The organism is Actinoallomurus oryzae, from assembly GCF_039541955.1.
Taxonomy (GTDB): Bacteria; Actinomycetota; Actinomycetes; order Streptosporangiales; family Streptosporangiaceae; genus Actinoallomurus; species Actinoallomurus oryzae.
In genome coordinates this window covers 115,344-220,560 of record NZ_BAABHF010000042.1, presented here as the reverse complement: position 1 = coordinate 220,560, position 105,217 = coordinate 115,344, and the positions used below count along the sequence as shown (strand labels likewise).

Annotated in this window: 89 protein-coding genes, 1 tRNA gene, 2 pseudogenes and 2 riboswitches (1 of these 94 running past the window's edge); of the genes and pseudogenes, 49 read left to right on the top strand and 43 right to left on the bottom strand. The window is 72.0% G+C overall.

The genetic code is table 11. The features are described 5' to 3' along the window. Window positions 1-259 precede the first annotated feature (259 nt). Window positions 260-856, bottom strand: coding sequence for a hypothetical protein (locus ABEA10_RS33890; RefSeq protein WP_345470936.1), 597 nt, complete (start codon window positions 854-856; stop codon window positions 260-262). Window positions 857-1,686: 830 nt separating this feature from the next. After that, window positions 1,687-2,454 carry a bestrophin-like domain gene (locus ABEA10_RS33885; RefSeq protein ID WP_345470934.1) on the bottom strand — a complete coding sequence of 256 codons (768 nt, stop codon included), beginning with the start codon at window positions 2,452-2,454 and terminating at the stop codon, window positions 1,687-1,689. Window positions 2,455-3,233: 779 nt separating this feature from the next. Here ABEA10_RS33885 and ABEA10_RS33880 point away from each other — a divergent pair. The 8 genes from ABEA10_RS33880 to ABEA10_RS33845 all read left to right on the top strand — a co-directional run bounded on the left by ABEA10_RS33880 (window position 3,234) and on the right by ABEA10_RS33845 (window position 14,454). Next, window positions 3,234-4,115, top strand: a complete 882-nt coding sequence (locus ABEA10_RS33880) for an SIS domain-containing protein (RefSeq protein ID WP_345470932.1) — start codon at window positions 3,234-3,236, stop codon at window positions 4,113-4,115. Next, window positions 4,112-4,993: an ROK family protein gene (locus ABEA10_RS33875; RefSeq protein ID WP_345470930.1), complete on the top strand. Its 882-nt coding sequence runs from the start codon at window positions 4,112-4,114 to the stop codon at window positions 4,991-4,993. Before ABEA10_RS33880 ends, ABEA10_RS33875 begins: the two co-directional genes overlap by 4 nt. Beyond that, window positions 4,990-6,087 carry an N-acetylglucosamine-6-phosphate deacetylase gene (nagA, locus tag ABEA10_RS33870; RefSeq protein WP_345470928.1) on the top strand — a complete coding sequence of 366 codons (1,098 nt, stop codon included), beginning with the start codon at window positions 4,990-4,992 and terminating at the stop codon, window positions 6,085-6,087. Before ABEA10_RS33875 ends, nagA begins: the two co-directional genes overlap by 4 nt. After that, entirely contained in the window at window positions 6,084-6,998 is a 915-nt protein-coding gene (locus ABEA10_RS33865; RefSeq protein ID WP_345470926.1) for a 1-phosphofructokinase family hexose kinase, read from the top strand. The genes nagA and ABEA10_RS33865 overlap by 4 nt, the downstream gene beginning before the upstream one ends. Before the next feature lie 202 nt (window positions 6,999-7,200). After that, window positions 7,201-9,936, top strand: coding sequence for a transglycosylase domain-containing protein (locus tag ABEA10_RS33860; protein WP_345470925.1), 2,736 nt, complete (start codon window positions 7,201-7,203; stop codon window positions 9,934-9,936). A gap of 86 nt (window positions 9,937-10,022) precedes the next feature. Beyond that, window positions 10,023-10,136, top strand: a riboswitch (SAM riboswitch). Window positions 10,137-10,172: 36 nt separating this feature from the next. Continuing rightward, a complete protein-coding gene (locus tag ABEA10_RS33855; RefSeq protein WP_345470923.1) occupies window positions 10,173-11,426 on the top strand; it encodes an aminotransferase class V-fold PLP-dependent enzyme in 1,254 nt (417 codons plus the stop codon). Between the two features lie 146 nt (window positions 11,427-11,572). Beyond that, window positions 11,573-14,089 carry an SseB family protein gene (locus ABEA10_RS33850; RefSeq protein ID WP_345470921.1) on the top strand — a complete coding sequence of 839 codons (2,517 nt, stop codon included), beginning with the start codon at window positions 11,573-11,575 and terminating at the stop codon, window positions 14,087-14,089. Next, on the top strand, window positions 14,086-14,454 hold the full coding sequence (locus tag ABEA10_RS33845; RefSeq protein WP_329255047.1) for a hypothetical protein: 369 nt from the start codon (window positions 14,086-14,088) through the stop codon (window positions 14,452-14,454). Before ABEA10_RS33850 ends, ABEA10_RS33845 begins: the two co-directional genes overlap by 4 nt. Window positions 14,455-14,552: 98 nt before the next feature. Here ABEA10_RS33845 and ABEA10_RS33840 read toward each other — a convergent pair whose 3' ends face one another. Beyond that, window positions 14,553-15,329 (bottom strand): hypothetical protein, encoded by a 777-nt coding sequence (locus ABEA10_RS33840; RefSeq protein ID WP_345470919.1) that lies wholly within the window; start codon window positions 15,327-15,329, stop codon window positions 14,553-14,555. Between the two features lie 16 nt (window positions 15,330-15,345). Between ABEA10_RS33840 and ABEA10_RS33835 the strand changes: the two genes are divergently transcribed. Next, window positions 15,346-15,543, top strand: coding sequence for a hypothetical protein (locus tag ABEA10_RS33835; RefSeq protein ID WP_345470917.1), 198 nt, complete (start codon window positions 15,346-15,348; stop codon window positions 15,541-15,543). 17 nt (window positions 15,544-15,560) lie between these two features. Here ABEA10_RS33835 and ABEA10_RS33830 read toward each other — a convergent pair whose 3' ends face one another. Both ABEA10_RS33830 and ABEA10_RS33825 read right to left on the bottom strand, forming a co-directional pair. Next, on the bottom strand, window positions 15,561-16,379 hold the full coding sequence (locus tag ABEA10_RS33830; protein ID WP_345470915.1) for a TrmH family RNA methyltransferase: 819 nt from the start codon (window positions 16,377-16,379) through the stop codon (window positions 15,561-15,563). Window positions 16,380-16,417: 38 nt separating this feature from the next. Continuing rightward, on the bottom strand, window positions 16,418-17,410 hold the full coding sequence (locus ABEA10_RS33825; protein WP_345470913.1) for an endonuclease/exonuclease/phosphatase family protein: 993 nt from the start codon (window positions 17,408-17,410) through the stop codon (window positions 16,418-16,420). A gap of 386 nt (window positions 17,411-17,796) precedes the next feature. Here ABEA10_RS33825 and ABEA10_RS33820 point away from each other — a divergent pair, with 386 nt between their 5' ends. From ABEA10_RS33820 to ABEA10_RS33795, 6 genes are all read left to right on the top strand, one after another. Continuing rightward, window positions 17,797-20,184 (top strand): substrate-binding domain-containing protein, encoded by a 2,388-nt coding sequence (locus ABEA10_RS33820; protein WP_345470912.1) that lies wholly within the window; start codon window positions 17,797-17,799, stop codon window positions 20,182-20,184. A gap of 192 nt (window positions 20,185-20,376) precedes the next feature. Beyond that, on the top strand, window positions 20,377-21,879 hold the full coding sequence (locus ABEA10_RS33815) for an RNA polymerase sigma factor (RefSeq protein ID WP_345470911.1): 1,503 nt from the start codon (window positions 20,377-20,379) through the stop codon (window positions 21,877-21,879). A 48-nt stretch (window positions 21,880-21,927) separates the two neighbouring features. Then, window positions 21,928-23,613 carry an AMP-binding protein gene (locus ABEA10_RS33810; RefSeq protein ID WP_425550994.1) on the top strand — a complete coding sequence of 562 codons (1,686 nt, stop codon included), beginning with the start codon at window positions 21,928-21,930 and terminating at the stop codon, window positions 23,611-23,613. A 292-nt stretch (window positions 23,614-23,905) separates the two neighbouring features. Then, window positions 23,906-25,315 carry a hypothetical protein gene (locus ABEA10_RS33805; protein ID WP_345470907.1) on the top strand — a complete coding sequence of 470 codons (1,410 nt, stop codon included), beginning with the start codon at window positions 23,906-23,908 and terminating at the stop codon, window positions 25,313-25,315. 84 nt (window positions 25,316-25,399) lie between these two features. Then, entirely contained in the window at window positions 25,400-26,218 is an 819-nt protein-coding gene (locus ABEA10_RS33800; RefSeq protein ID WP_345470905.1) for an isocitrate lyase/PEP mutase family protein, read from the top strand. 397 nt (window positions 26,219-26,615) lie between these two features. Further along, window positions 26,616-27,419 (top strand): hypothetical protein, encoded by an 804-nt coding sequence (locus tag ABEA10_RS33795; RefSeq protein ID WP_345470903.1) that lies wholly within the window; start codon window positions 26,616-26,618, stop codon window positions 27,417-27,419. A 51-nt stretch (window positions 27,420-27,470) separates the two neighbouring features. Here the strand turns inward: ABEA10_RS33795 and ABEA10_RS33790 are convergent, their stop codons facing one another. Further along, window positions 27,471-28,532, bottom strand: coding sequence for a phosphotransferase family protein (locus ABEA10_RS33790; RefSeq protein WP_345470901.1), 1,062 nt, complete (start codon window positions 28,530-28,532; stop codon window positions 27,471-27,473). A 483-nt stretch (window positions 28,533-29,015) separates the two neighbouring features. On the opposite strand from ABEA10_RS33790, the gene ABEA10_RS33785 reads away from it, so the two are divergent. After that, window positions 29,016-29,741 (top strand): hypothetical protein, encoded by a 726-nt coding sequence (locus ABEA10_RS33785; protein ID WP_345470899.1) that lies wholly within the window; start codon window positions 29,016-29,018, stop codon window positions 29,739-29,741. Here ABEA10_RS33785 and pdxR read toward each other — a convergent pair. Then, a complete protein-coding gene (gene pdxR, locus ABEA10_RS33780) occupies window positions 29,686-31,065 on the bottom strand; it encodes a MocR-like pyridoxine biosynthesis transcription factor PdxR (protein WP_345470898.1) in 1,380 nt (459 codons plus the stop codon). The genes ABEA10_RS33785 and pdxR overlap by 56 nt on opposite strands. A 67-nt stretch (window positions 31,066-31,132) precedes the next feature. Between pdxR and ABEA10_RS33775 the strand changes: the two genes are divergently transcribed. The 3 genes from ABEA10_RS33775 to ABEA10_RS33765 all read left to right on the top strand — a co-directional run bounded on the left by ABEA10_RS33775 (window position 31,133) and on the right by ABEA10_RS33765 (window position 32,564). After that, window positions 31,133-31,759 (top strand): pyridoxamine 5'-phosphate oxidase family protein, encoded by a 627-nt coding sequence (locus ABEA10_RS33775; protein ID WP_345470896.1) that lies wholly within the window; start codon window positions 31,133-31,135, stop codon window positions 31,757-31,759. An 85-nt stretch (window positions 31,760-31,844) separates the two neighbouring features. After that, a complete protein-coding gene (gene orn, locus ABEA10_RS33770) occupies window positions 31,845-32,438 on the top strand; it encodes an oligoribonuclease (RefSeq protein WP_329255002.1) in 594 nt (197 codons plus the stop codon). A gap of 50 nt (window positions 32,439-32,488) precedes the next feature. After that, window positions 32,489-32,564 (top strand) — tRNA-His (locus tag ABEA10_RS33765). 56 nt (window positions 32,565-32,620) lie between these two features. Here ABEA10_RS33765 and ABEA10_RS33760 read toward each other — a convergent pair. Then, window positions 32,621-32,794: a hypothetical protein gene (locus ABEA10_RS33760; RefSeq protein ID WP_329254996.1), complete on the bottom strand. Its 174-nt coding sequence runs from the start codon at window positions 32,792-32,794 to the stop codon at window positions 32,621-32,623. A gap of 89 nt (window positions 32,795-32,883) precedes the next feature. Then, window positions 32,884-33,639 carry a F0F1 ATP synthase subunit A gene (gene atpB / locus ABEA10_RS33755; RefSeq protein WP_345470894.1) on the bottom strand — a complete coding sequence of 252 codons (756 nt, stop codon included), beginning with the start codon at window positions 33,637-33,639 and terminating at the stop codon, window positions 32,884-32,886. Between the two features lie 89 nt (window positions 33,640-33,728). Here atpB and ABEA10_RS33750 point away from each other — a divergent pair, with 89 nt between their 5' ends. Together ABEA10_RS33750 and ABEA10_RS33745 are read left to right on the top strand one after the other, a co-directional pair. Further along, window positions 33,729-34,478: a TetR/AcrR family transcriptional regulator gene (locus tag ABEA10_RS33750; RefSeq protein ID WP_345470892.1), complete on the top strand. Its 750-nt coding sequence runs from the start codon at window positions 33,729-33,731 to the stop codon at window positions 34,476-34,478. A gap of 66 nt (window positions 34,479-34,544) precedes the next feature. Then, window positions 34,545-34,967: a PPOX class F420-dependent oxidoreductase gene (locus ABEA10_RS33745; protein ID WP_345470890.1), complete on the top strand. Its 423-nt coding sequence runs from the start codon at window positions 34,545-34,547 to the stop codon at window positions 34,965-34,967. Window positions 34,968-35,209: 242 nt separating this feature from the next. Here ABEA10_RS33745 and ABEA10_RS33740 read toward each other — a convergent pair whose 3' ends face one another. Continuing rightward, on the bottom strand, window positions 35,210-36,397 hold the full coding sequence (locus tag ABEA10_RS33740; RefSeq protein ID WP_345470889.1) for an MFS transporter: 1,188 nt from the start codon (window positions 36,395-36,397) through the stop codon (window positions 35,210-35,212). Window positions 36,398-36,537: 140 nt separating this feature from the next. After that, window positions 36,538-38,010 (bottom strand): GntT/GntP/DsdX family permease, encoded by a 1,473-nt coding sequence (locus tag ABEA10_RS33735; protein WP_329254983.1) that lies wholly within the window; start codon window positions 38,008-38,010, stop codon window positions 36,538-36,540. Between the two features lie 166 nt (window positions 38,011-38,176). On the opposite strand from ABEA10_RS33735, the gene ABEA10_RS33730 reads away from it, so the two are divergent. Further along, window positions 38,177-39,058: a LysR family transcriptional regulator gene (locus ABEA10_RS33730; RefSeq protein WP_345470888.1), complete on the top strand. Its 882-nt coding sequence runs from the start codon at window positions 38,177-38,179 to the stop codon at window positions 39,056-39,058. A 119-nt stretch (window positions 39,059-39,177) separates the two neighbouring features. After that, window positions 39,178-40,506 (top strand): enolase C-terminal domain-like protein, encoded by a 1,329-nt coding sequence (locus ABEA10_RS33725; protein WP_345470887.1) that lies wholly within the window; start codon window positions 39,178-39,180, stop codon window positions 40,504-40,506. Between the two features lie 64 nt (window positions 40,507-40,570). Here ABEA10_RS33725 and ABEA10_RS33720 read toward each other — a convergent pair whose 3' ends face one another. The 6 genes from ABEA10_RS33720 to ABEA10_RS33695 form a co-directional block, all read right to left on the bottom strand. Continuing rightward, complete coding sequence (locus ABEA10_RS33720) at window positions 40,571-41,698, bottom strand: L-talarate/galactarate dehydratase (RefSeq protein WP_345470886.1); 1,128 nt, start codon at window positions 41,696-41,698, stop codon at window positions 40,571-40,573. Further along, window positions 41,695-43,326 carry an aldehyde dehydrogenase (NADP(+)) gene (locus ABEA10_RS33715; RefSeq protein WP_345470884.1) on the bottom strand — a complete coding sequence of 544 codons (1,632 nt, stop codon included), beginning with the start codon at window positions 43,324-43,326 and terminating at the stop codon, window positions 41,695-41,697. The genes ABEA10_RS33720 and ABEA10_RS33715 overlap by 4 nt, the downstream gene beginning before the upstream one ends. Window position 43,327: 1 nt before the next feature. After that, a complete protein-coding gene (gene kdgD / locus ABEA10_RS33710) occupies window positions 43,328-44,242 on the bottom strand; it encodes a 5-dehydro-4-deoxyglucarate dehydratase (protein ID WP_345470882.1) in 915 nt (304 codons plus the stop codon). 160 nt (window positions 44,243-44,402) lie between these two features. Then, complete coding sequence (locus tag ABEA10_RS33705; protein WP_345470880.1) at window positions 44,403-44,543, bottom strand: hypothetical protein; 141 nt, start codon at window positions 44,541-44,543, stop codon at window positions 44,403-44,405. 73 nt (window positions 44,544-44,616) lie between these two features. Then, window positions 44,617-45,669: an RNA-guided endonuclease InsQ/TnpB family protein gene (locus ABEA10_RS33700; RefSeq protein ID WP_345470878.1), complete on the bottom strand. Its 1,053-nt coding sequence runs from the start codon at window positions 45,667-45,669 to the stop codon at window positions 44,617-44,619. Between the two features lie 47 nt (window positions 45,670-45,716). After that, window positions 45,717-45,890, bottom strand: a complete 174-nt coding sequence (locus ABEA10_RS33695; protein WP_345470949.1) for a hypothetical protein — start codon at window positions 45,888-45,890, stop codon at window positions 45,717-45,719. Between the two features lie 71 nt (window positions 45,891-45,961). Here ABEA10_RS33695 and tnpA point away from each other — a divergent pair. Next, window positions 45,962-46,310: pseudogene (gene tnpA / locus ABEA10_RS33690) on the top strand (IS200/IS605 family transposase); the annotation flags it as partial. Between the two features lie 281 nt (window positions 46,311-46,591). Here tnpA and ABEA10_RS33685 read toward each other — a convergent pair. The 8 genes from ABEA10_RS33685 to ABEA10_RS33650 form a co-directional block, all read right to left on the bottom strand. Then, on the bottom strand, window positions 46,592-46,987 hold the full coding sequence (locus ABEA10_RS33685; protein ID WP_329254953.1) for a RidA family protein: 396 nt from the start codon (window positions 46,985-46,987) through the stop codon (window positions 46,592-46,594). A gap of 10 nt (window positions 46,988-46,997) precedes the next feature. Continuing rightward, the gene (locus tag ABEA10_RS33680; protein WP_345470871.1) at window positions 46,998-48,023 is read right to left on the bottom strand and encodes an ABC transporter ATP-binding protein; all 1,026 of its coding nucleotides are present in this window, start codon (window positions 48,021-48,023) and stop codon (window positions 46,998-47,000) included. A 133-nt stretch (window positions 48,024-48,156) separates the two neighbouring features. Then, window positions 48,157-49,179: an ABC transporter ATP-binding protein gene (locus tag ABEA10_RS33675; protein ID WP_345470869.1), complete on the bottom strand. Its 1,023-nt coding sequence runs from the start codon at window positions 49,177-49,179 to the stop codon at window positions 48,157-48,159. Window positions 49,180-49,184: 5 nt separating this feature from the next. After that, window positions 49,185-50,345, bottom strand: a complete 1,161-nt coding sequence (locus ABEA10_RS33670) for a M20 family metallopeptidase (protein ID WP_345470867.1) — start codon at window positions 50,343-50,345, stop codon at window positions 49,185-49,187. After that, the gene (locus ABEA10_RS33665) at window positions 50,342-51,595 is read right to left on the bottom strand and encodes a threonine synthase (RefSeq protein WP_345470866.1); all 1,254 of its coding nucleotides are present in this window, start codon (window positions 51,593-51,595) and stop codon (window positions 50,342-50,344) included. The genes ABEA10_RS33670 and ABEA10_RS33665 overlap by 4 nt, the downstream gene beginning before the upstream one ends. Further along, window positions 51,592-52,503, bottom strand: coding sequence for an ABC transporter permease (locus ABEA10_RS33660; RefSeq protein WP_345470865.1), 912 nt, complete (start codon window positions 52,501-52,503; stop codon window positions 51,592-51,594). Before ABEA10_RS33660 ends, ABEA10_RS33665 begins: the two co-directional genes overlap by 4 nt. Continuing rightward, window positions 52,503-53,483 (bottom strand): ABC transporter permease, encoded by a 981-nt coding sequence (locus tag ABEA10_RS33655; protein WP_345470864.1) that lies wholly within the window; start codon window positions 53,481-53,483, stop codon window positions 52,503-52,505. The genes ABEA10_RS33660 and ABEA10_RS33655 overlap by 1 nt, the downstream gene beginning before the upstream one ends. Further along, complete coding sequence (locus ABEA10_RS33650) at window positions 53,480-55,033, bottom strand: ABC transporter substrate-binding protein (RefSeq protein ID WP_345470862.1); 1,554 nt, start codon at window positions 55,031-55,033, stop codon at window positions 53,480-53,482. The genes ABEA10_RS33655 and ABEA10_RS33650 overlap by 4 nt, the downstream gene beginning before the upstream one ends. Before the next feature lie 161 nt (window positions 55,034-55,194). Here ABEA10_RS33650 and ABEA10_RS33645 point away from each other — a divergent pair, with 161 nt between their 5' ends. The 8 genes from ABEA10_RS33645 (at window position 55,195) to ABEA10_RS33610 (ending at window position 62,400) form a co-directional block, all read left to right on the top strand. Further along, window positions 55,195-55,959 carry an IclR family transcriptional regulator gene (locus tag ABEA10_RS33645; protein WP_345470860.1) on the top strand — a complete coding sequence of 255 codons (765 nt, stop codon included), beginning with the start codon at window positions 55,195-55,197 and terminating at the stop codon, window positions 55,957-55,959. Beyond that, complete coding sequence (locus ABEA10_RS33640; RefSeq protein ID WP_345470859.1) at window positions 55,956-57,011, top strand: serine hydrolase domain-containing protein; 1,056 nt, start codon at window positions 55,956-55,958, stop codon at window positions 57,009-57,011. Before ABEA10_RS33645 ends, ABEA10_RS33640 begins: the two co-directional genes overlap by 4 nt. Beyond that, window positions 57,008-58,096, top strand: a complete 1,089-nt coding sequence (locus tag ABEA10_RS33635; RefSeq protein ID WP_345470858.1) for an amidohydrolase/deacetylase family metallohydrolase — start codon at window positions 57,008-57,010, stop codon at window positions 58,094-58,096. Before ABEA10_RS33640 ends, ABEA10_RS33635 begins: the two co-directional genes overlap by 4 nt. Before the next feature lie 130 nt (window positions 58,097-58,226). Continuing rightward, a complete protein-coding gene (locus tag ABEA10_RS33630; RefSeq protein WP_345470857.1) occupies window positions 58,227-58,553 on the top strand; it encodes a hypothetical protein in 327 nt (108 codons plus the stop codon). A 4-nt stretch (window positions 58,554-58,557) separates the two neighbouring features. After that, the gene (locus ABEA10_RS33625; protein WP_345470855.1) at window positions 58,558-59,538 is read left to right on the top strand and encodes a C40 family peptidase; all 981 of its coding nucleotides are present in this window, start codon (window positions 58,558-58,560) and stop codon (window positions 59,536-59,538) included. A 40-nt stretch (window positions 59,539-59,578) separates the two neighbouring features. Continuing rightward, entirely contained in the window at window positions 59,579-60,388 is an 810-nt protein-coding gene (locus tag ABEA10_RS33620; protein ID WP_345470947.1) for an FAD-dependent monooxygenase, read from the top strand. A 122-nt stretch (window positions 60,389-60,510) separates the two neighbouring features. After that, window positions 60,511-62,007: a hypothetical protein gene (locus tag ABEA10_RS33615; RefSeq protein WP_345470854.1), complete on the top strand. Its 1,497-nt coding sequence runs from the start codon at window positions 60,511-60,513 to the stop codon at window positions 62,005-62,007. A gap of 114 nt (window positions 62,008-62,121) precedes the next feature. Next, window positions 62,122-62,400 (top strand): hypothetical protein, encoded by a 279-nt coding sequence (locus ABEA10_RS33610; protein ID WP_345470852.1) that lies wholly within the window; start codon window positions 62,122-62,124, stop codon window positions 62,398-62,400. Window positions 62,401-62,423: 23 nt separating this feature from the next. On the opposite strand, the gene larA is transcribed toward ABEA10_RS33610, so the two are convergent. The 3 genes from larA to ABEA10_RS33595 form a co-directional block, all read right to left on the bottom strand. After that, the gene (larA, locus tag ABEA10_RS33605; protein ID WP_345470851.1) at window positions 62,424-63,698 is read right to left on the bottom strand and encodes a nickel-dependent lactate racemase; all 1,275 of its coding nucleotides are present in this window, start codon (window positions 63,696-63,698) and stop codon (window positions 62,424-62,426) included. Between the two features lie 2 nt (window positions 63,699-63,700). Beyond that, window positions 63,701-63,934, bottom strand: a complete 234-nt coding sequence (locus tag ABEA10_RS33600) for an EF-hand domain-containing protein (RefSeq protein ID WP_345470850.1) — start codon at window positions 63,932-63,934, stop codon at window positions 63,701-63,703. A 103-nt stretch (window positions 63,935-64,037) separates the two neighbouring features. After that, window positions 64,038-65,069 (bottom strand): helix-turn-helix transcriptional regulator, encoded by a 1,032-nt coding sequence (locus ABEA10_RS33595; protein ID WP_345470848.1) that lies wholly within the window; start codon window positions 65,067-65,069, stop codon window positions 64,038-64,040. A 157-nt stretch (window positions 65,070-65,226) separates the two neighbouring features. On the opposite strand from ABEA10_RS33595, the gene ABEA10_RS33590 reads away from it, so the two are divergent. Beyond that, on the top strand, window positions 65,227-69,531 hold the full coding sequence (locus tag ABEA10_RS33590; RefSeq protein WP_345470847.1) for a carboxypeptidase regulatory-like domain-containing protein: 4,305 nt from the start codon (window positions 65,227-65,229) through the stop codon (window positions 69,529-69,531). A 7-nt stretch (window positions 69,532-69,538) separates the two neighbouring features. Then, window positions 69,539-73,774, top strand: coding sequence for a carboxypeptidase regulatory-like domain-containing protein (locus tag ABEA10_RS33585; protein WP_345470846.1), 4,236 nt, complete (start codon window positions 69,539-69,541; stop codon window positions 73,772-73,774). A gap of 16 nt (window positions 73,775-73,790) precedes the next feature. Here ABEA10_RS33585 and ABEA10_RS33580 read toward each other — a convergent pair whose 3' ends face one another. Both ABEA10_RS33580 and ABEA10_RS33575 read right to left on the bottom strand, forming a co-directional pair. After that, the gene (locus tag ABEA10_RS33580) at window positions 73,791-75,680 is read right to left on the bottom strand and encodes an AfsR/SARP family transcriptional regulator (protein WP_345470845.1); all 1,890 of its coding nucleotides are present in this window, start codon (window positions 75,678-75,680) and stop codon (window positions 73,791-73,793) included. A 217-nt stretch (window positions 75,681-75,897) separates the two neighbouring features. Then, window positions 75,898-76,536, bottom strand: coding sequence for a GntR family transcriptional regulator (locus tag ABEA10_RS33575; RefSeq protein ID WP_345470843.1), 639 nt, complete (start codon window positions 76,534-76,536; stop codon window positions 75,898-75,900). 62 nt (window positions 76,537-76,598) lie between these two features. Here ABEA10_RS33575 and ABEA10_RS33570 point away from each other — a divergent pair, with 62 nt between their 5' ends. Genes ABEA10_RS33570 through ABEA10_RS33560 form a run of 3 tightly spaced genes read left to right on the top strand, consistent with a single transcriptional unit; the run spans window position 76,599 to window position 80,470 of the window. After that, entirely contained in the window at window positions 76,599-77,963 is a 1,365-nt protein-coding gene (locus tag ABEA10_RS33570; protein ID WP_345470842.1) for an FAD-dependent oxidoreductase, read from the top strand. 14 nt (window positions 77,964-77,977) lie between these two features. Then, entirely contained in the window at window positions 77,978-79,642 is a 1,665-nt protein-coding gene (ilvD, locus tag ABEA10_RS33565; protein ID WP_345470840.1) for a dihydroxy-acid dehydratase, read from the top strand. A 60-nt stretch (window positions 79,643-79,702) separates the two neighbouring features. Next, window positions 79,703-80,470 (top strand): MFS transporter, encoded by a 768-nt coding sequence (locus ABEA10_RS33560; protein WP_345470838.1) that lies wholly within the window; start codon window positions 79,703-79,705, stop codon window positions 80,468-80,470. A gap of 84 nt (window positions 80,471-80,554) precedes the next feature. Here the strand turns inward: ABEA10_RS33560 and ABEA10_RS33555 are convergent, their stop codons facing one another. Beyond that, window positions 80,555-81,010, bottom strand: a complete 456-nt coding sequence (locus tag ABEA10_RS33555; protein WP_345470837.1) for a carboxymuconolactone decarboxylase family protein — start codon at window positions 81,008-81,010, stop codon at window positions 80,555-80,557. Window positions 81,011-81,148: 138 nt separating this feature from the next. Between ABEA10_RS33555 and ABEA10_RS33550 the strand changes: the two genes are divergently transcribed. Next, window positions 81,149-82,021 (top strand): sigma-70 family RNA polymerase sigma factor, encoded by an 873-nt coding sequence (locus ABEA10_RS33550; RefSeq protein WP_345470835.1) that lies wholly within the window; start codon window positions 81,149-81,151, stop codon window positions 82,019-82,021. A 246-nt stretch (window positions 82,022-82,267) separates the two neighbouring features. Here the strand turns inward: ABEA10_RS33550 and ABEA10_RS33545 are convergent, their stop codons facing one another. The 3 genes and pseudogenes from ABEA10_RS33545 to ABEA10_RS33540 all read right to left on the bottom strand — a co-directional run. After that, window positions 82,268-83,491 (bottom strand): metal-dependent hydrolase family protein, encoded by a 1,224-nt coding sequence (locus tag ABEA10_RS33545; protein ID WP_345470945.1) that lies wholly within the window; start codon window positions 83,489-83,491, stop codon window positions 82,268-82,270. 29 nt (window positions 83,492-83,520) lie between these two features. Beyond that, window positions 83,521-83,769, bottom strand: coding sequence for a hypothetical protein (locus tag ABEA10_RS51355; protein ID WP_425550995.1), 249 nt, complete (start codon window positions 83,767-83,769; stop codon window positions 83,521-83,523). A 91-nt stretch (window positions 83,770-83,860) separates the two neighbouring features. Further along, a pseudogene (locus tag ABEA10_RS33540) lies at window positions 83,861-84,787 on the bottom strand (MFS transporter); the annotation flags it as partial. 170 nt (window positions 84,788-84,957) lie between these two features. On the opposite strand from ABEA10_RS33540, the gene ABEA10_RS33535 reads away from it, so the two are divergent. Then, window positions 84,958-85,884, top strand: a complete 927-nt coding sequence (locus tag ABEA10_RS33535; protein ID WP_345470831.1) for a MurR/RpiR family transcriptional regulator — start codon at window positions 84,958-84,960, stop codon at window positions 85,882-85,884. A 65-nt stretch (window positions 85,885-85,949) separates the two neighbouring features. Here ABEA10_RS33535 and pruA read toward each other — a convergent pair whose 3' ends face one another. Together pruA and ABEA10_RS33525 are read right to left on the bottom strand one after the other, a co-directional pair. Next, complete coding sequence (gene pruA / locus ABEA10_RS33530; RefSeq protein WP_345470829.1) at window positions 85,950-87,575, bottom strand: L-glutamate gamma-semialdehyde dehydrogenase; 1,626 nt, start codon at window positions 87,573-87,575, stop codon at window positions 85,950-85,952. 17 nt (window positions 87,576-87,592) lie between these two features. Then, window positions 87,593-88,519: a proline dehydrogenase family protein gene (locus ABEA10_RS33525; protein WP_345470827.1), complete on the bottom strand. Its 927-nt coding sequence runs from the start codon at window positions 88,517-88,519 to the stop codon at window positions 87,593-87,595. 120 nt (window positions 88,520-88,639) lie between these two features. On the opposite strand from ABEA10_RS33525, the gene ABEA10_RS33520 reads away from it, so the two are divergent. Then, complete coding sequence (locus tag ABEA10_RS33520) at window positions 88,640-89,788, top strand: PucR family transcriptional regulator (protein ID WP_345470825.1); 1,149 nt, start codon at window positions 88,640-88,642, stop codon at window positions 89,786-89,788. A gap of 13 nt (window positions 89,789-89,801) precedes the next feature. Here ABEA10_RS33520 and ABEA10_RS33515 read toward each other — a convergent pair whose 3' ends face one another. Further along, window positions 89,802-91,028, bottom strand: a complete 1,227-nt coding sequence (locus ABEA10_RS33515) for a cytochrome P450 (RefSeq protein ID WP_345470823.1) — start codon at window positions 91,026-91,028, stop codon at window positions 89,802-89,804. Further along, window positions 90,970-91,419: a hypothetical protein gene (locus tag ABEA10_RS33510; protein ID WP_345470821.1), complete on the bottom strand. Its 450-nt coding sequence runs from the start codon at window positions 91,417-91,419 to the stop codon at window positions 90,970-90,972. The genes ABEA10_RS33515 and ABEA10_RS33510 overlap by 59 nt, the downstream gene beginning before the upstream one ends. 97 nt (window positions 91,420-91,516) lie before the next feature. Between ABEA10_RS33510 and ABEA10_RS33505 the strand changes: the two genes are divergently transcribed. After that, the gene (locus ABEA10_RS33505; protein WP_345470819.1) at window positions 91,517-92,116 is read left to right on the top strand and encodes a TetR/AcrR family transcriptional regulator; all 600 of its coding nucleotides are present in this window, start codon (window positions 91,517-91,519) and stop codon (window positions 92,114-92,116) included. Window positions 92,117-92,143: 27 nt separating this feature from the next. Here ABEA10_RS33505 and ABEA10_RS33500 read toward each other — a convergent pair whose 3' ends face one another. Continuing rightward, on the bottom strand, window positions 92,144-93,034 hold the full coding sequence (locus ABEA10_RS33500; protein ID WP_345470817.1) for an SGNH/GDSL hydrolase family protein: 891 nt from the start codon (window positions 93,032-93,034) through the stop codon (window positions 92,144-92,146). On the opposite strand from ABEA10_RS33500, the gene ABEA10_RS33495 reads away from it, so the two are divergent. The 3 genes from ABEA10_RS33495 to ABEA10_RS33485 are packed head-to-tail and all read left to right on the top strand — an operon-like array spanning window position 93,015 to window position 95,574. After that, window positions 93,015-93,689 carry a response regulator gene (locus ABEA10_RS33495; protein ID WP_345470814.1) on the top strand — a complete coding sequence of 225 codons (675 nt, stop codon included), beginning with the start codon at window positions 93,015-93,017 and terminating at the stop codon, window positions 93,687-93,689. The genes ABEA10_RS33500 and ABEA10_RS33495 overlap by 20 nt on opposite strands. Beyond that, entirely contained in the window at window positions 93,686-95,098 is a 1,413-nt protein-coding gene (locus ABEA10_RS33490; protein WP_345470811.1) for an ATP-binding protein, read from the top strand. The genes ABEA10_RS33495 and ABEA10_RS33490 overlap by 4 nt, the downstream gene beginning before the upstream one ends. Then, complete coding sequence (locus tag ABEA10_RS33485; RefSeq protein WP_345470809.1) at window positions 95,095-95,574, top strand: hypothetical protein; 480 nt, start codon at window positions 95,095-95,097, stop codon at window positions 95,572-95,574. Before ABEA10_RS33490 ends, ABEA10_RS33485 begins: the two co-directional genes overlap by 4 nt. A 31-nt stretch (window positions 95,575-95,605) precedes the next feature. On the opposite strand, the gene ABEA10_RS33480 is transcribed toward ABEA10_RS33485, so the two are convergent. Together ABEA10_RS33480 and ABEA10_RS33475 are read right to left on the bottom strand one after the other, a co-directional pair. Next, window positions 95,606-96,844: an acyltransferase family protein gene (locus ABEA10_RS33480; protein WP_345470807.1), complete on the bottom strand. Its 1,239-nt coding sequence runs from the start codon at window positions 96,842-96,844 to the stop codon at window positions 95,606-95,608. Between the two features lie 41 nt (window positions 96,845-96,885). Beyond that, window positions 96,886-98,103 (bottom strand): FAD-dependent oxidoreductase, encoded by a 1,218-nt coding sequence (locus tag ABEA10_RS33475; protein WP_345470944.1) that lies wholly within the window; start codon window positions 98,101-98,103, stop codon window positions 96,886-96,888. Window positions 98,104-98,204: 101 nt separating this feature from the next. Here ABEA10_RS33475 and ABEA10_RS33470 point away from each other — a divergent pair, with 101 nt between their 5' ends. The 3 genes from ABEA10_RS33470 (at window position 98,205) to ABEA10_RS33460 (ending at window position 101,040) form a co-directional block, all read left to right on the top strand. Next, window positions 98,205-98,744, top strand: coding sequence for a TetR/AcrR family transcriptional regulator C-terminal domain-containing protein (locus ABEA10_RS33470; protein WP_345470805.1), 540 nt, complete (start codon window positions 98,205-98,207; stop codon window positions 98,742-98,744). Between the two features lie 151 nt (window positions 98,745-98,895). Further along, window positions 98,896-99,852, top strand: coding sequence for an NADP-dependent oxidoreductase (locus ABEA10_RS33465; RefSeq protein ID WP_345470803.1), 957 nt, complete (start codon window positions 98,896-98,898; stop codon window positions 99,850-99,852). Window positions 99,853-100,017: 165 nt separating this feature from the next. Continuing rightward, window positions 100,018-101,040 carry an LLM class flavin-dependent oxidoreductase gene (locus ABEA10_RS33460; protein ID WP_345470802.1) on the top strand — a complete coding sequence of 341 codons (1,023 nt, stop codon included), beginning with the start codon at window positions 100,018-100,020 and terminating at the stop codon, window positions 101,038-101,040. Here ABEA10_RS33460 and ABEA10_RS33455 read toward each other — a convergent pair. Next, window positions 101,006-102,346: an APC family permease gene (locus tag ABEA10_RS33455; protein ID WP_345470800.1), complete on the bottom strand. Its 1,341-nt coding sequence runs from the start codon at window positions 102,344-102,346 to the stop codon at window positions 101,006-101,008. The two genes, ABEA10_RS33460 and ABEA10_RS33455, sit on opposite strands and share 35 nt — an antisense overlap. 111 nt (window positions 102,347-102,457) lie before the next feature. Here ABEA10_RS33455 and ABEA10_RS33450 point away from each other — a divergent pair, with 111 nt between their 5' ends. Beyond that, on the top strand, window positions 102,458-102,931 hold the full coding sequence (locus ABEA10_RS33450) for an Lrp/AsnC family transcriptional regulator (RefSeq protein WP_345470798.1): 474 nt from the start codon (window positions 102,458-102,460) through the stop codon (window positions 102,929-102,931). 77 nt (window positions 102,932-103,008) lie between these two features. Continuing rightward, window positions 103,009-103,107, top strand: a riboswitch (SAM riboswitch). Window positions 103,108-103,182: 75 nt separating this feature from the next. After that, a complete protein-coding gene (locus ABEA10_RS33445) occupies window positions 103,183-103,836 on the top strand; it encodes a GNAT family N-acetyltransferase (protein ID WP_345470796.1) in 654 nt (217 codons plus the stop codon). Between the two features lie 45 nt (window positions 103,837-103,881). On the opposite strand, the gene pknB is transcribed toward ABEA10_RS33445, so the two are convergent. Then, window positions 103,882-105,217: the 3' portion of a Stk1 family PASTA domain-containing Ser/Thr kinase gene (gene pknB / locus ABEA10_RS33440; protein ID WP_345470794.1), read on the bottom strand. It continues 476 nt past the right edge of the window; 1,336 of the gene's 1,812 nt are visible here — the last part of the coding sequence; the start codon falls outside the window, past its right edge; its stop codon occupies window positions 103,882-103,884.

Sequence of the window (105,217 nt, the reverse complement as noted above, 5' to 3'; positions counted from 1 at the left end):
CGAACCCTCAACACCCAGACCCGACTGCGCCGACTCCGTCACGACACACACCACCATTCCGTGTTCGTACCGACTGGGGAACCCGACGGGTGAATTCAGCTACCGAAGCCGCCGCCAGGAAGGGCGGCAGATTGGCCCGGCATTGAATTAACACCTTTGCTCGCGGATGACATTACGTTGTGTATCCCTTTGATCACAATAGGCAATCGCAGGTCGTTGCCCGGGGCGCCGGCGACCGTCGCCACGGGCCCGCCCGCGCTCACGGAGCGGCCGCGAACGCCACGCCGGCACCCGCCGCGATGACGGCCGTGATGACGACGAGCACCATCAGCGTGGTCAGCGGGTTCTTGCGCCGGGGCGGCACGGGTGCGGCCTTGGGCACGGACGCCCTGCGAGGCGGCGCCGTGACCGGCGCGGACGGCCGGTGCGGTGCGGGTGCCGCGGCGGCCGGCACGGCGCGATCCACGACGGGCGCCACCGGGGCCGGAGAGGACGCGGACGGCGGAGCCGCCGGAGGGGGTGGGTTCGGCGGCGACGGCGTTGGCGGCGGCACGGGCGGGGGTGGAGCCGGCGGCGCGGGCGAGGGGGGCCCAGGGGGTGGCGACGGCGCCGGACGGCAGTCGCCGAGCTCCGCGCGCACTGTCACGAGGTTCAGCACGCCGAGGTCGACGCACAGGGGGTAGAGGACGCGCACGCTCACGTACGCGATGTCCGGCCGCCCGGCGGCCACCGAGGACGCGGAGCCCGCCCCCGCGTCGGCGGCGAGCACGGACAGGGGGCCGGGACCGCCGCCCGGCCGCAGCGCGGCCACCAGGGCCAGCGGACCGCCGCCGGGGTCGAGAGCCGAGACCGGCACTCCTGGAGAGGCTCCGGCGATCGCCGGATCGTTAGCGCTCCCCTCCGGTACGGACGTCTTGGGCGCGCCCGGCTCCCGCCGCGAGGACTCGGCGACGACCGTGTCACCCCCTCCGGCCGCGAGCGGGAGGGACGACGACGCTCCGACGTCCGTCCGCGAAACAGCCGGAGAACGCCCGGCGGGCCCTCGACCGGACCGAGCGGACGGCACGGCGTCCCGGACCCCAGAACGCTCCACAGCCGGTTGATCGGCACGAGCGGGCACGCCCGCCGCGCCCGCGTCCGCCGGCGGGAAGGCTCCCGCGGAAAGCAGATCGCCGAGAGGGCTCCCCTCTCGTACGGGCGGTCCGCCCGGAGAACGCCCGGCGGGCCCCCGACCGGGCCGGAGAGGCTCAGCCGCAGCGCCCGGGTCCGTCCGCCGGGAGGCTCCGGCCGAAGACGGGTCACCGATGGGACTCTCCGCGACGGGTGAGGCGGCGTCTCGGCCCCGAGAGCGCCGCGCAGGCGCTTGAGCGGGCCGGATCGGCGCGACCGCCGGGCGCGCCTCCTCCTCCGGGGACTCCGGCTCCGTGCCTTCGGCTCGGGAGGTGCCGGTGCGCGGTCGTGGGGCGGCCGCCCTGGAGCGGACGGGTCTCGCGCGAGAGCCCGGCGATGTCGCCGCGCCGGCCTCGGGCGGCCGGGCCCGTCGCTGGTCGGTGCGCGTCGCGGACGTCTGGTCGGGGTGCGTGCCGGTCGCGAGCGCGGGGGTGGCGGTCAGGCCGACGACCGTTCCGGCCGCGAGGACGGCCGCGCAGGCGGTGCCGGCGGAACGAGGGGTGGGGGCGACGCGCATCAGCGGCTCTCCGGGATCTGCTGGAACTCGTGCTGGGCGGTGATGTACGCGTCGGGCTTGACGCGCAGTGCACCGGTGAAGACGTGAGAGATGTCGAACGCGAGGAAGACGCCGACGCCCAGCAGGGCCGCCATCACGCCGAGCGGCACGATCGTCATCGCGCGGGGCCGGGCGCCCGCCATGAACGGGAAGACCAGCACGACGAGACCGGTGAGGACGGTCATGTAGAGCAGGCCCACGGGCGGGCGGGCCTTCGCGTCCATCGCGCGCTGGCCGCGCGCCGTGGCCAGGGCCTGGAGCTGCTCCACGACCGCGTCGCGGTCGTCCTTCTGGTCGTCGTCGGCCACCGGCAGGGCGTTGACCTTCGCGCGGAGCGCGGTGAGCCGGTCGTCGCCCTCGGCGGTGACGTGGCCGCGCTCCATCGATCGCCACTCGCGGCCCACGACGAGGTCGGTGTACGCGCGCAGGTCGGCCTGCACGTCGTGGCCCTGCGGGGCGGGGAGCGCGGCCGCCGCCCAGTACGCCTCGACGAGCGCGCGACTCTCGGTGTAGGTGTTCTCGCGCGCGGAGTCGGTGGTGGTCCACGGGACGACGATCGCGATGGCGAAGACCAGCAGGAACAGTGCCGACAGCATCGAGCCGGCATGACCCGCGGTCGCGCCGCCGGGATCGCCGTCGTCGGAGCCGCGGCCGAACTTGCGGAACAGCAGGGCCGCCGCGACGACGACGCCGACCGCCGCGACGACGGCGAGAATGCAGACGAGCATGACCGGCTCCAGGTCTTTGTGTGGCTGGCGGGGAGGGGCGGACGCCCGGCATGTGCTGAGCGTTATTTGACTATCACATTGGGTGACCATGGTGAAGTCGTGAAACGGGCCGATTCCCGCCGTTCGACGGCGCACCCAGATGGGATACCTCGCGGCATGTCCACTATCGGGACTAATGACCTGCTATGCGGCACACGGTGAACGCCGAACGGCCCGCCCGAACGGCTTTACACATCCCCGGAGCGACCGCTTCCGGACACCGCGGAGACCCCGCCGCCACCTGCGGGTCCGCCCGTAATACAGGCACAAGTCAAGCCGTTTATAGAAATGATCTTATATGCGCGGCGAGGTTACCCCATTCGGCCAATGGCTTCGCCGGGACGAAGGCCCGATCGATCAGCGTGACGCGTGAAATCGACGGGAGAGATCGGCGCATTCTCCGCGTCCGCCGCGGCCCGCCACTACGACGGGCTCTTCGTGTCGGGGTTCGGCTTCGCCGCCTCCCACTACGGGCCGCCCCTGGATCGCCGTGCCTGTTCGCCGCGCAGTCCGCGATGGAGGAGGCGCTCACCCGGCTCGCGAAGGGACGACGGCCGGCCGCCCGATGGCTCATCGGCGTCGCCGGCCGCCTCGACCTGCTCGAACGCAACGTCAGCCGCCATCAGGGGCACTGACCCGGGACCCGCCTTCGCGCGGTTTCGCTCCCTTGGCGAGTATGTGTTCATTAGTGCATGATGCGAGCACGATTCGCGCATGAACGAGCACGCGTGGAGGCGGGTTTGGCGGATTATCACGTCGAGGCGGAGATCGACAGTCAGCCGTCGTGCTGGCGTCAGGCCGCCGAGCGGCTACCCGGCGTACGGGAGGCGCTGCCACGCGACGGCGAGCGGGTCGCGGTCTTCGGCTGCGGCACGTCGCTGTACATGGCGAAGGCGTACGCCGCCCTCCGGGAGGCCAAGGGCCTCGGGGTGACCGACGCGTTCGCCGCCTCGGAGCTGCCCCCCGGCCGGGAACGAGAATACGACCGCCACGTCGCGATCACCCGCTCCGGCACGACCACGGAGGTGCTGCGGGCCATCGAGCGCCTGCCCGAGACGGCCGCGACCACCGCGATCACCGCCGTGCCCGACGCGCCGATACCGGCCGGCACCCGCACCGTCGTCCTGGAGTTCGCCGACGAGCGGTCGGTGGTGCAGACGAGGTTCGCGACGTCGGCGCTCGCGCTGCTGCGCGCCTCCCTCGGCGACCCGGTGCCGGACGCCGACGCGACGCGCGCGCTCGGCGAACGGCTCACCCCCGAGTGGCTGGAGGCCGAACAGATCACCTTCCTCGGCCGCGGGTGGACGGTCGGCCTGGCCGACGAGGCGGCGCTGAAGGCGCGCGAGGCGGCGCAGCTGTGGACCGAGTCCTACCCGGCGATGGAGTACCGCCACGGGCCGATCAGCATCGCCCAGCCCGGCCGGCTGACCTGGATGTTCGGCCCCGCGCCCGACGGGCTCGCCGAAGACGTGGCCGCCGCCGGGGCGGCGTACGCCGCGAGCGACCTGGACCCGATGGCGCACCTCATCGTCGCCCAGCGGCTGGCCGTCGCCCGCGCGCGGGCCCGGGGGCTGGACCCGGACCGACCGCGGTCCCTCACGCGCTCGGTCGTCCTCCCATGATCGTCGCTCTCGACGTCGGCGGCACGTCGATGAAGGGCGCGGTCATGGATCACTCCCTGGAGCGGACGGCGACCGTACGGCGGCCCACCCCGCGCGGTGAGGACGCCGTCGCCGCGGTCCTGGACACCGTCGGCGAGCTGGTCGCGCAGGCCCCCGGGGCCGAGGCGGTCGGCCTCGCCGTACCCGGCATCGTCGACGACGAGACCGGCGTCGCCGTCTGGTCGGAGAACATCGGCTGGCGCGACGTGCCCTTCCGCGCCCTGATCCAGGAGCGCACGGGCCTGCCGGTCGCGGTCGGCCACGACGTACGCGCGGGCGGCACGGCCGAGCAGCGCCTCGGCGCGGCGCGAGGGGCGCGCAACTCCCTCGTCGTGCCGATCGGCACCGGCATCGCCGCCGCGATGGTCATCGACGGCCACCTGTGCGTCGGCAACGGTTACGCCGGGGAGATCGGCCACATGTCGGTGGGCGCCGACGAGCCCTGCGTGTGCGGCGGCACGGGCTGCCTGGAGGCGGTGGCGTCCGGGCCGGCGGTCGCGCGCCGGTACGCCCGGCGCACCGGGCGCGAGACGACCGCGGACGCGGTCGCGGCGCTCGTCGCCGAGGGCGAGCCGGACGCCGTGGCGGTGTGGGCCGAGACGGTCGGCTGGCTGGGCACCGCGCTCGCCGCCGCGACCGTCCTGACCGCGCCCGAGGTCATCGTCATCGGCGGCGGTCTGTCCCGCGCCGGCGACCTGCTGCTGAAACCTCTCGCCGACGACATCGAGTCACGCCTGACGTTCCACCGCAGGCCGCGCCTGACCACGGCGCGATTCGCCGACGAGGCGGGGTGTGTGGGCGCCGGACTGTGGGCACTCGACCTGTTGGAGACGCAATGACGGTGCTGAGCGCGGACAAGGTCGTCGCCTTGGACGGCGTCCTCGAACCCGGCTGGGTGGAGGTCGCGGGCGGCCGGATCACGGCCGTCGGCCAGGGCGTGCCGGAGCGCGCCGACCTGCACGGCGCGGTGATCGTTCCGGGCTTCGTCGATCTCCACTGCCACGGCGGAGGCGGCGCGTCGTTCGACTCCGCCGACCCCGGCGAGTGCGCCCGCGCGGCGGCGTTCCACCGCGAGCGCGGCACCACGACGCTGGTGGCGAGCCTGGTCACCGCGGCGCCGGACGACCTCGAACGCCGCGCGTCCGTGCTGTCCGAGCTCGCCGCCGACGGGGTCGTCGCCGGAATCCACTACGAGGGGCCGTTCCTGTCCCCGGCGCGCAAGGGCGCGCACGACCCGACACTGCTGCGCGCCCCCGATCCCGCGACGGTCGAGCGGCTGCTCAAGGTCCCGCACGTGCGAATGATGACTATCGCGCCCGAGCTGGACGGCGGCCTGGACGCGCTGCGGCGGGTCCGGGAGGCCGGCGCCCTGCCCGCCGTCGGCCACACCGACGCGACGTACGAGGTGACGCGGGAGGCGATCCGCGCCGGCGCGCGGGTGGCCACGCACCTGTTCAACGGGATGCGTCCCCTGCACCACCGCGAACCGGGCCCGATCCTGGCCCTCCTGGACGCGCCGGGCGTCGTGGTCGAGGTGATCGGCGACGGCACGCACCTGGACCCCGCGGTCGTGCGCCACGTCGCCCGTACGGCCGGGGCCGGGCGCGCCGCGCTGGTCACCGACTCCATCGCCGCCGCGGGCATGTCCGACGGCGAGTACGAGCTCGGCGGGCTCGACGTGGAGGTGCGCGAGGGCGTGGCGCGTCTGACCGAGGGCGGTTCGATCGCGGGCAGCACGGCGACCGCGGCCGAGATCTTCCGCCGCGCGGTGCGCGACTCCGGCCTGTCCCTGGAGGAGGCCGTGCGCATGTCCTCCACCACCCCGGCCGCCCTGCTGGGGCTGTCCGACCGCGGCGCCGTCTCCCCCGGGCTCCGCGCCGACCTGCTGGTGCTGGACGACGACCTGGGGGTACGGAAAGTCGTCACGGCATGATCGTCACGATCACGCCGAACCTCGCGCTCGACGTCACGTACGAGGTGACGGAGCTGCGCCCCGGCGAGACGAACCGGGTCGACGCGGTGCACGCGCGGGCGGGCGGCAAGGGCGTGAACGTCGCGCGGGTCCTGCGGTCGCTGGGCCACGACGTGCTCGTCCTCGGTCTGGCGGGCGGCCCGACCGGCGACGCCGTACGCATGGAGCTGGAGGCGTCCGGGCTGGCGCACGACCTGGTGCCGTCCGCCGGAGAGACGCGGCGGACGGTGACCGTGGTGGCCGGCGGCGAGGCGACGATGCTGGGCGAGCCCGGCCCGGCCGTCGCCCCGGACGAGTGGGCGGCGCTGGAGGAGCGCGTGCCGGACGCCGACGTGCTGGTGATCTCGGGCAGCCTGCCGCCCGGCGTGGACGGCGAGGCCGTGGCCCGCCTGACCGCCCGGCTGTCCGCGCGTGGCCTCCCGGTGATCGTGGACGCGTCCGGCGAGGCCCTGCTGCGCGCCGCGCCGTACGCCTGGGCGGTCAAGCCCAACGCCGAGGAGCTCGCCGAGACGACCGGCACCGGCGACCCGGTCGCGGGCGCGCGGATGCTGGGGGCGCCCTCGGTGGTCGTGTCGCTGGGCGCCGACGGGCTGCTCGCCGTCACCCCCGACGGGGTGCACCGTGCCCCGCCGCCGCGCCGGGTGTCCGGCAACCCGACCGGCGCGGGCGACGCGGTGGTGGCGGCGCTCGCGGCGGGCCTGGTCGCCGGTGGCGCGGTGTCGTGGCCGCGGCTCCTCACCGACGCCGCCGCGCTGTCGGCCGCGGCCGTGCTCGCGCCTCTCGCGGGTTCGTTCGACCGGTCCGCGTACGAGGAATTTCGCGTTCGGCGTCCGTCGTCGCCGGACAAGGGACGCGATGCAGCCGGTGCGTGAGAATGCCCGGCCGCGCGGTGTGAAAGTGGCCACCGCCTAACAGGATCCTTAGCCTCTTTGGCTTAGGATCGTCAAGACCCCGGACGCCCAATACGGTTGAACCGATCAGCCGAGCCCCTTTGGGCGGCTTCGCGAACTCCGGCAGGTCACGGGGGATGGATGAGCGACATCAACGACGTCATCAGGGGCTGGGGAGCCCGAAATGTCTGACAAGCCAGTAAATAACGGTGACGCGAACCTGTCCGCGGGCGGTGACGGCTCGCGACGGGAGCCGGACGAGGACGACGTGGTCGCACGCGATGACGAGGTCACGGACGACGCCGACAACGATGCCGGCCCCCAGGACGCGGCGGACGAGACGCCGGTGAGCGACTCCGCGCCCGGCGATCCCGCACCCGAGGATTCCGCGCCCGGGGATCCCGGCCCGGCCGCCGAGGAGACCCCGGCCGGTGAGCGCGGCCCCGCGACCGCCGCCGGTGCGAGCGACGCGGACGACGAGCGACCGGACGGCGAACGGGGCGAAGACGACCTGCACGACGACACGCACGAACGCGAACTCGCCGACGACGGCGAAAAGGACGACGGAACGACCGCCGCGAAGACCCCTCCGTCCGGCGGCGCGGACGACGACCCCCTCTCCCCCGGCTCCACCGACGAACCCGGCACGCACTCCGCGGACGAGCCCGCTCCGGCCGACGTGACCAAGCCGGTCATCATCCCGCCCGAGGACGACAAGGCGGACGAGGCTAAGGAGCCCTCGCAGGGCGTACGCCTCGCCGCGGCCTCCTCCAAGGGCACACCAGGAAAGCCCGGAAAGTCGGGAAAGAAGACCAAGAAACCGCAGGACCGCCGCATCAAGTACGCGCGGCGCGCGGCGTACGTGCTCGGCGTCCTGGTGCTGCTGCCCATCATCGGCTTCGTCGTCGTCTACCTGATGACGCCGGTCCCCAGCTCGGCCCAGCCCACCGCCAAGGCGCAGCAGTCGGTCTTCTACTACAGCGACGGCAAGACGGTCATCGCGCGCACCGGCGACTTCGACCGCCGCCCGGTCGACCTGAAGGTCGTCCCCCCGCAGGTGCGCGACGCGGTCATCTCGGCGGAGAACCGCAGCTTCTACAGCGACTCGGGCGTGTCGGTGAAGGGCTCGGCGCGCGCGGTCTGGGCGACGCTGACCGGCGGTTCGATGCAGGGCGGCTCGACCATCACCCAGCAGATGGTGCGCAACTACTACAGCGGCCTGTCCCAGCAGCGCACCGCAAGCCGGAAGCTCAAAGAGATCATGATCGCGCTGAAGGTCTCGCGCGAGAAGGACAAGGACTGGATCCTCCAGCAGTACCTCAACACCATCTACTTCGGCCGCGACGCGTACGGCATCGAGTCGGCCGCCCAGGCGTACTACGGCAAGGACGTGCAGCAGCTCACCCCCGCCGAGGGCGCCTACCTCGCGGCGGCGATCCAGGTGCCGACCTACGCCGGCGATCTCACCATCCCGGGCGCCCAGTCGTACATGCGGTCGCGGTGGCAGTACGTCGTGAGCGGCATGGTCCAGATGGGCGCCATCAGCCAGCAGCAGGTCGCGACGATGAAGTTCCCCACCCCGGCCAAGCAGAAGCAGAAATCGATCTACGCCGGTGACAAGGGCTACATGGTCAGCCTGGCCAAGGCCGAGCTGCGCCGCATGGGCTACACCGACAACCAGATCAACATGGGCGGGCTGAAGGTCCGGACGACCTTCGACAAGGACCTCATGGCCGCCGCGCGGCAGGCGGTCAAGCAGAACATGCCGACCGGCACGTCGAAGAAGATCCTCACCGGGCTCGTGTCGATCGATCCGGACAACGGCGAGGTCAACGCCTTCTACGGCGGCAAGGACTACATCGACCAGCAGTTCAACAACGCCTTCGACGCGAAGGTCCAGGCGGGTTCGGGCTTCAAGCCGTACGTGCTGGCCGCCGCGCTGGACGACGGCGAGAGCCTCAACACCTACGTCGACGGCAGCTCGCCGCAGACCTTCGCCGGAGTCGCGCTGCACAACGACGAGAACGAGAACTTCGGCATGGTCAACCTCGTCACCGCCACGCAGGACTCCATCAACACCGCGTACGTCAACCTCGGCCAGAAGGTCGGCCTGGGCAAGGTGGTGTCGATGGCGGAGAAGGCCGGGATCCCGGCGGCGCAACTCGAGCCGCACAAGGACGCCGCCACGCTTCCGCTCGGCGTCGCCGACGTCAGCGTCGAGCAGCAGGCGGCGGGCTACGCGACGTTCGCCTCGGAGGGCGTCTACCACGCGCCGCACGTCATCAGGTCGGTCACCGCGCCCGGCAGCAAGACGCGCAAGGTGACCGAGCCGGGCAAGCGCGCGTTCAGCACGACCGTGGCGCGCGACGCGACGTACGCGATGCAGAAGGTCGTCGACGCCGGCACCGGCACCAACGCCGGGCTGCCCGACCGGAACGCCGCCGGCAAGACCGGGACGACGAGCGATGGCAAGCAGCTGTGGTTCAACGGGTTCATCCCGCAGCTCACGGCCTCGGTCGGCATCTTCCGCAGCGACAACAAGCCGCTGTCCATCCCCGGCTACTCCTCGTACGGCGGTGACCTGCCGGCCCGGATCTGGCGTTCGTACATGGTGCAGGCCGACCAGGTGCTCGACCTGGAGCCGAAGTCGTTCGGCGCGCCGTCGGTCTACACCGGCGGGGGCGGGCGGTCGACGACCGTCCCGGTCAACCCGCGCCCGCACCCGACCGGGTCGCGGCCGGTGTCCCCGCCGCCGACGGGCCCGACGAACCCGGTGCCGCCGACCGACGGCCCGCCCGGGGACGGCGGCGGTGACGGTGGCGGCGGTGGTGGCGACCAGCCGACGGACCCGCCGCCGACCGGCGGGACGCAGCGCAACCTGCAGCGGCACGGCCATCGGATCCCGCACCTGTACGGCTGACCCCGCACGCTCGCACCCGCCCGGAGCACCCACCCGTAGGCCCTGTCCACGGGACGCTTCGGGCGGGTGTTGTATTCTCTCCGTCAGGTCATGAGCGCCAGCGTCAAGCCCCGGCTAGCTGGCCGGCAACCCTCCGTCCGTGGCGGGGTGCCCCGGGTGATGACCAGGTCCGGCACGACCGTGCCGGACAAGCGCGGACCCCTCTGCGGGTCCCTGGTCCCCGCTGGAGGTTACCCATGTCCCCTGCGTCCGCCGTCGTCGACCTCGCCCCCGCTCCTCTCCGGGTCATCGGTCAGGACGTGCCCGTTCCCCTCGCGGACGGCCGCAGCGTTCCGTACGCCAACCTCGACTACGCCGCGAGCGCGCCCTGTCTGGAGACCGTGCGCGCGGCGATCGACGCCGCCCTGCCCTACTACAGCAGCGTCCACCGCGGGGCGGGCCACGCCTCGCAGGTGACCACCGACCGGTACGAGCGCGCGCGGGACACCGTGCGCGCGTTCGTCGGCGCCTGGCGCCGCGACGCGGTCGTGTTCACCCGCAACACCACCGACGCGATGAACCTGCTCGCCCACGCGCTGCCGCAGGGCACCACCGTCGTGGTCTTCGAGTCCGAGCACCACGCGACGCTCCTGCCGTGGCAGCGCGGCGGCCGGGTCGTCCGGCTCCCGGCCCCGGTCTCGCCCTCGGCGGCGGTCGCCGCCGCGGACGAGGCACTGGCCTCGGCCCCGGCCGGTCCGCGCCTGCTCGTCGTCACCGCCGCCTCGAACGTGACCGGCGAGCTGTGGCCGGTCGCCGAGCTCGCCCGGGTGGCGCGCGAGCACGGTGCGCGCGTCGCCGTGGACGCGGCGCAGCTCGTCCCGCACCGGCCCCTGGACATGACCGCGCTCGACGTGGACTACGTGGCGTTCTCCGGGCACAAGCTGTACGCCCCGTTCGGCGCGGGCTGCCTCGTCGGCCGGGCCGACTGGCTGCGCGCCGCCGAGCCGTACCTGTTCGGTGGCGGCGCGACCGCGAGCGTCGGCGACCAGGTCGTCTGGGCCACCGACCCGGAGGCGCGGCACGAGGCGGGCACGCCGAACGTCCTCGGCGTCGTGGCTCTCGCGGCGGCGTGCGAGGCGCTCACCGACTGGGACACGCTCATCGCGGAGGAGGAGCGGCTGCTGGCCCGGCTGCGCACCGGCCTGGCCGCGATCCCCGGCGTACGGGAGCTGTCCCTGTGGGGCGACCTGAGCCCGCGGGTCGGCATCGTGTCGTTCGTCGTGGACGGCCGCAGCGCACGCGACGTCGCGACCGAGTTGTCCGAGAAGTACGGCATTGGGCTTCGTGACGGAAAGTTCTGCGCACATCCGTTCCTGCGGCGGCTGCTCGGCGAGGGCGCCGGCGGCTGCGACGACGGCGACGGCACCGCGCTGCGCGCGAGCTTCGGCATCGGCACGACCGACCGGCACATCGACCGGCTGCTCACCGCTCTGCGGCGGATCGGTCACTGAAAGTCGCATGTCAGCGACGAAGTGTGCCGCCGGGGCGACCCAGATGTCCGGAGCGCGCCGTGCCGTCCCACCAGACTCGGCATACTCCGAAGCACCGCCGGTTTCATCCGGGTACGGTGGACACTCCGCTATCGAGCTTCCGGGGGGTGGCGACATTGACCGACGCGTGGGAGCCCGCGAATCAGCTCGAACACCAGCTCCGTGACGCGCTACGCGATGGCGACCAGGACACCTACTTCAAACTCGTGAGCGGCGCGGAACTCTTCGTTCCGCTGCCGCCGGGCGAGGCCGAGTCGGTGCTGGCCAACCCGGGGTCGTTCACGTGGCCGACGAGCACCCGCGAGGGCCGTACGCAGGTGCTCGCCTACACCTCCGGTGAGGCCGGGCGCGCGTGCCTCGGCCCGGCCTACCAGCACTTCGTCCAAATGACACTGGCCGACATGGCCCGCACGTGGCCCGACCAGGAGTGGTGGCTCGCGCTGAACTCCGGCCTGCCCATCGAGGGCTACCTGCCGGCCTGGTTCATCGGGCAGCTCACCGCGGGCGTCGCGCCGGTTCCCGGCGAGTCGCCGCCGCAGGACGCCGCGGCGGCTCCCGGCGCGGAGACCGCGCCGCCGGCCCAGCAGGCCTCCCCGGTGCCGCAGGGCACGCACGAGGCGCAGCACGCGCAGGAGGCGCCGATCCAGGCCGCTCCGCCCGCGCCGGTGGGCGACGCACCGGCTCCGGACGCGTCTCCCGCGCCGCCGGCGCCGCTCCAGGACGCCGCGCCGCTCCAGGAGCGGGTGCCGCCGACCGCGCCCCTTCAGCAGGTCGCGCCGGCGTCCGCGGAGAACGGCGCGCACCCGGGCCCCGTCCCCTCTGAGGACGCCTTCGAGACGACCGTGCACGACGGCATCCCGGCCGTGCCTGCGCAGGACGCGCCTCAGCCGCCCGTGCCTCAGCCGTCCGAGCCCGCACCGGCCCCCGAGTCCGGCCTGCCCGCTCCCCCACCGGCCGAGCCCGCCCCCGCCGAGCCCGCGCCCGTACCCGCCGCCGAGCCCGCGCCCGTACCCGCCGAGCCGGTGCCGGCCGGCGCCGCCGACCCGGCGGCCGAGGCCGCGCCGGGCACGCCGCCACCCGCCCCGGCGTACGACGTGCCGCCGCCGCTCGACGGGCCGCTCGACGTGGACGCGTCACCGCTCGTGCTGCACTTCACCCCCGACGCCGAGTTCACGCCGCTCGACGAAGAGGAGCGGAGCCTGTTCGAGGCGGCCACGCGCGGCGACCGCGAGGAGTTCCTGCGGACCCTGCTCAGCGTCCGCCAGATCTGGGTGCCGGTCGTCGACGGCGGCGACTCGATGCTGGCGCCGGGACGCCCCGGCTTCCAGTGGTACGTCGACGACTCCTCCGGGCGTCCCGTCGTGCCGATCTACACCGGGCCGGGGCGGATGCGCGACGCGATGGGCGGTCACCCGTTCGTGCTGTCCGACCTCGCCAAGGTGCTGCGCTTCTGGCCGGATCCGGCGCTGGAGCTCGTCATCAACGGCGGCACCGCGATCGGCGCGTCGGTCCCCGGCGACCGCGTCACCCCGATGGCCGAGCAGGTCGACGCCGCCGCGGCGGCACGACTGGCCCGCGACTTCCCGGCGCAGAGCGACGCCGAACGCCAGATGTTCGACGTGCGCGGCGACGCCGACATGGTCGTGAAGGTCCTCATGGACGCCACGGTGTTCCTGCCGGTCTGGAGCCGTACGCCGCCCGCCGTGCAGACCCGGCCGGGCGACCCGTCGTTCCCGTGGTCGGCCGTTCCCGTACGCGGGCGGCCGTCCGTACTCGCGTTCACCTCCTTCGACTGGATGAAGGCGGCGGTCGGCACGACCGGCTTCGTCATGCCGACGTTCGCCGAGCTCGTGGCGGGCTGGCCGGATCACGGCTGGAGCGTGTCGGTCAACCCGGGGACGCCGATCGAGCTGGTCCTGTCCGGTGAGCAGCTTCGTGCGCTGTCCGTCGCCGGCCTGGAGCGGGTGGCCGAGGACATGCCGCCACCCGTGCTGGAGGGTGGGGTGCCGCTCGGCGACGCTCCGGCGCTCTCTGGCGCGCCGCGCCGCGAGGACGACGCCGAGGCGGCGCGTACCGACGTGCCGCAGGAGGCCGGGGCACGGCCCGAAGCCACCGCCGACCGTCCGGCCGAGGCGCCGCGCGGGCCGTTCGCCATCATGCAGAAGGTCGTGCCGCACGACCAGGTCGCGTGGCACCTGGAGCAGGCGTACGACCGGGTGGCCGGCTTCGTGCACCGGGTCCAGGACGTGGTCGACCTGAACACCCCGAAGCTGCTGTACGAGTCCCTCGGCCTGCTGCGCGAGGGCTCGCCGTTCCACCCGGACGACACCGAGGTCCACGTCATCCGCTGGCCCGCGTACCGGTCCGGGCTCTACCGCATCCCGTTCGGCGGGCAGACCGAAGAGGCGATGCGGGCGTGGGGTGACGGCGGCTGGGTGCTCGAGCACCCGCCTTTCGGCGGTGACGGCTTCGCGCCGGGCAGCGCCGGCAGCATCCGCGAGTACAAGGTCGACAGCATGCGCCTGCCGCACGGCTCGGAGATGTACGCCATCGGCAGCGACGCCTCCGAACGCTTCGTCGCGCGCTGGGACGCCGACCGGCTGGTCTGGGGGGACACGGAGTGATTCGCGACGGCTACACCGCACGCTGGCGCGGCGCGGAGTACGACGCCACACCCGGCGTCGACGGCGAGGTGCGGCTCTACGCCACCGAGCCCGCGGAGGGGTTCGACGAGGTGGGCCCGGCCCGCTTCGTGCGTGTGGTCCGCGACGCCGAGGTGGACGACCTGCGGTACGTCCGGACGCACTGCACGTGGCGCGGAGAGCCCTTCGTCGTCATCGGGGAGCACAGCGGCTGGGTGCGGCTGGAGTACGCCGGTGGCCGCGCCCCGGTCGCGGCGGCGCTGGGCCTGGAGACGGTCGACGCCGGCGTGTACCAGATCTGGGTCTCACGCGAAGAGATCGACCAACTACGCGAGGAGAACATTTAGGGCATTCAGGGCGACAAGTTCGCTTGCCCTGTTGATTGATCGGCCTTGACGTGATCGCATGATTCTTACCTCACGCATGACGAAGCGTAGGGTTGAAATCAACGACAAGCGTTGAGGAGGTCGTGGGCGGTGCTCGCACGATCGGTACGAACCCCACTGATCATCAGCGTTGGCACAGGCATCGTCCTGGTCAGCGGCACCGCGGCCGCCCTCGCGGAGGCGACGGACAGCCCGTCCCCCACTACGTCGACCTCGGCCTCCGACACCCCCGACCCGACCCCGACCCCCACGCCCACTCCGAAGCTCAGCCTGAGCTTCAAACGCATCGGCACCGGTGCGATCCACGCGGGGACGGCGGTCAAGTTCACAGCGCACGTCGCCAGCACCGACGCGACCAGCAAAAACGTCCGGTTGAGCCTCGGCGCGGATTCCAAGGCCGCGCTGAGCCCAGATTGCACTCTCTCCACCCCGACTCTTTGCAAAGTCGGAGACCTCAGCGCCGGCGAGGACCAAGACATAACCTTCACGGTCACCGTCGACTCCGGCATGAAGCCCGGCACGGTCAAGATAACGGGCGATGCTTTCGGTTCAGACAACGTCGACAGCGGGGTCAAGTCCACCTCCTTCAAGGTGACCAAGAAACCGTCGTCCTCGCCCTCCTCGTCGCCCTCGAAGTCCGGTGGGTCGAGTAAGAGCAGCGGGTCGAGTAGCAGCAGCGGCTCCAGTGGCAGCAGTTCGAGCACCTCGGATCTGCCGAGTGGGCTGGGGTCGTCCGGGAGCACGCCGGCGCCGTCCGTCGCTCCGTCGAACGATCCGGCCGTGTTGCCTTCGATCGCGCCGTCGCAGACGCCGTCGACCGCTCCGGTCCTGAACACCAGCAACTCCCAGCAGATGCGCGGGACCGCCGACGCGGCCGACGAGCTCACCTTCGACAAGCTGGCCAGCACCCAGGCGGCCTGGCTCGCCGCGCTTCTCGTCGCCTTCTCCCTGCTCCTGACGCAGGTGCGGCTCGGCCGGGCCCACGCTCGCACGCCGAAGCAGAAGGGCGCGCACCGCAGGACGCGCCGTCCCGGCGGCGGCGCGCACTGACGTCCGCGCCGCGGGCGCTACAGGACGCCGGGGCGCATCAGTTCGTGGCAGGCGATCGCCGCGGCCGCGACCACGTTGAGCGAGTCGACGCCGCGGTCCATCGCGTCGCCGCTCATCGGGATGCACACGGGTTCGTCGGCCTCACGGAGCCAGCGGGAGGACAGGCCGTCGCCCTCCGCGCCGAGCATCAGGGCGACGCGCTCTCCCCGCGGCGCCTTGCCGATCGGCGTGGCCGCCTGGTCCGGGGTGAGCGCCAGCAGCGTGAACCCGGCCGCGCGCAGCTCGTCCAGGCCGCCGTGCCAGTCGGTCATCCGGGCGTACGGCACGGCGAAGACCGCGCCCATCGACACCTTGACCGAACGCCGGTACAGCGGGTCCGCGCAGCGGGGTGACAGGACGACCGCCTCGACGCCGAGGGCCGCCGCGCACCGGAAGATCGCCCCGACGTTGCCGTGGTCGACGAGGTCCTCCAGGACGAGGATGCGGCGTACGCCCGGCAGGAGCGTGCCGGTGGACGGCAGCGGCAGGCGCTCCATCGACGCGAGCGCGCCGCGGTGCACCGGGAACCCGGTCACCGCCTCGGCCACCGCGTCCTCCACGACGTACACCGGCGCGTCGCCGAGCACGTCGGACAGGGGCTCGACCCAGCGGCGCGCGGCCAGCACGGAGCGTACGGGATGGCCCGTGGCGATCGCCCGGCGGATGACCTTCTCCCCTTCGGCCATGAACAGGCCGTGCTCGGCCTCCAGGCTCTTGCGGAGGTTGACGTCGCGCAGGCGGGTGTAGTCGGCGAGACGCGGGTCGGCCGGGTCGGCGACGGGGATCAGGCGGGCCATGCCTCCAGTATCGCGACCCGAGTCCCTGCCGGGCGCGGTCAGGGCAGCCGGAGCTCGGTGAAGAGCGCTCGGTGGTCGCTGGCGGGCTGGAGATAGATCTTGACCCGTTCGATCGCGCAGCGCCGGTCGGCGAGCACGTGGTCGATCGTGATCGGCGGCCACGGCCGGAACGTCGGCACGAGGCCCTGCCCGGTCGCGTCCGCGGCGTCCGTGAAGCCCTCCCCGATCAGGTGGCGCAGCGGTGCGTGGTCGAGTGTGGCGTTGAAGTCGCCCGTGACGATGCCGACCTCACCGTGCGGGGTGGGCGTCGGGATCTGCTTCAGGTCGTGCCGCCACCTCGCGGCGTCCGGGCCGAGCGGCGCCGGCGGGTGCGCGGCCGTCAAGCGCACGGGCGCGGCGCCCGGCACTTGCAGGGTCGCGTTCACCATCGCGAAGGTGGTGGATCCTCGGTCGGGCCGTTCGGTCAGCGGATAGCGGGAGTACAGGCCGGTGCCCTCCGGGCCGCCGCGCGGATCGATCACCCGGTACGGCATCAGGCCCTCGATGCCCGCCGCGTCGAGCCGCTCGGCCGCCGCCGGGGTGAACTCCTGCACGCTGAGCACGTCGGCGCCCGTACGCCGGACCAGGTCGACCAGGCCCGCGTCACCTGCCTGGCCGAACTTGAGGTTGGCGGTGAGGATCCGCAGGCGCGGGCCGGTCGCGTCCGGCTGCCCGCCGCCGAACGCCCGCGGCAGCACGATGCCGGCGTACACCGCGGCGACGGCGACCGTGACCCCGAGCGCGATCCAGTTGCGGGTCAGCGCGGCGACGGCGAGCGGGATGACCACGCCCGCCGCGACGTACGGCACCACGGCCATCGCCGGGATCAGGATCGAGGAGAAGGAGGACATCCGGTCGACACCGACGAGGCGCGCGACCGCCCAGAGCAGCCAGATCGCCACGAGAATCCAGGTGATCACCGTTGTCCACCACCGCCGAGTGGCCGGTCGTGCCGTCGCGTCGTCGTCCCGTACGGTCGCGAGTCTCGTCATGCTGCGCTCCCCCCGTAGCCGTGGGCCCCTGCCCTACTGTGCACGACGAAGCTGAGCGGCGGGTTCAGGTTCGGCCGTATACCAGACCGAATCCGTTGACGCCACGTGGGCGGGCCGTCACCGGCGCTCGCCCGGGGCGGTCACGTCAACCGGGCGTAACAGGATTTCTTACCGGCGCCCGTCCGCGACGGCGCAGCGTATCGGCCCAGGAGTCAACTCAAGTCGGTGCGCGGAAGTTCGTTTCTTTACCGGCCGGCAAGCTTTCCAGTCATGACCGGCCCGCGTTGACCTGCGGAAAGTTCTCCTTGGTCTCTTTGGTCACATTGGGAAGGGGAGGCTACAGTGCCGCTCTAGATCCACCCATCTCCCGCGAAAGAGGGACAACCGTGAGCGGACGTCGCCGCAAGGAGGAGCCCTCGGGCGGCACGCCGGACGACGGGCAGCCAGGCCGTCCGATGCCACCGGGCGGCGCGAACCCCGGCGACGCGGATCCCCATCGCCGGCCGGCCCAGCGCGATCCGTACGGCGCGGGCGGCGGACGCGATCCGTACGGCATGGGCGGCGGACGCGATCCGTACGGCGCGGGCGGGGGACGCGATCCGTACGGCGCGGGCGGGGGGCGCGATCCGTACGGCGCGGGCGGGGGACGCGACCCGTACGGCGGTCGTACGAACGGCCCCCCGAGTGGCGGAGGGTACGCGGGCGGCCCGGCCGACGACCGGCGTCCCGGGCAGGGGCGCGACGGCTACATCGGGCCCGGCCTCGGCCGGTCCGGCGTCGGCATACCGGCCGGCGGGTACGGCGGCTCGGACTTCCGCAGCCAGGGGTACGGCAACTACGGAACACCCTCGAACGGACCGGGTCAGAACCTTCCCCCGCAGGGCGGCCCAGGCCAGAACGGCCCAGGCCAAAGCGCCTCCGGCCCGGGAGGCTCGGGTGACGACGGCTACGGCCGCGACGACCGGAGCCCGGGTGAGAACGGCCGTGAGGAGGGCGGACGCCGCCGGACGGGACCGGGCCCGGGGGGCGGAGGGCGACGCCGGGCCGTGCGCCGCCGCTCGCTCGGCACGCTGATCGGCCCGCTCGCCGGCGCGATCGGCCTGGCCATCCTCCTCGGCGCGGGCGTGTACGCGCTCGCGGGCCCTCGGGGCTGCGGCAGCGACGCGATCAAACTCAACGTGGCGGCGGCGCCGGAGATCGCCCCGGCCATCAGCCAGGTCACCAAGTCCTTCGACGACGCGCGGCACTCGGTGAACGGCAAGTGCGTGCAGGCGACGGTCAAGGCGTCCGACCCGGCCGGCATGTCCACGGTGCTGTCCGGCGGAGGGTCCGTGCCAGGCGAGGCCGACCCGGACGTGTGGATCCCCGACTCTTCGCTGTGGGTCACGATGGTGCGCAGCACCGCCAAGGGCGCGTCGAGCGTCCATCTGACGCCGACCTCACTGGCCAAGACGCCGATCGTCGTCGCCACGTCGCGGACGTTCGCCAACAAGATCCACAGTGAGGGCATCCGCCCGACGTGGGACATGCTGCTCAAGGCCACCGACGCCCTCGCCGCGGGCGCGGTGAGCAAGAACGACATGCTCCCGGCCAACTCGGTCCACCTGCAGATCCTCGACCCGAACCGCAACGCGGGCGGCATCGGCGCGGTCGTGATGACCCGCGAGCTGCTGCAGGGCGACCCGAACGCCGACCCGATCTTCACCCAGATCGTCCGCAACGTGCAGAACAGCCTGTCGCCGACGCCGCAGGCCCTGTTCGCCAGCTTCCACCGCGACCTGCACGGACGTGCGCCGGTCGTGATCGTGCCCGAGCAGGCGGTGTGGAAGTTCAACCACGGGAACCCCTCCACACCGGCCACCGCGCTGTACCCCAGCGAGGGCCTGCTGAGCCTGGACTACCCGTTCACGCTGGCCACCGACAACGATGACAAGGTGAGCGCGGCCGGCCTGCTCGAGCAGGCGCTCGGCGGCGCCGACGCGAAGAACGCCGTGCGCGCGCTCGGCTTCCGTACCCCCGACGGCCATCCGGGCGACGGCTTCACCGCCCAGAACGGGCTGAGCCCCCGGGTGCCCCGCGCGCTGCCGACGCCGGCCGCCGGCGACGTCACCGACGTCATGCAGGCGTGGACCAAGCTCTCCCTGCGCACCCGGATGCTGACTCTTCTCGACGTGTCGGGGTCGATGGCCCAGCCGGTCGGCAACGGTCTGACCCGCATGCAGGCGACCGCCCAGATCGCGCAGAACGGCCTCGCGATGCTGCCCGACGACACCGACCTGGGGCTGTGGACGTTCTCCACCAATCTGAACGGCGCCCTGGACTACCGGAGCGAGGTGCCGATCGGGCCGCTGTCCACCCGCCTGGGGTCGGGCACGCGGAGACAGGAGATCCTGTCCGCCCTGGGACGCATCCGCCCGAAGCCGACCGGCAACACCGGCCTGTACGACTCGGTGCTGGCGAGCGTGCGGTCGATGCAGAAGAGCTACAAGCCGGGCTACTACCACTCCGTCCTCGTGCTGACCGACGGGAAGAACGACGACGACAACGGCATCTCCCTCACCGCCCTGCTCGGTACGCTGAAGAAGGAGGCCGACCCGGACCGGCCGGTCGAGGTCGTCTTCATCGGCTTCGGGCCGGATGTGGACATGTCCGCGATGCAGAAGATCGCGTCGGAGACCAACGGCGAGGCGTTCCACGCCCTGAAGCCCCAGGACGTGCAACGCTTCCTGCTGGAGACGATCGCGCGGCGCATCTGTTCGCCGCAATGCCACTGAAATCGCCAACACGAGTTCATATCGGTCCAATCATTCAGCGGAGGATTTTCTTGGACTAGTGGCAGGATCCTGTAAACCAGGCTCCCGGCTGCGGCGTCTTGTACGTGAAGGAGGCCCGACGGGAGCGGGGCGTCGGGCCTCCTTCTTCACTTCCGGGGGCCTGTCCGGGCATGACACTCTCGGGAGGAACCTGTGGCCGGTTGGCCCAGTCTCGGCCGTGTAGAGGATCGTCGGCTGGCGCAGTCGCTGCGCGACGGTGACGCCACCGCACTGGCGGAGATCTACGACTTCTACGCGCCGCGCCTGTTCGACTACTGTCACGCGCTGCTCCGCGACCAGGACATGGCCGCGGACGCCCTGCACGACTCGCTCATCGCGACGCAGGAGCACATCGGCAAGCTGCGCGAGCCCGAGCGCTTCCGCAGCTGGGTCTATGCCATCGTCCGCAACGAGTGCCTGCGGCAGCTCGCCGACCCCGAGCGTCCCGAGCAGCGCCACGGGGCGCCCGAGCAGAACGAGGACGCGTTCCTCGACGCCGAGGAGCGCCAGCGGCTCGAGGAGACCCGGCAGCTCGTGCACAGCGCACTCGCCGGGATGGCCGCCCGCCACCGCGAGGCGATCGACCTGTCCGCGCGGCACGACCTGTCCGCCGAGGAGCTCGGCGGCGTGCTCGGCATCTCCTCCCAGCAGGCGACCGAGCTGGTCGCCCAGGCGCGCGACGACCTGGACAGCTCTCTCGCCGCCGCCATCATCGCGCGTACGGGACGCGGCGACTGCCCGAGTGTGGCCGCCCTCGTGGACGAGAACGAGTGGCCGCTGCCGTCGGAGGTCGCGCGCAAGCTGATCCGCCACATCGAGTCCTGCCCGGTCTGCCGCGACCGCCGCAAGCGCAAGGTCTCCACGAACCGGCTGATGCAGGTGCTGCCGGTCGCGGCGATCCCCTCCGACCTGCGGATGGCCGTGCTGTCGCTCGCCGACGCGCCCGACCAGCACGAGAACCGCACACGCATCGCGCAGCGCGCCGAGCCGTTCGACGTCTGGGGCTGGCCGACCAGCCTCGAACGCCGCGCGCAGCCGGCCCGCAAGGACCGGCGCGGCGACGGCACGTCCTCGCACCTGCTGCCCGCCGTCGCGGTGGCCGCGTGCGTCGTGCTGGTCATCGGCGCCATCTTCCTGCTGACGGGCGGCGGGTCGGAGGACCCCAAGAACCTGAACAACAAGGTCCCCGGCAACGTCGCGGCCGGTCCGAGCGACAGCCCGTCGGACGCCTTCCCGTCGCCGAGCGACAGCGTCGAGCCGTCCCCGTCGAAGACCAAGCACACGCCGACGCCCACGCCCACCAAGCACACGCCGACCCCCACCCCGACCACCCACCGCCCGGCCCCGCCGAAGACCCACAAGCCGACGACCAAGCCGAAGCCGGGCACCCTTTCCGTCAGCGGCAACTGTGCGCTGGATGACGGAGATGACGACTGCCAGGTCACGGTGACGGCCGTCGGCGGCGCGGTCCCGTGGACCGCCAAGGCCTCCGGGCCTATATCGCTCGACAGGTCGAGCGGCCACCTCGCGAAGGGCGATCAGGCCACTGTGACGGTGACGAAGGACGCGGGCGCCTGTCCGACGGACAGCGCCGAGGTGTTCTTCTCCCCGAACGGTTCCATCAGCGTCTCCTGGTCCTGCGGCATCTTCGGCTGATCGCCACGGTATTTACGTGATCGGCGGGGCAGTGCCAGGATGCGACACATGACCCCCGATGCCGCCACCTTCAAAGCGGCCCGCGATTTCCTCCTGGCGCAGGCCGAAGACTACGACGCCGCACGCAGCGGGTTCCGATGGCCCGACGCGCCCGGCCTCAACTGGGCCGTGGACTGGTTCGACGGCGTGCTCGCCGCCGAGTCGCCGGACGCCCCGGCGCTGTGGATCGTGGAAGAGGACGGCTCGGAGACCAGGCTCACGTTCGCCGAGCTCGCCGACCGGTCCAGCAAGGTGGCGGGCTGGCTGCGGAGCCACGGGGTCGCGCGGGGCGACCGGATCCTGCTCATGCTCGGCAACCAGGTCGAGCTGTGGGAGACGATGCTCGCCGCGATGAAGCTGGGCGCGGTCGTCATCCCGGCGACCACGCTGCTCACCCCGGTCGACCTCACCGACCGCATCGAACGCGGCGGCGTGCGGCACGTCGTCACCGGCGCCGGCCACACGGCCAAGTTCGACGGTCTCGCCGGCGAGTGGACGCGCGTCTCGGTCGGCCCGGCCGAGGGCTGGCTGTCGTACGAGGACGCGTACGGCGCCGAGCCGTACGCCGGGGGTACGGAGACGACGCACGGCGGCGACACGCTGCTGCTCTACTTCACCTCGGGCACGACGAACAAGCCGAAGCTGGTCGAACACACCTACACGTCGTACCCGGTGGGTCACCTGTCCACGATGTACTGGATCGGGCTGCGCCCCGGCGACATCCATCTCAACGTCTCCTCGCCGGGCTGGGCCAAGCACGCGTGGAGCAACTTCTTCGCGCCGTGGAATGCCGGCGCCTGCGTGCTGGTGTTCAACTACACGCGCTTCTCCGCGCCCGCGATGCTCGACGTGCTCAAGCGCTGCGAGGTCACGAGCTTCTGCGCCCCGCCGACCGTGTGGCGCATGCTCATCCAGGAGGACCTGTCCGCGTGGCGGCTCCCGCTGCGCACGGTGGTGGCGGCCGGCGAGCCGCTGAACCCGGAGATCATCGACCAGGTGCAGAAACACTGGGGCCTCACCATCCGCGACGGGTACGGCCAGACGGAGACGACGGCGCAGATCGGCAACTCTCCCGGCCAGCCGCTCAAGCCCGGATCCATGGGGCGTCCGCTGCCCGGTTACACGATCGCCCTGATCGACCCGGCCACCGGTGAGAAGGGCGACGAGGGCGAGGTGTGCATCGACCTGTCCGACCGCCCGGCGGCGCTGATGGTCGGCTACCACGGTGACGCCGAGCTCAACGACGCGGCCATGGCCGACGGTTACTACCACACGGGTGACGTCGCGACGAAGGACGCGGACGGCTACATCACGTTCGTGGGCCGTACCGATGACGTGTTCAAGGCGTCGGACTACCGCATCTCGCCGTTCGAGCTGGAGAGCGTGCTGCTGGAGCACGAGGCGGTGGCCGAGGCCGCCGTGGTGCCCGCCCCCGATCCCGTACGCCTCGCGGTGCCGAAGGCGTACGTCAGCCTGGCGGCCGGGCACGAGCCGACGGCCGAGACGGCGCGCGCGATCCTCGCGCACTGCCGGGAGCACCTCGCGGCGTACAAGCGGGTGCGGCGCGTCGAGTTCGCGGACCTGCCCAAGACGATCTCCGGCAAGATCCGCCGGGTCGAGCTGCGCGGCCTGGAGGGCGACGAGCGCCGCCCGGAGGAGTTCCGCGAGGAGGACTTCCCCGACCTGAAGGGCTGACGGGCCGAAAAGGCGAATCGGCGCCGGTCCGCTCGTATCGGGCGGGCCGTACGCCGTGCCGGTGAGGCTCCGGGGCGCACCGCCGCCCGGCGGTGCGTGGCGTCACGCCCCTCACGGTCCGTCACGGCCTCCTGGGACATCGCAGGATCACATCAACAGCCAGTAGCCGGATATGACATATTTGCCATTAAATCCTCCAAAGTAGCTGTAAATGGTGGCAGGATCCTGTGAACCCACGCCCCGGGTGGGGCGTCTGTGACCTCGTGCCCCACCAGTTCAGCAGGAGGACTCCGTGGCCGCATGGCCGAGCATCGACAGGGACGCCGACCAGCGACTCGCTCAGGCGCTGTACGCGGGTGACCCCCACGCCCTGCCGGAGATCTACGACTCGTACGCCCCACGGCTGTTCGACTACTGCCACGTCCTCCTCCGCGACCAGGAGGCCGCGGCGCTGGCCCTGCACGACTCCCTGATCACCGTCCAGGAGCGCATCGGGCACATCCCCGACGCCCGTCTCTTCCGCGGCTGGCTGTACGCCGTGACCCGGGACGAGTGCCTGCGCCGCCGCGCGTACGCCGAGCTGCCCGCCGAGCGCCAGCGTGCGCCCGAGGCGGCCGGGATCGAGGCGGACGAGGCGACGCGCCGGCTCGTGCACGAGGCGCTGCTCGTGCTCAGCGGCGCCCAGCGGGAGGCGCTGGACCTCTCCCTGCGGCACGAGCTGGACCCGCACGAGCTCGCCGAGGTCCTCGGCGTGACGCCGCACGAGGCGTCCGTGCACGTGGCCCAGGCCCGGCACGACCTGGACGACGCGTTCGCCGCCGTGGTGGTGGCGGCGACGGGGCGCGAGGACTGCCCGAGCGTGGCCGCGCTGGCCGGTCCGCCGGACGCGCCGCTCGACACCGAGACCTGCGGGAAGCTCGCGCGCCACATCGCGAGCTGCCCGATCTGTGGTTCGCGGGGCAGCCGCAAGGTCGCCACCGCACGCCTCCTGAACGCCATGCCCACGGCGGCCCTCCCCACCGCGCTGCGCTCCCGGGTGCTCACCACCGCATCGGCCCCCGAGCTCGCGGACCTGCGGGAGACGATCGCGATGCGCTCCGACCCCCCGCCCGAGCCCGAACCCGAGCCGGAGCCCGAGCGCACCGGCCCGCGCCTGTTGCCGATCTTCGCCGCCGTCGCGTGCGTCCTGGTCATCGTGTGCGGGGTGTTCCTCCTGTTGCCCGGTTCGGGCGAGGAGAAGACGAGCGGCCGGCAGCCGATCACCGTACCGAGCGATTCGTCGTCGGCCGACGACGTCCTTCCGTCGGACTCGGCCGCGCCCGAGCCGAGCACCAGCGACACACCGAGCCCGACCCCGTCCAAGTCGAGCAAGACGCCGACGCCGACCCCGCACGCGACGAAACGGCACACCCACCGCCCGAGGCCGACCACGCCCCAGCATCCGGGCACGCTGTCGGTCTCCGGCTGCCACATGTCCGGCACCCGGCGCTGCTCGGTGACGGTCACGGCCAAGGGCGGCCCGGTCGACTGGCGCGTGACCGGGACCAGCGGCAGCGTCAGCGCGAGCGGCGGCGGAAGCCTCGGCGCGGGCCAGAGCGACTCGGTCACCGTCACCCGGACCGACAGCTTCTGCTTCGGCAGCGGCAGCGGCTCGGTGAGGTTCGACTCCGGCGCGTCGGCATCGGTCACCTGGAGCTGCTGACCGGGCCCTGGCGCCGGGTGGTCCGGCCCGGTGGACCCCAAGTGGCCCTTCTGCCCGGCCGCGCCGGGACGTACGGTCGGGCTCATGAGTCTCATCGACAAGGCCGCGCGGCTGCGCGAGCTGCACCTTAGCGGGTCGCTTCTCATCCTGCCCAACGTGTGGGACGCCGCGAGCGCCCAGGCGCTCGCGTCCGCCGGGTTCCCGGCGCTCGCCACGGCCAGCGCCGCCGTGTCCCACGTTCTCGGCTACGAGGACGGTGAGGGCGCGCCGCCCGAGGAGATGTTCGCGGCGGCGGCCCGCATCGCGCGCAGCGTCGACGTGCCGGTCACGGTCGACGCCGAGTCCGGCTACGGCCTGACGCCCGCCGAGCTCGCCGAGTGCCTGCGCGAGGCCGGTGCCGTGGGCTGCAACCTGGAGGACACCCTCCACGGCGAGGCGGCCGGCGAAGTCGCGAGTGTGGCGGGTGAGGAGCGCCGGCGTCCGAAGGCACGGCACGTGCTCGCGGACCTGAAGGTCCAGGCCGACCGCGTCCGTGAGCTGCGGGAGGCCGATCGCCACCTGGTGATCAACGCGCGTACCGACGTGTTCTTGGACGGCGCGCTCCCGGGCGCCTCGCCCGCGGACGTCTTGGAGGAGGCGGTGGCGCGTGGCCGCGCGTACCTCGACGCCGGGGCCGACTGCGTGTTCCCGATCATGGTCACGGACGAGGCGGTGATCGGCGCGCTGGTCGAGCGGATCCCCGGGCCGGTGAGCATCCTCTACCGGCCCGGCGTGCCGTCACCGGCCCGGCTCGCCGAGCTGGGCGTGGCGCGGGTGACGTTCGGGCCGGGCCTGCACCGCGCGACCATGGCCGTGCTCGGCGACCTCGCCGGGCGGCTGCGGGAGGGCGCGGCGCCGTACTGACCCTGTTCCGGCCTGATCACCCTTCAGGAACGCACCGAACGGCTCGCCCACGCGCCGTTGCGCGCCCGGCTGTACGCCGTGACGCGGAAGGAGTGCCTCCGCCGCCGCGCGGACGGCGAGCCGCCGGGCGAGCGCCGGCTCGTCCCGGAGGCGGACGGGGCCGAGGACGACGAGGCGACGCGTCCGTTCGTGCACGCCGCCCTGCTCGTGCTCAGCGCCTCCCAACGCGAGGCGCTCGACCTGTTCCTGCGGCACGAGCTGGACCCCGACGACCTCGCCGAGGTCCTCGGCGTGACACCGCACGAGGCGTCCATACGCGTGGCTCAGGCACGGAACGACGTGAACGACGCCTTCTCGCCGTCGTCGTGGCGGCGACCGGGCGCGAGGACTGCCGGACGTGGCGGAGCTGGCCCCGCCGGTTACGCCGCTGGACGACGGGACCTGCCGGAAGCTCGTCCGGCACATTGTGAACTGCCCGATCTGCGGCTCGCGGAGCGACCTCACGGTCACCAACGCGCATCTCCTGCGCGCCATGCCCGCGGTGGCCCTCCCCTGCGCACTGCGGGCCCGCGCGCTCGACACGGCCTCGGCCCCCGCGCTCGCGGACCTGCGGGCGACGATCGCCAAGCGCGCCGACCCTCCGCCCGAGCCCGAGCCCGAAGCCGAGCCCGAGCGCACCGAACGGCGCCTGTGGCCCATGCTCGGCGCCGTCGCGTGCCTCGTGCTCGCCGTGGGCGGGGTGTTCCTCCTGGCGCCCGGACCGGGTGGGGACGCGGCGAGCGGCGGGCCCTCACCGAGCCGGTCGTCCACGTCCGCCCGCCTGCTGCTCGGCTCGCCCGAGCCCAGCGGCAGCGCGACGCCGAGCCCGAAGCCGGCCGAGAAGACCCCGAAGCCGGCGCGTCCGACGCGGTACCCGGAGCGCCCGCGCTCGCCGCAGCGGCCGGGCACGCTGTCGGTGACCGGCTGCCACATGCCCAGCACCCGTCACTGCTCGGTGAAGGTCACCGCCAAGGGCGGGCCGGTCAGCCGGCGGGTGACGGGAACGGTCGGCACCATCAGGGCGAGCGGCAGCGGACGGCTCCGCGCGGGCCAGAGCGCCTCGGTCACCGTCACCCGGACCGACCAGTGGTGCATCGGCGTCCCCAGCGCCTCGGTGACCTTCAACGCGAATGTGACCGCCACCGTCACCTTCAGCTGCTGACCGGACGCGCCGCCCGCCGGACGCGTCCTCGGCGGCGGGTCCGGCAGGAGGTCAGAGCGCGCCCTCGTCCAGGACCTGATGGGCGCGGTCGAGGTAGACCGGGACCGACGCGCCGATCAGCTCGAAGCCCTCGCCGACGGTCGCCTTCTGCAGGTACCGCGCGTGGATGCCCTCGAGGATGACGGCGAGCTTGAAGCAGCCGAACGCCACGTAGAAGTCCAGGTGGGACAGGTCGTGGCCGGTCAGGTCGGCGTACCGGCCGGCGAACTCCGCCCGGGTCATGAACCCGGGCGCCGAGGTCACGGTCGAGCCGACGGCGGTCGGCGTACGCACGGCGTCACCGGAGTCGGCCCAGTAGGTGAGCGTGAGCCCGAGGTCGGACAGAGGGTCGCCGAGCGTGGACATCTCCCAGTCGACGACCGCGGCGATCCGCGGCTCCGGCCGCAGGCGTACGAGCGCGTTGTCGAGCCGGAAGTCGCCGTGCACGAGCCCGGTGAGCCCGTCGGACGGCAGCCGCTCCCCGAGCCGCTGGACGAGCCGGTCGTACGCCTCGTCGGTCCGCCCGCCCTCTTCGGCCGGGTGGGAGGACTCCCACTGCCGGCACCAGCGCTTGAGCTGCCGGGCCATGTACCCGTGCGGACGGCCGAAGTCGCTCAGCCCGGCGCGTTCGACGTCGAGGAGGTGGATCGCGGCGAGCACCTCGGCGAGCCGCTCGGACAGGGCGCGGGCCTCCTCGGCGGTGACGTCGACGGCGTCCTCGGGGGTGCGGATGACCCGGCCCTCGACGTGGTCCATGACGTAGAACGGCGCGCCGATGACCTCCTCGTCGGCGCACAGGGCCAGGGGCGCCGGGACCGGCACGTCGCTGCCGGCCAGGGCCGAGAGCACGGTGTACTCGCGGCGCATGTCGTGCGCGGTGGGCAGGACGTGGCCGAGCGGAGGGCGGCGGAGCACGACGCGGCGGTTCTCCAGCCGGACGAGATAGGTCAGGTTGGACCGGCCTCCGGCGAGAAGGTCGATCCCCGTGATCCGCCCCTCCCCCGGCAGCGTCTCCGCCAGCCAGGACGACAGGTGGGGAACGTCGATGCCGGGGACGGACACCGGCTCAGTCATGCGCCCTCCTTCGCCGGAGGACGTGACCGCCGGAGCGTGCCTCTCGACTCCCGCACTCCACTCGGCCATGAGTCCTCCTTCGTCGGGAAGGGTGGCCACAGGGGCGCGTCTTCGATTCCCTCGCTCCGCTCGGTCATGTGCCCTCCTCGTTCGGCTCCCGCGCCTATTAGAACGCGACTCGGTCGACACGCGCGACCCGGGTGACGGTCCGGCCGGGGCTCGCGAGGGCCCGCCGTGCAAACGCCGTCGCCGCGTCCCCGAGGACGGCGCCGCGCATCGGCCGGATGCGGCCCCGGACGGGTGGCGGGGAGTCACGAAGGGTAGGCAGTCAACCCGTCGACGTATCAAAACTGGATGAACAGGGGAGGTTGGCACATAAGTTCGCAAAGTTCACATGGCCGGAGCGAACTCCCGCCCCACCTTGGTAAAGACTTGCACAGTGACCGTTCGGGACACGACCCGACCCGACTGGGGAGACTCATCGTGGCCGACGCATGGCTGCCCGGCGCCGTACGACTGCAATCCCGACACGACGGTGGCTCACCGCGGGGCGGAGCGCCCCGTGCCGTCTGGCATACGAGCGAGCACGACCCACTGGCGGTCTCCGCGCACTCGGTGGCACAGAATCTCGAGCAGCAAGGGACCAACGCCCACGTCGTCTGGAATCCCTTCACCGGCCAGATCGTGCAGATGGTGCCGGCCACCCAGGCGTCGCTGCTGCTCCCGGACGGCATCGGCCGGGAAGGCCGGCGGTGCCTGCAGATCCTCGTGGTCGGGCTCGCCCGCGAGCCGTTCACCGGCGGAGCCATGCAGGGTCTCGGCCTGATCCTCGACTGGCTCGACGCGTGGCAGGTCCCACGACGGTGGCCGGCGGGCGCGCCGCTCGCGCCTCCCGAGGCCTACAGCGCGCCGCGGGACCGCAGAGCATGGGCGCGCGGCGGGCACTTCGGCGTGTCCCAGGTGCCGCACGCCCAGAGCCCGGCTCCCGGCGCCATCGACACCGGCAGGATCACGGGCCCCGCCGTGGCCCCGGAGCTGCCCCGGATCACGGCGGGCGAGGTGTCGCTGCCCGGCGGCGCGGAGGACCTGCCCATCGCACGCCTGGTCTCCGGCGCCGCCTCGGCGGAGACCTCCGCCGGGCCCGCCGCGGCGGCTACCGCAGGACCGCCTCCCGGACCAGCTCCCGTACGAGCGAGCACCCCGACCTGACCTGGGAGACGGTCGCGCCGCCGTACCCGAGGATCAGCCCGTGCACGTCCTGGACGGACGCGTAGCGCTCCTCCAGGGAGGCCAGCAGCACGCCGCGCCCGGCGGCGCGCTCGATGACCGGGCCGGGCACCCCGGCGGGCAGCTCGACGACGATGTGCAGGCCGGCGGTGTCTCCCAGCAGCGGCAGGTGCCCGAGCGTCTCGACGATCGCGGCGCGCCGCCGGCCGTACTCGGCACGCATGCGGCGCACGTGACGGTCGAGGTCACCGCGTTCGAGCAGGATGCGTACGGCCTCCTGGGACACGACGGCCGTGCTGTCGCCCAGGCGCAGCCGGGTCTCGGCGATCGCCTCCACCAGGTCGGGCCGGGCCACCAGCCAGCCGGTACCGACGCCCGACGTCAGCGTCTTGGACGTGGTGCCGAGGTAGACCGTGTGGTCGGGGCCCAGACCGTACAGGGCGGGCAGCGGGGCGACGTCGTAGCGGAACTCGCTGTCGTAGTCGTCCTCGACGATCAGCGCGCCCTCGCGCCGCGCCCAGGCCAGCAGCGCCTGACGGCGCGGCACCGGCAGCCGGCCGCCGAGCGGGTACTGGTGGGACGGAGTCGTGTAGACCAGGCGCAGGCCGGCGGGCAGGGCGTCCACGACCAGCCCGTCCGCGTCCACCGGGCACGGCACCACCTCCACGTCCCGCGCGGCCAGCACCTCCCGCGCGTTGGGGTAGCCCGGCTCCTCCACGCCCGCGCGGTCGCCGGGCCGCAGGACGGTCGCGGCCAGCAGGTCGAAGCCGTTCGTGGCGCCGCGGGTCACGAGCACGCGCTCGGGCGGGCAGGACACTCCACGGCTGCGCCGCAGGTAGTCGACCAGGCCCGCGCGCAGCCCCGGCAGGCCGCGGCGGTCGGGCCGCGCGACCGGCGGTATCGCCGCCGCGAGCCGCCAGGCGCGCCGCCACGCGGGCGTGTCGAGCGCGGCGACCCACGGGATGCCGGGGCGCAGGTCGATGACGCCGGCCTCCGCCGGCTGGTCCGGCGCGGCGTACGCGACCTCGGCCGGGACGCTCTGGGCGGCGATGTCGGCGACGTACGTGCCCGAACCGTGGCGGCCCTCCAGCCAGCCCTCCGCGTAGAGCTGCTCGTACGCGGTGGTGACGACGGTGCGGCTGACACCGAGCGCGGAGGCGAGCGCCCGGCTGGAGGGCAGCCGCTCCCCCGCGCGCACCCGCCCGTCGTTCATGGCCTCGCGGAGCTGGCGGCCGAGCTGCACGCTCAGCGGCTGCTCCGCGTCGCGCTCGACGACGACCGGCAGGTCGAACTGGTTCCGCGGCAAAGTGGCTTCTCTTTTCGATGTCTCAGTGGCCATTCGCACTGGGCCACTTAGATCCTAACGTGGGCGTATGAGCACTTCAGCGCCCCTTTCCAGCACCGAGCGCACCCGGGTCCGGCGCCTGCCCGAACGCGCCGCGTCGGACCGTTCGGCCCTCTATGAGGTCCTCGACGCCGGCCGGATCTGCCACCTCGGCGTGATCGTGGACGGGGCGCCCCGCGTCATCCCCACCGGGTACGGGCGGGACGGCGACACCCTCTACCTCCACGGCTCGACGGGCGCGACCAGCCTGCGCACCACCGAGGAGGTCTGTGTCACCGTCACCCACCTCGACGCCCTCGTCCTCGCCCGGTCGCTGTTCCACCACTCGATCAACTACCGCAGCGCCGTGATCTTCGGCCGCCCCCGTACGGTGACGGACCTGGAGGAGAAGCTCACCGGCCTGCGCGCGCTGGTCGAGCAGGTGACGCCGGGACGCTGGAACGTCGCCCGCCGGCCCACCCGCAAGGAGCTCGCCGCGACATCCGTCCTGGCCCTCTCCCTGGAGGAGGCGTCGGTCAAGTCCCGCCAGGGATGGCCCGGCGACGAGGAGGAGGACTACGCGCTGGACGTGTGGGCGGGGGTGCTGCCGGCGGTCCAGTCGTTCGGGCCTCCCGTACCCGACCCGAAGCTGCGGCAGGGCATCGCCTACGTGTGACGTGTCCCACAGTCTTCCGGCCTCGGCCACCGGATCCGCGGTTCTCCTCACGCAAAGTGTCCTGGCAGGACTTATGGTGAAGGTCATGAACGACCGGCTGGTCTGGATCGACTGTGAAATGACCGGGCTCGATCTGCGGCACGACGCGCTGATCGAGATCGCGGCTCTGGTGACCGATGGTGAGCTGAACATCCTCGACGAGGGCATCGACCTGGTGATCAAGCCTCCGGAGGAGGCCATACGCCAGATGTCCGACGTCGTGCATGACATGCACACGACCTCGGGCCTGCTCGAAGAACTGCCTGCGGGGATCACGCTCGCGGAGGCCGAGACCAAGGTCCTCGACTACGTGCGCTCACATGTGCCGGGGGTGAAGAAGGCCCCGCTGTGCGGCAACTCGATCGCCACCGACCGGTCCTTCCTCGCCCGCGACATGCCGGCCCTGGACGCCCACCTGCACTACCGCATGGTCGACGTCTCCTCGATCAAGGAGCTGGCCCGCCGCTGGTACCCCCGGGCGTACTTCGCCAGCCCGGTGAAGAAGGGCGGCCACCGGGCCCTGGCGGACATCACCGAGAGCATCACGGAGCTGCGCTACTACCGCGCCGCGGTGTTCGTGCCCCACCCGGGCCCGGACTCGGAGACCGCGCGCGCCATCGCGGCGAAGATCGGTGACTGAAGACCCGCCGGGAACCGCTACACTGCTTCATGCCGCCTCGTGCGGTCATGGTGGGTGTAGCTCAGTCGGCAGAGCACCAGGTTGTGGTCCTGGGTGTCGGGGGTTCAAGTCCCCTCACTCACCCCAAGCAGTACCAAGGGTCCGGTCATCACTGATGGCCGGGCCCTTGGCGTTGCGGTCGATCAGCGTGCGGCGCGGGCGCCGCCGCGACGGCGGCCGATCCGGATTCCGCTGAACACCAAGTCGGCGAGGAAGACCAGGATCCCGATAATCAGCAGGAAGAACAGGCCTTTCACCACCCACCCCGCGATGCCGAGTGCCACTGCCACGAGGATGAGGGCCAGGAACAGCGCCATGTCACGCCTCCTTATGGAGAGTCCCTGTTCGGGGCATACCCGCCGGATGGCGCCCGTACGACCCGGGCGCATGCGACATGAATCGGGAGCTACACGCCCAACGCGTCGCCGATGGAGTAGGCGGCGATCAGCGTGAACACGTACGCCTGAACGGCCTGGACGAACAACTCCAGGGCGGTGACGACCACCGTGAAGGCCACGCCGACGACGCCGACGGGCGCGCCGAGCGGCGTCGGTGCCTGGATGAGGAAGTGGTAGCCGACCGTGGCGAAGAGCGCCACGAGCAGATGGCCGGCGAACATGGTGGCGAACAGCCGCACGGCGTGGGTGAACGGCCGCAAGACGAACGCGGACAGGAACTCCAGCGGCGCGACGAGAACGGTTTCGCCCCTGGACAGGCCTGGCGGGCAGGTGGCGTGCCTGATGAAGCCGACCAGGCCGTGGGCCCGGACACCGACCACCCACATGATCACGTACACCAGCCCCGCGAGCACGGCGGGAAAGGCGATGTGCCCGGTCACCGGAAACTGGGCCGGCGGCACCACCGCCATCAGGTTCGCCGTCCAGACGAAGAAGAACAGCGAGAACAGGAGCCCCATCCAGCGGTCGCCCCGGACGCCCATCATCGGCCGGGCGATCTGATCGCGGACGAACAGATAGGCCAGCTCGCCGAGATTCTGCATCCGGCCGGGCACGATCGCCGGCCGGGCGAACGCCCCCCAGAAGAACGCCGGCACGACGGCCGTGACGAGCAGGCACAGCACGATCGGCTTGTGGACCGCGACCGGCCCGAGGTGAAACAGCGGCTTCCATTCGAACAGGCCCAGGCCTGGCGGCTCGAACATCTACGCCCCCGAACTCGAAAACCCAAGACGCCGTATGGAGTTAACTTGATACAGCGTATCGAGTTTTCCTTCGATGGGAAGCTGGGTGGGTGAAGGAGCGTGAGAATCTCTGGCTCCGGCCCGAGCAGCCGGCGCGCGGTCCCCGGCCACGCTTCGGCCGGGCGGAGATGACCCGGGCCGCGATCGCCATCGCGGACGCCGAGGGACTGGCCGCCCTGTCCATGCGACGGCTGGCGGCCGACCTGGACGCCGGGCCGATGTCGCCGTACTCCTACATCACCGGCAAGGACGAGCTCATCGAGTTGATGGTCGACGCCGTCACCGCGGAGTTCCTCCGCCCGGACGGTGCGGCGTGCGGCGACTGGCGGACCGAGTTGCGCGATCTCGCGAGACGCATGCGGTCGGCCATGCACCGCCACCCCTGGATGGCGGAGATCGGCCTACGGCGCCAGGCCGCGAGTCCCAACCGGATCCGGCTCTTCGAGCAGGTCCTCGGCGTCCTGGACGCCCTGGAGCTGAGCATGGACGCGATGCTCACCACGATGATCATGATCTTCGTCCACGTCTACGGGTTCGTGCAGATCGAACTCGCCGATCAGGAGGCCCAGAGACACACCGGCCTGGAGCTCTCCGCCTGGATGCGGCGGCAGCTCCCGTACATCGAATCAGTCGTCAGCGCCGGCGACCACCCGATGTTCGCCCGGATGACCGCGGAGGCCGGCCGCACCCTGACCGGATTCGACGAGCGCTGGGAGTACGGCCTCGAACGCCTCCTGGACAGCATCCAGGGATCGGCCGGGGGCCGTCGGGCCGCCGGTGAGACGAGGCCTCCCGTGTGACAGCGTGGGAGACCCGTCGCATCGATCGACCGGCGGGGCCCGTCACCATGCGAAAGAGGAGGCAACATGTCGAAGCCGCCGCTCCCGGAGTCCGCGGTCGCCATGCTCAAGAAGGCCAACCCGGCGGTCATCGCCACCCTGCGGTCCGACGGCCAGCCGATCTCCACGGCCACCTGGTACCTGTGGGACGACGGCCGGGTGCTGATCAACATGGACGAGGGCCGCAAGCGGCTCGACCACATCCGGGGCGATGACCGGGTCTCGCTGACGGTCCTCGACGGCGACGACTGGTACAGCCACGTCACCCTGATCGGCCACGTCGCCGAGACGCGCGCCGACGAGACTCTGGCCGACATCGACCGGCTGTCCCGGCAGTACACCGGGCAGCCGTACCCGCAGCGCGACCGCGGCCGGGTCAGCGCCTGGATCGAGATCGACCGCTGGCACGGCTGGGGCAGCTTCAAGGACAGCGGCCAGGCGGGCGGCTGACGCTTTCCCGGAGACCGCCCGGAAACGCTCGCCCGTCGGTCCGGGCCGCCGCTGAGAGACGGCCCGGCGACGGCGTGCGGCGCGTTCCGGTGCGGTCGGGCCGTGACGGGTTCGGTACCGGAGGGCGTCGCGCGTACGATGTCGCGGCCGAGGGACAGGTCGCGGGTCTCGCGGTCGCAGCGTTCGCCGACGCGGCACTCGACGGCCTGCGAGCGGCCGGCCACACGTGACCCCGGGCGAGGTCACACGCGGGTGTCCGCGCTTGGCTCGGAGGTGCCGGCCGTCACTGCGGTGACGGCGAATCCGCTGAGGCGCAGGAGCACCGGCGTGAGGACGAGCAGGGCGGCCGCCAGCGCGGCGACGGCGATCATCGCCCCGCGCAGTCCCGCGGCGTCGGCCCACGCGCCGACGTAGACGGGGCCGAGCAGGAAGCCGAGGTAGGAGACGGTGCTCACGATGGACGTCGCGCGACCCCGGTAGGCCTCCTCGACGTTGCGCGAGACGATGCCGAGGAGCGTGGGGAAGAGCACCGCGGTTCCGGCGCCGGCCAGCACGAGCCCCAGCGTGGCGACGAGCAGCGTCGGGGCGCCCGCGATGACGAGCGCGCCGCCGGCGGCGGCCAGCGCGCCCGCCAGAATGACGGACCGGGCGTGGGTGGTCTTCAGGCCTCCGGCCGAGAAACGCGTGATCGCGACGGTTCCCGCGAAGACGGCGGGCGCCACTGTGGTGAGCCATGCCCCGGCGTGCAGCTCGTCCTGCGCGAAGACCGCGCTCCAGCTCTGGTGGGCGTTCTCGCTGGCGAACGCGAGGGCGCCCAGCGCGCCGACGAGCAGAAGCGGGGCGAGGCGGACACGGCCGGGCGCCGGTGCCTCGCCCACCGCCGCCCCGTCGTCGGCGATGGCGCTGCGCGAGATCGCGGCGAGCATGACGACCCCGGCGACCAGGCAGAGAACGGTCACCGCGACGAACGGCACGGCGAGCGGCCACGAGGCGGCGGAAGTGACCCCCGCGCCGAGACTGGTCAGGACGACGAAGGTGGAGAAGACGCCGTGCACACGGGTGATGACCGGCCGTCCGGCGATCTTCTCGGCGCGGCCCGCCACCGCGTTCATCGTCACATCGGCCGCGCCGCTGGAAGCGCCCGCGACCCCGAGACCGGCGCACAGACTCGGCAGGTTCACCGCGGTCAGGGCCAGGCCGGCGCCGACCACACCGAGCAGGCCGATCGCGCCGGCCGCGACCTTGAGACCCCAGCGGTCGAGCGCCCGGCCCGCCAGCAACATCGCCGGAAGGGCACCGGCTCCCACGAAGAGGAGGGCGAACCCGAGCCGGCCGTCGCTGACACCGGCCTGGTGTTGCACCCGGGGCACCGAAGCGCCCCACACGCCCCAGAACGAACCGAAGGCTGCGAAGGCGACGAACGCGGACACGACCAGGCTGCGGGACGAGTTGATGAGGGCTCCTTCTGACCCGGCTCGGCACTGCGTCGCGATCTTCGCAGGGGCGGTCCGGCCTTCGCAAGACGCTTCCGCCGGACGGACGGGCGGGGACCACGGACGGGGACCGCGGGTTACGAGCCGACGAAGGTGTTCATGAGGAGGACGCCGCCCAGGCCGAGCACCGACAGAGCCGTCGTGTACGTCGTACGGATCTTGATCGCGTCCATCACCGAGAGGTTCAGGTACTGCTTGAAGAGCCAGAACCCGGGGTCGTTGACGTGGCTGGCGGCGATGCTGCCGCAGGTGACGGCGAGCACCATCAGCTCCGGTGAGGTTCCCGAGCTCTGCACGAGCGGGAGCACGATGCCCGCGGCGGTCACGACCGCGACCGAGGCCGAGCCGACGGCGATGCGCAGCAGCACCGCGATGGCCCAGGCCAGGAAGATCGCGGAGATGTGCCAGCCCCGGGTGAAGTCGGCGATGTAGTCGGCGATCCCGGACTTGACGAGGACCTCCTTGAAGGCACCGCCCGCGCCGATGACCAGGATGATCATGGCCATCGGCTTGACCGCCTCGGCGCACGAGTCCATCGCGGCCTGGAAACGGCCCCGCGGCGCGACGGCGGTGGCCGAGACCGCCGGAGGGGCGGTCGCCGTGGCCACGCCCTCACCGCCGGCGGGGCCCTCGGCGCCGCCGGGCGCGGGGGCGCCGTCACCGGTCTCGGCCGCGGACCCGGCGGTGTCCTCCGCACGCCCGATCTTGGGGCCGAGGAGGACGACGGCCAGGAGCAGGGCGATGAGCAGGGCGACCGGCGCCTCGCCGAAGAACTCCAGGTAGGGCAGGACCGCGTTGCCGTCGCTCATGCTGAGCTCCGCGACGGCCGATGCGCCCATCAACACGATCGGGATGACGACGATCGTGACGCACGTGCCGAACCTCGGCAGCTCGTCCTCGGCGAACACCCGGTTGGTGATGAGCGAGACCGGGACACGCGGGTTGACCCGCCTGACGAAGGCGAGCCGCGGCCACACGTAGCAGATGATCGAGGCGGAGACGATGGCGATCGGGAGGCCGTAGAGCAGGGTGAGGCCCTGGCTGGCGTGGAACGTGCCGGTCACGGCGGCCGGGCCGGGGTGGGGCGGCAGGAAGCTGTGCATGGTCGACAGGGTCATCGACATCGGCAGCCCGACCCACAGGAGCGGCAGCCGGTACTCACGGACGATGGTGAACACCAGCGGGATGAGGAGCACGAAGCCGACCTCGTAGAACATCGTGATGCCGATGCAGATCGAGGTCAGGACCATCGCGAGCTGGACCCGGCCGATGCCGAACACGTTGACCAGCGAGGTGGTGATCCGCTGCGCGGCGCCGCTGTCGGCGAGGACCTTGCCGAGCATGGCGCCGAACCCCAGGATCAGGATCAGCTCGTCGAGTTGATCGCCGACGCCGGTGACCATCGCGTCGTAGACCTTGGTGAGCGACAGGCCCCGCGCGAGTCCCACGAACAGGGCGGCGATGAACAGGGCGATGAAGCCGTTGATCCTGAACTTGGTCATCAGGACGAGCAGCAGCACTACGGCGAGTGCCACGATTATCAGGGGCATTTCGCTCTCCTTCCGGCGGCGCGGCCCGAACGCGTCCCGAGCGCGGCGCGCGGGCGTGGCCGTGCCATGTGATGGAGATCACTGGCGGTGGTATCGAGGAGCGTAGAATCGTCGACTAATGCGTGTCCAAACCCGATGAGACATCAAGTGATACCTTTACGGCATCATGTTCTCGTTCGACCAGCTTCGCGGTTTCGTCGCCGTGGCCGAAGAACTCCATTTCGGGCGTGCCGCCGAGCGGCTCAACATGACGCAGCCGCCGCTGAGCCGGCAGATCCAGAAGCTGGAGCGGGCGATCGGGGTCCAGCTCTTCGAGCGCGACAACCGCCGCGTCGAGCTGACCGCGGCGGGAAGGGCCTTCCTATCCGAGGCCAGGCGCCTTCTCGCGCTCGCCGACAACGCGCCCGACCTGGCCCGGAGGATCTCCGCCGGGTCGGCGGGCACGGTCCGCGTCGGGTTCACGGCGGTCTCGATGCTCGCCGTTCTGCCCACGGTGTTGCGCCGCATCGACGAGAGGCTGCCCGACGTCGACGTCGACCTGCACGAGATGGTCACCGGGGAGCAGATCGAGGCGCTGCTCGCGCACGAGCTCGACCTCGGCGTGGCCCGGCCGCCGTTCGACCCGGAGGTCTTCGACTCCCGGGTGATCAGCCGCGAGGCGATCGTGCTCGCCGTCCCGGCCGGTCACCGGCTCACCGGCCTCGGCCGTCCCGTCGAGGCGGCGGACCTGGCCAGCGAGCCCCTGATCATGCACGCTCCCACCAAGGCCCGCTACTTCTACGACCTCGTCGTCAGCCTCGTCCCGATCAGCCACCGGAACGTCGTGCACAGCGTCAGCCAGGTGCTGACGATGGTCTGGCTGGTCTCCGCGGGCCGGGGGATCGCCTTCGTCCCCGAGGCCGCCACACGCCTGGGCATCGAAGGGGTGGAGTTCCTCCCGCTCGCCGGCGTCGACAAGCCGGTGGAGCTGCACCTGCTCTGGCTGAAGGAGTCCAAGAACCCCGCCCTGTGGCAGGTCCTCACCCATTTCGAAGGGTTCTCGGTGTGACCGGCGCGATGCCCCGCGAGCATCGGCCGATGCAAAGTTGATCCTGGCCGGGTATCGCGGGCCGTTCTACCGTGGTCCTGCCGTACGGCACTCCCACCGGTCCTACGAAGGGTGAGCACGTGGCTCGCACGCCCACCATCGCGTCGGTCGAGGTCGTCCCCGTCGCCGGCCACGACTCGATGCTGTTGAACCTGTCCGGCGCGCACGGGCCGTTCTTCACGCGGAACATCACCGTGGTCTCCGACAGCGAGGGCCGTACGGGACTGGGCGAGGTCCCCGGGGGCGCACCGATCGCCGACACGATCAACGAGGCCGCGGAGCTCCTCGTAGGGCGGCCCGTCGCGCTGCTCGGCCCCCTGCTCCGCGAGGTGGCCCTCCGGTTCGCGGACCGCGACCGCGGCGGTCGCGGCCGGCAGACCTTCGACCAGCGCACGACCGTCCACGCCGTCACGGCGCTCGAATCCGCGCTGCTGGACCTGCTCGGCCAGCACCTGGAAGTCCCCGTCGCCGCGTTGCTCGGCGACGGCCCGCAGCGTGACGCCGTACCCGTGCTCGGCTACCTGTTCTACGTCGGCGACCACACCGCGACCGGCCTTCCGTACGTCGTGGAGGAGCGGGCCGCCGACGACTGGGAACGGCTGCGCCGCCGCGAGGCGCTCGACGCCGAGTCGATCGTCGCGCTGGCCGAGGCCGCCCAGGCACGCTACGGATTCGCCGACTTCAAGCTCAAGGGCGGTGTGTTCGCCGGCGAGCAGGAGATGGAGGCCGTGCGCGCGCTCGCCGCCCGCTTCCCGGACGCCCGGGTGACGCTGGACCCCAACGGCGCCTGGTCGCTCTCCGACGCCATCGCGCTGTGCCGCGACGCCGGCGACGTCCTCGCGTACGCGGAGGACCCGTGCGGCGCCGAGGACGGCTTCTCCGGGCGGGAGGCGATGGCGGAGTTCCGCCGTGCGACCGGCCTGCCGACGGCGACCAACATGATCGCGACCGACTGGCGCCAGCTGGCGCACGCGGTCCGCGCGAACGCGGTCGACATCCCCCTGGCCGATCCGCACTTCTGGACGATGCGCGGGGCCGTCCGCGTCGCCCAGCTCTGCCACGACTTCGGGCTGACCTGGGGCTCGCACTCCAACAACCACTTCGACATCTCGCTGGCCATGTTCACCCACGTCGGCGCCGCCGCACCGGGCGAGATCACGGCTCTGGACACCCACTGGATCTGGCAGGACGGCCAGCGGCTGACCACGGCACCGCTGGAGATCCACGACGGCCGGATCGCCGTCCCGCGGCGTCCCGGCCTGGGGGTCGAGCTCGACCGCGACGCGCTGGCGGCGGCGCACGAGCTGTACGTACGGCACGCGCTGGGAGCGCGGGACGACACCGTCGCGATGCGGTCCCTGGTGCCGGACTGGTCCTTCGACCCGAAGCGGCCCGCGCTGGTCCGCTGACCCGGCCCCCGGCCCGGCCGGGCGGGCCGGGCGGGCCGGTCGCGCCGACCGCCCGGCCGGACGGTCAGGGCCGCTCGCCGAACTCCGCGGTTCCCACCGTCCAGGCGCGGGCCTGGTCGGTCAGGGTGATGCCGAGGCCGGGCCGCTCGGAGACGTACATGCGACCGTCGCGCGTCTCCAGCCGCTCGTTGAACAACGGCGCCAGCCAGTCGAAGTGCTCGACCCACGGCTCGATCGGGTACGCGGCGGCGAGGTGCAGGTGGATCTCCATCGCGAAGTGCGGCGCGATCTCCAGCTGCCGGTGCTCCGCGTAGGCGGCGAGCTTGAGGAACTGCGTGATGCCCCCGATGCGGGGCGCGTCGGGCTGGACGATGTCGGCCGCGCCGGCGTCGATGAGCCGGACGTGCTCGGCGACGCTGGAGAGCATCTCGCCGGTGGCGATCGGGGTGTCGAGCGCGCGGGCCAGGTTCGCGTGGCCCTCCGCGTCGTACGCGTCCAGCGGCTCCTCGATCCAGACCAGGCCGAACGGCTCGAACAGCCGGCCCATCCGCATCGCCGTCGCGCGGTCCCACTGCTGGTTCGCGTCGACCATGAGCGGAACGTCCGGGTCCAGCGCCTCGCGCACCGCGGTCACGCGCGCCAGGTCCTGGCGCCAGTCGGGCTGGCCGACCTTGAGCTTGATGCCGCCGATCCCCGCGGCCAGCGACCTCCCGGCGTTCTCGATGAGCTCGTCGACCGGGGTGTGCAGGAAGCCGCCGGAGGTGTTGTACGTGCGGACGGAGTCGCGATGCGCGCCCAGCAGCTTGGCGAGCGGGAGCCCCGCGCGTTTGGCCTTGAGGTCCCACAGCGCGACGTCGATCGCCGCGATGGCCTGGACGGCGAGGCCGGAGCGGCCGACGGAGGCGCCGGCCCAGGTGAGCTTGGTCCAGATCCTGCCGATGTCGGAGGGGTCCTCCCCGATCAGGACGGGCGCGATCTCCCGGGCATGGGCGAACTGGCCCGGGCCGCCGGCCCGCTTGGAGTAGGAGAACCCGATGCCCTCGTGGCCGGCCTCGCTGACGACCTCGGCGAAGAGGAAGACCACCTCGGTCATCGGCCGCTGCCGGCCGGTGAGCACCTTCGCGTCGCTGATCGGGCCGGCCAGCGGCAGCACGATGGAGGAGAGCTTCACGTGGGCGATCCGGTCGGTCATCGGTCGCCGCTCCGTTCCGTCCCGCCGGTGTCCGGTCTGCCGTCGCGCCACCGGACGATGCCGTCGGGGTCGTCGTCGCGCAGCTCGCGCGGAAGCAGGTCCGCGGGCACGTCCTGGTAGGCGACCGGCCGGAGGAACCGCTCGATGGCGCAGCCGCCGACGGACGTCGTCGCCGGCGCCGACGTGGCGGGGAACGGGCCGCCGTGCACCATCGCGTGACCGACCTCGACGCCGGTGGGCCAGCCGTCCACGATGAGGCGTCCGGCGACCAGTTCGAGCCGGCCCAGGAGCCGGGCGGCGAGGTCGTGGTCGCCGGGCGAGGCGTGGACCGTCGCCGTGAGCTGCCCTTCGAGGCGTTCCACGATCTCCGCCAGCTCCCGCTCGTCGCGGACCCGGACGACGACGGCGGCCGGGCCGAAGACCTCCTCGTGCAGCCGCCCGTCGGCCAGAAACGCCTCGCCGGTCGTGACGAACAGGTTCGGCTCACCCGGGCAGGCGAACGGCGCGGTGCCGGCGCCGCGTACGGTCTCCTCGACCGCGTCGTTGGATCGCAGCGCCGCCACGCCGTTCTCGTACGCGGCGGCGATCCCGGCGCTGAGCATCGGGGCGGGCGCGACGGCCCGGACCGCCTCGCTCGCCGCCGCGACGAAGCGGTCGGCGTCCGGTCCGTCGAGGACGAAGACCAGCCCCGGCTTCGTGCACAGCTGGCCGGCGCTGCCGGTCATCGAGGCGGCGAACCCGGCGGCGAGCGCGGTCGCCCGCTCGGCGAGCGCTCCGGGCAGCAGGAAGACCGGGTTGACCGCCGACATCTCGGCGTAGACCGGGATCGGCACCGGCCGGCGCGCGGCCGCCTCGACCAGCGCCAGGCCGCCGCGCCGGGACCCGGTGAAGCCGACCGCCCGGATGCGCGGGTGGGTGACGAGCGCGTGACCGAGCTCGTTGCTCGTGCCCTGGAGCAGGCTGAACGTGCCCGCGGGCAGATCGTGCTTGCGCACGGCGGCGCGTACGGCGCGGCCGACGATCTCGGCGGTCCCGGGATGGGCGGGATGGCCCTTGACCACGACGGGCGCGCCGGCCGCGAGGGCCGACGCGGTGTCGCCGCCGGCGACGGAGAAGGCGAGCGGGAAGTTCGACGCGCCGAACACCGCGACCGGGCCGACCGGAACGGACCGCTGCCGGATGTCGGGGCGGGGCACGGGTTCGCGGCCCGGGTCGCCCGGGTCGATCCGTGCCTGCCTCCAGCCGCCGTCCCGTACGACGCCGGCGAACAGCCGGAGCTGGCCGGTGGTGCGGGCGGTCTCCCCGGCGACCCGGCCCGCGGGCAGTCCGGTCTCGGCCTGGACCCGTGCGGCCAGGGCCGGCGCGACGTTCTCGATCTCGGCCGCGATCGACTCCAGGAACGCCGCGCGTACCTCCGGAGCGGTGGAGCGGTAGGTGTCGAAGGCCTGCCAGGCCTGCTCGGCGGCCTCCTCCACCTCCGAGGTGCCGCACTCGCCGAACCCGGGCGCGAGGCGCGCGCCCGTCGTGGGGTCGACGGCGTGGAACGTGCCACCGGTCCCCATGACGTCCGCCGCGCCGACCAGAGACCGGCCGGTGATCGCCGTGTTCTCGGATACGGTCTCCGGCACGTCAGCTCACCTTCTTCACCAGGGTCGCGAGCTCGGCGAGCTCGGCGTCGTCGAGATCCGTCAGCGGCGGGCGGACCGGGCCGGCCGGGCGCCCGATCACCTTCATCCCGGCCTTGATGATGCTGACCGCGTACCCGGGCCGGCGGTTGCGCAGGTCGGTGTACGGGATCACGAACTCCGACAGCGCCGACATCACGGCCGCGTCGTCACGGCGGCGGACGGCGTCATAGAAGCCGGCGGCGTACCGCGGCAGGAAGTTGAAGATGGCCGACGAGTACGTCGTCAGGCCCAGCGAAAGATAGGGAAGCGCGTACATCTCGGCGGTCGGCAGCCCGCCGATGTAGGTGAGGCGGTCGCCCAGCCGGGCGTAGATCCGCGCCATCTGCTCGATGTCGCCGACGCCGTCCTTGAAGCCGACCAGGTTCGGGCACTCCTCCGCGAGGCGGCCGACCGTCTCGTCGGTGAACCGCGCGTTGGCGCGGTTGTAGACGATCACGCCCAGACTCGTCGCGTCGCACACCGCCCGCACGTGAGCGCTCAGCCCCTCCTGCCCGGCCTCGGTGAGGTACGGCGGGAAGAGCAGGACGCCATGCGCGCCCGCGCCCTCGGCGGCCCGTGCCAGCTCGACGGCGGTGGCCGTGCCGTACCCCGCGGGTGCGATGACGGGCAGTCCCCCGGGGGCGGCGTCGACGGCCGCGGTGACGACCCTCTCGACCTCGGAAAGCGTGAGGGAGAAGAACTCGCCGGTGCCGCCCGGGGCGAACAGGCCGGCGGCCGGGAACTCCGAGAGCCAGGCGACATGGTCCCGGTAGGCCGGCTCGTCGAAGGCACCGTCCCTGGTCAGGTGGGTGATCGGGAAGGACAGGAGGCCCGACCCGAGATGCCGGGCGACCTCCCCGGGAGTGAGGTTGGCCATGCCACGGTCTCCTTCTGGCGCGGGAGTGCGGTTGTACCGCGACTGTAGGAAGACCCCGTGATTCACGTCCAACACCGCATTGGGATGGCTCGATACCTTGGCGACATGACCCCCGGCGCGGACCGGGCCCGGCACCGGCGCGGGTGCCGGGCCCCGGGGGTCAGCCGGTGATCTCCTCCAGGGAGCGCCGGCGGGTGGAGACGCCCATCGTGACCACGGCGCCGGCGATGATCGCGCACAGCGTCAGGAACACGCCGGAGAACTTCAGCGACGTGTACGTGGCGCCCATGATGATCGGCACGAGCGCGGCCCCGACCGGCTGAACACCGCCGAGGCGCCCACCCCCATGGCCGGCGTGCCGTAGTAGGCGAAGGTCAACTACTTGGCCCTGAAGACCGAGTTTGTTGGCTCGGTCCTGAGGGGCTTCGTTTATGCTCCCGACTGCCCCTCACGACAGGGCGGTTACGGGTCACATCCACCGGTCCGGGCTGTGCCGAATCCGGGTCGGGCATGTTGACGAATACCCACGCCGAGCGTGCGCGGTCGCGCACGTTGACCCCGGCGACGTGGTCGGCCGGCCCAGCGAGGCCGCACCGACGACAGCAGAAGTGATCCCGAGTGGGGCGGTTGCCGCGCTCGGTGTGGCCGCAGCGCGGGCAGCGCTGGGAGGTGTAGGCCGGGTCCACCTCGATGAACGGTACGCCGGCACGGCGTGCCTTGTAGGCGATGAACTCTCCGAGCTGGTGGAATGGCCAACACGACAGTCGTGCTCGCTGGTCGCGGGGAACCGTGACCCGCTCGCGGATGCCCTGGAGCTGCTCCAGGGCCACACCGCGCTCGGTGCGTTGGGCGACAGCAACGACGGTCTTGGAGATCTTGTGGTTGAGGTATGCGGCGTGGCGCTGTTCGCGCCTGCTCCGCTTCTTGAGGAGCTGCTTGGCCGAGCGGGTGCGCTTGGCTTGGATCTCGGCCCGCTTGCGGGCCTGCCATCGCCGGTACCGGCCCAGGTGTCGACCCTGGTGGTTGTCCCCGTCGCTGGTGGTGGCGAGGTTGACAATGCCCCGGTCCACCCCGATGAAGTCCTTCGGCTCGAACACCTCCGGCTCAGGGATGTCGATCGTGGCGATCAGGAACCACTTGCCGTCCCGGAACACCAGGTCCGATTCACCCTGCCGGTGTTCGGCCAGATCTTTCAGCATTTCCGGTGAGCAGGCGAACCGCAGGTTCTTGACCCTGCCGTCCAGCGTCCAGATCGACACCGTTTGAGCATCGTAGTTCCATGACAGGCACCGGTCATCGTAGGTGTGCGCGGCGTGCGGGCGAAAGACGACCGGCTTAGACTCGGCTTTACGGCGACGTTCAGTCTCCTGCGGGCCGAGGTTTCCAGCCCGCAGGTTCGCCCGCAGCGTGGTACACGCGTCGGCCACACGCTTAATGATGTGCTGCGCGGCCTGAGCACCGAAGCCGCGGGCCTTCAGTTCGCCGTAACACAGCTTCCGCAGCTCACGGACCGACGTTTGAGCCCGAAATGCTCAAAACCGACGGCGGCCACCCAATTGGCCGCCTCGTTGATCGCAGGCAGCGTGCGCTCAAGCGCCGACGCCTGCCTGGCGTCCGGCACGAGCTTGACCTGCCTCGCAATCTTCACAGGCAGGATAATAGCGTTGATCTGTCTCACCTCTACGGAGACCGACCACGAACACTCACAGGAGCCGTAGCATCGTCCGCACTCTTCATTCACATTTTGGACTTAGCCTCCAAATACCGCCGCCGGACCGTTCACCGACGACGTCCTTCAATGCCGCCAAGAGATCATGCGCGAAGTGTGCGCCAGCTTCGGCGCGCAGCTGCGGGAGTTCAACGGCGACACCGACCACGTGCACCTATTGGTGCGCTACCCACTCAAAGTCGCACTGTCACGGCTGGCCGGCTCACTCAAGGGCGTCTCGGCCTGCCTCCTCCGCCAAGAATTCAACAACCACATCCGCAAATACCTGTGGGGCGAAACTTTTGGTCCCCGTCCTACTTCGCCGGATCATGCGGCGGCGCGCCCCTGGCGATCATCAAGAGCGTCCCGCTTGAGTGGAGCAGCATTTCCAAGCGATGCGGTGACGCTCCGCGCCGCCCACCTCAAGATGCGATTCCTCCCGGCGTAAACGCCCGGGGTTCCACACAAAAAGAGGCTGGGACAGAAGCACAGAACCCAGATCAGGATCGTCTGCCGATGCAATGTCCTATATTTCATGACAACATCCTAGAATGTGTGACAGCCTGAAACTAAAAGAAAGCCAGGCCGGCCGTCAATAGGCCGACCTGGCGAATCGATGTGCCAGTGGTCGATGCGTCCCCTTATTCGCCGGGGCGACCGTCCGGCAGTGCCGCGACGACGTCGATCTCGACGAGGATGTTCGCGAGGTCGGAACCCACCGTCGTGCGCACCGGGTAGGGCTTCGGCATGAGCGACTCGTACGTGGCGTTGAAGCCGGCGAAGTCGCGGTGGAGATGCTGGAGGTGCACCGTGGCCTTGACGACGTCGGCCAAGGTCAGGCCCTGCGCGGCGAGGACCGCCTCGACGTTGCGGATGACCTGCGCGGTCTGTTCCTCGATCGTGTCGGCGACCGCCCCGGTACGCGGGTCCTGCGGGCCGAACCCCGCGGTGTGGAGGAAACCGTTCGCGACGATGCCCTGGGAGTAGGCACCGGCCGGGCGCGGGGCGTCTTCGGTCCGTACTTCCTGTCGTGTCATCGGTGCTCCTTCAGCTCGTCGTCGTGTTCAGCAGGTCCGCCGCCGCGCGGACCGGGTAGAGACATGCCACCGAATGTCCGGGCACGTCGTGGTCGACCAGCGGCGGGCGGGTCCGGGCGCATTCGTCGCGGGCGATCGGGCAGCGTGTGCGGAAGACGCACCCGGACGGAGGATCGGCGGGCGAGGGCGCCTCACCGTGCAGCACGATGCGGCGCCGCGTCCGCTCGGCCTTCGGGTCGGCGATCGGCGCCGCCGACAGCAGGGAGTGCGAGTACGGGTGCCGCGGGCTGGTGAACAGCTCCTCGGTGCCGGCCAGCTCGACGATGCGGCCGAGGTTCATCACCGCCACCCGGTCGGCCATCTGCCGCATCATCGACAGATCGTGGGAGACGTACACGTACGTCAGGCCACGCTCGCGCTGGAGTCGCCTCAGCAGGTTGGTGATCTGTGCCTGGATGGACACGTCCAGGGCACTCGTCGGCTCGTCGCAGATCACCAGTTTCGGTTCGAGCGCCAGCGCGCGGGCGATGCCGATCCGCTGCCGCTGCCCCCCGGAGAACTCGTGCGGGTACCGGTCCTGGACCGAGGCGTCCAGGCCGACGTCGTCCAGGAGTTCCTCGACGCGTTCGCGGGCGGCGGCGCGGCCACGCCGGCCCCGGGGCACCTTGTGATGGGTTATCAGGGGTTCGGCGATGATCTCTCCGACGCGCATCCGCGGGTTCAGGCTGGCGTAGGGGTCCTGGAGGACCACCTGGAGGTCCTGGCGCACCGACAGCATCTCGCGCTGCGACAGCTTCAGCAGGTCCCGCCCGTCGAACCGGATCTCGCCGGCGGTCGCGTCGATGAGACGCAGGATGAGCCGGGCGAGCGTCGTCTTGCCGCACCCGGACTCCCCGACCAGGCCGAGCGTCTCACCCGCGTGAACGTCCAGCGAGACGTCGTCGACGGCGAGGACCGTCGCCCCCGGGTGCCCCATCCCGCGCCCGGCGAACTCCTTGCGGACCCCACGCAACGACAGCAGCGGCTTTTCGGTCATGAGCCCTCCTTCGCCGGGGGTGTGACCACAGGGGCGCGCCTTTTGATTCCCTCGCTTCGCTCGGTCATGAGCCCTCCTTCGTCGGGGGGTGTGACCACAGGGGCGCGCCTTTTGATTCCCTCGCTTCGCTCGGTCATGGTGCCTGCTCTGGTCGGGTCTCCATGGCGTTCTCTCCTCCGCTCGCTCCCGGAAGGTCGGTCAGGACGCAGGCCGCCGCGTGCCCCGGCGCCTTCTCCTCCAGGACGGGTACGGTGCTCGCGCACTCCGGCCGGGCGAACCCGCAGCGCGGGTGGAACGCGCATCCGGGCGGCAGGTCGAGCAGGTTCGGCGGCGCGCCGCGGATCGGGTCGAGGACCGCGCCGCCGGGGACGTCCGGCCGGGGCATCGACTCGAGCAGCGCCCGCGTGTAGGGCATCCTCGGGCGCTCGAACAGGTCGTCGGCGCCGGCCGCCTCCACGGGCCGCCCGGCGTACATGACCAGGACCTGGTCGGCGACCTGCGCGACGACACCCAGGTCGTGGGTGATCAGCACGATCGCCATCCCGAACCGCTCCTGCAGATCGGCCATCAGCTCCATGATCTGCGCCTGCACGGTGACGTCGAGCGCGGTCGTGGGCTCGTCGGCGATGAGGAGCTTCGGCCGGCAGGCGAGCGCCATCGCGATCATGACGCGCTGCCGCATGCCGCCGGAGAGCTGGTGCGGGTACTGGCCCGCGCGCGCCTCCGGGTGGGCGATGCCGACCTCGCGGAGCGCCTCGACCGCGCGGGCGCGCGCCTCGCCGCGCGGCAGCGACCGGTGCCGGCGCAGCGACTCGACGATCTGCGCGCCGACGGTCTTGACCGGGTTGAGGCTGGTCATCGGGTCCTGGAAGATCATCGCTATCTCGTTGCCGCGGACCTGGCGCATCTCGCGCTCCGGCAGGGTCAGCAGGTCGCGGTCACCGGCGATGATCTGACCGCCCGTGTACACGCACGGCGGCGTGGGATGCAGCCGCAGGATCGAGAGCGCGGTGGCGGTCTTGCCGCTACCGGACTCCCCCACGACCGCGAGCGTCTGCCCGGGCTCGACCGAGAACGACACGCCGTTGACGGCGCGGACCGTCCCGGTGTCCAGGCGGAACTCCGCATGCAGGTCATTGACCTCGAGTACCGGCACGGCGTTCACCCTTCCCGTGTACGGGCCAGCAGGCGGCGGGCGATTCCCTCGTAGACGTCGACGGCGTCCACGAGCTCGTCGAGCGGCACGGACTCATCCGGCCGGTGTGCCTGCGCCAGGCTTCCCGGGCCGCAGATCACCGTCGGGATGCCGGCGCCGACGAGCTTGCTCATGTCACATCCGGCGTTGAAGCCGGTCGCCCGGTCGGCGGTCCGTCCCGCGTCGCCGAGCGCGGCGAGCGCGGCGGCCACCACGGGCTCGCCGGACGCCGTCTCGGACGGGACGGTCGCCACGACGACCTCCGGCTCGGCCACGTCCATCCCCGGCCTGGCGGCCCGCAGGTCGTCCAGCATCGCCGCGAGCCGCCGGTCGCAGTCGTCGTGCGTCTCACCGGGGACGAGCCGCCGGTCGACGATGAGCGTCGCCTCATCCGGGACGGTGTTCTGGAGGGCACCTCCGGACAGGATCGTCACGGTCATGGTGGCCGGGCCGAGCGCCTCGTGCGCAAAGGCGGTGAGCCGCGCGGTCTCCTCCTCGCAGGCGGTCACGAACGCCGCCGCGTCGGCGACGGCGTTCCGGCCGAGCCACGGCGAGGCGCTGTGCGCCGCCCGGCCGCGGAACCGCAGGCGCTTCATGTACGTGCCCTTGTGCGCCCGCGCGATCGTCAGCCCGGTCGGCTCGCCGACCACGGCCGCGTCCGCCCGTAGCCCCTGGGCCACCAGGTGCGCGCTGCCGAGCCCGCCGGCCTCCTCGCCCATGACGGCGGTGAGCAGGATCTCGCCGGTCAGCCCGGACGGCCGGGCGGCGAGCCGTTCCATGGCGCAGAGCATGGCGACGAGGCTGCCCTTCGCGTCGCAGGTGCCCCGTCCGATCATGTGCCCGTCCCGGACGATCGGCTCGTACGGCGGCGTCGCCCAGTCCTGCGACGACGGGTCGACCACGTCCAAATGGCTGTTGAACACCAGGCGCGGCCCGTCGCCGAAGCGGAGGCGGGCGAGGACGTTGTCCGCGACCGGGGTGACGTGCTGGCGGGTCACCGAGGCGCCGAAGCCGGCCGCCCAGGCGGCCACCCAGTCGGCGACCCGGGTCACGTCGCCCGGCGGGGTGGGGCTGGGCAGCGCGACGCACGCCGCCAGGCGCTCGATCACCGTCGCGCCGGCGCTCATCCGCCGCTCCTCACCGGGGCGCCGAACAGGGCGAGCAGCTCGTCCGGGTCGGCGCGGACGTCGCCGGCGGGCGGCGGCGCCGCGCGCTCCAGCGCGTCGGGCTGCTTCTGTCCCGAGCCGGTGACCACCGCGACGACCACGTCGTCCTCCGCCACCCAGCCCCGGGCGCGGGCCCGGAGCAGCGCGGCGACCGACGCCGCCGCCGACGGCTCGGCCGTCACGCCCTCGGCGCCGAGCAGCCGCATCGCCTCGAACAGCTCGCCGTCGTCGACCGCGATCGCCCGGCCGCCGGACTCGTAGATGGCGCGCAGGACGCGCGCCCCGCCCTGGATCGGCGCGTCGCCGGCGATGCTCTGTGCGACGGTCCGCGTCGCGTCGCCGTGCGCACCGGCGATGGGCCGCCCCTCGGCGAAGGCCCGCACGATCGGGGCCGAGGCGGAGGGCTGGACACCGATCATGCGCGGCAGCCGGTCGATGACGCCCATGCGCCGCAGCTCGCGGAAGCCCTTCCACGCGCCCCACAGGCCACCGCCCGTGCCGACCGGGTGCACCATCACGTCCGGGGCCCGCCAGCCGAGCGCCTCGCAGATCTCGTAGGCGTACGTCTTCATCCCCTCGTGCCGGACCGGGTTGATGAAGTTGACGAACGAGTAGAAGCCCGCGTCGGCGAGCGCACTGACACCGGCGAAGATCTCCAGGCTGGAGCGGTAGTGGAGCCGCAGCACCCGGGCGCCGTACAGGCTGATCGCCGCGACCTTCGTCGGGTTGGCGACGTCCTCGACGAGGACCGTGGCGTCGATCCCGGCGCGGGCCGCGTAGGTCGCGAAGGACGCGCCGGCATTGCCCGAACTGTAGGTGAACGCCTCTCTGACCCCGATGGAACGGGCGAAGCCGACCGCGACGGCGAACCCGCGGTCCTTGAAGCTGCCGGTCGGCATCAACGTGTCGTTCTTGACGCGCAGCTTCGGGATCCCGAGGCGGTCGCCGAGCACCCGGGTGGTCAGCAGGGGGGTGTCCCCCTCGCCCAGGTACAGCGGCTCCGTGCCGTCGGCCACCGGGAGCAGGTCCGCCCAGCGCCACAGGCCGATGTCGCGGCGGCCGGCCGCGCGGGTGAGCATCTCGCGCGAGGCGCGCGTCAGGTCGTATTCGATCTCCAACAGTCCACCGCACGCGGTGCACAGCAGAGCCGGAGTGTCCAGCGGCGTACGCGCATGGCAGTCGTCGCAGACATAGTGGGACGCGAGGTTCATTTCGTGTACGCCTTCGGGTCGGCGACGTCCCGGAGCATGTCGCCGGTTACGTTGATCGAGAGTGTCGTGAGCATGATCGCCGCTCCGCTGAAGACCGCGATCCACCAGGCGCTGCGCAGGTAGAGCTGACCCTCGGACAGCATGCCGCCCCAGGTCGGGATGCTGGGTGGCACGCCGAGCCCGAGGTAACCCAGCGACGCCTCCGCGATGATCATCGCGGCGACCTGCAGGGTACCGATGGTGACCAGCGGAGCGACGATGTTCGGCAGAAGATGACGGGTCATGATCTGCCGGTCGCTGTCGCCGATCGCCCGGGCCGCCACCACGAACTCCCGCGATCGCAGCGACAGCACCTCGGCGCGGACGACGCGAGCGTAGGAGACCCAGCCGGTCAGGCCGAGGACGAGGATGACGAACCAGAGGCTCGGGCCGAGCACGGCGATGATCGCCAGCGCGAGCAGGATCGTGGGGAAGGCGAGCTGGATGTCGGCGAGCCGCATGAACACCTGGTCGCGCCATCCGCGGTAGTAGCCGCTGATGAGGCCGATCGCGGTGCCGACGACACCGGACAGCAGCGTCGAGGCGACGCCGACCAGCAGCGAGATCCGGGTGCCGTACAGGACCCGGCTCAGCACGTCGCGGCCGAGCATGTCGGTGCCGAGCGGATATCCGGGCTCGTGCCCGGCCGACCAGAACGGCGGACGGAGCTTGAGCGTGAGGTTCTGGGCGTTCGGGTCGTGCGGCGCGATCAGCGGTGCGAACACCCCGACGACCACGACCAGGGTCAGCACGCCGATCGCCACCTTGGCGGCGTGGTTGCGGCGCAGCGCACGCCGGATGGCGTGCCGCATCGTGTTCGGGGCGGGCCGCGCCGGGGCGGAGGCCCGCCCGGCCGTCGCAGTGGTCATCAGCTCAGCCTCACTCGAGGGTCGAGGGCGGCATAGGACAGATCGACCAGCAGGTTCACGACCACGAACACCGTGGCCAAAAAGAGCACGGTCGCCTGCATCAGGGGGTAGTCGCGGTAGGTGACGGCCTCGACGGTCAGCCGTCCGACACCAGGCCAGGCGAAGACCTGCTCGGTGAGAATCGCTCCGCCGAGGAGGTTGCCGATCTCGAGGCCGGCGACCGTGACCACGGGGAGGGAGGCGTTCCGCAGCCCGTGCGCGGTCACGATCTGCCATCCGGTCAGGCCCTTGGCGCGTGCCGTACGGATGTAGTCCTCACCCAGCACGTCCACCAGCGACGACCGCAACAGCCGGGCGATCATCGCGATCGAGTACAGCCCGAGGGTGATGGCCGGGAGCACGAGGTTCTCGATTCCCCCCATCCCCGACGCGGGCAGCACCTGGAGGTTCACCGCGAAGACCAGGATGAGCAGGATCCCGACGAAGAACGCCGGTGTCGACTGGCCGACGAGGACGGCCGCCATCACCGTGGTGTCCGTCGCGGTGCCGCGCCGCAGGGCGGACACGATGCCGGCCGGGATCGCCACCAGGAGCACCACCACCAGCGCGCCCGCCGCCAGGGTGATGGTGGCGGGCAGCCGCTCGGCGATCACGTCGAACGCCGGACGGTGGAAGAACAGCGACTGGCCCAGATCCAGGTGCAGCAGGCCGGTCATGTAGGAGACGTACTGGCCGAGCAACGGCCGGTCGAGGCCCAGCTGGGCGCGCAGCGCCGCCTCCTGCGCCGCCGTGGCGTCGGGCGGGAGCATCTGGCGTACGGGGTCGCCGGAGATCCGGACGAGGAAGAACGACACGGTCGCGACGCAGAACAGCACGAGCACCGCATGGCCGATCCGCCGGCCGACGAAGGACCAGAGCGCGCGGTCCCCGATCCGGGGCAGCGTCAGCGCACCGGATCGGGCCGTCAGGTCACCGCTCATGTCAGCTTCGCGCTCGCCATGGCGAGTGTCCCGTTCGAGTTCGTCTTCCACTGGACCCGGTCGTTGACCGCGAACAGGCCGCTGGCCTGGTAGAGGAACAGGAAGGGCGCCTCGTCCACCAGCAGCTGCTGGAGCTTGGTGAAGGCCTTCTTACGGGTCGCGGAGTCGACCGAACCCTCTTCGGTGTCGATGAGCTTGTCCGCCTGTGAATTGTTCCAGCGGCTCTGCCGGCGGTCGTGCCGGATGAACGACTGCAGGTTGCTCTCGGCGTCCATCGTCCATCCGGTGTTGCCGGTGAAGTACATCGGGCCGAGGGCCTGCTTGTTCGAGGAGACCAGCCGCTGCTTGAAGCTCGCGGCGTCCATGATCGACACGGTCGCCTTCACGCCGATCTTGGCGAGCTGGCCCGAGATGGCCTGCGCCATGTCCTTGTCGACCGCGGAGGCCGTCAGCTTGGTCGTGAAACCGTTCGGGTAGCCGGCCTGCGCGAGGAGGGTCTTGGCCTTGGCCAGGTCGTACGGGAACGCCTGGATCGAGGGGTCGTAGCCGAACGACTGGTGCGGGATCAGCGTGGGGGTCTGCTGCCCGGCGCCGTTCAGCACGGACTTGATGAGCGTGGGCACGTCGAGCGCCATGTTGAGCGCCTGGCGGACCTCCTTCTTGCCCAGCGGACCGCCGCTCAGGGTGTCGATGGACACGAAGAACGTGCGGATTCCGGGCGAGGTCACGACCTTCAGATCGGGGCCGTTCCCGAGCTGCTGCGCCGCGTCGGGGCTGAGCTGGGAGACGATGTCCACGTCACCGGACTGCAACGAGGCCAGCGACGCGGCGGCGTCCGGCATCACCTTGAAGGTGACCTGTTCGACCGCCGGCTTACCGCCCCAGTACTTCGGGTTGGCCTTCAGCACGATCTGGTTGTCGCGCTGCCAGGACTGGAAGACGTACGGTCCGGTGCCCACGGGGCTCGCGGCGAAGGCGGCGTCGCCCTTCTCCTTGATGTACTTGGGCGGCACGATGACGCCGCCGAACAGCGACACCTTCTGCGGCAGGATCGGGTCCGGCCGGCTGGTGATCACGTCGACCGTCCGCTCGTCGACGACCTTGGCCTTGGTGACGAACCGCAGCTCGACGATCGGGGACTTCGTCGCCGGGTCGACCAGGCGCTGGATGCTGTAGGCCACCGCGGCGGCGTCGCACGGCTCGCCGTTGTGGAAGGTCACCCCGCTGCGCAGGTGGAAGCGCCAGGTCGTCGGCGACACCGACTCCCAGCGCTCGGCGATGCCCCCGACCAGGCGGTCGTTCACGTCGCGCACGGTCAGCGTGTCGAAGATGTTGATCAGGACGTTCATCGAGGGCAGATCGCCCTGCTTCTGCGGGTCCAGCGTGGTCGCGTCGGCCGGCTGGGACACGCGCAGGACGTTGCCCGCCTTGCCCGCGGGGTTGCCGCCGGCCTTGCACGCCGTCAGCAGGCCCGGCATGGATATCCCGGCGACCGCCAGCCCGCCGAATCTCAGCAGATCACGGCGGCCCATCGTGATGCGTTCGGTCACGTCTCGCTGCCTTCCTCGTAACTCCCGCAGCGCCGCGCCCAGGGGACAGGGGTGACGAATAGGGGGCGAACAGTCTTTTGCGTTTCGTATTGTGAAACGCCGTGTCGTATGGTTGAATATGCCGCATATCGGTCCGGCCGGTCAACCCTTTAGGTGCGTGAATGAACTCGGTGGAGAAGACACTCGCGGTCCTGCGCGCCCTCTCCAGCCCCGACCAACCGCGGCGGCTCGCCGACATCGCGGAGCGAACGGGCATCAACAAGACGACGGCCCACCGCATCCTGCAGATCCTCGCCGCGGAGGGGTACGCGGTCACCAGCGGCGACGGCGCGTACGCGTCCGGACCGGCGCTTCTCGCCCTGGCCGGCTCCGCCCTGGCCGACCGCGACCTCGGCGCCGTGGCCCGGCCCATCCTGGAGAACCTGCAGCGCCAGACCGGGCACACCGTTCACTTCGCGGTACGGAGCGGCACGGTCGCGGTGTACCTGGCCAAGGTCGAGTCCCAGGAGCCGTACTGCATGGCGTCGAAGGTCGGCATGCAGGTCGCGCTGCACTGCACGGCCATCGGCAAGGCACTGCTCGCCGGCCTCCCCGACGAGGAGGTCCGCGCCATCATCGCGTCGGCCTCCCCGCTGATCAGCCACACGCCGGCGACCATCGTCGAGCCGGACCTGCTGCTGGCCGCGCTGGCGGAGGTGCGCGAACGCGGGTACGCCGTCGACGAGGAGGAGAACGAGCGCAACGTCCGCTGTGTCGGTGCCGCGGTCCGCGACCGGCACGGCACCGCCATCGCCGGGATCAGCGTCTCCGGCCTCACGTTCACCCTGAAAGAGGACGACGTCGGGCTGCTCGGGCCCATGGTGGTGGCGGCGGCCCGCCGCATCTCCACGGCACTGGGCATGCCCGCGGAAAGGAACGGTTCATGACGGTGGATCCCGCCGGCATCGTCGCCCGGGCTCGTACGGAGCGGACGTTCTCCGGAGCGGCCTGGGCGTTCGGCGGCAGCGCCGGCATCGTGGAGCGCGGCACGCTCGGCACCCTGTCGTGGGACGGCGAGCCGGTCCGGGATGACACGCTCTGGGACCTGGCGTCGGTGACCAAGCCGGTCGCCGGGCTCGCGGTGATGAGCCTGGTCGAGTCCGGAGCGCTGACCCTCGACGACCCGATCGCCGCCCACCTGCCGGAGTACGCCGGCACGGACAAGGCCGAGCTCACCGTCTTCGAGCTGCTGACCCATACCTCCGGCCTGCCGGGTCAGGAGCCGTTGTGGCGGCGGTGCGCGACCCGCGCGGAGCTGTTGGCCGCGCTGCCGCGCCTGCCGCTGCGTTCCCCGCCCGGCACGGCCGTGGACTACAGCTCCGCCGGGTTCATCGTGCTCGGGCTGATCGCCGAGCGCGCCGCGGGCACTCCCCTCGACACGCTCGTCGCCGAGCGTGTCACCATGCCCGCGGGCATGAAGGAGACCCGCTTCCTGCTGCCCGAGAGCGACCGCGCGCGGGCGGCCGCCACGGAGGACTGCCCGTGGCGCGGCCGGGTCGTGCAGGGCACGGTGCACGACGAGAACGCCGAGGTGCTCGGGGGCGTCGCGGCGCACGCCGGGCTGTTCGGAACGCTGGACGACCTCGCCGCCCTCGGCCAGGCCCTCTGCCGGGGCGGCCGGGGAACGGCGGGCCGGATCATCGCCGAGCGCACCCTCGCGGTGATGACCGAGCCGCGGACCGACCGGCTCCCGCTGCGCCGGACGCTCGCCTGGCAGGGCCGCGACCCTCACCGCTGCAGCGGCGGCGACCTGCTGACCCCGGCGGCCTACGGGCACACCGGCTTCACCGGCACGAGCATCTGGGTCGACCCCGTCCTCGACGTCTTCGTGGTGCTGCTCACCAACCGCGTGCACCCCACCCGCGAGTCCGACGCGATCACCCGGCTCCGGCCGCGCTTCCACAACGCGGCGGTGACCGCGTGCCTGGCGGCGTCATGATCATCCGTGAGCCGCTGCGGGTCATCGGCGGTCGTGCGGCCCGGCTGGAGCCGGGTCCGGACGGCGCCGTGAAGCTCAGGCCGAGCGACGAGCCGCCCGGCGATCTGTACGTCGGCCCGGGATGGGCCGACGCGCACGCGCACGTCTACGACGGCATGACCGAGATCGGCGTGGCGGCGGACGACGTCGGCCTGACCACCGGCGTCCACCTGCTCGGCGACGCCGGCAGCGCGGGCGCTGCGACCCTGGACGGGCTGGTCAAGTACGTGATCCCCGCCGCCGGCGTGCGCATCCGCGCCTGGGTGAACATCGGGTCGTACGGCCTGGTGCACATGCGGGAGACCGCCGACATCCGCGACATCGACGTCGACGCCACGCTGGCGGCGATCGACCGGCACCGCGACGTCGTCTGCGGCGTGAAGGTCCGTTCCAGCGGGGTGATCGTCGGCGCGATGGGACTTCAGCCCCTGCAACTCGGCCGGCTCGTCGCACGCGAGGCGGGACTGTCGCTCATGGTGCACATCGGGGAGGCGCCGCCGCTCATCGAGGACGTGCTGGACCTGCTGGGCGACGGCGACGTCGTGACCCACTGCTACCACGGCAAGACCGGTCACCCCTGGCGGGCCGACGGCCGCCCGTCCCCGGCCCTGGACCGGGCGCTCGACCGCGGTGTGCGGCTCGACGTCGGTCACGGCGCGGCGAGTTTCGCGGCCGACGTCGCGCGCCGCGCCATCGCCGCCGGGTTCCCGCCGCACTCGATCAGCACCGACGTCCACGTGCGGAACATCCGGGGACCGGTCCACGACCTGCCGACGACGATGACGAAGCTGCTCGCCTGCGGCATGCCGCTCGACGACGTGATCACCGCGGTGACCGACGCGCCGCGCGAGACCCTACGAGCGCCGGAACCCTGGCTGACCGAGGACGGCGGGGTACGCCACGCGACCGTGTTCCGGTTGACCGGCGCGCCCCCGCCACACCGCGGCTACGAAGACGCCCGCGGAGTCGCGCTCGATCCCGCCACGCACATCGTGCCGGTGGCGACGATCAGCGACGGTACGGTCACCGCGACGGGACAGGTATAGCCCCGATATGCCGGTTTCGGCGATGTCCTATACCGGTGGCTGAATGGAGATCATCGAACGCTGCCCATTTCCGGTCTGAGGCGTTAACCTGGTGCCGCCATTTTCGACGCTATGCGGTTGGGGGTGCGATATGACCGAGCAGCCGCTCGATGTGCATTATGCGGGCCTGACGCGCGCCACCCGGTACAGCCGGGAGGCCGCCGACATTCTGACCGGCAAGGTCAACGAACACCTCTCCGGCTGTGCGGCGGCCGGTGACAACCACAAGGCCTGGCAGACCACCGCGGCGCTGAACGAATGCGTCGAGGCATGGGCCACGCACCTACGTGGAATCGTCGATGACGCCCATGACATCGGTCAACGGCTTCATCGCACCCACGCCGGCTACGCCGACGCGGAATGGGACTCGCAGCGACGCGCCAACGCGGTGGTGCCGCCCACCATCCAGGAAGTGTGATCACGTGGGCGACCACATCACCTATGACGACCTGCTGTACGCCACTCCGCACGATTACCAGAACTCCGCCGGCGCATGGGGCAAGTGGCACAAGGCGCTGGACACGCACGCCGGTGAGCTCCTCAACGTCAATCAGCACGTGTCTGGAAACTGGGACAGCGCCGCGGCCGCCGAGGCGCACGCGTTCATCGACGCGAAGCACCTGAAGGTGCAGGAGTCCTCCAAGGTCCTGAAGCAGGTGGAGAGCATGCTGACCACCGCGTATACGAATTTCGCGGACGCGCACAACAAACTCGTGCAGACGGTACAGAAGGCGCAGAACGACGGTTTCGACTGCGGCGGCGGTAAGGTCACGGCGGGCGCCCTCGCCTTGCAGAAGTCGGATTGGAAGACCCGCCGGGACACCTATCAGGGCGACATCGACGCCGCGCTCAAGGAGGCGAACAGCGCCGACAGTTCGATCGCGACCGCGTTGCGTGACCTGATGCCCGGCACCGACCTGGCGAGCGGCGGCGACACCGACCCTGCGAACGGACACGGGACCCCGCTGTCCCACCCGGTCGACTACGCGCACTCCGGCAGCATCCCGGTGCCGCCCAACGCCAGCACCCTCGCACCCAACCCCCGCGCACAGCAGATCATCGACTGGGCGCTCAAGCAGCTCGGCGACCCCTATGTCTGGGGAGCCACGGGTCCGGACAGCTTCGACTGCTCGGGTCTCAGCTCGCAGGCTTACAAAGCGGCGGGAATCGATATCCCGCGCACTTCCGAAGTGCAGTGGCAGCAGGAGCCTTCGGTCCCGGCGGGCCATGAGCAGCCCGGCGACCTGGTCTTCTTCCACATGGGCAACAACGGACCGGGACACGTCGGCATCGTCTTGGACCCCGATAAGGGCACGATGATCGTCGCGCCGCACACGGGCAGCTACGTCCAGATCCAGAACTACAAAACCCAGGATCCCATCGGTTTCGCCCGTCCCACCTGAGCCCACCCGGAGAGCAGCGTTTCCCCGGTGACGCAAGGGCATTACCGCGCAACGTAATGTTGCGTTCCGGCCGTCTTCCCACCTCACTGAGCGCTCACTAGGTTCGCGCCCATACAGGCGAGCGAAGGTGGTCGAAGTGAGCCAGGGTGAGGTTCTCGTCGTCGGTGCCGGGATCGGTGGCCTGTCCACCGCCATCGCGCTGCGAAACGTGGGTTACGACGTCAATGTCGTGGAGATCCGGCCGACTTACCTCGGCCAGTCGGCGTTTCGGCTCAACATCCCCCGCGATCCGGAGATCGATCGGATCATCCTGCAGAACGACCCGAAGGGCATGGCGGGTTTCGTACCGATCGGCCCCGATCTCGCCTACATCTTCTACAACACCACGTGGGACAAGGACGTCCGGCTCGACCGGAACGACCTGGCCGAAGTGCTGCGGGAGCACCTCGCGCCGTTCGGCGGGCCGGCCGGACGGGTCCGCGACAAGTACGTCGACGACCCGTCCCGGATCATGTTCCACCCCGAGGAGTGGCTGATCGCGCCGCCCCCGTGGCACAGCGGCCGGATCGTGCTGATCGGCGACGCCGTCCACGCGGTGACCCCGCACCTGGGCCAGGGAGCGGCCCAGGCGATCGAGGACGGTGTCGTCCTCGCCGAATGCCTGGCCTATCACGACGGCCACGAGGAGGCGTTCCGTGCCTACGCCGAGCGCCGGTACGAGCGCTGCCGGCTCATCGTGGAGTCGTCGGTCCGGATCGGCGAATGGGAGATGGACCCGGCCGGAAACGGCGACTTCGACCACGCGGGCCTGACCCAGCACGTCCTGGAGGCCATGGTCCAGCCGATCTGATCCCTCCCACGAGAGAGCCTTTTGAGCCGTCTCGCACCCTATGCTTCAGGTAGACGATTCTGTCTATTTGGTTCGCGCCTCGCAGCAGGGCCGGTGGAGTCGGGAGGCAGACGGTGTTCTCGTTGAGCGGTGAGTCGGGCGCGGTCTACCAGGTGGAGGGCGTTCCCTTCGGTCCGCCGGGTGGCCGGTCGAGGCTGCACCTGTGCCATGACCAGACCGGGCGCGAGCGCGTCGCCAAGCTCTACCCCGCCCCCGTCGCCGACCCGCAGGCCGCCGAGTGGATCCGCGCGGCGGCGGCGCGGGGCGCGGCGGTCCTCGCCGATACGGAGCCCGCCGGTACGCCGGACACGTCGATCAACTTCCCCATCGACGTCCTGGTCGGCGGGCAGGCGGTCGTCGGTGTGATCCTGCCGTTCATCCCCCGGCCGTTCCTGTACGACAACGGCCGGCCCCGTACCTTCGACCACCTGTGCGCGGCCCCGGCCGATCCGCCTCCGGCCGCCTTCCGCGTCGAGGCGCTGATCCGGGTCTGCGAGATCCTCGCCGTCCTGGAGGGCGCGGGGCTGGTCCACGGCGACATCTCCCCCGAGAACCTGCTGTGGCGGCCCGACCGGCCGCACGCCTACCTCATCGGCTGTGACGGCCTGCGGCCGGTCGGCTCGGCGGCCACTCGCGGTGCCGGTACCCAGGGCTTCGCCGATCCGCGCTGGATCACCGGCCGGATCGGCGCGCACGACGAGTACGGCGACCGCTACGGCCTGGCCGTCCTGATGTACCGCGGTCTGCTCCTCGCCCCTGACGCACCCGCCCTGGTCGGGGACGCCTGGCATCGGCCCACGGGCCTGCCGGGCGATCTCGATCCCCGGCTGCGCGCCCTGTTCGACCGTGCGTTCGGCGACCCGTACGCCACCGACGCCCGGCCCACCGCCGCACAGTGGCGCGACACACTGCGCGGCGTCTTCCCCGGCGAGGACGGTACGGGCCACCGCGAGGAGGCCGTCCAGGCGCTGGACCGCCACGCCCAGCGGTTCCGGGACGCCGCCGCGGCGGCACCGCCCGGCGCGCCGGGCGGCCCCTGGCCGGGCATGGCGCCCGTACCGCCGGGACCACCCCTGCCACCCGGACCACCTGTGGCGCCCATGCCGCCCGGACCCCTGGGACCCCCCGGACCGCCGTACGGGCCCCCGATGAGGCCGGCCGCACCGTCCGGAGCGCGGACGGTCGCCATCGTCCTCACTCCGATCGTGGCGGTCGCCGTGCTGGTCCTCGGCGTCGTGGCCCTACAGAGCCACCACGGCGGCGCGAAGAGCGCGCTGAGCACGCCCTATCCGTTCCCGGACCCGGCCACGACCGCGCCATACCCGGACCCGACCGTTCCCGTCCCGGATCCCACCACGAGCGACCCCTATCCGGACCCGATCACCACGCCCCCGGAGCCCGATCCGACCACCCCGTACGAACCGCCCGCGCCGCCGCCGGAGCACTGGGGAGCCATCGCCGTGGCGCACGACGGCAGCCTCGGCAAGTCCTGGGACTACGGCTCGGAGTCCGGCGCCAAGAAGCGCGCGATGAGAGAGTGCCCGCGTACCGGCTGGGCGCGGCAGGCGAGGAGGCTGTAACCGACATTGGAGTAGCCGAACTTCTTCCCCGGGGCCGATTCGAGTCCAGTGCCCGGGCCACCATCGCGTCGCGGGATACCGGGTCGTAGTCGTCGCCGAGGTCTGGCCACCTTCATGGCCGAACTGCGGCGCCTCAAGGCCTGGTCGGGGCTGAGCTTCCGGCGGCTCGACCGCCGTGCGGCCACCGCCGGCGACGTCCTGCCCTACTCGACCGCCGCCACGATGCTCGGCAAGGACCGGCTGCCCCGCGAAGAACTCCTCATCGCCTTCGTCAGGGCGTGCGGCCTCGACGGCGACGACCTGCGGCGGTGGGTGACGGCGCGCGAGAAGATCGCCGTCGGCGGGTCCGTCGAACGGCCGGCGACGCCGCCGGTCCGCGTCGCCGACGTCTGAACGGCGATCGCCCGTCGTCCCCGTCAGCTCAGGTAGGGAATGGTCTGGGGTCCCTCGGGGAGAACGCAGAGCCGGGCGTCCGGGCCGGCGGCGGCCAGGGCCTGGGCGACCGCCTCGGAGACGTCACCGGTCTGCCGCAGGTGCGCCGAGGCCAGGTCGTCGTCGCTGAGATAGGACGTGTGCATCACGACCTGGCTGTCGCACTGGATGCGGGCCTGGATCTGCACCTGCCACTGGTCGGGCACCGTCTCGCCGGCGGACCGTGCCGCGATGGTCTCGAGCAGGTGCCGCGGGGACCGCGCCGACGCGAGCACCTGCCGGTAGGAGCCGTGGTCGGGGAACCCGTCGCGGCACTCGGCGGCGCACACGATGGTCCCTCCCGGGCGTACGACCTGGTAGGCGGCGGACATGCCCTTGACGGCCTGGTAGAGGTTCTGGTCCAGGGGGAAACCGGAGTTCGTCGTCACCACGACGTCGAACGGCGCCGGCACCGGCCGCATCGCGATCCGCTTGGCGGCCGCGGTCGCGGCGGCGTGCATGGCCGGCAGGTCTCCGCCGAAGGCCGCCACGATCTCCTTGTCACGGTTGAGCACCACGTCGAGCGCGAAGGTGACGCCGGTCGCCTCGGCGATCGCGCGTACGTCGTCGTGGACCGGGTTGCCGTGGGTGATGCCCCAGGTCGCCCGGGAACTTCCGATGCGGGCGGCGTCGTGCAGGACGAGCACCGTCTCCAGCGCCGCCAGGCCGGGGGCCACGAGCTTGGGCCCGCCGGAGAAACCGGCGAAGAAGTGCGGCTCGACGAACCCCGTGGTGATCCGTACGTCGGCCCGCGCCCACTCCTGGTTCAGCCATACGGGGACGTCCTTGCCGAAGGTGCCCATCCAGGCGAGCTGTCCCCGGTCGCGGGCGTCGTGGTTGACGATGCGCACGTGGTCCACGACCTCGTCGCCGAGCATCTGCCGCAGCTCGCTCTCGGTGTTGCCGCGGTGGGTGCCGGTGGCGACGAGGATGACCACGTCGTCCAGATTCACGACCCCGTCGAGCTCGGCCAGCACGGCGGGGACCATCAGGTGCCTGGGCTGCGGTCGGGTGCCGTCGCACACGGAGATCGCCACCGACTGCCCCGGCCGCACCCGCTCCCGCAGCGGTGGCCCGGCCACCGGGTCGCGCAGCGCGGCGGTCAGGACCCCGGCCTGATCGGGGGCCGCCTCGTGATGGACCGGCTCGACGACGGTGGTCTTCTCCGGGTCGACGTCGACGTCCAAGCCGGTCTCACCGTAGGCAAGGCGTACTTTCACCGTCAGGAACCGAGCTCGGGGAGGTTCTGCGCCAGCGGCACGAACTCGGTCACCGACAGCAGCCCGTCGTGGTCGACGTCGTACTGGTCGAACAGCGCCTTGACGATCCCGGACAGGTCGTTCACCTCGGCCGCCGGGAACATCCCCGCGATCGCCGAGGTCACCTCGTGCGCGGTGAGCCGCCCGTCGCCATCGGTGTCGTACCGCGCGAACACCGCCTCGTAGTCAGCCGACATGACTTTCCTTCCTCCATAGCCACCGGAACACTGATCGTAACCAGGTGATGGGGATCACGTGACCGGCGGGGGAAGGGCCGGGGGCTCCCCCGGCGACGGACGCTCAGATCCAGCCGTGGCGGGCGGCGAGGGCGCCGGCCTGGAAGCGGGTCTTGGCGCCGAGCGCGGCGGCCAGGCGCTGGATGCGGCGTTCGACCGTCCGGACGCTGACGCCGAGGTGCCGGGCGACGGCCTGGTCGGACAGGCCCGCGACGAGCAGCCCCGCGATGACCACCAGCGACTCGTCGAGCCGCGCGGGGTCCTCGCCGCCCTCGCCGGGAATGCAGTCGATGATCAGTGGTGGGGCCTGCTGCCATACCGCTTCGAAGAGCGCCGAGAGCGCGGTCAGGAGCGGGGACGGCCGTACGAGGAGCATCCCCTCCGACACCGGGTGCTCGTGCCGCAGGGGCAACAGCGCGAGCTGGTCGTCGATCAGCGTCATCCGTAGCGGCAGCTCCCCGACGACGCGCGCCTCTTCCCCGCCCTCGATCCCTTCCCGCAGCTCGTCCAGGTTCGGGCGGGCGTCGATGGCGGCCCGGTCGTAGATGAGCCGACACCGGACGCCCTTGGCCAGCAGGTCCATCTGGATCGGGTTGGCGGTGCCGGCCGCGACCCAGGGGCGGAGCTCGCTGTACGGGGGCCGCTCGAACACGCGGATCTCCCGGTTCGCGCCGGCGAGGCACTGGTTCCACCGGTCGAGGGCGGACACGCCCAGGACGACCTCCAGCAGGGCGGCCGGCTCCTCGTGGCGGGAGACCGCCTGGTACCGCTTGGTGAGCGTGCCGATCGTCGACTGGGCCTCCAGCAGCGCACTGGTACGGCGCTGCAGCCAGTCGAGCAGCGCGATGTCCGGCGGCACGGCGACATACCGGTCGTGCGGCGTGGTCCGGTGGGCGACCAGCCCGTTCTTCTCCAGGTGGTCCAGCGCCGCGTCGATCCGCTCCGGCGGCAGGTCCGGCCGGCGCCGGCGCAGGTCGGAGCAGGTCACCGACGGCAGGTCGAGGACGGTGAGATAGACCGCCTCCTGGGCCTCGTCCAGGCCGAACATCTCCAGCACGTCGCGCTCCTCCGACACCAGGCGTCGGGTTTCCGTCATTGGCGATCATCCGCCCCCCGATCACCTTCCACAAGGCATTTCGGCGTGTTGTACTCCCCACGACCATTTGTCCGATATCGGGGATTTTCCAGCGGCGAATGGCCGACCAGGCCATTCGTCGGATTCCGGCTGCGTTGCACCACAGGAGGGAATCGGCGTGAATACCCCATCTCGGCATGGCCTGCGCGGAGCCCGTGCCCGATTCCGCGGTCGCCGGAGACCGTGGGAACGCGCCTGCCGCACGCTGGCGGCCCTGGTGGCCACCTCGATGGCGGCGGTCCTGCTCGCGGCGGGTCCCGCGTACGCCTCGGCGTCCGCACCCGCGACCCGGCGGACCACCCCGGCCGCGAGCGAGCCGGCAGCGGCGACCGCGCCCAAGGCCACGCCGGACGCCCGGGCCTCCTTCGTCCCGGCGCCGTGCAAGGTGCCGAAGAAGGCGGGCAAGGTGGCCGTCCAGTGCAACGCCCGGGTGCACACCGGCACGGACCGCAAGATCAAGGCCGACGCCGCGGAGCCGCCGGAGACCGCGCTGGGGCCCGCGGACATCCAGTCCGCCTACCGCCTGCCGGGCACCGGGGACGGGGTGACGGTGGCGATCGTGGACGCCTACGGCGACGCGAAGGCCGAGTCCGACCTGGCCGCGTTCCGCGCCCACTACGGGCTACCGCCGTGCACGACGGCAGGCGGCTGCTTCCGCAAGGTGGACCAGGCCGGCGGCACCGACTACCCGGCCGACGACCCCGGCTGGGCGCTGGAGACCTCGCTCGACCTGGACGCGGTCTCCGCGGCGTGCCCGAAGTGCCACATCCTGCTCGTGCAGTCCAAGGACGCGTTCCCCGAGTCGATGGGCGCCGCGGTGGACACCGCCGTACGGCTCGGCGCCAGGTACGTCTCGAACTCCTACGGCATCCCCGGCGAGTTCGCCGGGGAGACCGAACTCGACCACTTCTACGACCACCCGGGAGTGGCGGTCACCGCGTCCAGCGGCGACGCCGGTGACGTCACCAACTGGCCCGCCACCAACCCGAACGTGATCTCCGTCGGCGGCACCACCCTCACCCGCGACACCGGCACCGGCCGGGGCTGGACCGAGAGCGCCTGGGCCGAGGCGGGCTCCGGCTGCTCGCCGTACGAGCCGAAGCCCGCGTACCAGGAGACGGTGACGACGGAGTGCGACCGCCGGGCCATCGCCGACATCTCCGCCGTCGCCGACCCGGCCACCGGCCTCGCGGTCTACGACACGCTCGGCCAGGACGGCTGGCTGAAGGTCGGGGGCACCAGCCTGTCCGCGCCACTGGCCGCCGCCATGTACGCGCTCGCCGGGACGCCGAGTTCGGGCACCTACCCGGTGGCCTACCCGTACCAGAAGGCCTCCCAGCTGTTCGACGTGACGCAGGGCTCCAACGGCGGCTGCGGCAACGTGCAGTGCGAGGCGGGCAAGGGATGGGACGGCCCGACCGGCCTCGGCACGCCCAACGGCGTGAGCGCCCTGTCCGCCGGACCGCACGGGACCCTCACCGGTTCGGTCACCGACGCCGGAACCGGCAAGCCGATCAGCGGCGCGACCGTCACCACCAGCCCCGGCGGGTACGCGACCACCACCGGCACCGACGGCCGCTACACCCTGACCGCGCCGCCCGGGACGTACGACCTGAGCGCGACCCGGTTCGGCTACGACACGGGCGGCAGGACGGGCGTGCGGATCGACGCGGACCAGAGTGCGACGGCCGACTTCGCGCTGAGCGCCGTGCCCGGCCACACGGTGTCCGGGACGGTCACCGACGGCTCGGGCCACGGCTGGCCGATGTACGCGAAGATCACTGTGGACGGTGACCCCGACGGCACCGTGTACACCGACCCGTTCACGGGCCGCTACTCGGTGCGCCTGCCGGAGAACGCCACCTACAAGCTGCACGCCGTCGCGGCGACGCTGCCCGGGTACCAGGCCGCCGACCGCCAGGTCGCGGTCGGCGCCGACGACGTGTCCCAGGACCTCGCCCTCCCCGTCGACAAGAAGGCGTGCACGGCGCCGGGCTACGCCTGGGCCTACAACGGGACGGGCGAGGACTTCACCGACTGGCCCGCGACCACGCCGGAGGACGGCTGGACGGTCACCGACGACGCCGGCACCGGCAACGTCTGGCGGTTCGACAACCTGGGCAACCTCCTGCCCCCTCCTGGCGGCGACACGCACTTCGCGCTGGCCTACTTCTCCCCCGCGGACACGCCCCAGGACACCTCGCTGGTCTCCCCGGAGGTCACCCTGGCCGCCCAGCCCGCGCCGGCCGTCTCCTTCGACACCGACTTCTTCGTGCACACCCAGTACGTCGGGACGGTGGACGTCGACCTGAGCCTGGACGGCGGGAAGACCTGGGACAACGTCTGGCGGCAGACCACCGAGAGCGTCCAGTCCCACGTCGACGTGCCGATCCCGCAGGCCGCCGGCAGGTCCGGCGTGCGGGTCAGGTTCCGCTACCACGGCCAGACCACCCACTGGTGGCTGGTGGACAACGTGGTGATCGGCAGCCGCGCCTGCGGCCCCGTGGCCGGCGGCATCCTCAGCGGCCTCGTGACCGACGGGAACACCGGCGCGCCGGTGAACGCGGCCACCGTGACCAGCGACGACAAGCCCGCCGAGCAGGCGGTCTCGGCGAGCGTCCCGAACGGCGCGAACGGGCTGTACTGGATGTTCAGCTCGCTCACCGGAGGCCACGGCTTCACCGCCACCGACCCGAACTACACGACGGCGCATGCCTCCGTCGACGTCGCGGCGGACGCGGTCACCCGGCAGGACTGGCGGCTCAAGGCCGGGCACCTGACGACGAGCGTGCGCGGCGTCTCGGTCGAGCAGGCACTCGGCGACACCGGGACCACCACCTTCACCGTGACCAACGACGGCACCAGCCCGGTCCACGCCACGCTCGGCACGCAGGGCGGCGCGTTCACGCCGATGGCCGGCGGCGCCTCGGCGCCGCTGCGGAGGGTGCGGACGGCGAAACCGGCCGACCTGGTCACCCTGCCCAAGAAGCCCACGGGCAAGGCGGGCAAGGCGTCCGCGACGGCACCGGCGGCGACCGGTGGCCAGGCGTGGGCGGGCATCGCCGACTACCCGATCCCCATCGCCTTCAACGCCATGGCCTCGCACGACGGGAAGGTCTACTCGGTGGGCGGAACGACCACGGGCGCCCTCACCGGGGTCACCGCCGACGGTTACGTCTACGACCCCCAGGCGGGCCGGTGGACCCCGATCGCCCCGGCGCCGCGCCGGCTCTACGACGCCTCGGCGGCGTTCGTCGGCGGGAAGCTGTACCTGGCGGGCGGCATCACCGAGACCTTCGGGTACAGCACCGCGCTGTTCGCCTACGACCCGGTGGGCGGCTCCTGGTCACGGGCCGCCGACCTGCCCGGCGCCGCCGCCGCGGCGACGCCGGCCGTGCTGGACGGCGAGTTGTACCTGGTCGGCGGCACGGGCGCCGGAGTCACCCCGACCGCCACGGTCTACCGCTACGACCCGGACACCGACAGCTGGGCCAAGCCCGCCCAGTACCCGACGACGATCGCGCTCGCGGCCTGCGCCGGACTCGCGCACCGGCTCGTCTGCGCCGACGGCCTGAACGGGACCGTCACGACCGCGGCCACCTACGTCTACCAGCCCGAACACAACACCTGGACGCGCGGTGCCGACGCACCGTACGACGCCGTGGGCCTGGCCTACGCGGGCTCGGGCGGCAAGCTGCAGATCGCCGACGGCGTCCAGTACCGGGGCGGCGGCAGCATCTTCGGCGGCGGGAGCTACTACGTCACCAACGACGCCGCCCAGTACGACCCCGTACGCGACGCCTGGACCGGCCTGCCCAGGTCGAGCACGGCGACGTACTACCAGGGCTCGGCCTGCGGGTTCTACAAGGTCGGCGGGCTGACACAGCTCAACCAGCCCCAGAGGTCGGGCGAGGTGCTCCCCGGGTTCGACCAGTGCGAGGACACCCCGTCGTGGCTGTCGATCTCCACCCGCGACCTGGACCTGGCGCCGGGCGAGTCGGCGACGGTCACCGTCACCGTGAGCTCGAAGACCCTGGCCCAGCCCGGCACCTACGGCGCCGGGATCTGGTTCGCGACCGACTCCCCGTACCGGCTGCCGGCGGTCACCGTCACCGACCACGTGGCCCCGCCGAAGACCTGGGGCAAGATCGCCGGGAGGATCACCGACGCGGCGACCGGTGAGCCGATCGCCGGAGCCACGGTCCAGATCTGCGGCGGCTACGACCTGAGAAGGGGAACCTGCGGGCCGACCACGTACACCCTCAGGACCGACGCCGCCGGTGACTACCGGCTCTGGCTCGACAAGAGTCTCAGCCCGCTCCTCGCCACCGTCGCCAAGGACGGCTACCAGCCCCGCGCCCGTACCGCGGCCGTCAGCGGCGGCGCGACCAGCACCGTCGACTTCGCACTCGCCAGGAGTTGAGACCCCCATGCGAAACCTGCACGTACGCCTCGGCGTGATCCTCGCCGCCGCGGCCTCCGTGGTGCTCACGGGGGTGGGGACGGCGAACGCCAAGCCCCCGGCCGACCCGGCACCGCCGAAGACGGCCACGGCCGCCCCGGCGCGGCACGCGGCCCGGCACTTCAAGCCCGCGCCGTGCAACACGCCGGCGAAGAAGAAAAGGTCCAAGCGACCCACCGCGAGCTGCGACGCGATGGTGGGCGCCACCAGCGACGACAAGATCGCCGCCGCCACGGACGGCCCCGCCGAAGGCGCGCTGGGTCCCGCCGACATCAAGGCCGCCTACAACCTGCCGGACGGCGGCGCGGGGGCGACGGTGGCGATCGTGGACGCCTACGGCGACACCCACGCCGAGTCCGATCTCGCGGTGTTCCGCGCGCACTACGGGCTGCCGCCGTGCACGACCGCCAACGGCTGCTTCCGCAAGGTGGACCAGAACGGGGGGACGAGCTACCCGGCCGACGAGGAGGGGTGGATCACCGAGACCTCCCTGGACCTGGACGCGGTCTCCGCGGCCTGCCCCAGGTGCCACATCCTGCTGGTCCAGGGCGACAACTCCGACGTCGACTCGCTGGGCGCGGCGGTGGACACCGCGGTGCGGCTCGGCGCCAAGTACGTGTCGAACTCCTTCGGCGTCTCCGGGGAGTTCCCCGGGGAGGCCGCGTACGGCGAGCACTGGGACCACCCCGGCGTCGTGGTCACCGCGTCGAGCGGTGACCTCGGCAACGTGAGCAACTGGCCGGCGACCTCCCCGAACGTGGTCTCGGTCGGCGGCACCACCCTGAACCGTGACGCCTCCACTCCGCGCGGCTACACCGAGACCGCGTGGGGGCAGGGCGGTTCGGGCTGCTCGCCGTACGAGCCCAAACCGGCGTACCAGCAGACGGTGGCCACGGCGTGCGACCGGCGCGCCTCGGCGGACGTTTCCGCGGTCGCCGACTCGAACGCCGGCTTCGCCATCTACGACTCGCTCAGCGCCTACCCGGGCTGGCGGCAGGTGGGCGGCACCAGCCTGGCCGCCCCGCTGATCGCCGGCATGTACGCGCTCGCCGGCACCCCGCTGCCCGGCACCTACCCGGTGACCTACCTGTACGACCAGACGAAGGCGTCCGCGTTCCACGACATCACCACGGGCTCGAACGGGAGTTGCGGCGACGTGCTGTGCACGGCCGGCAAGGGCTGGGACGGCCCGACCGGCCTGGGCACCCCCGACGGGGTCGCCGCGCTGACGGGCGTGCCGCGCGGCGACATCGCCGGCGCGGTGACCAGCGGCGGCAGACCGGTCGCCGGAGCCACCGTCGCGACCTCGGACGGCTACTCCACCCGTACCGACGCGAACGGCCGCTACGACCTGAACGTCGCCGCGGGCCGCCACGAGGTGACCGCCTCCATGTTCGGCCACACCACGGCCCGCTCCACTGTACGAGTGCGGAGCGGGAGGCGGGTCACGGCGAACTTCCGGCTCAGGAAGCCGGCGAGCAACGTCGTGTCCGGCACCGCCGTCGACGGCTCGGGCCACGGCTGGCCGATGTACGCGAAGATCACTGTGGACGGCGCGCCCGGCGCGACCTACACCGACCCCTACACCGGCCGCTACACGCTCGACCTGCCACGCGACGCCGACTACACGCTACGGATGCACCCGGTGTCCCTGAGCGGATACCAGGACGCCGTCCTGCCGGTGCACGTCGGGACGACGGGCGTGCGCCAGGACGTCAGGTTCACGGTGAACCCGCTGGACTGCACGGCACGGGGTTACGCCCCCGGAGTGAGCGGCCTTGAGGAGAAGTTCACCGGCTGGGACGCCGCGAAGGACGGCTGGAGCGTGACGGACGGCAACGGCTCCGGCTCGACCTGGGGTTTCGACCGCGACGGCGACTTCCTGCCGCCGACCTCGCGCTCCGACGGAGACATGGTCGCCGTCGACAGCCTGTCCGCCTCCCCGGACACGACCTTGGTCTCGCCCTCGGTCGACCTGTCCGGGCAGAGCGCGCCGGAGATCGGGTTCGACACGCAGTACTACCTGTTCCCGGGCTCTTCCGACGCGCAGACCGGTGACGTCGACCTGAGCCTGGACGGCGGGCGGACCTGGGAGAACGTCTGGCACCGGGACGGGTCGCAGCGGCTCGGCGGTCAGTTCGACGTGCCGATCCCGCAGGCGGCCGGCAGGCCCGACGTGCGGGTCCGGTTCCACTACACCGGCGTGCAGGGCAAGGGGCTCTGGTGGACGCTGGACGACATCGTGATCGGCACGCGTACCTGCACCGCGACGCCCGGCGGTCTGGTGGCCGGGGTGGTCCAGGACGGCACCATGAGACGGCCGCTCAACGGCGCGACTGTCGTGTCCGCGGACGCGCCCGCCGACACGCTCGTGAGCGCGGCGACCTCAGATGACCCGAACCTGCCCGACGGCTTCTACACGGGGTTCGCCCCGCTCACCGGCCGCCACCCGTTCACGGCCACGAGCGGCCACTACACCTCGGCCGACGCGTCCGTGGACGTCACGGCGAACGGCCTCACCCGCAGGGACTGGACGCTCACGGCGGGGCACCTGACCGTGACCACACCGAGCATCAGGGTCACCCAGCGGCTCGGCGAATCCAGCACCGCCCGTGTCACCGTGCGCAACGACGGCACCGAACCCGTGCATGCCACCCTCGGCACGCAGGGCGGCGGGTTCACGCCGATGGCCGGCACGACGTCCGGATCCGGTGCGCCGCTCCAGGAGGTCAAGGGACACTACGTACTCGGCCCCATGAGCAGGATGAGCCCGCATTCCACGTCGCCGCGGCTCCGCCAGGCCACGCCGCAGAGCGGGCCGTGGACCGACCTGCCCGACTATCCGGTCACCACCTTCAACAACGCGGTCGCCTACGACGACACCACCGGACGGGTCTACTCGCTCGGCGGCTGGAGCGGGAACGGCGCGGCCGGATCCACCGCGGTGGTGTCCAAGGCCGGCTACGTCTACGACCCGGCCGCACGCTCATGGCACCGCATCGCGGACATGCCGCAGGCGGTCGAGGCGCCCGCGGCGGCGTTCGTGAACGGCACGCTGTACGTCGTCGGCGGCTGGGACCACAACGTCATGGACGTCGGCAGCGTCTTCGCCTACCACCCGTCGTCCGACACCTGGACCCAGGTGGCGGACTACCCGCAGGCCCTCGGCGCCGCCCGCGCCGTGAGCCTCGGCGGCCGGCTGTACGTGATCGGCGGCCTGGTCGCCGGGACCGGTTCAACGGTCCCGGCGGTGTACCGCTACGACCCGGCGCACGACCGCTGGACCGAACTCGCCGACTATCCCGTGTCGATGGCCGGCGCGGCGTGCGCCGCGCTGGGCGGCCGGATCGTGTGCGCCGGCGGCCGGACCGACGGGACCGGCATCAGGTCCACCTATCTCTATGACCCGGACGCCGACGCCTGGACCAGGGGCGCGGACATGCCGTACGACAACTGGGGCATGACCTACAGCGGCGCGAACGGGAGGCTCCAGGTGGCCGCGGGCATCGCCGGCGCCGGCGACGTGGCGACCAACCGGGCCGCCGAGTACGACCCGGCCACCGACGCCTGGACCGCGCTGCCCAACGCCAACAACGCGAGTTACAACCCGGCGGGCGGCAGCGGCTGCGGCCTGTTCCGGATCGGCGGTGGCGTCTACGACGGCAGCATCACGCCCACCCGGTGGACGGAGACGCTCCCCGGATACGACCAGTGCGGCGACGGGTTCCACCTGTCCTGGGCGAAGGTGTCCAAGGACGCGCTCGACCTGGCACCCGGCCGGTCCGCGACCGTGACGGTCACCGTCTCCTCGGCCGGGTTCGCCCAGCCGGGCAGTGTCACCGGCGCCTTCGCGGTCCGCACCGACACGCCGTACGCGGTGCCGCCGGTCCCGATCGCCGTCCAGGTCGACCCGCCGAAGAGCTGGGGGAAGCTGGCCGGCACGGTGACCGACGCGTCGACCGGGAAACCCATCGCCGGGGCGACCGTCCAGCTCTGCGCCGGCTATGACACGCAGACCGGAGACTGCGGCGGCGCCACCTTCACGCTGAAGACCGGCACCGACGGCCGCTACCAGACCTGGCTCGACCAGGCGAACAACCCGCTGGAGGTCATCGCGGCCAAGGACTCCTACCAGCAGCAACTCAGGATCACCGAGATCAGGGCGGGCACGACGACGACGCTCGACTTCCAGCTCCAGCCCTGACGGGACCGGTGTCCCCCTATCCGGCCGCGCGGATGGGGGGACACGTCCTCGCCCGCGCGAGAGCCGCCCGGCGTGACTCCGCGGGCTCCTCCACCTCCGCGCGCTCTCGCGCGTAGAGCCGGACCAGCGCGTGGAAGCCGTACCGGACGCCGCCGACGGCCGAGGAGGTGGTGACGCGCAGCAGTCGCACGTCGACCAGGTCGTCCAGCAGGTCCTGGGCCGTCGGCGGCGTGGTGTTCACCAGGGCGGCGGCCGTCCACACCGGGAAGTCCGGTGTGTCGAGCAGGCCGAGCAGCCGGAAGAGGCGGCGCGCCGGCGCCGCGAGCGCCCCATAGCCCAGCCCGAAGCTCGCACGCACCTCCAGGCCGCGGTGGCGGAGACCGTCGAGCCGGTGACGTGGGTCGGCCAGCCGGGCGACCAGGTCGCCGACCTTCCAGTGGGGTCGCGTCGCGAGCTGTGAACCGACGATCCGCAGTGCCAGCGGGAGTCCCGCGCAGAGCTCCAGCAGCCGTTCCGTCTCGGCCGGTTCGGCCTCGATCCGCTCGCGTCCGGCGATCGTGCGCAACAGCGCTTCGCCGTCCGCGTCCGGCAGTCCCCCCAGGTCGATCCGGTGCGCTCCGGCCAGCCCGCCGAGCCTGGGCCGGCTGGTGACGATGACCGCGCAGATCCCGCTGCCGGGCAGCAGCCGCTCGATCTGCCTCTCGTCCCGTGCGTCGTCGAGGACCACGAGCACCCGGCGATCGGCGAGCAGGCTCCGGTAGGCCGCGGCACGCTCATCCTCGTTCCCGGGTACGGCGGCGTCCGGCATGCCCAGCGCCCGAAGGAACCGCCCGAGCACCTCGTGCGGGTCCGCGGCCGCCGACCGCGCGCCGCCCAGGGCGGCGAAGAGCTGACCGCCGGGGTAGGCCGTCCGCAGCCGGTGCGCGGCGCGCACCGCGACCGTCGTCTTGCCGATTCCGCCTTCGCCCGTCACGGCCACGACCGACGTCGGCCGGTCCGGCTCGCGGTCACCGCGCAGGACCGCGTCGATACCGGTCAGCTCGGCGTCGTAGCCGGCGAAGTCGCCGATGTCGCCCGGCAGCATCCGTGGCGCGGCGGCCACCGGCGAGTCCGGTTCCCGCGGGGCGGCGATCCGCGCGCCCGTCGCCCCGGGCGCGGCGGGAAGATCGAGGAAAGGGGCGCCGGCCAGAATCGCCTCATGCAGATCCCGCAGCTCACGTCCGGGTTCCAGCCCGATCTGCTCGACCAGGGCGTCCCGCGCGCGCAGATAGGCCTGCAACGCGTCCGCACGGCGCCCGCAGCGGTAGAGCGCCAGCATCAGCTGCGCCCAGATCCACTCCCGCAGGGGATGCTCCCCCGCCAGCGCGGTCAGCTCACCGACCAGCTCGGCGTGGCGGCCCAGCCGGATGTCGACGTCGACCCGCTGCGCCAGCGCGGACAGCCTGGCCTCGGCCAGGCGCGCGGCCTCCGCCGCCACGATCGGGATGTCGGCCATGCCGGAATAGGCCTCGCCGCGCCACAGCGCCAAGGCGTCGCGCAGCAGCTCGCTCGCCCGCTCCGGCTCGCCGCCCGCCTCCACCGCACGCGCGGCCTCGACCAGGTCGTCGAACCGGGCGACGTCCAGCTCGTCGCGCCCGGCCCGCAGGAGATAGCCCGAGTGCTGATGGACGATGCGCCCGGGGTCCCCCAGACGGCGGCGTAGCTGATGAACGTAGGCCTGAACGTTCTTGGCGGCGCTCTTGGGCGGGTCGTCCCCCCACAGCGCCTCGACCAGGACGTCACCGGCCACGACCCGGCCGGGGCGGCGCAGCAACACCGCCAGCAGCGCGCGGGCCTTCGGCGGCCCGAGGTCCACCGCGCCACCGGAGCCCAGCACCGCCAGCGGCCCCAGGACCTCGAACCGCACAGCACCGCCATCGCCACCCGGCCCCGTCGTGGCCGGAGGCCGATGATGGTGACCAGCGCGGACGGCTGTCGCGCCCCCGGCGATCGCCCCCGCGGACCTTCCCATGCCGTCAAACTAGAACCGCCGCGCCGAGGCGAACCGCCAAAACGTGCACCGGTCCTCGCCACATCCCGCACCCATGAGGGCTACGTCCCGTAAGCGGCGTGCCCAGGCCGGCCTAGCGGTTCCGCAGCGTCCGGTAGGTGAAGTCGGTGAGGTAGTCGTTCAGGTGCAGCGACGCCTCGGTGGCCTTGGCCTCGTCGCCGTGACAGATGGCGCGCAGGATGTCGCCGTGGAGGTCCGCCGCCTTGCGCAGGTCGGTCTTCTCGTCCTGCAGGTGCGCGAACCAGAACCGCCGGGACAGCCCCTGGAGCGGCGCCATCGTCAGCGAGAGGTACTCGTTGTGCGCGGCCTCGACGATCAGGTCGTGCGTCTGTTTGAGCAGCCCGCCGAACTCCTCGACGCTGCCGCCGTCGAACTCGGCGAGCACATCGGCGAGGGCGAGGATCCGCTCGCGCTGAGCGGTGGTGGCGCGGTGCGCGGCCAGGCGTACGGCGAGTTCCTCCACCGAACGGCGTAGCTCCAGCACCTTCAGCTGCGCCTCGATCGACGTCGGGGGGACGAACACCCCCTGGTTCGGGTGAATCTCGACCATCCGCTCCCGCGCGAGGCGCTGGAGTGCCTCGCGTACCGGGGTGCGGCCGAGCCCCGTGCGCTCCATCAGCCGCGCCTCGGAGACCAGCGTCCCCGGCGGCAGCTCCTGGAACGTGATCATCCGCTCGAGCACCTCGTAGGCGTGGTCGGCCTTGTTGGGCACGGCGTCCCTCCTGCTCCGGTCTGGGGTAGACACTACCTTCATCGGCCGTATACAACCGGTACGTGACTGATATATCGGCTTGGTCGCTGACGGACCCACACCCTGAACAGGGGCTTAACGTACTGGCGAAGGTCGATGTCCTGGTCGTCGGCGCCGGTGCGGCCGGGGTCGCGGCGGCGACGGTGGCGGCCGAGGCCGGTAGGTCCGTCCTGATCGTGGAGAGGTACGGCTTCGCGGGCGGCGCGGCGGTCGCGGGCATGTCGGGCACGATCTGCGGGCTGTACCTGGCCTCGGACAGCGACCGGGAACCCCGCCAGGTCGTCGGCGGGTTCACCGAACGGTTCCGTCGGGAGCTGACGCGCCGCGGCGGGCTGACCGCTCCCCAGATCTATGGCAAGACGTGGACGGTCGCGCACGATCCGCTGGTGTGGCGGGAGACCGCCGACGCCCTGCTGGAACGCGCCGGGGTGAGGGTGCTGTTCCACACCGTGGTCACCGGGCTCGTCCTGGACGGCGTGACGCATCGCGGTGTGGTGGTGGAGTCCAACGCGGGCCGTGCCGTGGTCCTGGCCGATCGCACGATCGACGCGTCGGGCGACGCGGCGGTCGTCGCCCGCGCCGGCCATCGCTACACGTTCGGCGACGACGGCGTGATCCAGAACCCGACCATGTTCTTCCGGCTCGGGAACGTCGACGTCAGGCGGTTCACCGAGTTCTACGGTGCGGACGCGATCTGCCCGCCGCACGTCACCGAAGCGATCATCGACGGGCGCAACGCCGGTCTGAACCTGCCGCGGCAGAAGATCTGGATCTTCACGACGCCCCGGCCCGGTGAGCTGATGGTCAACGCGACCCGGCTCAGCGGACGCGACGGCAGGATGCTCAACGTCATCGATCCGGCCGACTTCACCGAAGCCGAGATCCTGGGCCGGCGGCAGGTCCGCGACTACGCACGGTTCATGATCGAGCGGTTCCCCGGCTGCGAGAACGCGTTCGTCGTCGACACCGGAGTCGAGGCCGGGATTCGCCAGACCCGCACCATCACCGGGATCGAGCGGCTCACGAACGACGACGTACTCGCCGCGCGCAAGCGGGACGACGGGATCTGCCGGGTGCCGTGGCCCATCGAGCTGCACGCCGGGGACCGCCCGAAGCTGACGTGGTTGCTCGACGACTACTACGAAGTCCCCTACGGCACGCTCGTTCCCGACCGCGGCGAGCACATCATCGTCGCCGGACGTTGCCTGTCCGCCGAGCACGAGGCACTCACCTCGGCCCGTGTCACCGCGCAGTGCTTCGAATACGGTCACGCCGCCGCCATGGCCACCGTGCTCTCCCTCGACGGCGACATCCCCTACCGAGAGCTGCCCGGCGGTGAGGTCCGGGCCGCCATGGCCGCCAACGGCAGCGCTCTTTCCCTCAGCTGACAGGAGGAACACCCATGGAACGGCTACGGAGCAACTTCGAGCCCGGAACGACGCGCTGGGCCGTACGTCGCGCGCAGTGGAGCGCGATGGGCATCAGCATCGAAGACCAGCAGAAACCGAAGATCGCTGTGGTCAACACGTCATCGAAGCTGTCGGTGTGCTTCGCGCATCTGGACGACGTGGCGACAGTGGTCGCCGACGCGATCCGCGCCGCCGGCGGTCTGCCGCTGGAGATCCGCACCACCGCGCCCAGCGACTTCGTCACCAGCGCCGGCCGCAAGGCGCGTTACCTGATGCCGACCCGGGACCTCGTGGTCAACGACGTCGAGGCGGCGGTGGAGGGCGCGCAACTCGACGGCATGGTGCTGCTCTCCAGCTGCGACAAGACGACCCCGGCCCACCTGATGGCCTCGGCCCGCCTCGACCTGCCCGCCATCGTCGTCATCGGCGGCTATCAGCGCGGCGGCACCTATGCGGGTTGCTCGGTCGACATCGACTCGGTGTACGAGTCCGTCGGTGCCGTCGCGTCGGGGAAGCTGAAGGTCGATGAGCTGGCCGAGCTCTCCGACAGCGCGATCAAGGGGCCCGGGGTGTGCGCCGGCCTCGCGACCGCGAACACCATGCACGTGCTCGCCGAGGCACTCGGCATGACCATGCCGGGTTCCGCGCCCGTACGCGCGAACTCCGAAGCGATGCTGGAACGCGCCTCGGCCGCGGGGCGACGCATCGTCGACCTGGTACGCGAGGGGTTCACGGCCCGGCAGGTGCTGACCCGGGAGGCCGTCGAGAACGCGGTCGAGGTCGCACTCGCGCTCGGCGGTTCGGTGAACTGCATCCGTCACCTCGCCGCCGTCGCCGCCGAGGCCGACCTGGATCTGGACGTGGTGGCGCTGTTCGAGGAGAAGGGGCGCACCGCCAAGCAACTCGCCGCCATCCGCCCGAACGGGACGCACCAGGTGTGGGACCTCGACGAGGCCGGCGGCGTACGGACCGTGCTCCGCGCCCTCGAACCACGCCTGCACACGGGCGCCCTTACGGTGGCCGGCCGTACCGTCGCCGACCTCATCGCCGATGCCCCGGAACCGGACGGTGACGTGGTGCACGTGCTGAGCCGGCCCGTCGCCGACGAGCCGGGGCTGGTGATCCTGCGCGGTTCGCTGGCACCCGACGGAGCGATCGTGAAGGTCGCGGGTGTGGGCGGTGCGCGGCGGTGGTTCTCCGGCCCCGCCAAGGTCTTCGCGGGCGAGGACGACGCCATCGCCGCTCTGGGCGAAAGCGCCATCGAGCCGGGCGACGTCATCGTGCTGCGGGGAATGGGCCCGCGGGGCGGCCCGGGCACGGTGTTCGCCGCGAGTTTCGTCGCGGCTCTCAACGGCGCCGGGCTGGGCGGCCGGGTCGCGGTCGTCACCGACGGCGAGCTGTCGGGGCTCAACCACGGGCTCGTGGTCGGCCAGGTCATGCCCGAGGCGGCCGATGGCGGACCTCTCGCGGGAGTACGCGACGGCGACGCCATCGGCATCGATCTCGACGCGCGGACCGTCGACGCCGACCCCCAGCGTCAGGGCGAGCCCGTCACCGCGGGCGATCCGGGAGCAGAGCGCGGCTGGCTCGGGCAGTACGCGGCCCTGGTCGGCCCCATCCAGCAGGGCGCGGTCCTCCGCCGGCCCCGGCGCCGCTGAGCTCATCCACCTTGAACGGGAGACGTTTCATGGCCCACGTTCCGCGCCTGGGGCTGGCGGGTGCCCTTCCTGCTCGGCGCCCTCGTCCTCGCCATCGGTTACGTCCTGCGCCGAGGGATCCATGAGACCCCCGCGTTCGAGGCCGCCCGGCGTTCCGAACAGCCCGAGGTCTCGCTGCTGGCGGCGCTGCGCCGTCACCCGCGCAACTTCCTGGTCGTCGTGGGCGCACGGTTCGCCGAGAACGGGTTCGCCTACCTGTTCCCGGTGTTCGCGGTGTCGTTCCTCGCCCACCAGCTGCACGCGCCGGAGTCCGTGGGCCTGGTCGCGGTCATCGTCGCGTCGGTCGTGCAGATCGCGGCCATCCCGCTGTTCGCCTGGCTCTCCGACCGCTGGGGCCGCCGCCCCGTCTACGCTGTAGGGGCCATCGCCTCCCTGGCCTGGAGCGCGCCGTTCTTCCTCATCCTGGACACCCTCTCCCCCGTCGCGATCACGCTGGCCTTCGTGGTCGGACTCGGCATCTGCTACCCGGCCATGCTGGCGCCGCAGGCGGCCTGGTTCGCCGAGCTGTTCGACACCAGGACCCGCCTCGCCGGTTTCGCCTTCGCCCGTGAGATCGGATCGGTCCTGGCCGGCGGGTTCCTGCCGCTCATAGCGACCGCGCTGCTCACCTGGTCCGGGCACTGGTGGCTGGTGGTCGTCTATCTGGGCCTGCTCACCGCGCTCACCCTGGTGGCACTGCTCGTGGGACCGGAGACACGGCGATCCGACCTCGAGCCGGCGCCGCGACCGGAATCGGCGCCCGCCCCGGCCGCTCATCGGCCCGGATGACGCCCTCACCCACCCGCGGCGTTCGTGGCCGCCGAAGGCTTACATCCGGCACTCTTGAGGGCTACGTCCCGGTGACGAAGCCCGTCAGTCCCATCTGGTCCCGGCGGGCACCCGGAAGGTGGTGTTGATCCGGTTGAAGAAGTTGGTGATCGCCACCATCAGCACCAGGGACCCGAGTTGCCGTTCGTTGTAGTGCACGCGTGCCTCGGCCCAGATCTCGTCGGTGACCGCGCCGGGCCGGTCGGAGAGCCGGGTCGCCGCCTCGGCGAGCGTCAGAGCGGCCCGCTCGGCGTCGTCGAAGAGCGGGTTCTCGTACCAGGCGGCGACGGCGACCAGCTTCTCGGAGCCGACACCGGCCTTGGCCGCGCTCGCGGCGCCGGCGTCGACACAGGCGCTGCAGCCGTTGATCTGGCTCACGCGCAGATGCACCAGCTCAAGCGTCTGACGCGGTACTCCGCCGGTGTACACCTCCTTGAAGAGGTGCTGGACGGCCGGTGTGAGGTCGGGTTGGCTGGTCGCGTTCTGGATGCGTGCCGTCATGTCTCCCCCAGGGAACGGGTCGATCGGTGGACGGCACTACGACGTCCGGTCACGGCGGAAGGTAACGCCGGCCCGGGCGTTACCTCACCGGCGCGTGACGCGTCCTGGTAGTGACACCGCCGTACGCCGAGGAGGACCGTGACCGAAGAGGACGAGCTCGCCGCGGAGTTCCAGACCCAGCGCTCCTATCTCCACGCGATCGCGTACCGGATGCTCGGCTCGCACGCCGACGCGGATGACGCCGTCCAGGAGGCGTGGCTGCGGCTCGCGCGCACCGGCGGCGGTGACATCGAGGACCTGCGCGGCTGGCTCACCACGGTGACCAGCCGGATCTGCCTGGACACACTTCGCAGGCGCGGGGTGCGAGGCGAGCAGCCGCTCGAACTCGAGGTCGGCGCGCTCGCCTGGGACGCGGCCGGTGGCTCCCGGGTCGATCCGGAGGAGGAGGCCGTCCTCGCCGACTCCCTCGGCCTCGCGCTGTACGTCGTCATGGACACCCTCACCCCGGCGGAACGGGTGGCGTTCGTGCTCCACGACGTCTTCGAGGTCCCGTTCGACGCGATCGCGGCCGTCCTCGGCCGGAGTACGGCGGCCGCCAAGATGCTCGCCAGCCGGGCGCGGGGACGCCTGCGGCCGGGCACGCCCCCGGCCGATGCCCATGCCGCGGCCCGGGACGTCGTGGACGCGTTCCTCGCGGCGGCCGGCCGGGGCGACGTCGCCGCGTTGCTGACCATGCTCGCGCCCGAGGTCGAGCTACGGACGCAGAGTCCCGCGGGGCCCACCGTCATCCGCGGCGCGGACCGGGTCGCGGCCACGGCGAGCACGTACGCACGCCGGGACGCGCTCGCGCATCCGGCACTCGTGAACGGCGTCCCGGGCGTTCTCATCACCGTCGGCGGACGACCGGTCACGGTCCTGGCCTTCACGGTCGCGAACGGTGTGATCACCACGATCCTCGGACTCACCGCCCCGACCCGGCTGGGCCAGATCGTCCCATCCTGGGCCACCTGACCACACGGGCCAGACCGCCCCGCCGTGAGACCACACGACCACACCGGCCAGACCGCCCCGCCGTGAGACCACACGACCACACCGGCCAGGCCACCCCGCCGTAGAGCCACACGGGACAGCCGGGCGCCGGCCAGGTCGTCGAGGGCGCTCAGCGGCCTCCGGTGACGGACCGGTCCGTGGCCGCGGCCTCGTGCTCGTGCTCGTGCTCGCCGTGACCGAGCCGGCCGGTTCGGGAAAGTCCGGCCGTCAGCGACGCCCGGCGGTGTCGTCGCGGACGACGGCCCCGGCCTGGACGACCATGGGCATGTGCTCGGCCGGAGCGGCGAGGACGCCGATGTCCCGGAGGGGATCCGCGTCGAGGACGACGAGGTCGGCGTGGGCGCCGACGGCGAGGGTGCCGATCTGCTCTTCCTGGTCGAGGAGACGGGCGGCGTTGCTGGTGGCGGAGCGGATGATGTCGATGGGCTCCTGGACCTCGGCGCGGATGCGCCACTCTCGACTCTGGTGCCCGTGCATACCGCCGAGCAGGTCGGAGCCGTAGACGATCGTGACGCCCGCGCGGTGGGCGCGTTCGAGGGCGGCCAGGCCGGCGTGCAGCACTTCGTCGACCTTGCGCCAGCTGCCCTCGGGCAGACCGTACCGGCGGCCCTCTTCCTTCAGGGCCCAGTAGGTGACCAGTGTGGGGACGAGGAAGGCGTCTCGCTCCAGGAGGAGCCGGACGCTGCGGTCGTCGATCAGGTTGCCGTGCTCGATGGAGCGGACACCGGCCTCCAGGGCCCGGTTGACGGCGCGGGCGCTGTAGGCGTGGGCGGCGACGTAGCGGTTGAACGCCTCGGCCTCCTGCACCGCGGCGCGCAGTTCGTCCATCGAGTACTGGGTGGAGTCGATCCGGTCGGTGGGCGAGGCGACTCCGCCGGAGGCCATGACCTTGAGGTGGTGGCCGCCCTTGCGCAGTTCGTCGCGGGCGGCGGCGCGTACCGCGTCCACGCCGTCGGCGATCCTGCAGTGGTCGCCGCAGCAGGGGTGTTCGTCGCGCAGGTGCGCGCCGGGGCCGCGGTGGTCGCCGTGACCACCGGTCTGGGAGAGCGCCCGCCCGCCGAAGGCCAGCCGGGGACCGCGGATGGCGCCCTCGGCCTGGGCGGCGGCGATGCCGTGGTCGGCGCCGGCCATGTCGCGGACGGTGGTGAAGCCGCGGTCCAGCATCCCGCTCATGATCTTGGCGGCGTAGGCGCCGACGTAGAGCGGGGAGGTGGTGGCGAGCGAGGCGAGATGGGCGGTGATGGCGGTGACGTGGACGTGCGCGTCGATCAGCCCGGGCAGGACGTAGGCACCGCGCAGGTCGTGCACCTCGGCGCGCTGCGGAGCGGTCAGGCGGGGGCCGGTCTCGGCGATCCGCCCGTCGACGGAGAGCAGATCGCCCTCGGTGTAGTCGCCGCTGATCGGGTCGAGGAGGTGGGCGTTGCGCAGCATCAGGGCGGAGGTCGAACCGGTGGTGCTGGTCACGAAGAGAGTGCTCCTTGCTCGGTGTCGTTGGTGTCGCTACGCCCCGGGTCAGGAGGCAGGGGCGCGGCGAGCTCTTCCAGGGACCGTTCGGCCGTGGAGAGGGCGAAGACGAGTGTGACGATGACGCCGGTCGCCAGGACGGCGGTGGTGAGCCCGAAGACGCCGGCGAATCCCACGGAGGCCGAGAGCGCGCCGATGATCAGCGGTGCGGTGATGCTGCCGACCCTGCCGAAGCCGCTGGCCAGCCCGGTGCCGGTGGCCCGGATCCAGGTGGGGAAGACCTCGGGGGTGTAGGAGTAGACAGGCCGCCGAGAAGTACCCGGGAACCTGGGCGAAGTAGATGATGATCGAGAAGCTGAAGCTCTTGGTGACGGTGATGCCCTGGTCCACCAGCAGCGTGGGGATCCAGGAGAAGAAGCCGTAGTAGGAGAAGGTGATGACGAACCAGATCAACCAGGTGGTGGCGGTCCGGCGGACCATCGCCTTCGACCACAGGTAGCGCAGCGCGCCGATGAGGCCGAGCCCCGGGTGGGCGGTGGCGGTGGCGGTGTCCTTGCCGGCTCCGGCCGGGACGGGGGGCAGGGGGCGGCCGGTGGCGGCCTCGACCCGGCGTTCCAGGTCGGCGACGATGCGTTCGGCCTCCGCGGTGCGCCCGCCGGACAGCAGGAAACGGGGGGATTCGGGTAGCGTCCGGCGCCACCAGAGCAGCATCAGGATGGGCACGGCGGTGATCACCTGGGCCCAGCGCCAGCCGTTGCCGTGGACGACGACGAAACGGCCGATGAGCGCGGCGCCGACGAACCCGAAGGAGAAGAAGCCGGCGAGCGCGCCGACGAACCAGCCGCGCCGGGCCGCGGGCACGAACTCCGACAGGAAGGGCGCGATCACCACGCTCTCCGCGCCGGCCCCCGCCCCGGCCAGCACCCGGGCGGTGAGAAAGACCCAGAAGTTCGGCGACAGCGCCGCGACGGCGGAGAAGAAGGCGTAGCAGGCCAGCGCGTACATCATCACGCGGCGACGGCCGATGCGGTCGGCGAGCACGCCGGTGAGGCCGGCGACCAGCAGGTAGCCGAAGGCGCTGGACGAGGCGAGCATGCCGAGCCGGACTCCGCCCAGGTGCCACAGCTCCTTGGTGCTGGGCATCAGGAACGAGACGACCGCGGCGTCCATGCCGTCGAAGGTGTAGCCGAGCCCGCCGATCAGCAGAAGCAGGTAGTGCGGCCGGGACAGCGGGAGTCTGTCCAGGCGTGCGAGGAGGTTCATCAGCGCACCTCTCGACGATGGGGGCATGGGCAGGGACGGCGAGAGTCCGAGTGAGCTGCAATATACGTTGCACGCTTTGCCGTGAGCAATAGTCACTGCAATCCTGTGTGGACACGGCGGCGTACGATGCAGATCGCCCGCGAGGGCGCCGAGACCGAGGGGGGAGCCCGGTGGAAGGGACCGAGGAGTCCGAAGGGGCCGACGGCTCGGCCTCCGCCGTCGTGGCGGAGTGGCTGCGCGAGCGCGCCTCCCGGTTCTCGCTGAGCCCCAAGGCGCGGGCCGTCCTGGAGGTGCTGGCGACCCAGCCGCGGATGAGCACCTACGGCTCCACCCAGCAGATCGCCAGCGCCGCCGCGGTGAACGTCGCGACCGTGACCCGCGCCGCGCAGGCGCTCGGCTTCTCCGGCTGGCCCGCCCTCCAGACCGAGCTGCGGGCCCGCTACCTGACCTCGCTGAGCGTGCCCGAGATCGCCGCCGAGCACCGCGCGCCCCAGAGCGGGGTGTTCGCCGATTCCCTGCGCCGTGACCTGGAGTCGGTCGCGCTCGCCGGCCGGCACCTCGACCCGGCGGTCGCCGAACACATGGTGGAGGCGATCGCCGCCGCCCGCCGCACGCTGGTGATCGCCGAGGGCAGCTACGCCACGATCGGCCTGGCGCTGGTGCACAACGCGGTGCTGGCGGGCTACCCGGTCGAGCTGCTCGGCGGCTACGGCAAGTCGGACATGCTCAACGCCCTGGCCGACGTCGGCCCGCAGGACACCGTGATCGCGATCAGCCTCTGGCGGCTGTACGCGAGAACGGTCCGCTCGGCGCAGGTCGCACGCGAACGCGGCGCCACGGTGTGCACCATCACCGACTCGGCCAGCACCCCGCTCGCCGAGGCCGCGCACCACGTCCTGGTGGTGCCCGCCGAAGGCGCGGCCTTCTTCCCGGCCCTGACCGCCGCCGTCTCCGTGGCCCAGGCCCTCTGCGCCCGGCTCGCCGCCCGCGACCCCGCCCGTACGACCGAGAGCCTTCGCCGCTCCGAAGAGCTCTGGGAGCGCTTCGGCGTCCTGCACGTCCCGCGCGCCCCCAGGAGCACCCGGAATCCCGGCTGAGGTCTCCCCCACGACGTAACCGGCCCCGCACGTCGTTGTGCGGGGCCGGTGGCTCGGTGGGCGGGTCAGCCCATGTGCGGGTAGCGGTGGCCGGTCGGCGGGACGAACGTCTCCTTGATGGTCCGGGTGGACGTCCAGCGCAGCAGGTTCTGGGCGGAGCCGGCCTTGTCGTTGGTGCCCGAGGCGCGTCCGCCGCCGAAGGGCTGCTGGCCGACGACCGCGCCGGTGGGCTTGTCGTTGATGTAGAAGTTGCCGGCGGCGAACCGCAGCACCTCGGTGGCGCGGGCGATCGCGGCCCGGTCCCGGGCGAAGATCGTCCCGGTCAGCGCGTACGGGCTGACCGACTCCATCTGGGCGAGCATCGGCTCGAAGCCGTCGTCGTCGTAGACGTGGACGGCCAGGATGGGCCCGAAGAACTCGCTGCGGAACACCTCGTGCCCAGGGTCGTCGCAGACCAGGACCGTCGGGCGGACGAAGTAGCCCTCCCGGTCATCGCAGGTGCCGCCCGCGAGGACGTCGATGGCCGGGTCCTTGGCGGCGCGCTCCAGGACGTCCCGGAGCCGGCCGAAGGACCTGGCGTCGATCACCGCGCCGCCGAAGTTTCGCAGGTCGCGCACGTCCCCCATGGTCAGCGCCTCGGTCTCGGCGACCAGTTCGTCCCTGATCCGCCCCCACAGGGAACGCGGCACGTAGGCGCGGGAGGCGGCCGAGCACTTCTGCCCCTGGTACTCGAACGCGCCGCGGATCAGCGCGGTGAGCAGGGCGGCCGGGTCCGCCGAGGAGTGCGCGACGACGAAGTCCTTGCCGCCGGTCTCGCCGACCAGACGCGGATAGGTGCGGTAGCCGGTGAGGTTCTCCCCGACGGTGCGCCACAGGTGCTGGAAGGTCGCGGTCGAGCCGGTGAAGTGCACGCCCGCCAGGTCGGGGTCGGCCAGCACGACGTCGGAGACGGCGCGGCCGTCCCCGGTGAGCATGGTGATGACGCCGGGCGGCAGCCCGGCCTCCTCCAGCAGCCGCAGGGTGAAGTGCGCGGCGAACTGCTGGGTGGGCGACGGCTTCCAGATCACCGTGTTGCCCATGAGCGCGGGCGCGGTCGGCAGGTTCGCGGCGATGGCGGTGAAGTTGAACGGGGTGACCGCGTAGACGAAGCCCTCTAGGGGCCGGTGGTCGGCGCGGTTCCACACGCCGGGCGACGAGACGGGCTGCTCGGCCAGGATCTGCCGGGCGAAGTGAACGTTGAACCGCCAGAAGTCGGCCAGCTCGCAGGGCGCGTCGATCTCGGCCTGCTGGGCGGTCTTCGACTGGCCCAGCATGGTGGCGGCGGCGATCTTCTCCCGCCAGGGCCCCGACAGCAGGTCGGCGGCTCGCAGCAGGATCGCCGCCCGGTCGTCGAAATCGAGGGCCCGCCAGCCGGGGGCGGCCCGGCGGGCGGCGTCCAGCGCGGCCCGTGCGTCGGCGTGGTCGGCGTTCGCGGTGGTGCCCAGCACCTCCCGGTGGCTGTGCGGCTGGACGACCGGGAACCGCTCGCCGCCGCCCATCCGCTCCCTGCCGTCGATCGTGCAGGTCAGCTCGGCGCCGCCGGCCGACAGGGCGGCCAGCTCGGCCTCCAGCCGGGCGCGCTCGGGGCTGCCGGGCCGGTAGTCGTGCACCGGCTCGTTGGCCGGTGCGGGCACGCGGGTGATGGCGTCCATGGGGAGTCTCCCGGGGTTCAGTGGCGGGTGGTGAACGAACGCAGGAAGAAGGCGAGGTTCGCCGGCCGCTCGGCCAGGCGGCGCATGAAGTAGCCGTACCAGTCGGCGCCGTACGGCACGTAGGCGCGGATCCGCCGCCGCTCGGCCGCCAGCCGGCGCTGCTCGGCATCGCGGATTCCGTACAGCATCTGGAACTCGTAGGCGCTCGGCGAACGGCCGTACCTGGCGGCGAGCCGGACGGCCAGCTCGATCATCCGCGGGTCGTGCGAGCCGATCATCGGGTAGCCGTCCCCGGCCATGAGGATCCGCAGGCAGCGCGCGTAGGCCAGGTCCACCTCCCGCCTGCTCTGGTAGGCCACGGAGGCGGGTTCCCGGTAGGCGCCCTTGACCAGGCGCACCCGCGACCCTTCGACGGCCAGCGCCCGTGCGTCGTCCTCGGTGCGCCGCAGGTACGCCTGCAGGACCGCGCCCGTCCGCGGGAAGTCGCGGCGCAGCTCGGCGAGGATCGCCAGGGTGGAGTCGACGGTCGTGTGGTCCTCCATGTCGAGCGTGACGGTGGTGCCGATCGCCTCGGCGGCCTCGCACACCCGGCGGGCGCCCGCCAGGGCGAGGTCGTGGCCGCCGGGCAGGCCCTGGCCGAACGCCGACAGCTTCACCGAGACCTCGGCGTGCCCGCCCAGCCCCTCGCGGCCGAGCGCCTCCAGCAGCCCGAGGTAGGCGTCGCGGTTGCGGTGGGCCTGGGCCGCGTCGGTGATGTCCTCGCCCAGGTGGTCGAGCGTGGCGTCGATGCCGTGGGCGGTGAGCGCCCGGACGGCCTCCAGCGCCTCGGGCAACGCGTCCCCGGCGACGAAGCGGTCGACGACGGGCCGGGTCACGGCGGCCCCGCTGACGAGCCGGCGTATCCGGTCACTGCGCGAGGCGGCGAGCAAGGCAGGGCCCAACACCGGTGACCTCCCAGGTCGAGCAGTGAATGTCGGTGCCCTCGAAGCTACGGTCCGCCTCGGCCCTGCCACCATCGACAGCGGTCACGACCCTGGCCGCCGTTCCTTGTACATTTGTATGAGATGAGCGACTACCAGGGCCTGGTGGACGAGGTCTCGGCCCTCCTCCAGGCGCCGGTCACCCTGGAGGACCGGGAGTTCACACTCATCGCCTTCAGCTCCCACGACGACGACCTCGACCCGGTACGCACGCGCTCGATCCTGCGCCGCCGCTCCTCTCCGGCGGTACGCGCCTGGTTCGAGAGCTTCGGGATCGCGCGCGCGACCGGCCCGACCCGTACCCCCGCCGACCCCGCGGCAGGGGTCCGCGCGCGGCTGTGCGTGCCCGCCCGGCACGAGGGCGCCGTCTACGGCTACCTGTGGCTGCTGGACGACGGCACCGTCGACCCCGGCGATCCCCGCATGACCCGGGTGATGGCCCTGGCGACCCGGGCCGGAGGGCTGCTGGCCGCCGACACCTGGCAGAGAGAGGCCGCCCCGCGGGCGTTCGCGGCGCTGCTGTCGGGCTCGGCCACGGACCGCGCCGAGGCCGCCCGCACCCTCGGGGAGCTGCGGCACCCGGCGGCGGCGTCCGCGTCCGTCACCGTCGTCTGGGTGAGCCCCGCTCCACCGTTCACCGCCGGCCGGATCCCGCACGACGTGCCGGCCCATCGGAGCCCGGGTGGCCTCGCACTCCTCGTGCCGCTTCCGGACGCCGCCGACACCGCCGCCGCTCGGGCGATCGCCACCGGGCTGCTCGAACCGGCCGCCGGCTCCCCCCGGACACTCGCGGGAGTGGGCGGAGCCAAGACGGACCTGTCCGATGTGCCCCGCTCATGGCGGGAGGCCCGGCTGGCCGTACGGGCGGCGCGCGCCGAACCCCGGCTGGGACCGGTGGCCTGCTGGGACGAGCTCGGCGCCTACCGGCTGATCGCCGCGCCCCCGATGGCGACCCCCGCGGCGCCGCCCGCCGACCCGGCTCTGGTGCCGCTCCTGGACCCCGCGCGCGCCGACCTCCTGCACACGGCCGAGACCTACCTGGACCAGGCCGGGCACGCCCAGCGCACCGCCGAGGCCCTGTCGGTGCACCGGCAGACCCTGTACTACCGCCTGTCCAGGATCAAGGCACTGACCGGCCTCGACCTGGACTCCGGGGCCGACCGCCTCCTGCTGCACCTGGCCATCAAGACCTTCCGCCTGGCCACCGCCCCCGACGACCCGGCGAACGACTGACGCGTCGGGCCGGTCACCCGGTCGACACCGGCAGGTACGACGGACCGCGCAGATTGATGCGGCCGTTCCACCTCACCTCACCGTCCTGTGCCAGGCGCGGAAAGCGTGCGGTCATCCGTTCGAAGACGATGCCGGCCTCCATCCGCGCGAGGGACGCGCCGAGGCAGTGGTGCGGACCCGCGCCGAAGGACACGTGCTGGCGGGCGTTCTCGCGGTTCAGCCGCAGCTCTCCGGCGTCCGGCCCCCAGAAGCGCTCGTCCCTGTTGGCCGAGGCGAGACTCGCCATCACGAACGCGCCCGCGGGGATCTCGACGCCCCCGACCGTGACCGGTTCGACGGTGATACGCCGGCTCGCCTGCACCGGGCTGTCGTAGCGCAGCATCTCCTCCACGGCGTTCGCGACCAGACCGGGATCGTCGCGCAACAGCGCCGTTCGCCCGGGATCGCGCAGAAGGGCGAGCGTTCCGCCCCCGATGAGGTTCACCGTCGTCTCGTGGCCCGCGATGTACAGCAGCAGGGTCTGGGCGATGAGCTCGTCCTCGTCCAGCACGTCGCCCTCGTCCTCGGCGTTGATGAGGGCGGTGAGCAGGTCGTCCGCGGGGTTCTCCCGCTTCCACGCGATCATCTCCGCGGCGATGCCGCCGAGGTCGTGGTCGGCCGACACGATCGCCGAGACCAGGTCGGGGTCGGCGACCGGTTCGAGGGAACGCACGACGACGCCGGTCAGCTCCCGGATCCGCTCGTGGTCGGAGGACGGCGTGCCGAGCATCTTGGCGATCACCGCGAAGGGCAGCGGGAACGCGAGGGACTCGATGAGGTCGACGTGGCGGGCGCGGGCCATCGCGTCGAGCATTCCGTCGACCAGGTCGACGACCTGGGGCCGCAGCGCTCGTAGCGCACGGGGGGTGAACGCCTTCGAGACGAGCCGGCGCAGGCGGGTGTGGTCCGGCGGATCCCGGTCCAGCATGGACCGCCCGTCGAACCGCGGCATCTGGTCGCCGTACGTGGCCTCCCGCATCTCTCGGAGCGGGTTGTCCTCGGCCACGTTGCGGTCCTCGACCGAGAGTCCGGCCCGCAGCAGCCACGAGACGTCCTCGTACCGGGTGAGCAGCCAGAACCCGAAGGGGTGCCGATGCACCGGCGCGTGCTCGCGCATCTCGGCGTAGTGGGGATACGGGTCGTCAGTGAAGCCAGGCGCGAACGGGTCGAAGACGGGCTCGGTAAGCGGGCTTTCGGTCACGGCTGGGTCCCTTCTCCTCATACCGCGAGCGGCCGGGCTGGGTTCGGTTTCGGGTTCGGGTGAGGTCGACGCCGGTGGCGGCGCGTACGGCCCGGTGGAGCCGGGCGGTGCCCTCCGCGACGGCGGGGTGGTCCGCGTACGCGTCCAGCAGGCGTTTCAGGTCCGGATGGATCTCGGCGACCTCGTCGAGGACCGCCACGACCGACGCCTCCGGGTCGCCGGGAGGCGCCTCGATCAAGGCGTCCAGCCGGGCCTCCGCGGTGGTGTGGAAACGCCGCTGGACGTCTCGCAGAAGGTCGTCGAGGCCGCCGAACTCCGTCTCGATCGCGGACCGCCACTCGGCGAGCGCCCCCGGCCCGTTCCTCGCGAAGTCCCCGGCGACATCGTGCACAAGCCGGTACCTGCGCCGAGCTTGCTCCCAACCCGCCACGCGCGATCACCTACTCTCTGAATGTCACATACACTGTGTATGTCATTAGACTCACCGTATGCCACCTGTCAAGAGCCGGCGCGAGGCCTACTCCGAAGCGACCAGGGCCGCGATCCTGGGCGAGGCGACCACGCTGTTCGCGGAGCGTGGGTACGCCGCGACGTCCCTGGAGCACGTCGCGTCGGCCACCCGGGTGACCCGTGGCGCCGTTTACCACCACTTCGCCGACAAGCAGGCGCTCTTCGAGGCCGTGCTCGACGCCCAGGAGAAGCAGGCGATCGACGAGATCGCCGCGGCGGCGACCGCGACGGATCCGTGGGATGCGGCACTGCTCGCCCTGGACGCCTTCCTGGACAAGTGCTGCGATCCGGCGTACGGCCGGCTGGTGTGGCAGGAGGGGCCGACCGCGCTGGGATGGAAGCGCTGGCGCGAATGCGAGGAGAAGTACGCCTACGGGCTCGTCGAACGGTTCGTTCACGCCCTCATCGACGCGGGCTACCTCGAAGGCCGGGCGGTCGAGACCACGATTCGCTTCTCGTTCTGGATCCTCGGCGGAGCCGGCCTGGCCCTGGCCGACGCCACCGACGAGGACAAGCCCCGCATACGCGACGAATGGTCCTACATCATCCGGCGGACCCTCAACGCCCTGCGGCAGTGAGTCCTCGTCTCGTGGGCCGCACCACGGTCAGCAGCCCTTGAAGCGGTCGTCGGCGGACCAGCCGGTGTTGGCCCAGTCCCGCGGCGCCGCCGGGGTGAAGCCGGGGAACGACTTCGCCAGCCGGGTGAGCAGCCAGTGGGTGAAGCGCGCGGCACCCTGCGGGCAGGTGTGGATGCCGTCGGTGCTGCGGTCGGCCTTGCCGTCCCTGATCCGCCGGTAGGTGCTCCCCCACACCGCGCGGGCGTCGAGCACACCGGCCTTCCCGGAGGACCCCGCCGCGACCGCGCGGGCGGCGTCCGGGGCGCGGTTCAGGTCGGGCATGTGCGGCCGGTAGAAGTCGTCGGGCCTGATCGGCGGCGCGGTGACGAAGACCAGCCTCGCGCCGGCCCCGCTCACCGTGGTCAGCAGCCTGCCGTACGCGGCCCGCTGCTCCTGCCGGCTGCCCCAGTCGTACGTGGTGAGCTGGTAGACCACCACGGTGGGCCGCTCGGAGGTGATCTGCCCGGGCAGCTTCTTCCAGTTCTTGTCGGAGAACGGTCCGACGACGTTCCCGCCGCCGTCGGCGGCGATCGACTCGAACTCGACGCCACTGGCCTTGAAGGCGGCGGCCAGCGGCAGCGCCTCGCCCGCGGCGATGGAGTCGCCGAGGAACAGCACCTTGGACAGGCCCGAGCCGGAGGCGCCGGACGCGGAGGGGGCGCCGGTCGCGGACGAGCGGCCGGAGCAGGCGGTGGTCAGCAGGATCAGGCCGGTCAGCCCGAGGATGAGGCTTCGTGTCTTGGTCATGGCCTCGACGGTGCCGCGACCGTGTCCCGGCGCCTGCGCCGTCGTGTCGCGGTTGTGTCGCAGGAGAACCCCGCCGCCGTCGAACCGGCCCGGCCCCGCCCATACTGGACGGGTGCCGGCGATTCTGCTCATCGAGGACGATCCCCTGGTCCGGCGCGGGCTCCAGCTCGCGCTGTCCAGGCACGGCCACGACGTCCGCACCGCGGATACCGGCGAGGACGGACTCGCTGAGCTGCGCTCGTCGATGCCGGACCTCGTGGTGCTCGACCTCATGCTGCCGGGCATCGACGGATTCGAGGTGTGCCGCCGGATCCGGGCGGCCGGCGAGATACCGGTGATCATCCTCACCGCACGGGGCGACGACTTCGACGTCGTCGGCGGCCTGGAGGCGGGCGCGGACGACTACGTCGTCAAGCCGGCCCGGCCCACCGTGCTCGACGCGCGGATCCGCGCCGTGCTGCGCCGCAGCACGGGCGCCTCCGACGGCGTACGGGTGCACCGCGACCTGCGCATCGACACCACCGCGCTGACGGTGTCGCTGCACGGCAGGCCGGTGACGCTGACGCCGACCGAGCTCCGGCTGCTGCTGACCCTGTCGGCGGCTCCGGGGCGGGTGTTCACCCGGCAGCGGCTGCTGGAGGAAGTGTGGGAGCACGACTACCTCGGTGACTCCCGGCTGGTCGACAACTGCGTGCAGCGGCTGCGGGCGAAGATCGAGGCCGATCCCGCGACTCCGGCGTACGTGCAGACCGTCCGCGGGTTCGGCTACCGGTTCGGACCGGTATGACCAGGCGGCTGTGGCCGCGCGGACTGCGTGCCCGGCTGGTCGTCGCCTTCGTCCTGGTGACCGTGCTCGGTGCCGCCGCGGCGGCCTGGTCGAGCGCCGGCTCGGCGAGCACCGCGCTGGTCGCCTCGGCGCAGCGCCGGCTCACCGAGACCATCGCCGGGCAGATCCGCGCGATCACTCCCCAGCTGGCCTATCCGCCGGACCAGGGCACCCTCGACCGGCTGCGCGCGGCCGTCGGCCCGAACACCCTGGTGACCTACCGGAACCTCAGGTCCGCGGACGGTGCCGGCACCGGGCTGGTCACCGATGCGCTGCGCACCGCCGTACGCGCCCGGAACCGGCTGGTCACACAGCGGATCACCGCCAATGGCAGGCCCTGGCTGCTGGTCGGCGCGCCCATCATGATCACCGCTTCGGACGGCGGGCGCACTCCGTCCGGCATCGAGGTGTACGCCGTGCGCGACCTCAGCGGGGTCGAGCGGCAGGTGGACGGCCTCGCCAGGTCCGCGGCCGGCACCGCCGCGCTGGCGCTGCCGCTGGCGATGCTGCTGGCGCTGCTGGCCGCGGGCAGCGTGCTGCGCCCGGTGCGCGAGCTCCGCGACACCGCGCGCCGGCTGGCCGCCGGCGACCTCGACGCGCGGTCGCCGCCCCAGGGCGCCGACGAGCTGGCCGAACTCACCGTCACCATCAACGAGATGGCCGCGTCGGTGCAGGCGTCGATGGCGGTGATGCGGCGGATGCAGGCCGACGCCAGGAGGTTCGCCGCCGACGTCTCCCACGAGCTGCGGACCCCGCTGAGCACGCTGACGGCGGTCGTGGAGGTGCTGGCGACCGTGACCGATGAGATGGAGCCGGACGCACGCGAGTCCGCGCAGCTGGCGATCACCGAGACCCACCGGCTGGTCCGGCTCGTCGAGGACCTGATGGAGGTGTCCCGCTTCGACGCCGGCACCGTCCGGCTGCGGGTGGAGGAGACCGACGTGGCCCGCGCCGTACGGGACTGCCTGCGTACCCGGGGCTGGCTGGACCGGGTCGACCTGGTGGCGCCGGAGGAGATCCTGCTGCGGGTGGACCGGCGCCGGCTGGACGTCATCGTGGCCAATCTGGTCGGGAACGCCTTGCGGCACGGCGAGCCGCCGGTGCGCGTCCACGTCTCGGCGTCACGGGAGCAGGTGCGGATCGAGGTCACCGACGGCGGACCGGGGTTGCCCGAACGCGTGCTGCCACACGTGTTCGACCGCTTCTACAAGGCCGACGCCGCTCGCACCCGTACCCCGGGCAGCGGACTCGGGCTGGCGATCGCGCTGGAGAACGCCCGCCTGCACGGCGGCGACCTCACCGCGGGCAACGCCGACGGCGGCGGCGCGCGGTTCGTCCTGGAGCTGCCGCGGGATCTGGAGGACCGGTGAAGCGGGTCTGGTGGGCGGCGGCGGTGCTGCTGCTGGTCGCGGGCTGTGGAGTGCGCCCTTCCGGGGTGACCGACGGGGGCCGGGCCCCGACGGGCGTGGCGCCCGGGGTGACGCTGTACTTCGTCGACGCGCGAGGCGCGCTCCGGCCGCAGCCGCGGCGAACCGGCCACCTGGGCACGATCTCCGAGGCGTTGTCGTTGCTGCTGTCGGCGGGGCCCAACGAATCGGGCCTGCACACGGAGCTCCCGCCGAACGCGACGACACAGGTCGTCGTGACCACCGCGCCGGGCCTCATCCGGCTCATGGTGCCGCTGTCGATTCACGAGGTGACCCCGCTGGGCATCGACCAGATCGTCTGCACGGCACTGGACGTCCACGTACGGAGCGGCGGGCCGCGGAGCACGAAGGTGCAGATCCGTTTCACCCTGACCACCCCGGAGTCGGCCAAGCGGCGGACCTGCCCGCTGTTCAGGTGACCCGCTGTTCAGGTGACCCGCTTTCGGGTGATCAGCCGAGCCTGCCGATGTCGACGGTGGGCGGGGCCGGGGCGGGCAGCGCCGACCACAGCAGGGCCAGCCCGACCATGACCGCCGCGAACGCGAGCACCCCGCTCCGCCCCCTGGCCCACGTGGCGCGGAACCGGATCGGGTCCTCGATCAGGTATTTCGACAGCGCGGCGAGACCGATCGACAGGGCGCACGCCGCCACCGTCCGGATCCAGCCGCGCTGCGGGGAGAGCAGCACGAAGACGGGCCAGTGCCACAGGTACAGGCTGTAGGAGATCAGTCCCAGCCACCGCAGCGGCCACCGGGCGAGGAGGGTGGCGACCGGCGTCCGCGGCTCTCGTACGCACAGCCCGATCAGCAGCGCGGCGGCCAGCGAGTGGGCGAAGAGCCCGCCGGTGAACAGCCAGGGCGAGTTCACCCCGTCGGCCAACGACCACACCGTGCCGATCCCGGCCGCCAGTGACACCGACGCGACTCCCGCCCACCGGCCGGCCGTACGGGCCGATGGGGCGGGCGTCGGCCGGGTGGCGACCACGGCGCCCAGCAACAGCGAGAACGCCCGGGTGTCGGTGCCGGTGTAGACCCGGGTCGGGTCCGGCGCTCCGGCGAGCGCGACCATCAGCACCAGCGAGACGGCCGACGCGACGGCCGCGGTCACCGCGACGCGGCGGCCGACCCGCCGCCCGCCCCGGGCGATGACCAGCACGAGCACCGGCCACACCAGGTAGAACTGCTCCTCGACCGCGATGCTCCACAGGTGCTCGAACACCCGGTCCGGCCCGAACCGGTCCCAGTAGGCGGCCGACTCCGCGAGCAGGTGCCAGTTGACCAGGTTCGCCTGCACCCACGGGCCGTCCGCGAGCGTGGTCCGCACCAGGTCCGGCGGTCCCACCGCCCAGACCAGCACCGTGACCACGGTGAGCATGGTGGCCAGCGCGGGCAGCAGCCGCCGGACCCGCCGACCCCAGAAGGCGACCAGCGAGACGGCGCCGGTCGCCTCGATCTCCCGCAGCAGCAGGCCGGTGATGAGGTAGCCGGACAGCGCGAAGAACAGGTCCACGCCGAGGAAGCCACCGGGCAGATGGCCGGTGTGGAACAACAGCACTCCGAGGATCGCGACACCCCGCAGCCCGTCCAGCGCGGGGAGGTGCGGCCTCCGCCCGGTGGGCTGCCTCGTGGTCGGCCTCGTGGCCTGCTTCGTGGCCTGCTTCGTGGCATCGGCGGCCTGAACTCGCGTCATGACGCCGACCGTGCCGGGCCCGTGTGGAGGCGCCGTCCGCGTCAGGTCGCAGTCTCGTCGCAGCGCGGCCGCCGGTTCCCGGTGTTGTTCACCGCCGCTGCCGAGATCGAGGCCGTAGCGGCCTCCGGCCTCGTCGGTCCGCGCCGTCCTGCGGGAAGGAACTTCTCGAGCGCGGCGACGCTGTACCTGACGGCGGCCGCGCCGTACTCGGTCATCTGGGTCTCGTAGTCGTCGATGGCGTCGCGGAGCTCCCGGCGGCCTTGGACGACGTCGGTCAGGTTGCGCCGCAGGAGGTCCGCGTCGCGCAGTGCGGTGTTGGCGCCGTTGCCGCCGCTGGGCGACGTGGCGTGGACGGCGTCGCCGAGCAGCGTCACCGGGCCCGGCGGCCGGCGGCGTACCGGATGGACCACGCGGATCGCCAGCGAGGTGGTGTTGTCCTTATCGGCCCGGGCGATGAGCGCGCGCACGTCGGCGTGCCAGCCTTCGATCCTGCTCAGGACGGTCTCCTGTGCGCCTGCCGCGTCACCGGGGTGATCCGGCGGCAGCAGCATGACCCACCGGACGTAGTCGGCGATGGGCGGAAGCGCGATCCCGTGGGCCGCCGCCTCCGAAGCCGTCTCCGGTCGGCGGAATCGCATCAGGCCCAGCGCCAGGTTGACCTCGCCGTCGACGATCTGGGTACCGAAACCAGGCACCAGACGGGCGAAGCGATCGCTCAGCGGCGTACGGCCGATCACGAACCGGACCCCGGTGTCGGTCGGCGTGAGCTCGGGATCGAGCAGGCCGCGCACGGCGGAGTTGATCCCGTCCGCGCCCACCAGCAGATCGCCGGTCGCCGTCGTACCGTCCGCGAACAGCGCCTCGACCGTGCCGTCCGGGCGGTTCCGGTACCCGGTGAGCCGCTTGCCGGTGTGCAGGCGTTCCCCCAGGCCGGCCAGCAGGAGGTGGCGCAGCACGTGCCGGTCGGCGGCGGAGCCCTGGGCGGGCGGCCACTCGTCGATCAGGTTCAGCCGCGGGTCCAGCACCGATCGTGCCCCGGAGAGGTCGCCCATGGTGCCGTCCAGCAGGTCGTGCCACCGCTCGGGCAGGCACGCCCGCAGGGCGGCCTCGCCACCGGCGTCGATTCCGATCCGGTAGCCCTGGAAGCGGGCGGTGATGCCCGGGTCCTTCTCGTAGACGTCCACGGTGATCCCGGCTTGCCGCAGCCCCTGCGCCAGGCACAGCCCGCCGATCCCCGCGCCAACGACGATCACATCCATGGTCACCCTTCCGACCTCGTCTCTTGAGCAGTGCTCAAGTTAGTTGAGCACTGCTCAAGAGGCAAGCCATAATGTCCCTCGGGCGGCGAACGGAGAAAACGATGGCGCTGAATCCGCAGCTGGTGCTGGACGCCGCGATCCGGCATCTCGACGAGGTGGGGCTGGACGCCTTCTCGGTCCGGCGGGTCGCCGACGGCCTGGGCGTACGGATCGGCGCGCTGTACTGGCACTACAAGAACAGGCAGGCCCTCGTGGATGCCATCGCCGCCCGCATCCTCGAACCACTGACCCTGATGGAGCCGTCGACCGACGCCTGGGACGTCCGCCTGTGCCGGTTCGCACGCGCCTACCGCCAGGCCCTGCTGTCCCACACCGATGGCGCACGGGTCATCACGGCGATCTCCGGCCCGGGTCCGATGGGCCATGCCTTCATGGCGATACCGGTGAAGGTGCTGTGCGAGGCCGGCCTGCCGGCCACCGACGCGGCCGCCGCCGCCGACGTCCTCACCAGCTACGTCAACGGCTTCACCATCGAAGAACAGAACCGCAAACTCGGGCAGCCCGAACAGGACCGCGACCGCGGCTTCGAGTTCGGCCTCACCCTGCTCCTCGACGGCCTCCGTTCAAGGACCACCGCCTAGCGCTCTCGCGGTCGCGGGCCGCGTCCGCCCATGGCGCACGCCTCCCCGGCTCACTCAAACCGGATCGCGCTCCGGTTCTGTTAGGGTCGTCCAGGTAAACGGAGCATATTCCGTTTCGCTGCGTTCCCTCAATCCAAGGAGACAGGCGTCCATGCGGCAACAGAGCGATCAAGCGTCGGCGGGCAGGGGCAGGGCGGTCCGGCTCGATTCGTTCGGCGGCCCCGAGGTTCTGGACATCCGGGAGATTTCCGCGCCGCAGGCCGGCCCGGGACAGGTCCGGGTGCGGGTCACCGCGGCCGGCCTGAACCCGATGGACTGGATCATGACCGCCGACGCGGACACCGCCGCCCGGTTCGGCTTGAGCCTCCCGGTCGGGTTCGGGACCGACTACGCGGGAGTGGTCGACCAGGTCGGTGACGGGGTGACCGGCTTCGCACCCGGTGACCGGGTGTTCGGGGGTGCCCTGTCCCGCGCGGTCGCCGACTTCGTGGTGATCGACCCGGCCGGGGAGACCGCGGCGAACGAGGCCCACCACACGCCTGACGGCGTCGACGACCGCACCGCCGCCACCCTCACGATCGCGGGCCGCACGGCATCCGCCGCCCTCGCCGCGGTCGGCCCCGGCCCGGAGGACACGGTGCTGATCGGCGGCGCGGCGGGCGGGGTCGGGGTGTTCGCCGTCCAGCTGGCCCGGATCGCGGGGGCGCGCGTGATCGGGACAGGGTCGTCGGCATCGGCCGATCATCTGCGCGATCTCGGAGCCGAGCCGGTCGCCTACGGCGACGGCCTGGCCGACCGGGTCCGAGCCCTCGCTCCCGGCGGCGTCACCGCCGCCATCGACCTGCACGGGGTGGAGACAGTGCACGTCGCAAGGGAACTCGGCGTCCCGGACAGTCGCATCTGCACCATCGCCGCGCAGGTCGACGGTGTGACGGCGGCCAACGGGGCGAACGCCGCCCCCGGAGCCCTGGAAGAGATCGCCCGCCTGGTCGCGTCGGGCCGACTGCGGGTGCCGATCGCGGCGAGCTTCCCGATCGAGCAGATCCGCCGCGCGGCCGAGCTCCAAGCCGGCCGGCACGTGCACGGCAAGGTCGTCATCGACCTCTAGACCAAGTCCGTCGCGACGACGAACGCGATGTCATCGTCACTGATCAGGGGGGGACGGCCTCCCGCCCGCCAAGGCGCCAGGGCGGGATGCCCTTCGTCCCTGAACGACGTACGCTTCGGAGCCCGTGCCGGAATCAAACGTGTCCGCTACGCGCTGGGAGTTCCTGTGAAAAAGATTGGTTTCCTGTCCTTCGGGCACTGGACGCCGAGCCCGCAGTCGCGGACCCGGACCGCGAGTGACTTCCTGCATCAGTCCATCGACCTCGCGGTCGCGGCCGAAGAGCTCGGCCTGGACGGGGCGTACTTCCGGGTGCATCACTTCGCCCGCCAGGCGAGCAGCCCGTTCCCGCTGCTCGCCGCGATCGGCGCACGGACCTCGAAGATCGAGATCGGCACCGGCGTGATCGACATGCGGTACGAGAACCCGATGTACATGGCGGAGGACGCCGGCGCGGCCGACCTCATCGCGGACGGCCGGCTCCAGCTCGGCATCAGCCGCGGCTCCCCCGAACAGGTGATCGACGGCTGGCGCTACTTCGGCTACAGCCCCGCCGAAGGCGAAACGGACGCCGACATGGCCCGCCGGCACGCCGAAACGTTCCTCACGGTGATCGAGGGCGAGGGCTTCGCGCAGCCGAACCCGCGGCCGATGTTCCCCAACCCGCCGGGACTGCTACGGCTCGAACCGCACTCCGAGGGCCTGCGCGACCGCATCTGGTGGGGTTCGGGATCGAACGCCACCGGCGTGTGGGCCGCCAAGCTCGGCATGAACCTCCAGAGCTCCACGCTCAAGGACGACGAGACCGGTGAACCGCTGCACGTCCAGCAGCGCAAGCAGATCGAAGCGTTCCGCGAGGCGTGGAAGGAGGCCGGCCACCGGCGGGAGCCCCGGGTGTCGGTGAGCCGCAGCATCTTCGCCCTCACGACCGACCTGGACCGCGCCTACTTCGGCCACGACCGCAACTCCCAGGACCAGATCGGCATGATCGACGAAACGACCAGAGCGATCTTCGGACGGTCGTACGCCGCCGAGCCCGACGTCCTGGTCAAGGAACTCGCCCAGGACGAGGCCGTCCAGGCCGCCGACACCCTGCTGCTGACCATCCCCAGCCAGCTCGGAGTCGACTACAACGCCCACCTGCTGGAGAACATCCTCACCCACGTGGCACCGGACCTCGGCTGGCGCTGAACGGGACCGGCGGAGTCGGTTCGCGGCACCTGGAGGCCGTGTCCCCGGCCCGGCGACCGCGCGCTCTCGAGGTCGCCGGCACCGCCGCCACGGCGAGGACGGCGGGGACGAGAAGGTAGACCCCGCACGACAGCAGCACCAGGGCGGCGAAAACGGTCGCGGCCCCGGCGAGCGTACGGCCGCGGCGCAGCAGCCGGACGGCGGCGGCCATCCCCGCGACGGTGACGGCCGCGAGACACGCCGACGTCGCCCGCATCAACGTGTCCAGGCCGAGCCCGTACGGAACGGCGACCGCCGTGACCAGGCCGGTGAGCGCCGCCAGCAGCAGCAGGCTCCGGTGCGGCACCCGTCCGGCCCCCGCTCCGCGGGCGAGTCGGGCGGGCAGCGCGCCGTCGCGGGCGAGCGCCGCCCCGAGTCGCGCACCGCCGGCGATGTAGGTGTTGACGGCGACGAAGCTCAGGACGACGGCCACCGCACCGGTGACCACCCGGGCCGTACCGCCGATGCCCTCCTGCAGGAGCAGGGCCAGCGGCACCGGCGAGGTGGCGGCCCGCTCCCCCAGCACTCCGGTCACGGTCACGGCCAGCCCGAGATAGAGGACGCCGACGATGAGCAAGGTCGACGCGGTCGCCCGGGGCAGCGAGCGGCGCGGGTCGGCGAACTCGGCGGACAGGTGGCTGGCCGCCTCCCATCCGGAGAAGGCGAAGAACAGCACGCCGGCCGCGTGCACCACCCCGAGGCCGCCGCGCGGGGCGAACGGCGTGAAGTTCGCCGGCCGCAGGGCCGGCCCGGCCGCGACGATGGCGGCCGTCAGCAGCAGGACCAGCGCGCCCACCAGGAGCAGCTGCACCCGCCCGGACACCCGCAGGCCTCCGTGGTTGGTGACGAACGCCCCCACCAGCAGTCCGATCGCGACCGTCACGGCGGCCGGGCGGCCCAGCCCGACGGCCGACGCGACATAGTCCCCGCCGATCAACGCGCCGGCGAGCACGCCCACCGGAACCGCGGCGAAGAACCACCAGCCCACGATCGCCGCCGTCCGCGGCCCGAACGCCCGCGCGGCGAACGTCGCCACTCCTCCGCCGTCGGGGAACCGGGCGCCCAGCGCCGCGAACGTGATCGCCACCGGGACGCTGAGGGCCAGCAACGCGGCCCAGGCCAGGATCGAGGCCGGCCCGGCGGCCACCGCCGCCAGATGCGGCAGGGCCAGCACCCCGGGCCCGAGCACGGCCCCCACGAACAGCGCCGTGCCCTGGGCCGGACCGAGCCGGTTCCCGGGTGAATCCTCGATCGTACGTCCGCTCATCGTCGTTCCTGCCGTCATATTGATCGGTTGAGAGCCTTGAAGGTAGACAATCGACCGGCAAAACAACCGTCCTGGCGAACGCTCGCTCGAGATGAGTGCCAGAATCCAGCTGTGGACGAACGTGACGCCGAAATCGTGCGACTTCTTCAAACGGATGCCCGGCAGTCCTACCGTGAGCTGGCCCGCAAGCTCGACATCGCGCCGTCGACCTGCATGGAACGCATCCGTACGCTCACCCGCCGCGGAGTGATCCGCGGCTACCACGCCGACATCAGCCTGCCCGCACTCAACCGGGGAGTGCAGGGCCTGGTGTCCGTCAAGCTGCGCGTCTCCAGCCGTACGGCCATCGACGCCTTCAAGGACTTCGCGTCACGGCTGCCCGAGGTGCTCAGCGTGTACGTCGTCTCCGGAGACGACGACTTCATCGTGCACGTCGCGGTCCAGGACCTCGACCATCTGCATGCGTTCCTGACCGACCGGGTCAGCACGCGCAAGGAGGTCGCCGGCTTCCGTACGTCGGTGGTCTTCCAGCAGGTCCGCAATCCCGTACTGGAGCGCCTGGAAGACCCGGACATCGTCCCTTGAACCATCGTCGACGGCGCCGGCGGTGCCTGTGGCGGGTTGACCGGGTACGACCGTGGCAGGCATGATCGTGAGCCGGTAATTCATCCAGAGGATCCGAGGGACCTGGCCCTGTGACGGTCCGGCAACCTCCCGGCGGGAACCCGCGGGAAAGGTGCCAATGCCAGGAACGATGAAGGAGCGCTGATGAGCGTGCGGAGCGAGCGAATCAAAGAACACGCGCGCCTGGTCTCTCCTCCGACGAAGGAGGACTCATGAGCGTGCGGCTCGATGTTCCCGTCCTTGCCGGTGATGTGGTGCGCTTGGAGCCACTGACGGTGCGGCACGCGCCGGATCTCGCCGAGGCGGTCGAGGAGGACCGGTCGTCCTACGATTTCACGCTGGTGCCCCGCGCCGATGAGATACCGGACTATGTGGCGGCCCAGCTCGCCCGCGACGGGCTGACCCCGTTCGCCCAGGTTCGGCTCGCCGACGGCAAGGCGGTGGGATGCACCGGCCTGTGGGATCCTCGCGGCTGGCCGGATCGGCCGGGCCTGCGAGCGATCGAGATCGGCTTCACCTGGCTGGCCGCCTCGGCGCAGGGCACCGGGATCAACGCCGAGGCGAAACTGCTGCTGCTGTCGTATGCGTTCGACGTTCTCGGCGTCACCCGCGTCGATCTGAAGACCGATGCCCGCAACCACCGCTGCCGCCGGGCCTTGGAGCGGCTCGGCATCCCCTTCGAGGGCGTACTGCGCGCGTGGTCGATGTCGTGGGCACGCGGCGAGGAGGGCAAGGTCCGCGACTCGGCCATGTTCGCGGTGGTCGCCGGCGAATGGCCCGCCGTCGAACCGGTACTGCGAACCCGTCTCGCCGCCGCGATCTCCCGCTCACGGGCCGTACGGAAAGCGGAGAACGATCTCGCGTAGCGCGGAGCCTTTCGGCGGGCGTGCGGGCTCGTCGCCGGGCGGGGCCTACCAGTCGCCGTCGTCCTGGCCGTCGTCGTAGGAGCAGAAGGGGCCCCACTCGCACTGACGCTGGTCGGTGATGGTCACCTGGACGTCGTCGCCCCGGTTGACGGGCCGTCCCGCGGGAGGGTCCTGGCCGACCACGGTGTTCGGCTGCCGGCCGCCGTCCGGGGCCTGCTGCCGCCACTGCGGGTTCAGCCCCAGTGCGGCCAGCTTCCGCGCGGCCTGATCAGGGGTGAGGCCGCTCAGGTCCGGCATCGTCATGCCGCGGCTGACCACGATGGTGACGGGTTCGTCCGGGTTCTGCTTCTTCCCGGCCGCCGGTCTGGTCGTGATGACGTCGCCGCGCGGCACGGTGGCGCTGTCCTGCCGGAGCCGCCGGCCCGGCTGGAGTCCCGCCTGCCGCAGCCGCTGTTCCGCCTGGTCGAGTGGCTGGTTCCGGACGTCCGGCACGGCGACCGGCGGCCGGCCCGACGACAGGGTCAGAGTGAGCAGCGTGCCCGTCCTGACCTGCGTGCCGGCGCCCGGCTCGACCTGGGCGACCTTGTCCTTGGGCACGCTCGGATCCTGGCGGAACGAGCCGGCCTTGACCTTGAGACCGAGTCTTTCGGCCCGGAGACGCGCATCCGCCTCCGACAGGCCTACGAGCTGGGGCACGCGCGCCGTGCGTTCCGCCGTCTGGAACCACGCGAAGCCCCCGAGCAGGAGAGCGACGACGACCGCGGCGGCGAACAGCCCGTACGTCCGTGGACGACGCCGCCACTTCCGCGGCGGCCCCTCGTGGTCGGGGATCACCATGGTGTGCGAACTCGGCGTCCGCGCCGTCCCGTCCCGGCCGGACGACGACGCGCCCGGATGCACGTGGAGGTTCTGCGTCACCCTCTCGGGCGGTGGCGCCTGCGTTCCGCCGGCGGCCGGGGGCGGCCCCGGCGGCACCGGCACGGCGGACGCCGAGATCGCGTCGATGTCCGGCGGCAGCGACCGGAGGACCTCACCGGCCGCCGCGTGGAACCGGTCGGCGTCGGGCGGACGCCGTGCCGGATCGCGGTCGGTCGCCCCGGCCACCAGCGCGTCCAGCTGCGGCGGCAGGCCCGGGATCACGCTCGACGGCGGCGGCACCGTCTCGTTGACATGCCGGTACGCCACGGCCAGCGGGGTGCCGGCCTGGTACGGCTGGTATCCGGTCAGCAGCTCGAACAGCATGATCCCCGCGGCGTACACGTCGGTGCGAGCGTCCGCGTCGCCCGTCAGGACCTGCTCCGGCGCGAGGTAGGCCACCGTGCCGATGAGGATGCCCGTCTTGGTGTGCCTGCTCGCCGTCTCCGCTCGGGCCAGGCCGAAA

Excerpts from the sequence above, each read along its gene's own strand:
- ABEA10_RS33885 (WP_345470934.1), bottom strand. The coding sequence starts at position 2,454 with ATGCTCGTCTGCATTCTCGCCGTCGTCGCGGCGGTCGGCGTCGTCGTC.
- ABEA10_RS33875 (WP_345470930.1), top strand. The coding sequence starts at position 4,112 with ATGATCGTCGCTCTCGACGTCGGCGGCACGTCGATGAAGGGCGCGGTC.
- nagA (WP_345470928.1), top strand. The coding sequence starts at position 4,990 with ATGACGGTGCTGAGCGCGGACAAGGTCGTCGCCTTGGACGGCGTCCTC.
- ABEA10_RS33865 (WP_345470926.1), top strand. The coding sequence starts at position 6,084 with ATGATCGTCACGATCACGCCGAACCTCGCGCTCGACGTCACGTACGAG.
- ABEA10_RS33860 (WP_345470925.1), top strand. The coding sequence starts at position 7,201 with ATGTCTGACAAGCCAGTAAATAACGGTGACGCGAACCTGTCCGCGGGC.
- ABEA10_RS33855 (WP_345470923.1), top strand. The coding sequence starts at position 10,173 with ATGTCCCCTGCGTCCGCCGTCGTCGACCTCGCCCCCGCTCCTCTCCGG.
- ABEA10_RS33835 (WP_345470917.1), top strand. The coding sequence starts at position 15,346 with ATGCGCGGGACCGCCGACGCGGCCGACGAGCTCACCTTCGACAAGCTG.
- ABEA10_RS33830 (WP_345470915.1), bottom strand. The coding sequence starts at position 16,379 with ATGGCCCGCCTGATCCCCGTCGCCGACCCGGCCGACCCGCGTCTCGCC.
- ABEA10_RS33825 (WP_345470913.1), bottom strand. The coding sequence starts at position 17,410 with ATGACGAGACTCGCGACCGTACGGGACGACGACGCGACGGCACGACCG.
- ABEA10_RS33810 (WP_425550994.1), top strand. The coding sequence starts at position 21,928 with ATGACCCCCGATGCCGCCACCTTCAAAGCGGCCCGCGATTTCCTCCTG.
- ABEA10_RS33800 (WP_345470905.1), top strand. The coding sequence starts at position 25,400 with ATGAGTCTCATCGACAAGGCCGCGCGGCTGCGCGAGCTGCACCTTAGC.
- ABEA10_RS33790 (WP_345470901.1), bottom strand. The coding sequence starts at position 28,532 with ATGACTGAGCCGGTGTCCGTCCCCGGCATCGACGTTCCCCACCTGTCG.
- ABEA10_RS33775 (WP_345470896.1), top strand. The coding sequence starts at position 31,133 with ATGAGCACTTCAGCGCCCCTTTCCAGCACCGAGCGCACCCGGGTCCGG.
- orn (WP_329255002.1), top strand. The coding sequence starts at position 31,845 with ATGAACGACCGGCTGGTCTGGATCGACTGTGAAATGACCGGGCTCGAT.
- ABEA10_RS33760 (WP_329254996.1), bottom strand. The coding sequence starts at position 32,794 with ATGGCGCTGTTCCTGGCCCTCATCCTCGTGGCAGTGGCACTCGGCATC.
- atpB (WP_345470894.1), bottom strand. The coding sequence starts at position 33,639 with ATGTTCGAGCCGCCAGGCCTGGGCCTGTTCGAATGGAAGCCGCTGTTT.
- ABEA10_RS33745 (WP_345470890.1), top strand. The coding sequence starts at position 34,545 with ATGTCGAAGCCGCCGCTCCCGGAGTCCGCGGTCGCCATGCTCAAGAAG.
- ABEA10_RS33735 (WP_329254983.1), bottom strand. The coding sequence starts at position 38,010 with ATGCCCCTGATAATCGTGGCACTCGCCGTAGTGCTGCTGCTCGTCCTG.
- ABEA10_RS33730 (WP_345470888.1), top strand. The coding sequence starts at position 38,177 with ATGTTCTCGTTCGACCAGCTTCGCGGTTTCGTCGCCGTGGCCGAAGAA.
- ABEA10_RS33720 (WP_345470886.1), bottom strand. The coding sequence starts at position 41,698 with ATGACCGACCGGATCGCCCACGTGAAGCTCTCCTCCATCGTGCTGCCG.
- kdgD (WP_345470882.1), bottom strand. The coding sequence starts at position 44,242 with ATGGCCAACCTCACTCCCGGGGAGGTCGCCCGGCATCTCGGGTCGGGC.
- ABEA10_RS33685 (WP_329254953.1), bottom strand. The coding sequence starts at position 46,987 with ATGACACGACAGGAAGTACGGACCGAAGACGCCCCGCGCCCGGCCGGT.
- ABEA10_RS33680 (WP_345470871.1), bottom strand. The coding sequence starts at position 48,023 with ATGACCGAAAAGCCGCTGCTGTCGTTGCGTGGGGTCCGCAAGGAGTTC.
- ABEA10_RS33670 (WP_345470867.1), bottom strand. The coding sequence starts at position 50,345 with ATGAGCGCCGGCGCGACGGTGATCGAGCGCCTGGCGGCGTGCGTCGCG.
- ABEA10_RS33665 (WP_345470866.1), bottom strand. The coding sequence starts at position 51,595 with ATGAACCTCGCGTCCCACTATGTCTGCGACGACTGCCATGCGCGTACG.
- ABEA10_RS33660 (WP_345470865.1), bottom strand. The coding sequence starts at position 52,503 with ATGACCACTGCGACGGCCGGGCGGGCCTCCGCCCCGGCGCGGCCCGCC.
- ABEA10_RS33655 (WP_345470864.1), bottom strand. The coding sequence starts at position 53,483 with ATGAGCGGTGACCTGACGGCCCGATCCGGTGCGCTGACGCTGCCCCGG.
- ABEA10_RS33645 (WP_345470860.1), top strand. The coding sequence starts at position 55,195 with ATGAACTCGGTGGAGAAGACACTCGCGGTCCTGCGCGCCCTCTCCAGC.
- ABEA10_RS33640 (WP_345470859.1), top strand. The coding sequence starts at position 55,956 with ATGACGGTGGATCCCGCCGGCATCGTCGCCCGGGCTCGTACGGAGCGG.
- ABEA10_RS33635 (WP_345470858.1), top strand. The coding sequence starts at position 57,008 with ATGATCATCCGTGAGCCGCTGCGGGTCATCGGCGGTCGTGCGGCCCGG.
- ABEA10_RS33630 (WP_345470857.1), top strand. The coding sequence starts at position 58,227 with ATGACCGAGCAGCCGCTCGATGTGCATTATGCGGGCCTGACGCGCGCC.
- ABEA10_RS33610 (WP_345470852.1), top strand. The coding sequence starts at position 62,122 with ATGGCCGAACTGCGGCGCCTCAAGGCCTGGTCGGGGCTGAGCTTCCGG.
- ABEA10_RS33600 (WP_345470850.1), bottom strand. The coding sequence starts at position 63,934 with ATGTCGGCTGACTACGAGGCGGTGTTCGCGCGGTACGACACCGATGGC.
- ABEA10_RS33595 (WP_345470848.1), bottom strand. The coding sequence starts at position 65,069 with ATGACGGAAACCCGACGCCTGGTGTCGGAGGAGCGCGACGTGCTGGAG.
- ABEA10_RS33585 (WP_345470846.1), top strand. The coding sequence starts at position 69,539 with ATGCGAAACCTGCACGTACGCCTCGGCGTGATCCTCGCCGCCGCGGCC.
- ilvD (WP_345470840.1), top strand. The coding sequence starts at position 77,978 with ATGGAACGGCTACGGAGCAACTTCGAGCCCGGAACGACGCGCTGGGCC.
- ABEA10_RS33555 (WP_345470837.1), bottom strand. The coding sequence starts at position 81,010 with ATGACGGCACGCATCCAGAACGCGACCAGCCAACCCGACCTCACACCG.
- ABEA10_RS33545 (WP_345470945.1), bottom strand. The coding sequence starts at position 83,491 with ATGCTGCGCAACGCCCACCTCCTCGACCCGATCAGCGGCGACTACACC.
- pruA (WP_345470829.1), bottom strand. The coding sequence starts at position 87,575 with ATGGACGCCATCACCCGCGTGCCCGCACCGGCCAACGAGCCGGTGCAC.
- ABEA10_RS33520 (WP_345470825.1), top strand. The coding sequence starts at position 88,640 with ATGAGCGACTACCAGGGCCTGGTGGACGAGGTCTCGGCCCTCCTCCAG.
- ABEA10_RS33505 (WP_345470819.1), top strand. The coding sequence starts at position 91,517 with ATGCCACCTGTCAAGAGCCGGCGCGAGGCCTACTCCGAAGCGACCAGG.
- ABEA10_RS33500 (WP_345470817.1), bottom strand. The coding sequence starts at position 93,034 with ATGAGCAGAATCGCCGGCACCCGTCCAGTATGGGCGGGGCCGGGCCGG.
- ABEA10_RS33490 (WP_345470811.1), top strand. The coding sequence starts at position 93,686 with ATGACCAGGCGGCTGTGGCCGCGCGGACTGCGTGCCCGGCTGGTCGTC.
- ABEA10_RS33480 (WP_345470807.1), bottom strand. The coding sequence starts at position 96,844 with ATGACGCGAGTTCAGGCCGCCGATGCCACGAAGCAGGCCACGAAGCAG.
- ABEA10_RS33475 (WP_345470944.1), bottom strand. The coding sequence starts at position 98,103 with ATGGATGTGATCGTCGTTGGCGCGGGGATCGGCGGGCTGTGCCTGGCG.
- ABEA10_RS33470 (WP_345470805.1), top strand. The coding sequence starts at position 98,205 with ATGGCGCTGAATCCGCAGCTGGTGCTGGACGCCGCGATCCGGCATCTC.
- ABEA10_RS33465 (WP_345470803.1), top strand. The coding sequence starts at position 98,896 with ATGCGGCAACAGAGCGATCAAGCGTCGGCGGGCAGGGGCAGGGCGGTC.
- ABEA10_RS33455 (WP_345470800.1), bottom strand. The coding sequence starts at position 102,346 with ATGAGCGGACGTACGATCGAGGATTCACCCGGGAACCGGCTCGGTCCG.
- ABEA10_RS33445 (WP_345470796.1), top strand. The coding sequence starts at position 103,183 with ATGAGCGTGCGGCTCGATGTTCCCGTCCTTGCCGGTGATGTGGTGCGC.